100 protein-coding genes (1 of these 100 only partly in view) are annotated in these 115,343 nt (G+C 53.3%); 28 read left to right on the top strand and 72 right to left on the bottom strand.

Annotated features, from left to right (window positions below; genetic code table 11):
• Nucleotides 1-26: 26 nt before the first annotated feature.
• Nucleotides 27-392, top strand: coding sequence for a hypothetical protein (locus PUT07_RS10220; RefSeq protein WP_274467851.1), 366 nt, complete (start codon nt 27-29; stop codon nt 390-392).
• Between the two features lie 64 nt (nt 393-456).
• On the opposite strand, the gene PUT07_RS10215 is transcribed toward PUT07_RS10220, so the two are convergent.
• Nucleotides 457-1,371, bottom strand: a complete 915-nt coding sequence (locus PUT07_RS10215) for a DMT family transporter (protein WP_274467850.1) — start codon at nt 1,369-1,371, stop codon at nt 457-459.
• A 189-nt stretch (nt 1,372-1,560) separates the two neighbouring features.
• On the opposite strand from PUT07_RS10215, the gene PUT07_RS10210 reads away from it, so the two are divergent.
• From PUT07_RS10210 to PUT07_RS10190, 5 genes are all read left to right on the top strand, one after another.
• Nucleotides 1,561-2,964, top strand: a complete 1,404-nt coding sequence (locus tag PUT07_RS10210; protein WP_274467849.1) for a spore germination protein — start codon at nt 1,561-1,563, stop codon at nt 2,962-2,964.
• Between the two features lie 15 nt (nt 2,965-2,979).
• Nucleotides 2,980-4,068, top strand: coding sequence for a GerAB/ArcD/ProY family transporter (locus tag PUT07_RS10205; RefSeq protein WP_274467848.1), 1,089 nt, complete (start codon nt 2,980-2,982; stop codon nt 4,066-4,068).
• Nucleotides 4,061-5,176 carry a Ger(x)C family spore germination protein gene (locus tag PUT07_RS10200; protein WP_274467847.1) on the top strand — a complete coding sequence of 372 codons (1,116 nt, stop codon included), beginning with the start codon at nt 4,061-4,063 and terminating at the stop codon, nt 5,174-5,176. Before PUT07_RS10205 ends, PUT07_RS10200 begins: the two co-directional genes overlap by 8 nt.
• A gap of 92 nt (nt 5,177-5,268) precedes the next feature.
• A complete protein-coding gene (locus tag PUT07_RS10195) occupies nt 5,269-6,480 on the top strand; it encodes a threonine synthase (protein ID WP_274467846.1) in 1,212 nt (403 codons plus the stop codon).
• 19 nt (nt 6,481-6,499) lie between these two features.
• Nucleotides 6,500-6,721: a hypothetical protein gene (locus PUT07_RS10190; RefSeq protein WP_274467845.1), complete on the top strand. Its 222-nt coding sequence runs from the start codon at nt 6,500-6,502 to the stop codon at nt 6,719-6,721.
• Here the strand turns inward: PUT07_RS10190 and PUT07_RS10185 are convergent.
• Together PUT07_RS10185 and PUT07_RS10180 are read right to left on the bottom strand one after the other, a co-directional pair.
• Nucleotides 6,715-7,206, bottom strand: a complete 492-nt coding sequence (locus PUT07_RS10185; RefSeq protein WP_274467844.1) for a hypothetical protein — start codon at nt 7,204-7,206, stop codon at nt 6,715-6,717. The genes PUT07_RS10190 and PUT07_RS10185 overlap by 7 nt on opposite strands.
• 741 nt (nt 7,207-7,947) lie before the next feature.
• The gene (locus PUT07_RS10180; RefSeq protein ID WP_274467843.1) at nt 7,948-8,835 is read right to left on the bottom strand and encodes an NAD(P)-dependent oxidoreductase; all 888 of its coding nucleotides are present in this window, start codon (nt 8,833-8,835) and stop codon (nt 7,948-7,950) included.
• Between the two features lie 186 nt (nt 8,836-9,021).
• Between PUT07_RS10180 and PUT07_RS10175 the strand changes: the two genes are divergently transcribed.
• Genes PUT07_RS10175 through PUT07_RS10165 form a run of 3 tightly spaced genes read left to right on the top strand, consistent with a single transcriptional unit; the run spans nt 9,022 to nt 11,637 of the window.
• Nucleotides 9,022-9,351, top strand: coding sequence for a PadR family transcriptional regulator (locus PUT07_RS10175; protein WP_274469274.1), 330 nt, complete (start codon nt 9,022-9,024; stop codon nt 9,349-9,351).
• Between the two features lie 16 nt (nt 9,352-9,367).
• Nucleotides 9,368-10,084 (top strand): pentapeptide repeat-containing protein, encoded by a 717-nt coding sequence (locus tag PUT07_RS10170; protein WP_274467842.1) that lies wholly within the window; start codon nt 9,368-9,370, stop codon nt 10,082-10,084.
• 26 nt (nt 10,085-10,110) lie between these two features.
• Nucleotides 10,111-11,637: an MDR family MFS transporter gene (locus PUT07_RS10165; RefSeq protein WP_274467841.1), complete on the top strand. Its 1,527-nt coding sequence runs from the start codon at nt 10,111-10,113 to the stop codon at nt 11,635-11,637.
• A gap of 320 nt (nt 11,638-11,957) precedes the next feature.
• Here PUT07_RS10165 and PUT07_RS10160 read toward each other — a convergent pair whose 3' ends face one another.
• Nucleotides 11,958-15,110 (bottom strand): glycoside hydrolase family 2 TIM barrel-domain containing protein, encoded by a 3,153-nt coding sequence (locus PUT07_RS10160; RefSeq protein ID WP_274467840.1) that lies wholly within the window; start codon nt 15,108-15,110, stop codon nt 11,958-11,960.
• A gap of 122 nt (nt 15,111-15,232) precedes the next feature.
• Between PUT07_RS10160 and PUT07_RS10155 the strand changes: the two genes are divergently transcribed.
• Entirely contained in the window at nt 15,233-16,096 is an 864-nt protein-coding gene (locus PUT07_RS10155) for an AraC family transcriptional regulator (RefSeq protein ID WP_274467839.1), read from the top strand.
• Nucleotides 16,097-16,143: 47 nt separating this feature from the next.
• On the opposite strand, the gene PUT07_RS10150 is transcribed toward PUT07_RS10155, so the two are convergent.
• Complete coding sequence (locus PUT07_RS10150) at nt 16,144-16,434, bottom strand: hypothetical protein (protein ID WP_274467838.1); 291 nt, start codon at nt 16,432-16,434, stop codon at nt 16,144-16,146.
• Between the two features lie 163 nt (nt 16,435-16,597).
• Here PUT07_RS10150 and PUT07_RS10145 point away from each other — a divergent pair, with 163 nt between their 5' ends.
• Nucleotides 16,598-17,185 (top strand): 50S ribosomal protein L25, encoded by a 588-nt coding sequence (locus PUT07_RS10145; RefSeq protein WP_274467837.1) that lies wholly within the window; start codon nt 16,598-16,600, stop codon nt 17,183-17,185.
• 60 nt (nt 17,186-17,245) lie between these two features.
• Here PUT07_RS10145 and PUT07_RS10140 read toward each other — a convergent pair whose 3' ends face one another.
• The 6 genes from PUT07_RS10140 to PUT07_RS10115 form a co-directional block, all read right to left on the bottom strand.
• Nucleotides 17,246-17,452, bottom strand: coding sequence for a hypothetical protein (locus PUT07_RS10140; protein ID WP_274467836.1), 207 nt, complete (start codon nt 17,450-17,452; stop codon nt 17,246-17,248).
• 71 nt (nt 17,453-17,523) lie between these two features.
• Entirely contained in the window at nt 17,524-17,706 is a 183-nt protein-coding gene (locus PUT07_RS10135; RefSeq protein WP_274467835.1) for a hypothetical protein, read from the bottom strand.
• Between the two features lie 418 nt (nt 17,707-18,124).
• Nucleotides 18,125-18,991 carry a sugar phosphate isomerase/epimerase family protein gene (locus PUT07_RS10130; protein ID WP_274467834.1) on the bottom strand — a complete coding sequence of 289 codons (867 nt, stop codon included), beginning with the start codon at nt 18,989-18,991 and terminating at the stop codon, nt 18,125-18,127.
• A gap of 39 nt (nt 18,992-19,030) precedes the next feature.
• Nucleotides 19,031-19,891, bottom strand: coding sequence for a sugar phosphate isomerase/epimerase family protein (locus PUT07_RS10125; RefSeq protein ID WP_274467833.1), 861 nt, complete (start codon nt 19,889-19,891; stop codon nt 19,031-19,033).
• Between the two features lie 29 nt (nt 19,892-19,920).
• Entirely contained in the window at nt 19,921-20,979 is a 1,059-nt protein-coding gene (locus PUT07_RS10120; RefSeq protein WP_274469273.1) for a Gfo/Idh/MocA family protein, read from the bottom strand.
• A gap of 163 nt (nt 20,980-21,142) precedes the next feature.
• The gene (locus PUT07_RS10115) at nt 21,143-22,357 is read right to left on the bottom strand and encodes an MDR family MFS transporter (protein ID WP_274467832.1); all 1,215 of its coding nucleotides are present in this window, start codon (nt 22,355-22,357) and stop codon (nt 21,143-21,145) included.
• A 219-nt stretch (nt 22,358-22,576) separates the two neighbouring features.
• On the opposite strand from PUT07_RS10115, the gene PUT07_RS10110 reads away from it, so the two are divergent.
• Nucleotides 22,577-23,338: a DeoR/GlpR family DNA-binding transcription regulator gene (locus PUT07_RS10110; RefSeq protein WP_274467831.1), complete on the top strand. Its 762-nt coding sequence runs from the start codon at nt 22,577-22,579 to the stop codon at nt 23,336-23,338.
• 1,105 nt (nt 23,339-24,443) lie between these two features.
• Here PUT07_RS10110 and PUT07_RS10105 read toward each other — a convergent pair.
• A complete protein-coding gene (locus tag PUT07_RS10105) occupies nt 24,444-26,090 on the bottom strand; it encodes a putative bifunctional diguanylate cyclase/phosphodiesterase (protein ID WP_274467830.1) in 1,647 nt (548 codons plus the stop codon).
• 234 nt (nt 26,091-26,324) lie between these two features.
• Between PUT07_RS10105 and PUT07_RS10100 the strand changes: the two genes are divergently transcribed.
• Together PUT07_RS10100 and PUT07_RS10095 are read left to right on the top strand one after the other, a co-directional pair.
• Nucleotides 26,325-27,095 carry a phytanoyl-CoA dioxygenase family protein gene (locus tag PUT07_RS10100; RefSeq protein WP_274467829.1) on the top strand — a complete coding sequence of 257 codons (771 nt, stop codon included), beginning with the start codon at nt 26,325-26,327 and terminating at the stop codon, nt 27,093-27,095.
• An 82-nt stretch (nt 27,096-27,177) separates the two neighbouring features.
• Nucleotides 27,178-28,008, top strand: coding sequence for a helix-turn-helix domain-containing protein (locus tag PUT07_RS10095; RefSeq protein WP_274467828.1), 831 nt, complete (start codon nt 27,178-27,180; stop codon nt 28,006-28,008).
• A gap of 7 nt (nt 28,009-28,015) precedes the next feature.
• Here PUT07_RS10095 and PUT07_RS10090 read toward each other — a convergent pair whose 3' ends face one another.
• The 3 genes from PUT07_RS10090 to PUT07_RS10080 form a co-directional block, all read right to left on the bottom strand.
• The gene (locus tag PUT07_RS10090) at nt 28,016-28,648 is read right to left on the bottom strand and encodes an SGNH/GDSL hydrolase family protein (protein WP_274467827.1); all 633 of its coding nucleotides are present in this window, start codon (nt 28,646-28,648) and stop codon (nt 28,016-28,018) included.
• Nucleotides 28,649-28,729: 81 nt separating this feature from the next.
• Entirely contained in the window at nt 28,730-29,572 is an 843-nt protein-coding gene (locus PUT07_RS10085) for a helix-turn-helix domain-containing protein (RefSeq protein ID WP_274467826.1), read from the bottom strand.
• 30 nt (nt 29,573-29,602) lie between these two features.
• Entirely contained in the window at nt 29,603-30,334 is a 732-nt protein-coding gene (locus tag PUT07_RS10080) for a phytanoyl-CoA dioxygenase family protein (protein ID WP_274467825.1), read from the bottom strand.
• Between the two features lie 195 nt (nt 30,335-30,529).
• Between PUT07_RS10080 and PUT07_RS10075 the strand changes: the two genes are divergently transcribed.
• From PUT07_RS10075 to PUT07_RS10065, 3 genes are read left to right on the top strand one after another with little or no spacing between them, the layout of a single operon-like run.
• Nucleotides 30,530-32,008, top strand: coding sequence for a spore germination protein (locus tag PUT07_RS10075; RefSeq protein WP_274467824.1), 1,479 nt, complete (start codon nt 30,530-30,532; stop codon nt 32,006-32,008).
• Nucleotides 32,009-32,034: 26 nt separating this feature from the next.
• A complete protein-coding gene (locus tag PUT07_RS10070) occupies nt 32,035-33,120 on the top strand; it encodes a Ger(x)C family spore germination protein (RefSeq protein ID WP_274467823.1) in 1,086 nt (361 codons plus the stop codon).
• A 39-nt stretch (nt 33,121-33,159) separates the two neighbouring features.
• Entirely contained in the window at nt 33,160-34,260 is a 1,101-nt protein-coding gene (locus tag PUT07_RS10065) for a GerAB/ArcD/ProY family transporter (RefSeq protein WP_274467822.1), read from the top strand.
• Nucleotides 34,261-34,444: 184 nt separating this feature from the next.
• On the opposite strand, the gene PUT07_RS10060 is transcribed toward PUT07_RS10065, so the two are convergent.
• The 28 genes from PUT07_RS10060 to PUT07_RS09925 form a co-directional block, all read right to left on the bottom strand.
• Nucleotides 34,445-35,959: an FGGY-family carbohydrate kinase gene (locus PUT07_RS10060; protein ID WP_274467821.1), complete on the bottom strand. Its 1,515-nt coding sequence runs from the start codon at nt 35,957-35,959 to the stop codon at nt 34,445-34,447.
• Nucleotides 35,960-35,968: 9 nt separating this feature from the next.
• The gene (locus PUT07_RS10055) at nt 35,969-36,124 is read right to left on the bottom strand and encodes a hypothetical protein (protein WP_274467820.1); all 156 of its coding nucleotides are present in this window, start codon (nt 36,122-36,124) and stop codon (nt 35,969-35,971) included.
• Between the two features lie 23 nt (nt 36,125-36,147).
• Nucleotides 36,148-38,268 carry a Sip1-related alpha-galactosidase gene (locus tag PUT07_RS10050; protein WP_274467819.1) on the bottom strand — a complete coding sequence of 707 codons (2,121 nt, stop codon included), beginning with the start codon at nt 38,266-38,268 and terminating at the stop codon, nt 36,148-36,150.
• 13 nt (nt 38,269-38,281) lie between these two features.
• Complete coding sequence (locus tag PUT07_RS10045; protein ID WP_274467818.1) at nt 38,282-39,244, bottom strand: ROK family protein; 963 nt, start codon at nt 39,242-39,244, stop codon at nt 38,282-38,284.
• Nucleotides 39,241-39,873 carry a D-sedoheptulose-7-phosphate isomerase gene (locus tag PUT07_RS10040; RefSeq protein WP_274467817.1) on the bottom strand — a complete coding sequence of 211 codons (633 nt, stop codon included), beginning with the start codon at nt 39,871-39,873 and terminating at the stop codon, nt 39,241-39,243. The genes PUT07_RS10045 and PUT07_RS10040 overlap by 4 nt, the downstream gene beginning before the upstream one ends.
• A gap of 21 nt (nt 39,874-39,894) precedes the next feature.
• A complete protein-coding gene (locus PUT07_RS10035; protein WP_274467816.1) occupies nt 39,895-41,184 on the bottom strand; it encodes a four-carbon acid sugar kinase family protein in 1,290 nt (429 codons plus the stop codon).
• Complete coding sequence (locus tag PUT07_RS10030; protein WP_274467815.1) at nt 41,181-41,840, bottom strand: class II aldolase/adducin family protein; 660 nt, start codon at nt 41,838-41,840, stop codon at nt 41,181-41,183. Before PUT07_RS10030 ends, PUT07_RS10035 begins: the two co-directional genes overlap by 4 nt.
• Nucleotides 41,841-44,273 (bottom strand): alpha-mannosidase, encoded by a 2,433-nt coding sequence (locus PUT07_RS10025; RefSeq protein ID WP_274467814.1) that lies wholly within the window; start codon nt 44,271-44,273, stop codon nt 41,841-41,843.
• Between the two features lie 17 nt (nt 44,274-44,290).
• A complete protein-coding gene (locus tag PUT07_RS10020; RefSeq protein ID WP_274467813.1) occupies nt 44,291-45,211 on the bottom strand; it encodes a class II fructose-bisphosphate aldolase in 921 nt (306 codons plus the stop codon).
• A gap of 98 nt (nt 45,212-45,309) precedes the next feature.
• A complete protein-coding gene (locus PUT07_RS10015; RefSeq protein ID WP_274467812.1) occupies nt 45,310-45,972 on the bottom strand; it encodes an aspartate/glutamate racemase family protein in 663 nt (220 codons plus the stop codon).
• Nucleotides 45,923-47,341, bottom strand: coding sequence for a sedoheptulokinase (locus PUT07_RS10010; RefSeq protein ID WP_274467811.1), 1,419 nt, complete (start codon nt 47,339-47,341; stop codon nt 45,923-45,925). The genes PUT07_RS10015 and PUT07_RS10010 overlap by 50 nt, the downstream gene beginning before the upstream one ends.
• A gap of 24 nt (nt 47,342-47,365) precedes the next feature.
• Nucleotides 47,366-49,396: a hypothetical protein gene (locus tag PUT07_RS10005; protein WP_274467810.1), complete on the bottom strand. Its 2,031-nt coding sequence runs from the start codon at nt 49,394-49,396 to the stop codon at nt 47,366-47,368.
• Nucleotides 49,393-50,664 (bottom strand): amidohydrolase family protein, encoded by a 1,272-nt coding sequence (locus PUT07_RS10000; protein ID WP_274467809.1) that lies wholly within the window; start codon nt 50,662-50,664, stop codon nt 49,393-49,395. Before PUT07_RS10000 ends, PUT07_RS10005 begins: the two co-directional genes overlap by 4 nt.
• Nucleotides 50,665-50,734: 70 nt before the next feature.
• Nucleotides 50,735-52,039, bottom strand: coding sequence for an ABC transporter substrate-binding protein (locus PUT07_RS09995; RefSeq protein ID WP_274467808.1), 1,305 nt, complete (start codon nt 52,037-52,039; stop codon nt 50,735-50,737).
• Nucleotides 52,040-52,194: 155 nt separating this feature from the next.
• Nucleotides 52,195-53,046 carry a carbohydrate ABC transporter permease gene (locus PUT07_RS09990; RefSeq protein WP_274467807.1) on the bottom strand — a complete coding sequence of 284 codons (852 nt, stop codon included), beginning with the start codon at nt 53,044-53,046 and terminating at the stop codon, nt 52,195-52,197.
• Nucleotides 53,047-53,060: 14 nt separating this feature from the next.
• Complete coding sequence (locus tag PUT07_RS09985) at nt 53,061-53,933, bottom strand: carbohydrate ABC transporter permease (protein WP_274467806.1); 873 nt, start codon at nt 53,931-53,933, stop codon at nt 53,061-53,063.
• Between the two features lie 16 nt (nt 53,934-53,949).
• A complete protein-coding gene (locus PUT07_RS09980; RefSeq protein WP_274467805.1) occupies nt 53,950-54,951 on the bottom strand; it encodes a LacI family DNA-binding transcriptional regulator in 1,002 nt (333 codons plus the stop codon).
• Between the two features lie 756 nt (nt 54,952-55,707).
• Nucleotides 55,708-56,511, bottom strand: a complete 804-nt coding sequence (locus tag PUT07_RS09975) for a DeoR/GlpR family DNA-binding transcription regulator (protein ID WP_274467804.1) — start codon at nt 56,509-56,511, stop codon at nt 55,708-55,710.
• 177 nt (nt 56,512-56,688) lie between these two features.
• Nucleotides 56,689-59,289, bottom strand: a complete 2,601-nt coding sequence (locus tag PUT07_RS09970; protein WP_274467803.1) for a glycoside hydrolase family 2 protein — start codon at nt 59,287-59,289, stop codon at nt 56,689-56,691.
• A gap of 22 nt (nt 59,290-59,311) precedes the next feature.
• Nucleotides 59,312-61,747, bottom strand: coding sequence for an alpha-mannosidase (locus tag PUT07_RS09965; protein WP_274467802.1), 2,436 nt, complete (start codon nt 61,745-61,747; stop codon nt 59,312-59,314).
• A gap of 33 nt (nt 61,748-61,780) precedes the next feature.
• The gene (locus PUT07_RS09960; RefSeq protein WP_274467801.1) at nt 61,781-62,506 is read right to left on the bottom strand and encodes an MBL fold metallo-hydrolase; all 726 of its coding nucleotides are present in this window, start codon (nt 62,504-62,506) and stop codon (nt 61,781-61,783) included.
• A 35-nt stretch (nt 62,507-62,541) separates the two neighbouring features.
• On the bottom strand, nt 62,542-63,459 hold the full coding sequence (locus PUT07_RS09955; protein WP_274467800.1) for a class II fructose-bisphosphate aldolase: 918 nt from the start codon (nt 63,457-63,459) through the stop codon (nt 62,542-62,544).
• A gap of 33 nt (nt 63,460-63,492) precedes the next feature.
• Entirely contained in the window at nt 63,493-64,374 is an 882-nt protein-coding gene (locus PUT07_RS09950) for a carbohydrate ABC transporter permease (protein WP_274467799.1), read from the bottom strand.
• Nucleotides 64,371-65,327, bottom strand: a complete 957-nt coding sequence (locus PUT07_RS09945) for a carbohydrate ABC transporter permease (protein WP_274467798.1) — start codon at nt 65,325-65,327, stop codon at nt 64,371-64,373. The genes PUT07_RS09950 and PUT07_RS09945 overlap by 4 nt, the downstream gene beginning before the upstream one ends.
• Nucleotides 65,328-65,410: 83 nt before the next feature.
• Nucleotides 65,411-66,766, bottom strand: a complete 1,356-nt coding sequence (locus PUT07_RS09940) for an ABC transporter substrate-binding protein (RefSeq protein ID WP_274467797.1) — start codon at nt 66,764-66,766, stop codon at nt 65,411-65,413.
• Nucleotides 66,767-68,006: 1,240 nt separating this feature from the next.
• Complete coding sequence (locus PUT07_RS09935; protein WP_274467796.1) at nt 68,007-68,930, bottom strand: nucleoside hydrolase; 924 nt, start codon at nt 68,928-68,930, stop codon at nt 68,007-68,009.
• A 41-nt stretch (nt 68,931-68,971) separates the two neighbouring features.
• Complete coding sequence (locus PUT07_RS09930) at nt 68,972-70,066, bottom strand: low temperature requirement protein A (protein WP_274467795.1); 1,095 nt, start codon at nt 70,064-70,066, stop codon at nt 68,972-68,974.
• A 70-nt stretch (nt 70,067-70,136) separates the two neighbouring features.
• Complete coding sequence (locus PUT07_RS09925; RefSeq protein WP_274467794.1) at nt 70,137-71,690, bottom strand: FAD-dependent oxidoreductase; 1,554 nt, start codon at nt 71,688-71,690, stop codon at nt 70,137-70,139.
• Between the two features lie 218 nt (nt 71,691-71,908).
• Here PUT07_RS09925 and PUT07_RS09920 point away from each other — a divergent pair, with 218 nt between their 5' ends.
• Nucleotides 71,909-74,293, top strand: coding sequence for an immune inhibitor A domain-containing protein (locus PUT07_RS09920; protein ID WP_274467793.1), 2,385 nt, complete (start codon nt 71,909-71,911; stop codon nt 74,291-74,293).
• A 50-nt stretch (nt 74,294-74,343) separates the two neighbouring features.
• Here PUT07_RS09920 and PUT07_RS09915 read toward each other — a convergent pair whose 3' ends face one another.
• The 4 genes from PUT07_RS09915 to PUT07_RS09900 all read right to left on the bottom strand — a co-directional run bounded on the left by PUT07_RS09915 (nt 74,344) and on the right by PUT07_RS09900 (nt 78,985).
• Nucleotides 74,344-74,709 (bottom strand): group I truncated hemoglobin, encoded by a 366-nt coding sequence (locus tag PUT07_RS09915; RefSeq protein WP_274467792.1) that lies wholly within the window; start codon nt 74,707-74,709, stop codon nt 74,344-74,346.
• Between the two features lie 55 nt (nt 74,710-74,764).
• Nucleotides 74,765-76,948: a sensor histidine kinase gene (locus PUT07_RS09910; protein ID WP_274467791.1), complete on the bottom strand. Its 2,184-nt coding sequence runs from the start codon at nt 76,946-76,948 to the stop codon at nt 74,765-74,767.
• On the bottom strand, nt 76,926-77,618 hold the full coding sequence (locus PUT07_RS09905; RefSeq protein WP_274467790.1) for a response regulator transcription factor: 693 nt from the start codon (nt 77,616-77,618) through the stop codon (nt 76,926-76,928). Before PUT07_RS09905 ends, PUT07_RS09910 begins: the two co-directional genes overlap by 23 nt.
• A gap of 164 nt (nt 77,619-77,782) precedes the next feature.
• Nucleotides 77,783-78,985, bottom strand: a complete 1,203-nt coding sequence (locus PUT07_RS09900) for an MFS transporter (RefSeq protein WP_274469271.1) — start codon at nt 78,983-78,985, stop codon at nt 77,783-77,785.
• 207 nt (nt 78,986-79,192) lie between these two features.
• Between PUT07_RS09900 and PUT07_RS09895 the strand changes: the two genes are divergently transcribed.
• The gene (locus PUT07_RS09895; protein WP_274467789.1) at nt 79,193-79,528 is read left to right on the top strand and encodes a winged helix-turn-helix transcriptional regulator; all 336 of its coding nucleotides are present in this window, start codon (nt 79,193-79,195) and stop codon (nt 79,526-79,528) included.
• A gap of 13 nt (nt 79,529-79,541) precedes the next feature.
• Nucleotides 79,542-79,700, top strand: coding sequence for a hypothetical protein (locus PUT07_RS09890; RefSeq protein WP_274467788.1), 159 nt, complete (start codon nt 79,542-79,544; stop codon nt 79,698-79,700).
• Between the two features lie 1,151 nt (nt 79,701-80,851).
• Here PUT07_RS09890 and PUT07_RS09885 read toward each other — a convergent pair.
• From PUT07_RS09885 to PUT07_RS09875, 3 genes are all read right to left on the bottom strand, one after another.
• The gene (locus PUT07_RS09885; RefSeq protein WP_274467787.1) at nt 80,852-81,124 is read right to left on the bottom strand and encodes a DUF6171 family protein; all 273 of its coding nucleotides are present in this window, start codon (nt 81,122-81,124) and stop codon (nt 80,852-80,854) included.
• Nucleotides 81,125-81,129: 5 nt separating this feature from the next.
• Nucleotides 81,130-82,620, bottom strand: a complete 1,491-nt coding sequence (locus PUT07_RS09880; RefSeq protein WP_274467786.1) for an alpha-N-arabinofuranosidase — start codon at nt 82,618-82,620, stop codon at nt 81,130-81,132.
• A gap of 149 nt (nt 82,621-82,769) precedes the next feature.
• Nucleotides 82,770-83,606: an AraC family transcriptional regulator gene (locus tag PUT07_RS09875; protein ID WP_274467785.1), complete on the bottom strand. Its 837-nt coding sequence runs from the start codon at nt 83,604-83,606 to the stop codon at nt 82,770-82,772.
• A 149-nt stretch (nt 83,607-83,755) separates the two neighbouring features.
• Here PUT07_RS09875 and PUT07_RS09870 point away from each other — a divergent pair, with 149 nt between their 5' ends.
• The 3 genes from PUT07_RS09870 to PUT07_RS09860 all read left to right on the top strand — a co-directional run bounded on the left by PUT07_RS09870 (nt 83,756) and on the right by PUT07_RS09860 (nt 85,938).
• Nucleotides 83,756-84,853, top strand: a complete 1,098-nt coding sequence (locus PUT07_RS09870) for a Gfo/Idh/MocA family protein (RefSeq protein ID WP_274467784.1) — start codon at nt 83,756-83,758, stop codon at nt 84,851-84,853.
• Nucleotides 84,850-85,659, top strand: coding sequence for a sugar phosphate isomerase/epimerase family protein (locus PUT07_RS09865; RefSeq protein ID WP_274467783.1), 810 nt, complete (start codon nt 84,850-84,852; stop codon nt 85,657-85,659). The genes PUT07_RS09870 and PUT07_RS09865 overlap by 4 nt, the downstream gene beginning before the upstream one ends.
• 120 nt (nt 85,660-85,779) lie before the next feature.
• Nucleotides 85,780-85,938: an asparagine synthase gene (locus PUT07_RS09860; protein ID WP_127449393.1), complete on the top strand. Its 159-nt coding sequence runs from the start codon at nt 85,780-85,782 to the stop codon at nt 85,936-85,938.
• 717 nt (nt 85,939-86,655) lie between these two features.
• Here the strand turns inward: PUT07_RS09860 and PUT07_RS09855 are convergent.
• From PUT07_RS09855 to PUT07_RS09835, 5 genes are all read right to left on the bottom strand, one after another.
• Nucleotides 86,656-87,564 (bottom strand): S-layer homology domain-containing protein, encoded by a 909-nt coding sequence (locus tag PUT07_RS09855; RefSeq protein WP_274467782.1) that lies wholly within the window; start codon nt 87,562-87,564, stop codon nt 86,656-86,658.
• A 201-nt stretch (nt 87,565-87,765) separates the two neighbouring features.
• Complete coding sequence (locus PUT07_RS09850) at nt 87,766-88,407, bottom strand: pyridoxamine 5'-phosphate oxidase family protein (protein ID WP_274469269.1); 642 nt, start codon at nt 88,405-88,407, stop codon at nt 87,766-87,768.
• A 132-nt stretch (nt 88,408-88,539) separates the two neighbouring features.
• Entirely contained in the window at nt 88,540-89,394 is an 855-nt protein-coding gene (locus PUT07_RS09845) for an SDR family oxidoreductase (RefSeq protein ID WP_274467781.1), read from the bottom strand.
• A gap of 1 nt (nt 89,395) precedes the next feature.
• Nucleotides 89,396-90,478 carry a mannonate dehydratase gene (gene uxuA / locus PUT07_RS09840; protein ID WP_274467780.1) on the bottom strand — a complete coding sequence of 361 codons (1,083 nt, stop codon included), beginning with the start codon at nt 90,476-90,478 and terminating at the stop codon, nt 89,396-89,398.
• 21 nt (nt 90,479-90,499) lie between these two features.
• Nucleotides 90,500-91,171, bottom strand: a complete 672-nt coding sequence (locus PUT07_RS09835; RefSeq protein WP_274467779.1) for a GntR family transcriptional regulator — start codon at nt 91,169-91,171, stop codon at nt 90,500-90,502.
• A 200-nt stretch (nt 91,172-91,371) separates the two neighbouring features.
• Here PUT07_RS09835 and pdxR point away from each other — a divergent pair, with 200 nt between their 5' ends.
• Entirely contained in the window at nt 91,372-92,811 is a 1,440-nt protein-coding gene (pdxR, locus tag PUT07_RS09830) for a MocR-like pyridoxine biosynthesis transcription factor PdxR (RefSeq protein WP_274469268.1), read from the top strand.
• 48 nt (nt 92,812-92,859) lie between these two features.
• Here pdxR and PUT07_RS09825 read toward each other — a convergent pair whose 3' ends face one another.
• Nucleotides 92,860-93,078 carry a hypothetical protein gene (locus PUT07_RS09825; RefSeq protein WP_274467778.1) on the bottom strand — a complete coding sequence of 73 codons (219 nt, stop codon included), beginning with the start codon at nt 93,076-93,078 and terminating at the stop codon, nt 92,860-92,862.
• 227 nt (nt 93,079-93,305) lie between these two features.
• On the opposite strand from PUT07_RS09825, the gene rfbF reads away from it, so the two are divergent.
• The gene (gene rfbF / locus PUT07_RS09820) at nt 93,306-94,076 is read left to right on the top strand and encodes a glucose-1-phosphate cytidylyltransferase (RefSeq protein ID WP_274467777.1); all 771 of its coding nucleotides are present in this window, start codon (nt 93,306-93,308) and stop codon (nt 94,074-94,076) included.
• A gap of 45 nt (nt 94,077-94,121) precedes the next feature.
• Nucleotides 94,122-95,099 (top strand): glycosyltransferase family 2 protein, encoded by a 978-nt coding sequence (locus PUT07_RS09815; RefSeq protein ID WP_274467776.1) that lies wholly within the window; start codon nt 94,122-94,124, stop codon nt 95,097-95,099.
• A 162-nt stretch (nt 95,100-95,261) separates the two neighbouring features.
• Here the strand turns inward: PUT07_RS09815 and PUT07_RS09810 are convergent, their stop codons facing one another.
• The 5 genes from PUT07_RS09810 to rfbG are packed head-to-tail and all read right to left on the bottom strand — an operon-like array spanning nt 95,262 to nt 99,739.
• A complete protein-coding gene (locus PUT07_RS09810) occupies nt 95,262-96,392 on the bottom strand; it encodes a DegT/DnrJ/EryC1/StrS family aminotransferase (protein WP_274467775.1) in 1,131 nt (376 codons plus the stop codon).
• Between the two features lie 2 nt (nt 96,393-96,394).
• Nucleotides 96,395-97,087, bottom strand: coding sequence for a GNAT family N-acetyltransferase (locus PUT07_RS09805; protein WP_274467774.1), 693 nt, complete (start codon nt 97,085-97,087; stop codon nt 96,395-96,397).
• 8 nt (nt 97,088-97,095) lie between these two features.
• On the bottom strand, nt 97,096-98,085 hold the full coding sequence (locus PUT07_RS09800) for a glycosyltransferase family 2 protein (protein ID WP_274467773.1): 990 nt from the start codon (nt 98,083-98,085) through the stop codon (nt 97,096-97,098).
• On the bottom strand, nt 98,082-98,633 hold the full coding sequence (gene rfbC, locus PUT07_RS09795) for a dTDP-4-dehydrorhamnose 3,5-epimerase (protein ID WP_274467772.1): 552 nt from the start codon (nt 98,631-98,633) through the stop codon (nt 98,082-98,084). Before rfbC ends, PUT07_RS09800 begins: the two co-directional genes overlap by 4 nt.
• On the bottom strand, nt 98,630-99,739 hold the full coding sequence (gene rfbG / locus PUT07_RS09790) for a CDP-glucose 4,6-dehydratase (protein WP_274467771.1): 1,110 nt from the start codon (nt 99,737-99,739) through the stop codon (nt 98,630-98,632). Before rfbG ends, rfbC begins: the two co-directional genes overlap by 4 nt.
• 205 nt (nt 99,740-99,944) lie before the next feature.
• Here rfbG and PUT07_RS09785 point away from each other — a divergent pair, with 205 nt between their 5' ends.
• Nucleotides 99,945-100,412 (top strand): hypothetical protein, encoded by a 468-nt coding sequence (locus PUT07_RS09785; protein ID WP_274467770.1) that lies wholly within the window; start codon nt 99,945-99,947, stop codon nt 100,410-100,412.
• Between the two features lie 50 nt (nt 100,413-100,462).
• Here PUT07_RS09785 and ppdK read toward each other — a convergent pair whose 3' ends face one another.
• From ppdK to PUT07_RS09730, 11 genes are all read right to left on the bottom strand, one after another.
• The gene (gene ppdK / locus PUT07_RS09780; RefSeq protein WP_274467769.1) at nt 100,463-103,177 is read right to left on the bottom strand and encodes a pyruvate, phosphate dikinase; all 2,715 of its coding nucleotides are present in this window, start codon (nt 103,175-103,177) and stop codon (nt 100,463-100,465) included.
• Complete coding sequence (locus PUT07_RS09775) at nt 103,177-103,344, bottom strand: GapA-binding peptide SR1P (protein WP_274467768.1); 168 nt, start codon at nt 103,342-103,344, stop codon at nt 103,177-103,179. The genes ppdK and PUT07_RS09775 overlap by 1 nt, the downstream gene beginning before the upstream one ends.
• Nucleotides 103,323-104,369 (bottom strand): type I glyceraldehyde-3-phosphate dehydrogenase, encoded by a 1,047-nt coding sequence (gene gap, locus PUT07_RS09770; protein WP_379239647.1) that lies wholly within the window; start codon nt 104,367-104,369, stop codon nt 103,323-103,325. The genes PUT07_RS09775 and gap overlap by 22 nt, the downstream gene beginning before the upstream one ends.
• 328 nt (nt 104,370-104,697) lie before the next feature.
• Nucleotides 104,698-104,844: a hypothetical protein gene (locus PUT07_RS09765; RefSeq protein WP_274467766.1), complete on the bottom strand. Its 147-nt coding sequence runs from the start codon at nt 104,842-104,844 to the stop codon at nt 104,698-104,700.
• A 1,203-nt stretch (nt 104,845-106,047) separates the two neighbouring features.
• Nucleotides 106,048-107,715: a response regulator transcription factor gene (locus PUT07_RS09760; protein ID WP_274469267.1), complete on the bottom strand. Its 1,668-nt coding sequence runs from the start codon at nt 107,713-107,715 to the stop codon at nt 106,048-106,050.
• Nucleotides 107,716-107,763: 48 nt separating this feature from the next.
• The gene (locus tag PUT07_RS09755; protein ID WP_274467765.1) at nt 107,764-108,660 is read right to left on the bottom strand and encodes a carbohydrate ABC transporter permease; all 897 of its coding nucleotides are present in this window, start codon (nt 108,658-108,660) and stop codon (nt 107,764-107,766) included.
• 2 nt (nt 108,661-108,662) lie between these two features.
• Entirely contained in the window at nt 108,663-109,544 is an 882-nt protein-coding gene (locus PUT07_RS09750; protein WP_274467764.1) for a carbohydrate ABC transporter permease, read from the bottom strand.
• Between the two features lie 68 nt (nt 109,545-109,612).
• Complete coding sequence (locus tag PUT07_RS09745; protein WP_274467763.1) at nt 109,613-110,923, bottom strand: ABC transporter substrate-binding protein; 1,311 nt, start codon at nt 110,921-110,923, stop codon at nt 109,613-109,615.
• 83 nt (nt 110,924-111,006) lie between these two features.
• Nucleotides 111,007-112,806 (bottom strand): sensor histidine kinase, encoded by a 1,800-nt coding sequence (locus PUT07_RS09740; protein ID WP_274467762.1) that lies wholly within the window; start codon nt 112,804-112,806, stop codon nt 111,007-111,009.
• 126 nt (nt 112,807-112,932) lie between these two features.
• The gene (locus PUT07_RS09735; protein ID WP_274469266.1) at nt 112,933-113,919 is read right to left on the bottom strand and encodes a Gfo/Idh/MocA family protein; all 987 of its coding nucleotides are present in this window, start codon (nt 113,917-113,919) and stop codon (nt 112,933-112,935) included.
• Between the two features lie 38 nt (nt 113,920-113,957).
• A complete protein-coding gene (locus PUT07_RS09730; protein WP_274467761.1) occupies nt 113,958-114,935 on the bottom strand; it encodes a Gfo/Idh/MocA family protein in 978 nt (325 codons plus the stop codon).
• A 129-nt stretch (nt 114,936-115,064) separates the two neighbouring features.
• On the opposite strand from PUT07_RS09730, the gene PUT07_RS09725 reads away from it, so the two are divergent.
• Nucleotides 115,065-115,343, top strand: the start of a protein-coding gene (locus PUT07_RS09725) for a helix-turn-helix domain-containing protein (protein ID WP_274467760.1). The gene runs 597 nt beyond the window's last position; only the first 279 of its 876 coding nucleotides appear in the window; it begins with the start codon at nt 115,065-115,067; its stop codon lies beyond the right edge, outside the window.

The raw sequence follows: 115,343 nt of genomic DNA, 5'->3' as shown, positions 1-115,343 counted from the left end.
TTCTTATCAGAAAGGAAGGATGACTTATGAGCCGAATGATTCAAGCGTATTTCCACACGGAGAATCAAGCAGAAGATGCCAGAGTGCTGCTGTTGAAATTCAATCCCGAGCACATGGAGATCGGCGCTCTGCCCGAAGGTTACGGGGGCGGCGGACGACTGCTGCTGCCGATGGTCGAAGGCGGAGGCATCGTCAGCGAATCCAGCTCGAACAACCGTTTCGGAATGGTGAACGTGCTGCCCACGGCAGCGCCAGCAGCTGAACATTACGCTGACGACGGCGATGCCGCCAAGCTGCGGTATGTATTATCCGTCAAAGTTGACGACGGCCATTATTTGGAGGCTGTGGGATTGATCCGCCGCAATCATGGCCATTTGGAAGCTTTCGAATAATCGGGAACACCAAAGCCCCGCCTTCTCAGGCGGGGCTTCTTGCCGGCTGGAAAGCCGTCTGCCTCTAAGATTTTACAGCCTTCACACGCTTCTTCATCGCATAATTGGTCAAATAAACGCCGATCACAATCCAGACAGCGCCCAGCAAATGATAGAGCTTAAGCGATTCCCCCGTAAACGCCGTGGCGAATATGGCGCTAAACATCGGGATAAAGTTCAGGAATCCGGCGCACCGCTGCGGACCGATAAGTTCGATCGCCCGGTTCCAACTCAGGAACGCAACGATAGAAGCGAATAATCCAATATAAATGATTCCGGATACGAGGGATGCATGCCAAGTTATCTGCGGGGCTATCACTCCCCATTCCACGAATGAGAGTGGAACGAGCAGGACCAGGGCGACAATGATCTGAGCAAGCAAGAGCGGACTGGAAGGAAAGCTCCCTCCCACTTTTTTCATGCCTACCGAGTATAAGGCCCAGCATACAATGGCGGCGAGCATCAGCAGGTCGCCTTTGTTGAACGATAGATGAAGCAGCGCCGTCAAGCTGCCATGGCTAATGATCCAGCTCACCCCGGCCATAGATATCACAATCCCCGGCAATGCCGACCACGCAAACTTTTCCCGCATAACAAGCCAAGTCAGGATCACCACCATAATCGGTGTGGCGGAATTCATCAAAGAGGCGTTAATCGATCCGGTATATTGGACTGCGACATACGTCAACGTGTTGAACCCGGCAACGCCGGTGAGAGACAGGAACACAATCATTTTCCAATGGCGGAGCAAGTCGGTTCTGAGCCTCCACATCGGCTTGCCGAAGAAAGGCAGCAGACATACGCCTGCTATACACCAGCGCAGAGCCGCCAGCGTAATCGGGGGAATGTGCAGCACAAGCGCTTTACCTGCTACAAAATTACCTCCCCATATACATGTGGCAAGAAGCAGCAGTATGTATGGGGATCGTCGAATCGTCATGCTGTCTCATACTCCTTTGGCTATCCGTAATCGGTTCACTCACTTGTACATGATAACATATGACGGAAAATGCCGGGCAATGAGTTTTGTCGCGATGTAAGCATTGTTCACCTGCTTTCGAATAGCACATTGGTAAAAGATACATACTACCATATGGATATTATTGCGCAGGAAAGGAGATCGGTCCTCATGAACGGCGAGCTGACGACGGATAACGATTTGCTCAAGCAAACGTTGCTTTCCCTTCAAGATTGTTCGGATTTGACGTGTCAGCACTTTCCTCTCCAGCAGATTTCTATTGTTTATTTTGCTCATCTTATTAGCCTGCAAGCCCTAAACGAAATCATTCTGAAGCACATAGAAGCCCCTGTTACGGACATCACGGCAATCTTCAGCCAATCTTTTTTTATGCCTGGCCGGCAAGCTCATGAATTGGTTAACGGGATACTGGCAGGCAGCATCGCCATCTTCCTTCGGAACGATGCTTATCTATATGAAGCCTATGCGCCTGAATCCAGGACTATCGAAAGCTCGGAGACGGAAAGCGTCATTAACGGTCCGATGGATGCCTTCACGGAATCGGTAAACACTAATCTGTCTCTGATAAGGCGGCGAATCAAAGATCCCCAATTGAAAACCGTCTCCTTTGCCATCGGCAAGAAAACGAAAACAACGTTAGTTCTCCTTTATCTGGAAGATGTCGCCGATCCGCAGCATCTTGAGAAGTTGAAGGTCATGATCGAGAGACTGCAGATCCCGGCAATCAGCGATACGAATACACTCACTCAATATTTCAGTATGAGATCCTATATGATTTTTCCGCAATACTTAACCAGCGTTCGACCGGACCACATGACGGAGAAGCTGCTGCATGGCAAAATCGTCGGTCTCCTCGACGGAAGCCCTTTCGCTTTCAGTGCGCCGACTTCTTTCATCGAATTTTTCTTATCTCCCGACGATGGGTATCAGCCGTGGGCCGTCGCCACCGCAGTACGGCTTTTGCGATTCATTGCCTTGTTTATCACGCTTACGTTCACTGCTTTCTATGTCTCGCTTGTCACTTATCACTATGAAATGATTCCCCCGTCCCTGCTGCTCAATTTGATGGAATCCCGGAATAAAGTCCCTTTCTCGCCTCTGGTCGAAGCCATCTTCATGGAAATGACGATCGAGCTGCTGCGGGAAGCCGGGGCGCGACTGCCTACCAAGATCGGTCCTACCATCGGCACCGTAGGTGGTATCGTCATCGGCCAAGCCGCTGTCCAAGCGGGGGTAACGAGCAACATCCTAATTATTTCCGTTGCGATCTCGGCCATCGCCTCCTTCGCGATTCCGAGCTATATCATGAGCGCTTCCATTCGGCTGATGCGCTTTGGCATCATTATCATGGCCGGGTTCCTTGGCAATTTCGGTCTGATCTGCGGCATCTGTTTCATTATGATCCAGCTTGCCGATATCAACACCTTCGGCGTTTCGTACTTATTTCCGTTAGCGCCTGCCAAGCCCAGCCGTTGGTTGGATATGATAATCCGGGCGCCGGTCCAAGTATTGTCCAAAATCAAAAAAACGGCTTCCGAAAATCCGAACGAATAAAGGAGAGGGATCACGATGGCGGAAAAGCTTCCTTATTTTCATACGACACTCATTGCAAACACCACCCAAACCGGTGTGGTCGCTTTCAGTCTGCCACGCCTCCTCTCCGAGAACATCGGGACAAATGGCTGGGCGGCCTTGCTGATCTGCTCGGCCGTTTCCACGCTCAACATCCTGCTCATCGCAGCTGTGTACCGCCGGAGCCAAGGCCGCTCGTTGTTCGAAATTGCGCAATCGGCATTCCCCAAATTCATGTTGATTCCTTTGTTCGCTGCGCTGGCACTGATCTGGGGCGGCTTGGGCTGCACGGTAGGCAAAGAGTATATATTGATCCTTAAATCCATGTCCTTTCCTTCTTTTCAAGCTGCCTACCTCTATCTCATTTTTGAATTCCTTGCTTTCTTATTAATCTTCAAAGGCATATTCAGCATCTCGAATTTCACGATCCTCCCGTTGCTTGTCGGAATCGGCAATATTACACTTCTCCTGTACAGCTATCAGGAAATGGAAATCGCCAGGATGACAACCTTTTGGTTCAAGGAAGCGGAGCATTCACTCAAAGGCTGGCTTGACATCTATATTGCTTTTCTCGGCTATGAGCTTGGCTTGCTGCTATTCCCCTATGCAAGTAAACAAACACATTTAATACGCGCATATCTCATTGGGAATGCCATCACCACATTTACTTATGTGTCGGTAGCTCTCGTATGCTTTGGTTTTTTCAGCTTCCACCAGCTGCAGCACTTGAAATATCCTGTGCTAAGCTTACTCTCGTACGTTGAGCTCCCTTTTATAAAAAGAATTGACGACCTCATTTTTACGCTCATTTTATTTCGCGTGCTCGTCACCAATGTTCTATACAGCTGGTCCGCCGTCGTAACCATGAGATGGCTTCTGCCCGCTGCCAAGAACAACCGGTGGCCCCTCTTCTTACTGGGATCTATCGCACTGACGGTGCTGATTGTACTGCCTTCCACACTCGACAAGTTGGAGAAATGGCTTAGCTTATTGGGGTATACGGAAGCGGCGGTTGCTATTCTGCTGCCTGTTTTTTTGCTTATTGCTTTGAAGATCCACAAATACCGAGGCCGACATTATGCATAAATGGTTCATCGTTATGGCACTTCTGCTGCTTACAGGTTGTATTGAACAAAACCGAATAGAGAAGTTAGGGATGTCCGACAGCATAGGACTCGACCCGGTCTATGATCAGGCAGGTAAACCGTCCAAGACCGAATTAGCTATTGCCGTTTCCATACCGAAAGCAGGGACGACGGAAACGACGCCGGCTGACATTCTCCGGACAAATGCCCGTACGCCCAAAGATGGAAGAGTTCATCTGAACCGCAAAATCAATAAAGTGCTTGTGACAGGCCAATTGCGCAGCATGATGTTTGCGAAAGACTTGGCTAAGCAAGGCGTTTTTGATCGGTTGGATACGTACAGGCGCGATTACACGGTGGGAGAAAAACTGAAGATCGCCCTCGTGAACGGCAGTGCCGTTGAACTTTTAACCCACAAAAATACAAGCAATCAATCCATTGGCGTCCGAATTGACCAATTGCTTACTGAGGAAGCCAGGATTCATGAAGTTCCGGATGTTACGCTGTACAGTTTCGTGCGGGACTACTATGACGATGGAATCGATCCCGTAGCCCCTATGCTCGCTTTGGTCAATGGCAACTTGGAGGTTGACGGGATCGCTCTCTTCCAGAATGACAGATACATCGGTAGAATCGATATCGATGATGCCGTGCTCTTCGCGCTCTTGAGCAAAAGCATAAAACAAGGCGAAATCCGTCTTGAGCTAACGGACCGTTCAACCAAATCTCAAGAAAGCGCAGTGATCTCCTCGCTCATCAGTAAAAGAAAAATAAAGGTTTACACACGTCCGGACGGTTCTCCGAATATCGTCATTCAAATCCGGCTAAGCGCGATTATTTTGGAATACACCGGGATGTCCACCTTAAAGAAACCTCAGGAGCAGGCAACCATCTGCCTGGAAATCTCCGAAGCGCTTCGCAAGAAGCTGCAGGTCATGGTTACCGATATTCAGCGCCAAGGCGGCGACAATTTGGGCATCGGCACATATGTCCGCAACCGGTTGAGCTATGAAGCATGGAAAGCGCTGGACTGGCCGTCCGTCTACCCGCAAACCGATATTCATGTGGAGGTCGTGACGACGATTCGGGATTTCGGCATGATCCGGTAACAAGTTCGATAAGCTCCGTTGACAGGAGGGATTCTTTTCCATTACGATGACTTAGTAATTATCCGAAGGTTCATATAGGAGACGAAAAGCACATGTCACAACGCTATGTATCTCACCTTTATTGCCCCAAATGCGCTGCCCGCTACGATACGGAGGACAAGCACCAGCTGTGCACATGCGGTTCTCCGTTGCTGGTCGCCTATGATATGGAACGAATCGCTCTCTCGTTCAAGCCTTCCATGCTGCGCGACCGCGAACCGAGCCTGTGGCGTTACCGCGAGCTGCTGCCTGTAATCGATCCCGAACATATCGTTACGTTGGGTGAAGGCCTCACCCCGCTTCTGCCGATGCCGAGCATCGGCGCTGACATGAACATTCCCGGTCTCATGATGAAAGACGAGGGCTTGCTGCCGACCGGTTCGTTCAAAGCGAGAGGAGCGGCCGTCGGCATCTCCAAAGCGAAGGAGCTCGGCGTGAAAGAGCTGGCGATGCCTACCAACGGCAATGCCGGGGCCGCTTGGGCTCTGTACGCCGCCAGAGCGAAGATGAAGTCAACCATCCTCATGCCGGTTGATGCTCCGCTGATCACCCGCAATGAATGTGCGGTATCAGGAGCCAATCTGTATCTGGTGAACGGGCTGATTAGCGACGCCGGACGAATTGTCGCCGATTTGGTCAAAGCCTACGAGCTCTATGACGCCTCGACGCTCAAGGAACCTTACCGCATCGAAGGCAAGAAGACGATGGGACTGGAGATCGCCGAACAGCTGAACTGGCAGATGCCGGATGTCATCCTGTATCCGACCGGCGGCGGCGTAGGGTTGATCGGCATTCATAAAGCGCTGAGAGAGCTGCAGACGCTAGGCTGGGTTCAGGGGAAATTGCCGCGGCTTGTCGCAGTGCAGGCGGAAGGCTGCGCCCCGATCGTCAAAGCTTGGGAGAAGCAGGAGAAAGCCTCCGAATTTTGGCCGCAATCCAAAACCGCCGCTTTCGGCATCAACGTTCCTAAAGCGCTTGGCGACTTCTTGGTACTCGAAGCGATCTATGAAACAGGCGGCTGCGCCGTTGCCATTCCTGACGAGGAGCTGCTGCAGGAACAGCAGCGGGTGGCGGAGCTCGAGGGGGCCTTCATCTGCCCGGAAGGGGCTGCTACCTTCGCAGCCGCGCGCAAGCTCAGGAATGCCGGCTGGATTCGGGAGCATGAGCGCGTCATCGCGCTGAATACCGGGGCCGGCGTGAAATATCCGGACACCGTCCGTGTCGTCGTTCCCGTGCTGGAGCCGGAGGAGCGAATCACGAGATGAGAGCCGGAGGTGAAACAGCTTGAACAAGACACTTACGACGGATATGCAATTGTTCGCGGCGGCACTCTCCCAAGTGAGAGTCGCCGTCATACAGCGCACAGCGGACGATATTCCCGTCTTCGTCACGGTCGGCACCGTTCGGAAATATACGCCCGACGAGGTGCAGGTTGGCGAGAGGACATATTTGCGGGAAGAAACAGAGCTCCGCGTGGAGGAAGACAACGGCACTGCTCCTCAATGAAACGTTACTTCACAGTAAGCACCAAGCGGAATCATTTCATATAAATATTGGTACATCAATTCTTTCTCCCGGTCTTGCAGTTTTCGCGCCGCATGGAAATCAAAATGGATGAGGCTCTCTGCAGCATCGTAGCGGATAAAAGAAAGCCGGCCGCATGGAAACAGGCGGTTCGTCGTTTCGATGATGCCGTACTGGTTCAAATTCCGGCGCTTCGCCGTTTGAATAACAGCCGCCGGCAATTCCTGCGGAATCGGAACCTGATCCTGTTGAACATAATAGTACGCTTTCACCTGATAGGAAACGTAAGGATATAAGTAACCGCTTGCATAATGCTGCAGGCTTAACGCATCTTTATCCGGCAAGCGCAGATCGTCGTTCCAGGCATAGATCGTCGCTTTATGCTTATCCGGCGTATAGATTCGGATATATTTCAAATGCGGAAAACGGTTCTTAACCAGCTGCTCCGACAATAAACGAGTTCCCACCCTGATCACCTCTTCGGGATAATGATTTTCCCCTACAGCCTATGCCGTCACAAAAAGGCAGCTACCTTTTGCTTCGAAAAGGGTAGCTGCCTCTTGCTTTGTTAGTTTATTCGGGGATCGACAGACCTAGACCTTCCGCGACACTTCGACCGTATTTTTCAGAAATGCGTAATTTCCAAATAGCTGTGATCCTTTGACTCCTTTGGCGTGAACAACCCGATCCAGCGGCCGTTCTTGGCTAGAATGCGCCAGTTTCTCCTCACATCGCCGGCAGGATAGGATATGACAGCTTGCTTATGCTTAACTTATATGTATTCGCGAACCTGTCTCGATATGATGGTCAGACGGCCATTGGAATCGACTTGCAGGTACATGGTATCCCGCATTGTCCGCCATCCGCCCGGCAGGAGCAAGAAGCAATCGATCTAACAGACACAGCAGCCGTTATATTCGCGGAAAGCGATAGGTTTCATCGCTAACGGACGCCAGCGACCTTATTGGGCATCTTCCAGCCCAAATGAGGTCCAAAAGAAGCAAATAAAGGCTCCGGTGACCGTTACCTATTCACAGAAGCCTTTTTTCATTGAATAAGCGCTCCCCAGTCCGTTAGCGCAGCTGGGGGGCACATCTCGCGGGCATCACCTGCTCCGCTTTCAGCGTCAGCAGCTGCTCCTTAAGGCCGCACGCCTCCATCACAAGCTCGTCGCCGCGCCGTGACGATGCTCATAAGAGGCCTCCTATCTATCGGAGTTGGCTGATGATTTTATACAAAGCCTGCGTACCGCTGTCTTCCTCCCCGCTGGCAGCCAGCTTCTCGTATAGCGATTTCGCCAGAGCGAGTCCAGGCAGAACCGCTCCCATTTCATCGGCGGCTTCCAGCGCTATTTTCATATCTTTAATAAAATGCTTCACATAAAAGCCCGGTGCAAAGTTTCCCGCAATAATCCGCGGCGCCAAATTGCTGAGCGACCAGCTGCCTGCAGCGCCCGTTTCAATGCTCTTAAGAACCGTCAACGGGTCAAGTCCCGACTTCTCCGCATAAACCAGCGCCTCTACGACACCCATCATATTACTGGCGATAGCAATCTGATTGCACATTTTGGTATGCTGTCCGGCACCCGCTTCACCTTGGTACACGATATTCGTGCCGACCTTCTCCAGCAGCCCGAGCACAGCATCGAAAGCATCGCGCGAACCGCCAACCATAATGGACAGTCTGGCTTCCCTGGCCCCTACGTCTCCGCCGGAAACCGGCGCATCCAACGAGAAGAGCCCCCGCTCACGTGCTTCTGTTTCAATCCGTTTGGCAAGATTAGGGGAAGATGTCGTCATGTCAATCAAATAACTGCCCTGTTTGGCCTGTTCCAAGATTCCCTTCTCGCCGCAATAAACCTCTTCGACATCGCTGGGGAAACCGACCATCGTAACGATCACGTCGCAATGCCGGGCTAATTCGCCAGGTGTGTCGTGCCACTGAGCGCCTTGATCGAGCAGCTCCTGCGCCTTCGCTTTGGTCCGGTTATATAAGTGGACCTGGTACCCTGCTTTCATCCAATGACCTGCCATGCTTTTGCCCATAACCCCTGTCCCAACAAGGCCTACGGCCGTTTGTCCGGGTTGAATCGCCATCTTGACTTCCACCTTTCCTGATTACAAACTCAAGTCATATCTATTCATTCCCAAATATCGATGTATCTCTCATTCATTAACTTAACATCCTACGGGGGTACGGTCAATAAAGGAGTATTCTCTCCGCTAAGCTACCTTGACAGACATAGTATCTTGTTATAAAGTGTAAATCAGGAGGTGAGGGTCATTGCGGATTTAAAAATAACGTCCGATCTCATTCGCGGACATACCGACACCATTATTCTTAAGCTGCTGCAATCAGGCGATAAATATGGCTACGAAATTTCAAAGCTCGTGCACGTCAATTCCGGCGGCGAATATGAACTTAAAGAAGCCACGATGTACTCCAGTCTCAAGAGGCTGGAACAGGAAGACAACATTACCTCTTATTGGGGAGATGAGACGCAAGGCGGCAGAAGGAAATATTACCGGATCACCGATAAAGGCCATCAGACCTATCATACGAACAAACGGAATTGGGAGCATGCCAAGAGCATCCTCGACATCCTCATTTAAGAAAGGCGGAAACCTTATGAATCCTCGTCTTAGCGCATACTTGGATGATGTGTTCTCTCATTACGAAGATTTGAAGCCGATCAGGGAGCTGAAAGAAGAGCTGTCCCAAGATCTGCAGGAAAGACTGCTCGATCTGCAGAAGGAGGGCTTCGACGAAGAAGCCGCATTCAACCGGACGATCGCCTCCATCGGCGAAATCTCCGAGTTGATTGAGACCATTCATGTCAATACGACCAAGCTGCAGCAAATCATCGGACTCGATTTCTCCAAGCAAAATTTGCAAAAATCCGACCTAAGATCCGTTCAGGTGCATGACGGTAAATTCAACTACAGCAACATGCAGGGCTCGGACTTCAGCCGTTCGGATTTGACGAATGCCTCGTTCAAATGCAGCAATCTGGACGGCGTCATTTTCGACGGAGCTAATTTGACCAAAGCCAAAATTCAGAAGTCCAGTCTCCGGGGCGCTTCGTTCCGCCAAGCGATTTTGGATCAGACCGACTTCGGCTCTTCCGAGTTATCTGATGTATGTATGGATAACCTAACATTTACTGGAACAACGTTTCATTATACGGGGTTAAAAGGCACATCTTTCCGCAATGCCACCTTTCGCAACTGTTCATTCAAAACGGATGTGAAGAAAACGATTTTCGACGGAGCCAGGATGGATAAAGGCACCTACGCTCTGCTCAAAGGTTTAAAAGCGAACCTGAGTCAAGTTACGATCATTTAAACGGGAAAGCGGGGAATTTCACCCTTATGTCAGCGCAAAATAAAAACAAAGGACTAGGCATCGTCATCGCCGGACTGCTGCTTGGCATTTTGATGGCGGCGATGGATAATACGATCGTCGCAACGGCGATGGGCACGATCGTCGGAGAGCTTGGCGGACTGGATAAATTCGTATGGGTCACCTCCGCTTATATGGTGGCTGAGATGGCCGGGATGCCGATATTCGGCAAATTGTCCGATATGTACGGGCGCAAGCGCTTCTTCATATTCGGGATCATCGTCTTCATGCTCGGCTCGATCCTGTGCGGTACGGCCAATTCCATTATCGAACTCAGCATTTATCGCGCGATCCAAGGGATCGGCGGCGGCGCGCTGGTTCCCATCGCTTTTACGATTATGTTCGATGCCGTGCCCTTGGAGAGCCGCGGCAAGCTCGGCGGATTGTTCGGCGCTGTGTTCGGGATGTCGAGTATTTTCGGGCCGCTGCTAGGCGCTTATATTACCGACTATATCAATTGGAAATGGGTTTTCTACATTAACCTGCCGCTCGGTTTGATTGCCTTTATATTTATCGCATTCTTTTACCGGGAATCCGTCGAGCATTCGAAGCAAAAAATCGACTGGTGGGGCGCCATTACACTCGTCGGCGCTATCGTATCCCTGATGTTCGCGCTTGAGCTTGGCGGTAAAAAATATGCTTGGGATTCATCCGTCATACTCGGTCTTTTCGGTTTGTTTGCCGTGCTGGCCGTCATCTTCATCTTCGTCGAACGGCGTGCCGAGGAGCCGATCATATCGTTCTCCATGTTCGCTAACCGACTATATGCTTCGAGCAACGCCGTCGCCATTTTTAGCGGCGCAGCGTTCATCACGGCTTCCGTCTATATCCCGATCTACATTCAAGGCGTGTTAGGCGGCTCCGCAACCAATTCCGGACTCGTTCTGCTGCCGATGATGCTCGGCTCCGTTGTGACGGCGACAGGCGGAGGGTTCCTGATGACCAAGGTCAGCTACCGCGCCATCATGATCCCGACCACGCTCATTCTGGTCGGCGGCGTCGCGCTGCTGACGACGTTATCGCCGGAAACACCGCGCTGGCTGGTTACGATTTATATGATCGTGGTGGGCCTCGGCATCGGCGCTTCGTTCTCCGTGCTGAGCAATGCCGCCATCCATCTCTTCGATGCCAGACAGCGCGGCTCGGCTTCCTCAACGCTGAACTTCCTGCGCTCATTAGGCATGACGCTGGGGATTACCGTGTTCGGAATCATCCAGAGCCATGCTTTCACGAGAAAGCTGACGGATGCTTTCGCCGGTCAAGGCGAGATGCCGGCCGGGATCGCCGCCAGCGATCCGCATACGCTTCTCGATCCTGCGAAGCGTTACGATATTCCCGGGCCGATTCTGGAGAAGATCTCAAGCGCGTTATCGTCCTCGATCGTGCTTACCTTCGCTTGGACCGTTGTACCCGCGGTTATCGCCTTCGCATGCGCCATTGCGATGAGTAAGGAGAAGCTCGATCCGACGCAAGAGCACGGCGCGGTCTCGCATTGAGGCGGCGTGAGCGGCTATTCGGCTTATGCGCAGCGCAACGCCGCCGCGGGCGGCTAACGGACACAGCAGCCCTTATTCGGCGGATGGGGGGGCTGCTTGTGATTGCTAACGGTCACACGTGCCGTTATTCTATCTTTTCCACGCGATTGCGCCTCCGTAATCGCCAAATAGGATCCCCTGTGTCCATTAGGATTCGGAACAGGCTTGTACTTGCCCAAATAACGGCACTGGTGACCGTTAGAATTTCGTGACCGGCTCGCGCAACCGCGGCTGCCCCACCAAAGCAAAGAGGATGCCCCTAACGGGACATCCTCTCTTTCTTATATGCCTCTAAACGCAAACGTATAGGCATAAGTCCGGTTCGCATACAGCGTAAACTCCGGATGCGTTCTAGCTCCCCAGCTGTCGTCGCCGCCGACGCCCATCTGCTTGTAATTGACCCTCAGCACGACTTTGTCGCTGACAGGCAGCTTATACGTATGGTCGTGCGCTTCCAATTCCGCCGGTGAATACGGCAGTGCATTCAGCTCGACCGTTGGCAGCCCCGTGATGCGAATGCCGCGGCCATCCGCATTCGTGAGCGTCGCCCAGCGCACATCCGTCTTGTTGCCGCATTCCTGCGGCCGCAAGTAAGGAACGAATTGCTCCTCGACCGTGCCGCTGTGCAGCGCCAACTTGGCGCCGGTTGCCCGGTCCCAATAGTTTTCATGCGGTCCGCGGCCGTACCAGCTCAGCTGCTGGAAGGAACGGTCCAACTCGAACATGACGCCGATCTCCGGAATTTCCGGCAATTGCGCACCTGGCACGAGCTCCATCCGCACCTCCACTTCGCCGTCCGGAGACACGGTGTACGCCAATGTCGCGGAGGAGACAGGGACGGTGGCCAGCTCGTACGCGACCCGAACCTCCGCTCTGCCGTCCGCAGCCGGCTTCGCCCACAGCTGCTGCAGCTTCCTGCCGCTGCCGGCTTCCCGCCATGGCGCACACCGAATATGGTGCTGGTTGCCGCGGTCGTTATCCGTATACGCGCGCCAGAAATTGGGTGCCGGACCCGTTACGAACCGCTCGCTGCCTTCGTACTCATAAGACGTTATATCTCCCGTTGCCTTGCTGAATTTCAACGAGAAGGAGCTGCCTTGCAGCATAACCGCATCTGCCGACGATGCGATTTGCACGGCTTCCAGCTCGGAAACGGTTGCGGCCGATTCCGCTTGCGCGATGGAATCGACGGTTCCTGCCCATGCCGGGCTAACCGGCAGCAGGAATTGCTCCCATGCGATTTCATGGCCTTGCTCCGCCCAGGCTGCAGCCTCCCGCAGCTGGAGCGAAACCGTCATGATGAACTCGTCTCTGGGGAAATCCGCTTGCAGCTGCAGTTCATCCACAGCCAGTTCAATGGTGACGGTCTCCCCTGGCTTCACGGCGAACTGAGCGCGCTTCGCCTTACCTGCAGCGATGCCGTTACGTGCAACGGTCCAAACCCAATCAAACTCGCTCAAGTCCGTGAACAGGAATTGATTCGTCACCGCAATCTGCCCTTTGGCCAAATCAACCGGAGCAAACTTCACGTTCTGATAGCATTTCTTCACTTCATGAAGCTTCGGAGAAACGGATCTGTCAGCGAAAATCAGACCGTTGCCGCAGAAATTACCGTCGTTCGGCGCATCGCCGAAATCGCCGCCATATGCCTGATAAGGTACGCCTTCAGGTGTCGTGGTCCGAATGGATTGATCGATCCAATCCCAGATGAAGCCGCCCTGCAGCACCGGATATTGGTCGAACAGCTCCCAATACTTGAACAGATTGCCGCATGAATTCCCCATGGCATGACTGTACTCACACAGGATGAACGGTTTCTTCGGCTTGTTCCTGGCATAAGCCTCAACCTGCTCGATCTTGGTGTACATCTGGCTCTCCACATCGGAAGCGGCTTCCGAGGCGCGGCAGTGGAATACACCTTCGTAGTGAACGACCCGGGTCGGATCGGCCTCGCGCAGGAAATCGTGCATTTGAATAAAATTGTCGCCGCCCCACGATTCGTTCCCCAAGGACCAGATGACGATCGACGGATGATTCTTATCCCGCTGCATCATTGAATTCGCCCGGTCGAGCACAGCGCCCGTCCATTCGGGCTTGCTTCCCGGCACCGTGTCGCCTTCTTCTTCCTGCGCGTAGCTCCATGAACCATGCGTCTCCAAATTCGTTTCGTCAATCACGTATAAGCCGTACTCGTCGCATAGCTCATACCAGCGTACATGGTTCGGATAATGCGAAGTACGAACCGCGTTAATATTATATTGTTTCATCAGCAAAATATCGGACACCATGCTCGCCTCATCGACAGAGCGCCCACGATCGGTATCGAATTCGTGACGGTTTACGCCTTTGAAAACGATTCGCTGGCCGTTGATTTTCATCAAGCCGTCATGTATTTCGAATCGGCGGAAGCCGATCTTGCAGCTTTCCGTCTCCAGCAGATTGCCGCTATCGTCCTTTAAGCTGAGCACAAGCGTATACAGATTAGGTTTCTCCGCGCTCCACAGGGCAGGCCGCTCAACAGGAACGGAGAGCTCTACCCGCTGTTCGGCCGAGCCGCCGACTTGGATCTCAGCCGATACGGGCACAGCCCATGCCGCTTGATTTGCCCGGTCGTATAAGACAGCTTCTACCCGCCTGTTCCCAGTGCCTAGGCCGTCATAATTCGTTACCTTGGCTTCAATCCGCAGCTCCGCGTTCAGGAACGCTTCATCCAGCTCTGTCGTTACTTTGAAATCCGCGATATGCGTTATCGGCGTACTGTACAGGTAAACATCGCGGAAAATACCGCTCAACCGCCAGAAATCCTGATCCTCCAGCCAGCTTGCATCGCTCCACCGGTATACTTCAACCGCGAGTCTGTTCTCGCCTGCAACCAAATACGGAGTAATATCGAATTCCGCCGGTGTGAAGGAGTCTTGGCTGAAGCCGACCAGGTCGCCGTTCACCCATACGTAGAAGGCAGACTCCACCCCTTGAAAGGAAATGTAGACAGGCTGGTCTGCCCAGGAAGCCGGGACAGTGAAGCTGCGGACATACGATCCGACAGGATTGTATGTCACAGGCGCGAATGGCGGCTTCACATCCTCATGTCCTACCCATGGGTAAATAATGTTCGTATACTGCGGAAAATCAAACCCCTGCAGCTGCCAATGCGAAGGCACGGCAATATCGGACCATCCGCTGCAATCGTAATCGTTCTTATAAAACGCTTGCGGCCGCCCCTCGGCATTATCCGCAAAATGAAACTTCCAAGTTCCATTAAGCGATTGGAAGGAATCGGATGCTTCGCGTACGCCGGCAAGCGCTTCAGCCTCCGTGCGGTAAGGCATCAAGGTTGCATGCGCTTCCAGCCGGTTCAATTGATAGATTTGGGGATTATTATTCCACTCCGGGTATCCATTGACAGGCGGAGTATAGACGAATTTCTTAGCCATGGGCAGCTGACCTCATTTCGCTGAGTATAATTTTTATCAACATGCATTTATTGTACAGGACAATAATTTCTTTTAAAATATAAGATAATACGCCTGGCATATCAAAAAATGAAAGAGATGACATGACCATAGAGACCCTCGATTACCGCAAATTTTTCGTCGTCACCGAGACGGACCGCAAGCTGCCGCTGATCCTTGATACGGTCGGATTCGAGAACCAGCAGCTCTACTATAAGCGGGAGGAAGGCTACCCGTGTTTTCACTGGCTCCAAACGATCCACGGCAGCGGGGAAATCATCCTGGACAGCGGCTCCATCAAACTGGGGGAAAATCAAGGCATGCTGCTGCCCGCAGGCGTGCCGCATGAATACAAGGTTCCCGCGGCAAAATGGTCCACCTGGTACTTGACGTTCGACGGCGCACTTGCCGCTTCGATTGTCTACGCGCTGGAGATTCCGCTGTCCGTGCCAATCTCCTGGGGCGCCGACACGCCCCTTGCAACGATTCATGACTACTATTATGACAAATACCGGTACAGCTACGATTTCACCGGCATGAACGGCTCGCTTGAAGTCTACCAATTCCTGACTACGCTCAAAAAGCACGGAAACGTCAACAAAAGCGCCTCCTTCTCCCAAAGCCATGAGCGTCTGCTGCCGCTGCTCTTCCAATTGGAGCAGCACTTTGCCTCCCCCGACGTCGGCCTCACGTGGATGTCGGACGTCTTGGAGGTGAGTCCGCAGCATGTCAACACGCTGTTTCGCAAAGCGTTCGGCCTCTCACCCTATCAATACCTGCTGCAGCTGAGGCTTCAGAAGTCCAAAGAGCTGCTCATTACCGGTACGGAGCGAACGGTCAAGCAAATTGCCGAAACGACCGGGTTTCAGAGCGCCTCGCATTTCATCTCCACATTCAGGAAATCCGTCGGCCTGACTCCTGAGGTTTTCCGCACGCAGTATAACAAAAATCAAATCGAAAAAGGATAGACGAGAAACTCGCCTATCCTTCATAATTGATTCTAGCTGAGCAGCCGCTAAGGGTTCGAAACGAATGCATGGTGAACCTCGATCAGCTTTTGAACAAAGCACTCGAAATCTTGCCGGCTGGAAGAAAATTTGAAATCGGTTGCACCCGTATTGAAATCAACAACTGTAAGTTCCACGTGGTTCCCCGGATATTCCGATATGAGCTCGGCAGCGAGCGTGATATTTTTGAAAGGGTAGATCGTTGTTTCACCGTGCAATCGCAGTACGGTCAAATGATCCTCTCGGAACTCCAACGAAATTTGTTGGTCGGAATCAATGAAGCTTTGGCGTGTACGCATCCTAATCACCCTCCTTGTCCTCTATTTTACTCGCGATCGCCAATATAAAGAAGCCCAAACCGAATGAAACACTTCCTATCTTTTCCTGTTTCACTCTCTTATTTAGCGGGTACAAACTAGCAGGGCTAATTAATGCTCTGATCACGCTACGGAGGTGCAATGCATGAGTACAACGATTGAACTATTTGAACGAACAGGGCCTGTCAAGCAACTGCGGGCGCAGGGACACATTCCGGCTGTCGTTTACAGCGCTCGTATGGAATCGGAACATGTCACCGTCCCGGAGAAAGAGATTCGCGCTTCATTGAAGCGTAACCCGCATGCCATTCTGAAGGTGGCCTTGCCGTCCAAAGCTAAGGAATCCGTAATCATCCATCACGTACAGAAGGATACATTAACCGGACAACTGCTGCATGTAGACTTTCTGCAGATCGATATGAAAGAAAAACTGGACACTGTCGTTGCCGTTCATTTGACCGGGGAAGCCCGGGGAGTCAAGGAAGGCGGCATTCTCCAAGTCGAATCGCACGAAGTGATGATCCGCTGCATGCCCAGCAAGCTGCCGGACTATATCGCTTTGGATATAAGCGCGCTCGGTATCGGCGAGCATCTTACCGTCGCTGATCTGAACGTTCCGAAGCAGGTAGAGATCCTCTCGGATCCAGACACCGTACTGGTCACCGTCCTCGGCAGTCAGAAGCAGGAGGAAGCCGCATCCGATGCCGGCCAGTCCGAGGCCGACGCCGAATAAATATGAGAAACAGACTCTCCGCGAGGTGCGTGAGAGTCTTTCTGTTTATATGCTATGAAACTATGAGACTTTGCCAAACGCATGCATCTGGTTGCTCATGATTTGGGATACGATAATTTTGTGTTGTTCCGCTCTAGCCACAATAACTTGCAAACTATGAAGAATTTCCGCGGCTTCATCGAGATACTCCCGATCGCCAAACAGCTCATAGAGGCGCATATAGTCATTGTATTCATCCAACCATTGATCGAAGTAAGAAGATTGCATCTCTATCACTCCCTTAGATCTATGATAGAGCAGAAACATTAAATTTTTATTATAAATAGATTAATTATTTTTTAATCATCTCGATGCCACCCTATGCCGCAAATAATCAGGACGGACAGGAACAGAAGCCCTCCGATCACATCCCACCAAATACTGCCCGCAACGTTGGGAATAACGCCGATACCAATGATGATCACCGGTGCAAACCACATCATTTTCTCTAGTTTACTTTGAATTGCCTTTAGCTTGTGCAATATGTACGACCCCTATATGATGCAGTATGTTGTTTTGACTTGACACCGTATACACTTCGGAGTTTACATAACATTTCAGACCGTAAGATCGATAAGTAATGAGATCCAATTTGTGGGATTAATATGACACTCTCCGAGCACCCGCTCCAATCTATATGAAAATTCATATACAATTCTCATTTTGAGGAAAAAAACGAACTTTCTATTCGAAAAATAGCTTATATTTCAGCATTTCCGCCTTCCTTCTGCTAAGTCTATTCGAAAAATCATACAGATTTGCGGTAAGGGGTGATTCACGGGTGACAGGGTGGCAGCTCGCTCAAGGCGAAGACGATTTGCCGGATTTTTGACTGGCGGCCGCCTCACCGGCATAACGAAAAAAGCCCAAGGACACATGCGTATCCCCGGGCCTCCCTTATTATTGATAGTTACGGATAAATGCAATCGCTTTGGCGATATCCTGTTCCGGCTGCTCCCCGACCTCACGCTCGATCGTTAGATAACCTTTGTAGCCGATATCCCGCAGCGCCTGGAAATAACGCGTAAAATCTACATTTCCTTCGCCAAGCGCCAGCTCGCGGTAGTACGCTCCCGATGTCGCCGCCTCGGCAATGGCTTCGTGACTCATCGGCTTATAGCCTAATGAGCCATAGATTTCGCGCGGATCCGCTTGACGCAGGCGAACGCCGTCCTTCACATGGGTATGGACGATATAGTCTTTCAGCGTAATGACGCCTTGCACAGGGTCGTCGCCCGTTACCATCACCATGTTGGCCGGATCGAAGTTCACGGAAACGCCGTTCGTCGACAAGCTGTCCAAGAAGCTTTTCAAATGGGCCGCAGTTTCCGGTCCCGTTTCGATAGCGAAGTAAGCATCCAAGCTCTTGGCATACACGCCCAGCTCTTCGCAAGCCCGGTGCATCGTCTCATAGATCGGATCGTCTTGCCTTTCGGGAACGACACCGATATGAGTCGTCACGACCTTCGTGCCCAGCTCAACGGCTAGGTCCAGAATGCGCTTTGACTTCTCGATTTTGGCCGCGTTGACCGTCGCATCTTGGAAGCCATGACCGCCCAAATCGCCGCAAAGCGCAGAAATTTCAAGTCCAAGCGACTCAATATACGCTTTAAGCTCTTTGCGAGCGGCAGGGGACAGATTCGCCGGATCCATTTCACCGGAGACCGCGTAAATTTGAACGCCGTCAGCGCCAAGCTCCTTCGCCTTCTTCAAACCGTCCCGTACCCCGAGACGGAGACTGTCGACCATGATTCCAATTGGATTCATCCCGCTTCGTCATCACCTTTCACATCGTTATATATGAATCTATTCCATATCTTCCCATAGTCTTCTGAAATTTTGCAAGCCGATCGACGTTCCTGTCTTACACTCTTCCATTCCTTCGAATTCTAAGGAAATGTAACCGTCGTAACCGGACTCCTTGATAACCTTAAGCACAGCTCTCATATCAATGTCCCCATGTCCGACGATCGCGCCGCGCAAATAGTTGCCCTGCAGCGTCGGAAACCAGCCTTGACCAGGATTCAGATGCGCCGGGCGCAAGTAGAAGTCTTTCACATGGACCATAGACGCGAAGCTGATATTGTTCTTCACAGCGGCGACCGAGTTCTCATCGGCGCACATGAAATTGCCCACATCGAGGGTTGTCCGGAAGTTCGGACGGTCTACCGCTTGGATAAGCGCCTGCACCCTGTCGCTGTGCTGAACGAAGTAACCATGATTCTCAACGCTGGTCGTAATCCCGTATGCCGACGCATAGTCGGCAATTTGCCGGCACGCTTCCGCCATCCGTTCCAGCTCCCGGTTGAAATTGGCGATGGAACGGTCCGGGCTCGACGCGACGTCATGGCGCATTTTCTTCACGCCGAGTCTGGCCGCCAGCTCAACCTCGCCTTTGACCCGCTCGATTTCCTTGCGGTAGGCTTCCTCCGTATCCGTCAAGAAATTCGCGCCGATCGCATAGTTGGACACTTCGATTCCGCGGGACTCCGCCTTCTGGCGGATGCGGTCTGCGAGCTCGAAATTGCCCGGCAGGTCATAGCCCAGCGGCACGATCTCCACGTGCTCGCCGCCTTGATCTGCGATCCAATCGATAACGCCCATGATGTCCATCTCTCCGGACTTCAGCGCTTGAAACAAACTATATGTGCTAACTCCAAGTTTCATAAGAGCTCCTCCATGCTTCTTCTACTGGACTACAGTTGGATTTCCTGACCTTTGGCCGCCGACTCATAGATGCCGCACAGCATCTTCATCATGTTCAGGCCGTCCTCTACCGGAGATATCGGCTCTTTACCGTTCTGGATGCAATCGATGAAATGGTTGATTTCATTTTGGAAAGCTTGCGGAACATTGATCGTTTTGGCATCCGTTTGCGGTGAAACGTTCAGGATCGTGTCATGCATTTCCGTGACGAAAACAAGCTCCGGCTCAATCTCCACGCCGCCTTTGTCCCCGTAAAGCTTGACCGCGATCTCATCCTTCTTGGCATGGAGCGTGAAGCTGACGTCGACAAGCAGCGAAGCCCCGTTCTCGAAACGAATCAAAGCATTCGCCATATCTTCCACCGTATTATGAGCAACGTCGTAGTCGGCTGCTTTGTAGAAGGACAAATTGCGCACATTCGCGCGATTGCCGAGCTTATTATATGTATTGCCGCTAACCGAAACTGGCTTTGGACGGCCCATCATGTACCAGCATAAATCAATGACGTGAACCCCGATATCGATCAAAGGTCCGCCGCCGGAACGCTCCGTGTCTGCGAACCAGCCGCCAGGGTTGCCCAGCCGGCGAAGACAGGACGCTTTGGCATAGTAGATTTCTCCCAAATTATCTTTATCGATGAATTGCTTCACGAGCTGAGCATTGGCGTCATAGCGGCGGACGAAGCCGACCTGCAGCGTTTTGCCAGTTTCACGGACGGCATCCTGGATGCGCTGCGCTTCCTCCACTGTTTTGCATAGCGGCTTCTCGACCAGCACATGTTTGCCAGCACGCAAGGCCGCAATACTGATCTCAGCGTGCGTATTATTCCATGTACAAATGCTGACCGCATCAATCTCCGGGTTCGCGAGCAGCTCTTCATAACTCGTATAGATGTGTTCGATTCCATACTTGGCAGCCTTCTCTTCCGCTCTCGTACGATTAAGATCACAGATTGCATACAATTTGGCGTTAGCCTGATTGGCATAGGACTGCAGATGCAGATCGGAAATGGATCCTGCACCGATGACACCGATGTTCGACTTGTTCATGCTCATAGCGGAAAATATCCTCCCTTGTTGTCTTATAAAACTCAGAATAGCATGCTTTATCCTTAGGTAGAATGCATAGGATGAGCAAGTGCATGGACTATTTGTTCAAAATGAAAGAGAACTTCCCACCGGATACATGTTCCGAAAGAAGTCCCCGATTTGGCTACATTTGCATCGCTTTGGCGTGTGACCGCCGTCCCTGCTCTCTAAGCATAAACAGGATATTCATGAGACCGAGCAGCAAAAAGCTGACCCAAGGCAGCGCTCCCCGTCCGGACGCCGCGCCCATATCGTACAAATAGCCGCCGCCGACATTGCCGAGCATGGCTCCGATCGATAACGCCAGACTGTTGAAGCCAAAATAACTGGCGATGCTCCCGCTGCCGGCATATTCGGACACCATCGCATTCATCATCGGCTGCAGGAACACTTGCCCGATCATGAACGCAATCACTCCCGCATAGATCCCGATCATGGAGCCTGTCATTCCGATCGCGAATAGGCCCGACGCCAGCAGCAGAGTAGCCAGCGACAATACGCCGAAGGGCTGCATTTTGGCTTGCCCCAGCTTGGCAAGGGGCACCTGCAGCAGCACCATCACGATAGCGCCGCAGGAGTAGATCAGCCCGATGTTGGCGCCGGGATCGATGCGATTCACGCTTAGCGGTACCGCGATATAGAGCTGTGCGACGAGCGACCAGGAGATCATCGTGTATACCATGAAGCGGCGGAAATCCCCGTTAAGCAGCACGCTTCTCATCTGCGGCCACATGCGCGCATCCTGATCCTTCATATGTTCGTTGCGAATCTGCGGCAGCAAAATCAAGCTCAAGAAGAACGAGAACACGAAGATCAGCGTCGCCGTCAGACTGACATATTTGAAATGGAATCCCATCAGAAGAGCCCCTGCGACCGGACCTACAACAAATCCCATGTTACTGAGCATCTCGCGGATCGCATAGACCGTTATCCGGTTCTGCGGTGTGGAGAGTGCCGCGTAGTACGCATAGCTGGCCGGTTGAAACAGCGCCGCGCCAAGGCCTGAGAAGAAACAGGCGAGGATGAGACCCGGCACCTGATCGACGAAGCCGAACATACCGAACCCGAACGTACGGATGAATAAGCCGATCAGAATCGTTCGCTTGTAGCCAAGCCGGTCGGCTAGCGTGCCGCAGAGGGCTGAAAGCCCCTGCTGGCTTAAGCTGCGAATCGCCGAAATGACGCCGACAACAGTGACGCTAAGCAGCAGATCGTGCAGCAAATACGAGGCAAGCAGCGGAATCATCATGTAGAACCCCACCGCCATGCTGAACGTATTCAAGAACATAACCCAGAAGGGCAGCTTGATAGATGTTAGCTTTTTCAATGGTTGTATCATTACTTTTCCCCGTTTCCTTCTTCGATGTGTTTTCTCACATCTCACCAACATAACGGATTCGGCCGGGGCTGCCTATGGACTTTCTTTATATGGGCTTGGGTATATTGTTGTTGTTTTTTTTGATATACTCATCTCACTGATCGAACCAACCAAACCATAACAAACATTCATGCACATAGCCCATCATACGGTGAACCATATAGAAAGGCCGGTGACCGAATGTTACCCGAAGTAAGACATTCCAAAATGATCGAATTGCTGAACCAAACCGGTTCCATTAAGGTTTCCGAGCTTAGCAAAGCGTATCAAGTCACGGAGAAAACGATTCGCGAGGATCTGGAGAAGCTGGAAGCCTCCGGCATCCTGAAAAGAGTGCATGGCGGCGCGGTCCTGGTCGAAAGCTCGAGCTCGCTGCTGCCCATTCACAAGCGGCGGGTCCGCCAGCAAGCGGAGAAAGAGCAGATCGCGGCAAGCGCCTGCCGGTGGATTGAAGACGGCCAAATCCTTCTGCTTGACGGCGGTTCAACAACGCTGGAGCTTGCCAAGCTGATCGTCCACAGGACCTTGACGGTCATTACGAACGACACGAAGATCGCCTCGGTACTGGCGGATTGCCAGCAGATCGAGCTATGCCTGTTAGGCGGATACCGCCGCAAAGGCACCTATACCATCATTGGGCCAAGCGCTATCCAGATGGTGGATGAGTTGAATGTGGACATCGCTTTCCTGGGCTGCACAGGGATCGACGCGGAGCGCGGCATTTCCGTGTTTCACCGGGACGAGGCCGAGCTGAAGAAACGAATGATCCGCGCCTCCAAGAAAACGATTTTGTTGACCGACCACACCAAATTCGATCAGACCGCGCTTGTCTCCTTCGCCTCGTTGAAGGAGATCGACCTTTTGATCACCGATGCGCAGACGGACGACGAGGTTGTCGCCAGATACACCGAGCGCGGACTCGAGGTGCAGCGGGCGACATAGGATCTTCACCCGAATCCAAAAGCCGCTAAGCTCATCCACTGGCAGATGATTTATTCAATTTGCCGGCATTCCTCGCTTAGCGGGCTTTTCGTGCGAAATAACGGGAGTATGCCCTGTTATGCATCTAATATAACGCGATTGCTGAGTGATTAGCGGGAGTTTTTCCTGTTGTGCATCCCATATAACACGATCGGTATGTGATTGTTATGCATCCAACATAACGCGATCGATATGTGCCTGGCGGAAGTTTTTCCTGTTGTTCGCCGAGAGGAATGATTTGCAGCAGCTAGGTAGGAGGACGCATGAAGGAACGTTCGTGAAAGCCGAGGGCGAGGGGGCTGCCGTCTCTGAATAACAGGAATTTCTCCTGTTATTCCCAGCATTTTTGAGCGATGGAGACGGCATTACTGGAAATTCTCCCGTTAATTTGCCGTCATTCCCTCGCCTTGCGAGCTTTTCGTGCGAAATAACGGGACTATTTCCTGTTATGCAGCCAATATAACGCGATCGGGAAGCGATTAGCGGGAGTTTTTCCTGTTATGCATCCAACATAACGCGATCGCTATGTGCCTGGCGGGAGTTTTCCTGTTGTTCGCCGAGAGTAACTTGCAGCAGCTAGGTTAGGAGGGCGCATGAAGGAATGTTCGAGAAAGCCGGGGCGAGGGAGCTGCCGTCTCCGAATAACAGGAATATCTCCTGTTATTCCCAGCATTTTTGAGCGATGGAGACGGCATTACTGGAAATTCTCCCGTTAATTTGCCGTCATTCCCTCGCATAGCGAGCTTTTCGTGTGAAATAACGGGACTATTTCCAGTTATGCAGCTCAAATAACGCGATTGCTGAGTGATTAGCGGGAGTTTTTCCTGTTATGCATCCAACATAACGCGATCGGTATGTACCTGGCGGGAGTATTTCCTGTTATTCGCCGTCAGGAGGACATGACATCATCCCTTGGCGCATCACGTTGCCAGATAAGCCAGGATTGCTGCGTGACTCACCGGAATGCTTGTTGTCGTCACCAACAGACGGCCTCTCCTTTGGACACGCGGCGCAGGTGCGTAGGGGCCGACTCATCCCACACACAGCCCCCCCTCGGCACCTTCCTTCAATTACCCACCTGCACCTTCCCGAACAAATCCCCCGGCGCAGGCAGGTCTCCCCAATCAACCGGCTTATTGAAGTAATAGCCCTGCAGCCCCCAGCAGTTCAATTCCTGCAGCATCGCACACTGCTCCTCCGTCTCAATGCCCTCCGCAATGACGAGCAGGTTGAGCGCTTGTGCCATCGCCAGGATCGCCGTAATCAACGGCACATTGCCGTCGGCGATGAAGGATCGGTCGATTTTCAATTTATCGATCGGCAGCAAGGTTAGCATGCTTAGCGACGAATAGCCGGTGCCGAAATCGTCCAGCGCAATCGTAAAGCCGTGCGCCCGCAGCTCGCGCAGCGTCATTTTCACGTCCTGCATGGAGTGAACGGTGGCGCTCTCCGTAATTTCCAGCTCCACCGACTGGGGAGTCACGCCCTCCTCGGCTGTAATGCGCATCACCCGGCTTCCAAAATCCGGTTCATTCAATTGCACCCTGGATATATTGACCGACACTTTGAACGCCGGACCGTACGCCTTCATTAGCCGGTGCCAATCCTTGCAAGCTTGCCGGATGACCCAGTAGCCGATCTCCACGATTAAGCCCGTATCCTCCGCTACCGGAATAAACCGATTCGGCTGAATGAACCCCTGCTTCCCGCAGTTCCACCTCAGCAGCGCTTCCGCACCGATAACCTCCCGGCGCCCCGGATGGCAGATGAGCTGATATTGCAGATGCAGCTCCTCTTTCTCGATAGCTTGAGAGAGCGCCAACTCATGGATGAAATTTTCGACATGATCGTATTTGTAAGCGGCTTCGTAAATGTGGAACCTTCTCCTGCCCGCGCTCTTCGCCTTATATAAGGCGATATCCGCTTGCTTCAACAGCGTCTGCAGTGTTTCATTCTCGGTGCGCCGGGACACGCCGATGCTGGCGCTAAGCTTCAAAGACCGGTCATTCACGCTAAACGGCTCGTGAAACAGCCGAATGATTCGTTCGGCCGTATCTTCCACGGTGCCAGAATTGCGCTGCTCCACCACGATGAATTCGTCTCCGCCCAGCCGTACAAGCGTGTAGGGCTCTCCGAATTGTTCCGTAAGCCGGTCCGCGACTTGGATCAGCACGGTATCGCCTACATCGTGACCGAACATATCGTTAATATTTTTGAAATAGTCCAAATCCAACAAATACAGGGCAGAAGCTCCCGATACATGCTCCATCAAATACCGGCGGTTAACCAGTTTGCTCAGCTCGTCGTGATAGGCGTATTCATACAACAAATTTTCGTGCTTCTTACGTTCCGTAATATCCCTGGTCACCGAGAAAATGAACCGGACTTGGCCGTCCTCGCCAAAGATCGGCGTCAGAATGCTTTCCCCGCTAAGCAGGCCGTTAGGCAATACGACGCCATCCTCGTATCGAATTCTTCGCCGTTCATCGACAGCTCGCTTATATTTTTTATATAAATAGTTCGCCATTTGGCTGGTGTTCGCTTCAAAAAATGTCCGCCCGGCTTCTTCCATCGTAACGCCGCTAAATCTGGACGCCGCACGATTGACATAAAAGTATCGTAAATCGGAACCATCCACGCTCATCACATAAATCGAATCCTCTATATCATCCAGCATGTGCAGGAGTAACTCAATATCTAGTGTCTTTTTCATCTGCCGACCCCTTAACGTTAACAACATCCTTATGTTTGCAACGTATACTATTCGCCAATTCTTTACAAAGTCCTCCCTTTTTCTACATACGTGCAGCTCCCGTTCATCCCCCGTCTTCCAATGATCGTTTTGTGCTACTCTTGATCGTTTTCATCACTTATCATTCCGCTGGCTGCGTTTTACAATGAAGGTAATTCAACGAATCCAAATCATATCCTACGGGAGGTTATATGTATGATTACCAAAGGAAGCGCCTTTTCCATCGAACAATTCCGCGAGGAGGGCTACAGCGGCCCGATTCAAGGGCTATCTCTTCAGGAAGCCGATATGTACTATAACCGTTTCTTCGAGGTCATTCAGCAGTCCAAATTCGAACCGGGGCCGACCAAAGTGAATTTATCCGCATGGCATCAACGCCATCGCTGGGCTTACGAACTTGCCACGCACCCGAGCATTGTCGCAGCCATGAAACAAATTCTCGGCGAGGATTTGGTCCTGTGGGCCATGCATTTCTGGTACAAAGAGCCGAATAACGATAAGTTCATCCCTTGGCATCAGGATATCAATTACTGGCCGATGGACCCCGCCATCAATGCTACCGCTTGGGTAAGTCTGGGCTGGTCGATTCGTGAGAACGGTTGTCTGCGCGTCATTCCGGGAACGCACCGAGATCATGTGGAGCATGTCGATACCGGAACGGATCAAAGCGCGTTCTCCGAAGGCTTGCCGGCGGAAGCGATCGATGAATCGAAAGCCGTCGATCTGGAGATGTCACCCGGCCAAATCGCCTTCTTCAATGAAGCGACGTTCCACGGTTCGGAGAGAAACAACTCCAATATCCCGCGCGTCGCCTTCTCGGTGCGGTATACGACGCCTGAAGTGAAATTTCTGATGGACGAATGGGGTGGAGATACGTCCAGAATCCGCACGTACCTGGTACACGGAGAAGACCGTCTCAATCGCAATGAAGCGATCCGAGGCGTCGTTCCGCAAACACAAGACTAGACGCGAGAACGCTTTCAATCCAACTTACGGTCATGCTACAATGAGCACAAACGATTCCATATAAAGCGAGGTGGCTGGTTCTTTGAACTCCTATCAATTGATCATCGATTCGCTCAGCATCCGGTTTCTGCATATCAAACACTATGAATTGGATTACAAATGGCAGGCCAGCCACCGTACGCTTCATCATTCGGTGCTTTGGATCGTGCAGAAGGGCAGCTTCCTGCTCGAGGTCGATCAAATCCGGTATACGTGCAAGGAAAACCAGCTCTGCATTTTGCCGGCCCATACGGATATCAGCTACCGGGCCATATCCAGCGAGCTGTCGCTAACGAGCATTAATTTCGATGCGGAGATTGCGCTGCTCAGCAACCGGAGCTGGGGGCATGTGCTGAATTTGCCGGTTGTTTTCGATCAAAACGTGCACAGCTTGGGGCCCTTAATCCAAGATATGGTCACGCATATCGGGGATACGTCCCCATTCGTTTCCTTACTGATGCAATCATCGCTCCTGCGTATGCTGTATGAGCTCATGAACCGCGAGATGCCGGAGCAGCCGATCTCTCCTTATTCGCATATGGATAACCGGATTCATACGATTATTCACTATTTGCTCTCCCATCCGTCTCGCATGCCCGAAATCAGGGAACTTGCCGAGCTGGTGCAGCTCAGCGATTCGCATCTGCGCAAGCTGTTCATCAAGCAGACGGGACAAGCACCGCTGCACTTCGTTCACAGCTTGAAAATTGAACAAGCAAAAAGGCTTCTCGCTACAAGCGTGAAGCCTATCTCACAAATTTCGTATGAGCTTGGCGTCGACAACGCCAACTATTTCACCCGGATGTTCAAAGCCAAATCCGGTCTCACTCCCGTGCAGTATCGCCAGCAATATGGCCTGTGGCTGAATGAATGAGCCAGCCTTATTCGATGGCCCCGACAGCCTGCAGCCAAGCTTTGGCGATCAGAGCATGTCCGGCAGGAGACGGATGCACGCCGTCCGGCGCCCAGAATGCGCTTTCAGCTCGAGTCGAAGCAGCGGCGAATAGACCGTCCAAGCTGACAAGACGAGCGCCGAACTCTCTGGCCAGCTCACGTACGACGGTAATTTTCGGATCCAGATCTTCTCTCCACGTTGTGCGGTCTTCCGGAACGGGCAGCACGAATGGCTCGATCATGACGATCTTGGCGCCTGTCTCTGCCGTTTGCGTCAAAATATCGCGGTAGCCTGCTTGAAACTTCTCCGTTGAAGTCGGGTCATTGCGATCATATCGTCTCCAAGTGTCGTTAATTCCGATATAGATGGATACGACATTCGGTTTCAAATTCAAGCAATCCTGCTCCCAACGATTTTGCAAATCGACGACGCGGTTGCCGGAAATTCCCCGGTTCAGGAATTGAACCTGCTTCTCCGGATATTTGGCCGCAAACTGGCCTGCTGCCATCAAGGCATAGCCTCTGCCCAGATCACTGCCGTTATCGCGGTTGCGGTTTGCATCCGTGATGCTGTCCCCTTGAAATAAAACGATGTCTCCTTGACTAATCCATGCTGACATGCGATGCTTCCTCCCCTGTAATCCCATGATCCCTTCTGTTTCCAAAAGTTGCCTAGAGTATAGCACAGCCTACCTTCCCTATCAACCTTGTTTTCTCGCCTTCTGCACCGTTCTCGGCGTCTCTCCGAAGCGCTGCTTGAACACCCGCTCGAAATGCGTCAACGTATGAAAGCCTGAGGCATAGCATATTTCCGTAACCGGATAATCCGAGGAAATCAGCAGCGACTTCGCGAATTTCAGCCGGAGATCCTGCAAATACGTTTGAAACGGGATACCGGTCGTTTGGCGGAACAGCTGGGAGAAATAGTTAGGCGCAAGCCCTGCATGCTTAGCCGCTTCTTCCAAGGAAATCGTTTCCCGGAAATGATGATGAATATGGAGCAAAGCCCGGTGCACGTCGGGGTGCTGCGGGTTTCTTTTTTTATCCCCGCCGGTTCTCGTCTGTCTTGCCGTATACAGCAAAATGCGCTCCAATGCACCTCTGACGATCAGCTTGTGTCCGATGCTCAGGGCTTGCGATTCTTCCCAAATGAGCCGGAACTCGGACTCGACAGCCGGATAACATCCCGTCATATCGGCATTCCAGTAGGCTCCCGCTTCTTGAAAAAACACGGCTTTCAGCTCTTCGCTGAACAGCTCGTCGGAAAATACGAGGTTATATAGATGCAGCGTCTCCGAACCATGAGGACCGATTTCGTGGAAATCGGCCGGAGTCAGCAGGAACAAGCTGCCCGGATGCAGCTCATAACAGACACCGTTCACGACGTTGCGCCCATGTCCGGATAGAACGAAGCAGAGCTCATAGAATTCATGCCAATGAAGCTCACACAGACGGTCTACCTGTTGAGAATAGATATGAAAGGATGCGGACGGATGCATGTACTTGTCGTTCATTAACCGCTGAGGCTGAACTTTTCTGCGCATGTAGCCTCCTCCTTTCTTTTTCTAACTCACTTACACATTGGCATACTGATTTCCTGCCAGATCTTTGCCCCTGGCCAGCCAAACCTTGAAATTGCGGTTCTTCTCGGGAAATACCTTCGTATCCGTTGCGAAATAACGCATCGTATAGCCGCACCGGCGGTACGGACTCTTATTGGCATCCGCCCCGTGCGCAATCCGTGCGTCGTGCAGCGAGCATTCGCCTCTCGCCAGCTCGAAATGGACGGCTCCGGATTTATCCAAATTTTTAATTTGCGTGCTGAACAAATTTTTCGTCCCGTCCACGGCCTCATACTCCGAGAACCCGTTGTCATGCGTGCCCGGAAGCACCTGCATGCAGCCGTTCTCCTTCGTGCTCGGGTCAATCGCGAGCCAGATCGTCACAATTTTATCCAGCCGGTCTACACGGCCCTTCCAATAAGCGGAATCCTCATGCCATGGCGTCGCTCGGCCGACGAAAGGATCCTTACAGATGAAATGGCTCGACCATAACCCGATATTCGCTCCAAGAAGCGGCTCGACCAAATCAAGGGCTTCATCCGATAGCAGAAACTTCAGCAGCCTCTCATCGCGGAAATGCGGCGTATCCAGCTCATCGGACAGTTTGCTGCCCTTCTGCGCAAGCTGATCCTCGAAAATACCAGTCAATTCCGCCAGTTGGTCCGCTGAAAATAAAGGCTTATGGTGAAGCAAATACCCGTTCTTCCGATAAAATGCTACCTCTTCATTCGTCAATCCGCTCATCGTCTTATGCCTCCCCAGACTATTTATGCTTACATGTCTACTATACTTCCAGAGCACCCGCAGAGCTTATCGTTTCTTACTTAGAAGTTAGCGTATCTTCAGATCTGCCAGTGCAAGTTTCCCGGGAGCCGATGTATAAAAAAAGGGCCTTTACAAAAAAATACCAACAAAAAGAATGAATGGATGACATGCGCGATGCTGAAAACGGAAGCCCAGGATATCGAACACCTCCTCGCGCTCGCCAAGCGGTCCAGCGACTTCACCGTCAGTACGGTTTCATTCACACAGCCTCCGCTGAGCATTTGCTATTACAAGACGTTGATCGATGAGAAACTGCTGCAGGAGCAGCTGCTGCGCGCGATGGAGAGCTGCGCGGCGGAGATTCACGACTTAGAGGATCTTAAGCGTCTCCTCACGATCGACGGCATTCAAATTACGGATTGCATACAAGACATTCAGAGCATGCTGTTCAAAGGGTCCGCCATCGTCAGGTTGACGGAGCATAGCGGGCTCTGCGCCTTGGTTCCGTTAACAAGCAAAGAAGGGCTGCGCAAAAACAACGACACGGATAACGAATTTAGCGTAGTCGGTCCGAAGGTCGGCTTCGTCGAGGATTTGGACATTAACCTGCACCTCATTCGCAGTCAAATCGCCGTTCCCAATCTGATTGTGAAGACGTTGAGTCTCGGCAGCATGTCCAATTCCCGGGTAGCGATCGTATATATCGATGGCGTAACCAATCAAGATAACGTGGCTGTCATTGAAGACAGGCTGCGCACGCTCGATTTTGAGGTTGTATTCGATACATCGCAGCTCGACCAGATCATTTCGGACAATTCGTGGTCCCCTTTTCCGCTGTTCGTCTCCACCGAACGCAGAGACCGGGTGATCTATTCGCTGATCTCCGGCCAGGTCGCCGTGATCAGCGACGGGTCTCCTTATTTCATCACAGGACCATCCACCCTGTACGATTTCTTCATCTCGCCGGAAGACTACTATTTGCCTTGGATGCTCGGCTCTTTTTTCCGGATAATCCGCATTCTCGGCGTCCTCTTCTCGGTGTTCGCCTCAGCCTTGTATGTCGCGATCACGACGTTTCACTACGAGGTTATTCCGCAGGACTTGCTTCCGCCGTTGATTCTCTCCAGGCAAAATGTGCCGTTCCCGCCCGTGCTGGAGGTGCTCTTCCTAGAGATCACGATCGAGTTCCTCCGCGAGGCCGGAGCCCGGCTGCCCACCAAGATCGGCCAGACGCTCGGTATCGTCGGCGGTATTATTGTCGGACAAGCAGCGGTTGAAGCGGCTTTATGCAGCAATATTTTGATCATCATCGTGTCCCTGTCCGCCTTGGCTTCGTTCGCAACTCCGATCTACAAGATGTCCAACACCATCCGCTTCTTGCGGTTTCCGGTCATCATTTTGGCCTCGTTCTGGGGCAGCATCGGCTTGTTCTTCGGAATTTGTTTTATTTTGATTCATATCACAAGACTGAAATCGGTGGGCAGCCCGTATACCGTCCCGATCTATCCGCTGCGGCCTAAGGATCTGAGAGACAGCTTCATACGTTCCAACTACGAAATTACCAATATGCGGCCCTCTTATTTGAAGCCCGAAACGATCCTGCGCTATATTCCGAAACGGATCAAAAAGAAAAGCGATTGGGAACAGGAATGACCGTCAGAAAGGAAAATGAACGCTGTATGATCTCTAGAGCGGCAATCACTTTGATCGCTTGTTTGACTGTGTCCGCTTGCGGCAACCAGCAAGTCATCAACAAAATCCAGCTTGTCCAAACTGCAGGCTATGACCTGATAGACGGCCGTTCGCTCTGCTCGGTCAATACAGCCAACTATACGGAAAAAGGAAAAGCGAATCCGCAGCTGCTGATGACGAGCTCTGATTCCAGCTTCGATATGATTCCCCGGTTGAACACGAAGACGAACAAAACGATACAGTACGGCCAAATGGGATTGGTGCTCTTCTCTAAAACATACGCAGAGCAAGGCATCGGTCCCGTTATCGGCAGCTTCTGCCGTGACGCCAAAATTTCCGCCCGCATCCAGATGGGCGTGTCGGAGATCGAGGCTCACAAGCTGCTCGCGATAGCTAATAAATCGCAGGAATCGCTCTATTTGACGAACATGGTCGAGCAAAACATTGAATCCGGCAATCTTCCCAAAATGAATTTTCAGCAGATCCTGTTCGACCATTATGGTAAGGGGCGGGACTTCTACCTTCCCTTCTTCACATTAGAGAGCGGCACCGTGAAGATTGACGGGCTAGCCCTGTTCAAGGGTGACAAATTTGAAACCAAAGTGAGCATCCGCGAAGCATTCCTGCTGAAGCTGCTCACCCAATCAACCCGCAGCGGGAGTCTGCTCATGCCGATGAAAGGCGACAAATCAACGATTCATGATTACGTGCTCGTGAAGAACATCTCCTCATCCATACGCTATCGTTACGATACGTCAAATACGGAGCCTGCCGTCGTTTTTCAACTGAAGCTCAAGGTGCTCGTCAAAGATATCCCCAGTTGGCTGCATTTGGAGACCCAAAGCGAGATGAATCAGTTTGAACAACAGCTATCTTCTTATTTGGCCCAACAATGTGAGGACTTCATTCAGCTGTGTCAAACCAAGATGGTCGATCCGCTCGGGCTTGGCGACTTCGTCAGAAGCAGAACGAGGAACTGGAATGAACAAGATTTTCAGGCTTCCTATTCACAGCTAAAAACAAAGGTTAACGTCGACTTAGCGATCGTGCAGAGCGGTGTCGGAGAGCTATAGGGTGGCAGCAAGGTTATATGTACAGGGGGAATTCCAAGCATGCCGAACACAGTTCGTGACAAATTCACCGCTTCTCCTTATTTGCTCTTTTTTGTGATCTATACGAGCATTGTCGATGCCGGCATGATGTATTTTCAAAGGGAAATTGTGAAGAGCGCCGGATACGATGCCTGGACTTCAATATTAATTACCGGAGTCACGATGCACGTTTTCATCTGGTTGATGTTCCGCATATTATCCAGCCGGCATACGCCGAATACGACGATCGTCGAGATAAACCGGACTACGTTCGGCAAGCTGGCGGGGACCGTGTTGAATCTGGCTCTCGCCTGCCATTTCATCCTTGGCGCTTTCTCGACGTTCCGCACGTATTTGGAAGTGCTCCAGGTGTGGATATTTCCCGCCATGCAAATGATGCCGATTGCGCTCATCATCTTCCTGCTCATTTATTATGCGGTATCCGGCGGCTTTCGTACGGTTGCCGGTCTGTGCTTCTGGGGGGCTGTCAGCACATTCCTCTTTATCGCTCCGCTGACGATACGGCTGATCCCTGAATTTCATCCGCAAAATTTACTGCCGGTCTGGAATCATTCCGCTGAACAAATAGTCAGGTCCACGCATACCATGATTCCTTATTTCCTGGGGTTCGAGGTGCTGCTGCTCGTCTATCCGTTCATTCAGACACCGGCCAAATCGCAAAAATGGGCGCATGGCGCCGTTCTCACGGCAACGCTCATGTATTTGCAAGTGGGCTTGAGTTCGTTCATGTACTACAGTGAAGGTCAAATCGTTCATATCATCTGGCCGACCTTGAACATGATATCCATTATGCAATTCCCGCTCATGCAGCGGGTGGAATATCTCGTCATCTCCATTTGGTTTATTAAGATGCTGGCCAACATTTCATTAAGTCTATGGGCAGCATGCCATAGTTTGAAGCTGTCCGTGCGGGCGAAGCCATCCGTTACATTATGGATCATCCTCGCGTTGTTCGTGATCGCGCAGCTCGTTGTCAAAGACTACTCCCGGCTGCAAGCGTTGAACAACGTCTATGAGCGGATCGGGATGATCTTAATTTTCGGCTATTTGCCGTTGATGTATATCGTCACGCGGTTTCGAAGGAAGAAGAACGGGGGGTGAACGGCGCGGTCCCTCGGCCGGCTTGCGGCTTACGGACCGTACTCGTTAATCGGCGGTAAATGGAACGGACACCAGGAACGCTATTGGGCATTTTCGAGGCGTAATCGCCTCAAAATGCCCAAATAAGCGCACTGGTGTCTGATAGCAGGCACTCGTGGCAGAAACGGCATACAGCGATGCGTTCTCATCGCTGCATCTGCCCGCTCAGCCACCGGTCATAGCCGAGCAGCAGCGGCCGCAGCGGCGAGAAGCCAGCCTCCATCATGGCGCGATACGCCTCATGCCGCGCAGGGTCGGGCTTATACACGTGCGAGTTCCCGGCAGGGAGCGCCCTAATCGCCTCGCTGTATGAAGCGTACACGCCGCAGCCGACACCTGCGGTTAGCGCAGCCCCAAGCAGCGTCGCCTCGGGCAGCACCGGCTGCTCCAGCTCGATGCCGGATACATCGGCTTTGATCTGCAGCCAGTGGCGGTTCTTGGCGCCGCCGCCGACAACGACCAGCCGGCGAACCGGCTCGCCGCCGATGAGCTCGGCTTCCTGCCGCATCCATTCCATCTGGAAGGCGTTGCCTTCCAGAATTGCCTTGAACATGTCTCCGCGCTGATGGCGTGCGGACAGTCCGATCCACGCCGCCCTCGCCGAGGCGTCGACGGAAGGCGCCCCGCAGCCGGACAAGTACGGGTAGAACAGAATCCCCGTCGGTCCCGCCGGCACGCGGTCCAGAAGGCTCATGATATCGGCATACGACATATCGCCCGCATCCAGCAAGCCCCTCAGCCACTCGATCGAGCCGCCGGAGGCGGAGTGGCCGCCCATCCAGAACATTTGCCCCGGCAGCGGGTGCAGGCCGAACGCCAGGCCCGAATCATAATCCGCCTGCCCGAGCGGCCGTGTTGCCAAGCTGCCGACGAGCGTCTCGGCCGTGCCCATCGAGTTATAGACCTGCCCGCGCTCCCGCTCCCCGATAGAGAGCGAAGCGCAGACATGGTCATGTCCGGCGAGGCATACGGCCGTATCCGCGCCGAGTCCGAGATGGCCGGCGATATCAGGCTGCACGCTTCCGACGGAAGCTCCGGTCTCCACCGCCGGCGGAAACAAACTTGCGTCTAGGCCGAAATGCCGCAGCAGCGGAGCGTTCCACTTCCGCTCATCGATGCGGTAAGCAAGCGTGCGGGCTGCAAGCGTCTCTTCTTCGGCGAAGCGGCCTGTGAGCTGGTATGCTGCAAACGCCGATACCGACAGCCATACGCAGTCCCTCAGCGCATCTTCCTGCGTCTCCCGAATCCACAGCAGCTTCGAGAGCCCTTGCTTGAAGGAAGGGTGCAGACCGCTTTGACAGAAAAGCTCGTACGTGTCCAGTTCCCGTTTGATCCGGGCTTCCTGGGGGATCGAGCATGTTTCGAACCAGGGGATGATCAGCGACTTGGCGGCTCCCGTCCGGCGATCCACCAGCATGCCGCTCTCCGCCATGCTCGTAATGCCGATAGCCCGTACTGCTCCTATACCGGCTGTTGTCCCGGAGACTTCACGAATTAATTCACAGAGCGTCCCCCACAGCTCCTGCGGATCATAATACATATAACCCTGCTCGTGTTGATGCTTCCGGTTCGGCCTGCTCGCAGCAGCCAGCAGCTTCCCGTCTTCACTGACAACCCCGGCTTTGATATTCGTCGTTCCGATATCCAGCGCTACTAACATGAAGCCACCTCATCTATGCAAAAATGACAAAACGTTCGAATGCACCTTCACTTCCCGCAGGACGGATTCGCTATCCTCTTCCATTGCCAGAGATCCCCCGATAATGACGACGTCCGCCGCTCCCAGCTGCGGAATGCGGGCTTCCCATCTCATCGTCTTGTTCATGCCAGCTCACCCCGTTATCCCCATTAAGGCTTGGCAGTCAGAATAACCTGCCAATTGTCGCCATCCTGCGGCACTTCCACCTCGAAGAGACCGCCGCCGACAGCTTTAACGGCAAGCGCCTTCCCGTTTACGCTCACGTCTGCGGAGCCGGAGACTGCGGCGAAACGGAACTTACCGCCTTCCTTCAATTGAAGAGAAACGGTATTCCCCTCATCCTTCACATGCTGCACGGCGTCGGTCGCGATGTATTTCTCGGTCAAACCGATCGGCGTCACCGCACCCCTAGCCGGCACAATGACATACAGCGCACATTGCCCTGGCTGCAGCTCGAATGTCATTCTTTCGCCCGCACGCAGCTTGTGCATACGGCCTGAGAAATGCTCGTACAGAACAAAGGAATCGCCAGACAGCCCCGGAACGTCGGACGGACCGACAGTGCCTGTCACGGCATCCGTGAATTTGCCGATATGGAAAGCGGCGACGACACCCGAGCCCTGCGCCTTGTTCCACAGCTTGAGCGGCACCTTCTCCTGCATCGGATCCAGGAACAAGCAATCCGCCGTCGGGCTTGGCGGCTGCTCGCAGCGAATGATGCTGCCGTCGCGGTAAATGAGCGGCCATATTTTCGAAGCGTCCGTATTCCCCGGCGCGTCGCTGAAATAGACAGGACCTCCGCTAACGGAGCGAAGCACCGCATTTTGAATATCGTCGTGGTTCTTGGTCCAGTACATGTCCCAATCGCCATAGTAGAACGCGCCGTGATAATACGAATTGTAAGCATTCTGCAAGGCGTGTTCGGCGAAGCCGTATGCATCCTGCGGAACGAAATCGTCGCTATTGCGGGAAACGGACGATTTGGGGCGGTGCCACATATTCTCTGCAGCCATCCCCATGCAGTTGATGATCGTATTGTTGAAATGCAGCGATGCCGAAGCTTCCAATGCTTGATGAGCGGCAGCCGCCGCCTCGCCGATCGCCTTCTCGTGCTTGGTGAAATTCAAAACAGCGCTCTGGCTGTCGACTTTGACGAAATCGACCCCTTGCCGCTCCAGGTAGGAATGCCAGGCATGCCAGAAGCCGAATCCCCGGCCGGCGTCCGGATACGGAATCAAGCTGCCTTTGGCGTTGCTGTACAAGTAGCCGCTGTATTGTTTGGCCAGCGGAGACTCGGGATGAATCCCGCCCCAATAACCGGCAATCGTATGCCATACACCGACCCAACGTATGCCGAACTGCGTCTTGAGCTCACGGACCGTATGCCCCAGCCCTTGCGGGAACTTGTCCGGATCCGCATCGAAGCCGGCCAGCTTCCTGTCTGTAATTTGCGACCAACCGTCGTCAATCATGACCCAGCGGACAGGCAGGCCTGCCGCTTTCATTTCCTCCGCTTTGCGCAGCAACCCTTCTTCGTTGACTTGATGATAGAAGGCATCCCAAGAGCACCAGCCCAAGGAATCGAGGATCTCCGGGTACGGCTTCTGCGCGCGAGGCAGCGTAGGGTAATCGAGCGTTTGGAGCGCAATCTGCACATGGCGCTCTACGAGCTCGTACGGATCGCTGCCTGTTCCGAGCACGAACGAGAATGCCTCGCACGCCGTTCTTCCGCCTTGATGGGAAGAGACGCGAACCTGCAACCCGGACGTTCCGCCGCATACGTCCGTGCGGAACACGGGACCGCATACCGGCAGCAAGTGGTAGTAAGCTTCCCCTTGCCGCCACAGCACGGATTGCGTGCGTTCCGGCAAGGCGGACCACTCTCGGCTGAAGTGAGGCCGCGTCCACCAATCTTTATGCTGGTAGTTGGCCATTAAGCCGTCCGCTTGAGCCATCTCCCCAGCCTGTAGGATGATGCCGTTCTGTCCGGCAAAACAAAGCTGCTTGCCAAAATCGTTCGCGTTATTGAACTGGCCTTGGATGGAGCCCAAAACGAAGGTGTCATAGACGCGAAGCTTCAACGTCACGACAGCGGTCTCTTCTTCGTTCCGGTATATTTGCTGCGATTCCAAATAGGCCCCGAATGAATCCGTGCCCGAATGCTCTACACTCTCTTTGCCAGGCAGCGGCAGAACGGGGCCGGAGTCCGGCGTCACCGAAACGGCGATACGGCCAAGTACGCCCCTTAGATCTTTATCACTTTGCACCATGGATACCTCTCCTCTACTTCCGCTGTAATTCATATTCATGAAGCGCGACCGACAAACTGGCCGCATCGCCGACGTGGTCCCGAAGTCCGGACGGAACGATCCGGCAGACGCTGAGCGGCAGCGGCAAAGCTTCGCGGGCGAGCTCTTCCTGCACCAGCGGGGCGAGCAGCGACTCCTGCCGTTCATAAATGCTGCCGATCACAATCGTATCGGGGTTGAGCACATCGACGAGAATCGCCAGCCCGCGGCCCAACTGCTTGCCGACGATACGCACGGCCTCCAGGGCGAGCGCATCGCCGGCATGTGCGGCTTCGAACACCGCCTTGGCTGACAATTCGCCTGCCCCTAGGCTGGACGCCGCCGCAGCGCTTCCCCCGTTATCCAACAATTGCTGCGCCAATTTGGCGATGCCGCCTCCGCTGCAGTACCCTTCGAAAGAGCCATTCTTCCCGTAACCGGCCGGCCCGTCTTCCGTCAACCGGATATGTCCGACTTCGCCGGCCATATCGTTCGCTCCCGCATGCAGGCGGCCGCCAAGAATGAGTCCGGCACCCATGCCGGTTCCGAACGTCAGGAACACCATGTTCTGCGATCCGCGGCCGGCTCCCCATTTCCACTCGGCAAGTCCGCAAGCATTCGCATCATTCTGCAGGCCGGCGGGCACGCCGAAGCGCGTGCGGAATGGCGTACAGACATCAATCCGGTCCCATCCCGGGAGATTAGGGGGAGAGAGTACAAGGCCGTCTTTACTGCTCAGGGGGCCGCCGCAGGAGATGCCGATCGCCTGCAGGGATCCCCGATGACGCTCAAGCAGCTGCTCCAGCGCATCCGCGAGCTTGGCCAGCGCTTCCGCCGGCGTTCCCGGCGTCGGGAAAGCAATTTTATCCAGAATTTGTACGGAATTCTCCGTGCTCGTACCGAGTACGGCCGCACATTTCGTTCCTCCGATATCGATACCGCCGAGTAAGAGGCTCATGCGAAGAAAGCCTCCTCCAGCATCATGCACAGCACATGGTAAATCGGCAGATGGCGCTCCTGGATGTCCGGGGTCGAGCTGTAAGGAACGCGGACGATGACGTCGCAAAGCTCGTTCAGCCGGCCTCCGCCTGCTCCGGTCAGACCGATCGTCGTAACGCCCAGCGCTTTGGCTACTTGTACCGCATGGACGATATTGGAGGAGTTGCCGGATGTGCTGAATACGACGAGCGTGTCTTCCGGCCGGCCATACCCGTACACTTGCTGCGCAAATACCATGTCGGCCGCCACATCGTTATTGAATGCCGTTGCATAAGCCGTATGGCTCACGAGCGAAATAGCCGGCAGCGCGCCCTGCAGATGGTCCGCCAAGTAGCGTCCCTGCTCCTCCCCGTGGATCATCAACAGCTCTCTCTTCTCCTTGGGAAGCTTGCGCGGAGACATGAAGCCCTTCATCAGTTCGCCTACGACATGCTCGCAGTCCGCAGCGCTGCCTCCGTTGCCGGCCAACAGCATCTTGCCTCCTCTGTCATACGACAGCTTCATCGCCTCGAATGCAGCTTTTATCGACTCACGGCAAGGCTCCAAGTCCGGATATTTCACCATCAGCCTCTCGAACGTCTCACTCATATGCCATGCTCCTCTCTACCGTTAAATTGAAGTTTGTTTCAAATGGTTGATTGCTTCTATGAAAAAGGATTCGCTGCCGAAGCTGCCTGATTTCAGCACCAGGAAGCGAGGCGGCGTCTGAAGCGACAGGCAGGAAGGCAGCCCCGGCTCGATTTCCTGCCAGATGCGGTGGCCGCTGACACCCAGCTTCCCGCATACCGCAGCCGATGTTTCCCCGCCGGCAATAAGCAGCCTCCTCTGGTCCGTCGCTTCGACAACCGCCTGCACGACGCTGGATAGCGCATCGGAGACGAGCCTCGACACCTCCGTGTTGCTGAAGCCGAGCTTACGCCCCCTCGTCTTCGTTGCCGCCACTTGCAGCGGGCTGTTCGAGGCGTGAATGAGCACATCGCGTCCTCCCTCCAGCAGCTTGGAAGCCTCCTGCACCAAATGCTTGCAGTGCGCACGCTTCTCCGACTCAACGAAGAGCTGCATGGACTCCAGCTCCAGCGTATGGACGCCGGCCTGCTTCGCGTAAGCGATCTGCGCGGCGCTCTGCGGCATCAAGCTTCCTGCGGCGCACAGCACAGCCGTTCTTCCCAGCTCGGGAAGCGCCTGCTCCGCCGTGCCGGCAGCTGCATGCGGCTGTTCCAGCAGAGCGAGCTCCTCGGCCAAAGCTGAGCTTCCGCATACAATCGGCTCATGCCGTACCGCTCTCGCAATCGTTTTCAACGACTGCTGGTCCCGCACATCCACGATGACATAGTGAAAGCCGGCCTGCTTCATAGCGGCCAAATCGGCTTTCAATTCCTCTTCCCCCGCATCCACCTTCTCGATGGTTACAAGTCCTACGGAGCGATCCGTTTGCGCCTGTAGAATATGAACCAAATCGGACTGAAGCATCGGATGCACGGGATCGTGACGGAATTCCGATTCCTCCAATTTTTTGCCATGCACATAATGGATGCCGCCTAATGTCGTTCGCCCGTTCTTGGGGAAGCCGAGCACCACAACGGCAAAGGATGCCCCTAAGGCATCCAGCATCGCATCAAATTCAGCTCCGATATTGCCACGAAATACAGAGCACGTTTTGTTAATGAACCGAGTGCATCCCGCTTCCCGCAGCTTGCATGTCATCTCATAAACTTTGCGGTACGCCTCATCTTGCGTATCCAGTCGGGAGTGCGTATCCAGCACAAGCACATCAGGCTCGTTCGCGCTCTGGCTGTCCCACATTTCCATCGGATAGACGTGCGTGGATAGCCCCGCCTTGGCGTACATAATGCCGATATCGTTAGCTCCCGTAATATCGTCGGCAACAATTCCGATCATTCGGCGAACCTCCTTCTCGGCCTGTAGCCCGATTCGTTCAAGAAGCTTTGCACGACGTCCTCCGGCAGCTTGCGCAGGGAGATCCCCGAGCTCTTCGCCGTGACGTACATGCGGCAAGCCATTTCGAGCGTATGCATCGCCATACGCGCTTCCTTCACATTCTTGTCGTAAACAAGCACCCCGTGATTGTCAAGAAATAATACGTTCGCTTTGCAAGCTTTGTCCCGCACCGCTTCACCCAGCTCGCGGGAGCCCGGGTGAAAATACGGAACACGTTCGATGCGCTCCAGGTAGTACATCGTTTCGACAAACCATTCCGAGGGAAGCTTCTCATCCGAGCAGGCGAGCATCGTGCTGTAGAACGGTGATGCATGCAGCACCGCACCGACATCCGGACGCAACTCGTAGATCGCCTGATGCATAGGTACTTCCTTCGACGGCTTCTTGCCCGAGGCGGCGGCCAGGGTGCCCTGCGATAGCGAGCATTCGACGAAGTCATGCTCGCTCAGCTCCCCGAGGTCGGTTCCGCTTGCCGTAATCAAATAATGGTCGTCAGTGGTTCGCGCACTGATGTTGCCGGCGTTTCCCCAAGCTAATCCATTGTTCAGCATGTAACGACCGGCTTCTTGCAGCTGCCGCCAAACCGATGCTTCCATTTATTCCACATCCCATTCCAGCATATTGGTTTCCTTGACCGGCAATTCCGGATTGTGCGGCACACGAAACGTCTTGATTTCACATGGCTTGAAGTCCGCTTTGATGACGCGCTTCCATCTTGGCAGTTCGACTGTCGCGGTTGTCGCCGATTTGTTCGTTTCGTAGACCCGCACGATAAGATCGTCGTTATCTTCCGCTTGCTTGATCGCACTCACGATGATGTTCTCCTTGTTCACCCGAACGAACGAATCGGTTTGGGCGAGCGGGCCTTCATGGAACGATTCGATGACAGCGACCGGCTTGCAGTTCAGTTCCGCAGCGCGCTTCACCGTACCCGCCTGCTCCCACGTGCCTTCATGCGGCAGCAGCGCGTAAGAGAAGCGTTGAATCCCTTGATCAATGAACGAGTATTCCCCGTTCGGATCCGGCTCATAAGGCACATGATGCGCATAAATCGGACTTCTCAGCACCGTCATCGCCATATCTTGATTATGCATGCTGTAGCTGTATTTGGCATCGTTCATTAGGCTTAATCCGTACATGATATTTCCTTTGCGCGTGACGCCCGAGTAATCGATCCACGTCAAGCCCGGCTCTTCTTCGCCGTTATGTTCGCGCTCAATCGTCCCATAAGGGATTTCATACGTTTGCTTGCTGAAAATCACGTTCACCGGGAACACAAGCTTCAGCATTTTGAACGATTCGCGCCAATCGACCATCACTTGCACATCGATCTGATCGCGGTCCGGATACATGGCGAAATCCTGTACGAGCTTGGAATTGCCGTATTCGCTGACAACGCGGATGACCGATTTCACCGGTCCGTGCTCGACGCGGAACACTCTCTTCGCCGTGAAAGCGCCGGCCGCTTGGTTGAAGTGCAGCACATCGTGGCTCCAAGTATCCGATTTGTCGTCCAAGACGACCGGCTTCGCGCCGTCGCCTTTCAGCACTTCATGATCGTTCTTCTTGTCGTACAAGCTTTTGATATATCCCGTTTCTTTATCGAACTCCAAGCGGAAACGTTTGTTTTCCATTACTAAATCGCTGGCCTGAATGGGCTCGCCAACCGCTTTATGCGAAGCGGATTCTGCGAACAGTTTGTAGACGCGGTAGCCCATCGACGGAAGATCGGCCATGAAGCTCAAGCGGAAGCGGCCATTCGCGGACGCTTGGGATTGAACCGTCTGGAACGCCACCTGATTGCCCTGGTCGTCAAGCAGAACGGTCGTCGGCTTGATGCCGCCGACTTCGAGCTCGACGTTCACCCGGCTCTCCCAAGCATGCGGGTTGAAGACGACGATCGGCTTCATCGCGACGTCCTGTTCGATGCCAATGCTCCATGACAGCGACTGAACCGCATAGTTCAAGGAACGGTCGGCAATCGCCATCGCTTCCCCGTACAGATACATCGCATCCTCATATGCAGGCTCAAGACTCGTTCCCGCCAAGATGTCGTGGAATTGATTGAACAGCACATTTTTCCAAGCTTGCTTGAACTCAGCCGGGTACTTCTGGCCCGTAATCCAAGAAGCCAAAGCTGAATATTTCTCTGCCGTTATCAGACGGTTTTCCGCCTTGCGGTTCCAGTGTTTGATCCCGGAGTGCGCCGCATAACAGCCGCTGGCATGGTGCTGCAGATCATCGTGAACGACCGGAAGCTGCAAATTCCTATTTTCCATTTCTTTGAAATACGCATCCGGCGTGGAGAACTCCAGCTTCGGCAAGGACGGGTCCGCATTCATGCGGCGAATGCTCTCGATATTTTCCTTCGTCGGTCCGCCGCCATGATTGCCGACACCGTAGAAAAGCATCAATTCGTTCAGCGGCTCTTTGAATTCGCCCAGACATCTGCGGACATGATTTTCCAAATCTTTGCCCCAAGACAAATATTCATACATGATGCGGAACGTCATCACTTGTGAGCCGTCATCCGATTCCCAGATGAACAGGCGGCTTGGCAGCCCTTTCTCATTCGGCATCGGGCGCATCATGACATAGTAGTCCATACCGCTCTTCTTCAAAATTTGCGGCAGCATGCCGTTATGTCCGAAGCTGTCCACGTTGTAACCGACCTTCGCCGTTACGCCGAATTTCTCTTTAAAATAATGCTGTCCGTACAGCCCTTGGCGAACGAACGATTCACCGCTCGGAATGTTGCAATCCGGTTGAATCCACCAGCCGCCGACAATGTTCCAGCGCCCTTCCTTCACGCGCTGCTTGATCTCCGCGAACATGGACGGCTCGTTGTTCTCGATCCATTCGTACATCGCAGCCGAGCTGGATGTGAAAATAAAATCTTCCGATTCATTCATCCGGTCAAGCGCCGAACGGAAAGTGGCTTTCGCTTCTTGAAATCCTTCCTGCCATTGCCACAGCCATACCGGATCCAGATGCGCGTTGCCTATCATGTACAATTTATTTTCTTTCATCTCGGGAATCCTCCTCGTTATTTGCTGAACACATTCGCTTGGCCTGCAGAGCTCAGAAACTCCCGCATCTTTTCCATCACCGTCTGCGTCACGGCGTCGCGTCCGGCCTGCAGCTGCTCCGGCGGCAAGTTCTTGCACTCTTCATTCGTCATCCGCTCTTCGCGCCCGAGCGCCTTCAGCAGGGAAAGCTCCAGATCCGTGGCGATATTCACTTTGCTGACGCCCCCGCCCGGCAGCCGGTAGGCCTTGCGCATCATCTCCGAAGGCACCCCGGAGCCGCCGTGCAGCACGAGATGGACAGGTGTCAGCTCGCGGATTTTCATCAGCCGTTCGTAGTCGATCTTCGGCTGCTTCACGACATAGACGCCGTGCGCCGTGCCGCAAGATACCGCAAGCGCATCAACGCCGGTCATACCTACGAACTTCTGTGCTTCCTCCGGGTCCGTATACAGCTCTTCATCCTTGTCCGTTTCGACGAAATCGGTCGTTCCGATCATGCCGAGTTCCGCTTCAACGGAAACACCCTTCGTGTGGGCATAATCGGCAACTTCTTTGGATATGGCGGCGTTCTCATCAAAGGGCTTCTCCGAAGCATCGATCATAACCGATGTAAAGCCGGCTTCAATCGCGTCTTTAATCGTTTCCAGCTCTTTGGTGTGGTCCAAGTGAAGGACAACAGGCACCGTAATGTGCAGCTCCTCCACCTGGCGATAAAATTCTTCCCCGAATTCCGCAGGCGTAATGCCGTAACGGATCAGTTCTTTATGCGAAATTTGCACGATCATCGGCGAATTGGCCAGCTGGCCGGCCTTCAGAACGGCGGCAATCATCGGCGTATAACGCGGCGAGAAGGAACCGATGGCAAAATGATTGGATTCCGCCACCTCCAAAGCTTCTTTCAAAGTAATAACGTGTGAATTCGCAGATAGTTTAGTCATGGTTTGCTCTCCTTTGTTATCCGTTGTTTTCTCTCTATACGCTCTATAAGCTTTCTATAAGCTTTCTATACGGTCTATAAACTACTATATATAAATGCCTACAATTGCCCGATTACCTGTTTCACCCGCAGCATGCCCAGACGCGGCGAGCTGAGGAACTTCGTTTGCTCTTCGGGTGCAAACTGCGAGATGACTCTGGCCATTGAAGCTTGCGCCAGCACGACAATGTCCGTCTTGGCCGCCAAATTGCGAAGAACGGCGGCTAGCTCCTCGTCATGTCCCTCTTTGTCTCCGGCGAGCAGCTTCTGGTACGCGGACTTCGCCACGACCGATTCGATGCGAACGGATTTGCCGGCTTGTTCGGCTTTCCCGGAGATCAGCCGCTGCGTCGGCTGTAGCGTCGTCTCCAACGTTGCGGCGACACCGACAGTGTGAGCCGAATTAACGGCGTATTCCGCCATCGCCTCGTCAATGCGGACGATCGGAATATCGAGATGCGGCTGCACGCGGGCCGCCAGCTCGCCGATCGAAGAGCATGCGCTGAGTATGCAGGACGCGCCTGTCCGCTGGGCGATCAGCGCATATTGGCGGAAGCGGTCTTCAATCTCGCCGATATTCCCGCCGTTCGCCGCAAGCTGCGGCAGGATGGAATCGTCCACCCAGTTCATAACGGGAACGCCGGGCAGCAATTCCGCAGCCAGCGCCTTTAAACTATCCACCGTTACCGGGGTCGTGTGAATGATGGCAAGTTTCGTTGTCATATGAGTCGCTCCTTTGCATCGTTTGCAGTGCTTTCTCGTAATTGCCGAAGTACCCGCTGCCGACGGCGGCATGAACGGCTGCGCCGAAGGCAGCTTCCTCGTTCACGCCGGCCACGCTCAGCGGCAGCGCCCATTGAGCGGCTGCCATTCGCTGCAGTGCCTTGTTCTTGCGGATCCCGTTACCGGAAGCCGCCAGTCTCGTCAGCCCGGCGATCACGGCAGGTGGCAGCTCTTTCGTGTACCCGTCCAATTCCTCCAGAATGCCGTGGAGACATGCTGCCGTCAGCGCCCTCGGATGGAAATTGTCCGGCCCGATCCCGGCAATGGTACCTCTTCGGCCAGGCTCCTCGCGAGTTCCGTAAAACTGGGTGCCGACGCGCAATCCCGCCGCCGGATCCGCCAACGCTTCTTCGGCCAGACGGTTCATGGTCTCGTACAAGGTTCGCTGCGCATCTCCGCCGAATACCGCAACGACTTCGCGGAAGAATCGCTCCAGCAGCTCATACGACTTCCCGCCGCTCAGCGAAGCTCCCACGAGCAGGTAGCCGCCATCCATGAACGGACGGGTTTCCAGCCTCGGACATGTCAGATACCGGGGCGAATATACGGATACCTGCGACCCGGTTCCGATATTGAGGAGCAGGGTGCCTTCGAAGGCAGGAACTGCGCCCAGGAAGCTGGCTTGATTGTCGCCAATCGCCCAGTGCACCCGTTTCCCGTCAGCCGTCTCGCCGGCAATCGGGCTGCCGTTGGCAAGCTCCGGCAAATACCCGGCGTCCATTCCGGCGGCTTCCGCTTGCTCCCGGTCGAACCGGCCCGCTTGCAAGTCATACAGCCCCAGACTCGCAGCGTTCGAGCTGTCGATTCGCGGCGTCTTCGCGCCTGCAAGCTGCATGGCCACATAATCGCCGATCGTACAGAGCTTGACCGCTCCGCGCGGGATTTGAGCTTGCTCCGTCAAATAATAGTGCGTCGTCAAGCCATACCCGGTGTGTAGCTCATAACCCGTGCAGGCCTGCAGTTCAGACGCATATGTGCCTCCCGACCGCGCAGGGAGATCGCCGCGACCGTCCTGCCACGTGTATAGCGGGCTAACGGCCTTGCCTTCCTCGTTCACATACAGAACGCCGTGCATTTGGCACGAAATGCCAATCGTTCGAACATCGTTCCAGACGTCCCCGCACGCCTCAATGAGTGCCCGCACAACTGCTGTGATTCGCTCCGCACTTTGGGTACGTTCCCAATCGGATTCCGAATACAGGGAAGCATCGTTTGCCATAGATCGGACGGCCGCCACACGGCCATCGGCTATCCCGGTGACGACGACACAGATGGAGGTTGTACCTATATCAATACCTGCCGTGTACATAGAGACTCTCCCTTCAACCGATTACTACAGAGCCAGATCTTTCTCATAAGTAAGGGACGCTTGCGCCGCGTATAGAATCAAGCCGATACACCAGGAGTGGGACAGCGTAAGCATCATGCCCTTAGGTTGGAAGCAATTCGTATTGTAAAATCTCTCGGTGACCATGCCTTTATAAGCATTGAAGTCTCCGTCCTCCCGCGCAATAAACTGTAAGAAACAGGCGATGTGATCGCGTGTACGGTCCAAATAATAATCGTCGCCCGTATACGTCCATAGGCGAAGCATTTCCGGTACGGCGAACAAGCCGTAGTTGTGCAAGTGCTGATTGGAGGCGGAAGCTTGATCGGCTCCGCGGGAGCAGTATCCGTATTGCGTGAGCAGCGAATGCTTCGGAAACTGCAGGTTATAGGTCCAGCGGAAGGTCATCATCCAATCCGCTGCGCTCGACGCAAGCTCCAGCCATAGCGGCTTGCGATCCCGCTCGTATAAGAGCACATAGGAAACGACCGCATTATACGCATCTTCGGAGGTCGGCGTTAAATGCACGTCTTCCGGAGCGCCATAAATATATTCGTCGCGGATGAAACGTTCATAGTAATCCCCTGCGCGAACCGCGCTGTCCGCGAACGTCTCTTCGCCGAAGTAGGCCGCTCCTTCCAAGAGGGCGGCAATCCACAGCATCCCGCCTGCGCCGTCCCATTCCTGCACTTCGCCCGTCTCGCAATCGTAGTAGGAGCCGAAATTGCCGTCAGCGCGCTGATGCTCCGCCGCATACCGCAGATTGGATAGCGCTGCGCGCTCCCACTCGGGGTGGCGGTTCCCTGACTCCCTCTCGAAGGCTAGCGCCCGCACCAGGAATAGCGTCGCTTCCGAGACCGTTCGAGCCTGCAGCCACGTCCGCTTCGGGTTCCAACCGGCCGTCCAGCCGCGCCCCAGCTCCCATGAAGCCCAGAACGTTCCGCTCGGGGCAAGGCCTGATGCGATTTTATCCAATACCGCGAGTCCGGCGTCCGCGTAGGAGGCGTTGCCATGACGGCGTCCGTAGGTCAGCAAGGCGAACGCATAGGGAACGCCGCTAACCCAGCTGACATGCATATGCGGACGGTCGCCCATGCCTTTGACATTGTTGTTGAACTCGCGGTCGAAGGCAGCCGTCTCGCGCAAAATAGCGTTCTCTTGATCATAATGCCATTGGTACAGCCCGTATGCGGTCAGCTCCGCCGCCTGCTCAAGTCCCATCCATGGGTTGAGTCCGTGCTCTTCACGGTGAATGGCATACATTTGCCGGACGAACGGATTATAACTGTGTGCGTCCGGCGGACCTGCATACACATAGATTCGCAGCTGAACCTTGTCCCCGGGCTTCCACGCATGCATGTGCAGGTCCGCCGGGGCAGGCACTGCGCTGCCGATGAAGGTGACCGGCTCTTCCCGGTAAGGGAAATTCAGCCATATTTCCGTTCCCGAAGCATTGCCCCGGAAGCCGAGGCCGCTAAGACCGAGCGGCGACATTTCATCCGTGCATAGCGCGCCGCAAACGCCGTCGTTCCAGGCGAATACGGCCGGAAGCGCTGCTCTGTCGGCCCGGAAGGACCAATAATCGGACACCATTTGCTGCGGGTCGCCGCCGTTAAAGTCATAACGCGGATAAGGACGAAGATTTTTCTCAAAGCGATTTTCCTTATAGAAAGCTCCGGGGATCATCCAATCCGGCTTGCCCGTCCCTTCCAATACGCAGCCGAACTGCAGATTCATCTCCGATTCGGCCTCACCTGTGTAATGAACGTCGAGCAGCACTTCATCATAGCTGCACACGTCATTCTTGCGCTGCCACTTCGCGCTTACTAGAAAGTTAGCCGAGTCTCCTGTCAGGTGCCAGCCGTCCGGCGTCTCGGTAATCCCGTTGACCGGTACGACTTCTTGCATGCCGCTTCGAGCCGTTGCCGTCAACAAGCGGGAAAATGCCAGTCTTCCCTGCCCCGCGGAGGGATCATGAGCTATATGGAAGGTCCGCCCTTCCTGCTGTAAGCCGCTGCCGGAAATTGTCCAGTTCATCCCTTCTCCTCCAAACCTTTGAGCTGATAAATGTCAATCAGGTTGTCACGGAAGATCCGGTCGGCGAACACCCTTGCCTCGGATTCGTCCAGGGCTCCGTCCGCCACCTTCTCCGTTAAGACGTCCGCAACTATTTTACGAGCCAGCTTCTGGTGAGCGTAGGTGCCCTCGATGTGGTTATAGTCGCCGCCAAACCCTTGAATTTTGCTCATTGGCACCATCTCGACGAATTGATGCATGATTTGTTTGGCCGCCGTCGGCGAGATGACATACACCCACGTCATATCCGCGTACACGTTAGGAAAATTTTTGACAATGCTTAAATAGGGCAAATGATACGGATAGCCGCTGTGCAGCAGCACAAATTTCGCATCGCTATACTCGAGCAGCAGCGGAATAAGCAATTCTACGTTGGAATTCGTAATCGTGTTGCCGTTGGACGAAACGCTGACTTCATGATGTCCGGTATGAATTTGAATAGGAAGGCCGTAAGCGGTGGAACGCTGAATGATAAAATGAATCAAATAATCCTGAAGCGCCAACGTTTCCGCTTGCGACAGCGACTCTTCGAGCTTGCATCCGAGCAGCCGGTTGAACGCCAGCTCCGCTTCGTAGAAGGTCGGTTTGCCGCTGGATAAGGATCGCCAATAGGCGTGCCCCAATTTGGTCGCAACCATGCCTTCTTGGACATATTTATGCAATAAGGCATCCACTGCATCCAAGTAATGGCGCAAGCTGTGAACCGTAACGCCAGACATCCGCTCTACTGCAGCAATATCCTTCAATGTTCGAAGTTTAAATGTGAAATCCATAAACATAATGGGACGGAAACGATCGTATTCCAAGTTCGTTGTTTGAATAAGCGTAAAGGCCAAGTCGATGCCCGACTTCTGCACCATGACATGCTCATACCAGTTCGGGTCTTTTGTTGCCGCGCACACTTTCTCGTTCGTTTCCAGAAGCCCTTGAACGGTCCACTCGGTCAACCCGTGCAGATCCTCCATAGCGGTGCGGAACATGCGGGCGTACGTGGTGTTTTTCGCTTTATGCCAATACTCGATGAATAAGGCGGCTTTCTCCTCCGCGCTTCGTCTGCTCTGTCTCCCCAGAGCGCCTGCCGGCATCCCGGCACTGTAGAAATCAGAATCCAGATAATGCAGCAAGGAAAATAGATCATGGTTTTCTCTTTGTCGGATTTGCGGTGTTGCCAAGTGCTCATGACCGTCAATGATGCGGATGGAGTTAACATAATTATGAAGGGTGCTCATTAGCTGGTCTCTCTCCCTCTAAATACGCGGCTGCTCCTTCCTGAAGCAGCCGCTTTCTCTGTTTATGCTGTTATTGAAGCTCTGGGAATGCCGCCTTCACTTCTTTCTGGAAAGCTGTTACAACATCCGCATAGCTCTTATTGTCGGTAACCCCTTGGCCTGCTACTTTTCTCCACAGGCTGAGGATGGAATCGCTATACTTGTCGGACTTAATAACCGGCATCGACTTCATCATTTCGTAGTAAGGCTGAAGCACTTTCTGATCGCCGGTCAGCGGAGACGTATATTTATCCAAGTTGGACTCGTACACGCTTTGCAGCGCCGGCATGTTCCCTCTAGCCGCCAAATCGGCGGATTGCCATTCGGAGCCGGCCGAGAACTTGATGAACTCAGCGGCAATCTCTTTGTTTGGCGTTTTGCTGTAAATGGCGCGGAACGTACCTCCGTTGTAGAAGCCCTCCGGTGTTTTGGCAACGCCGTATTTGCCGGCCGCTTTGTTATCCTTGTTGCCGATCATGAACGTTGCCCAAGCCGGCATCGCCGTCAGTACAACGCTTCCGTCGTTCAGGGCGTTGCCCCAGCCTGCCGACATGAACGGCAGCTTGGCGTCTACGTTATTGGCACGAATGTTTTTCTGGCTGTTGTACACTTGCTCCCATTTCGGGTCGATGTTCAACTTGCCGTTCAAGTAGAATGGCTGCGTATTGTACCCCGCAATATCGAACAAATCGCCGGAATTGGCAATCAGATGGACTTTACCGTCGCTGTCTTTCGCCACCTTCTTGCCGAGCTCGATCATTTTGTCATAGGAGTTTACCATTTCGCTGATTTTGGCCGAGTCGTCCGTACCGAGATATTTCTTGGCGTTCTCTTTCAAATACCAGAAGCCGCCCGGCGACGATTGGTCGGAGATCGCTTTCATTTTGCCGTCGGATGACTTGCCCAGCTCAGATACATAAGGAATATAGCCTTTCACCAGATCGTTGGCGCCGATCGATGTCAAATCCATCAGGAACGGGGATTCGATGAATTTGCCTACATAACTTCTTTCAAGGTCCAATACGTCGGGTACATCTTTGCCGGACTGCAGCGCAGACAGCAATTTAATTTGGTATTGATCGCCTGGGAATACTTTGACGTCCACTTTGACATTCGGGTATTTCTTCTCAAAAGCCGTCGCAATGCCCTTCGTTCCGTCGAAGAACGTCCAGAGGGACAGCGTTCCGGACAGCTTGGCCGGATCGACTGGCGCCGCGGATGCCGCAGGTGCCGGTGAGGATGCTTGGTTCGTATCTTTTTTCGTGCCGCATGCTGTCAAAACGCCTGTAGTAAGTACCATGGTCATTAAAAGAGAAGTCCATTTGTGTGCTTTCAAGACAATTCGCCCCTTACATGTATTTGGTTAGTTTACATCATGACATCGATTGATCTTGCTTGGCTTTCATGGTTTTGCATGGTTTTGCATGGTGTGCATGGCCCGGCATCCTTCAACCGTGCAGGCATTCCCCCTCTCAATGGCGCAACGTCCGATCAACCTTTTACAGCGCCTGCTGCTACTCCGCTAATAATTCGTTTGGACATGAAGGAGAAAAAGACCAGAATCGGAATGACGGAAATGACGATCCCGACATACTGCGCGCCGAAGTCGGAGGAAAACTGCGATTTTACGCTCGCGATCATGACCGGCAGCGTCTGCATATCGCCATCGAACAGGATGATCATCGGCACGAGGAAATCGTTCCATTTGCCAATGAAGGCGAAAATCGCAAGCGTCGCAAGCGCCGGACTCATCAACGGCAAAATGATGCGGTGGAAAATCTGCACTTCCCCGTACCCGTCAATCCGCCCGGACTCGATGATTTCCGTCGGAACGGAGCTGTCGGCGAACTGCTTGACCAGGAAAATACCGAAAGCGTTATATAACGATGTCAGCAAAAGCGGATAGTACGTATTGAGCATATGGAAAACGTCCATCAGCTTATAGAAACCGATAATGCCGAGCTGGCCGGGAATCATCATCGTTCCGAGCGTGATCATGAACAGTACGCCTTTGTACTTGAAGTTGTACTTGGAGAATCCGTACCCCGCCAGAGATGCGAAATACACATTGATGATCGTCGCGGTGACGGTAATGAAGACGGTATTCGCCAGCCCGCGCCATATATTCACCGTATCCATCAGCCGCTCATAATTGGCGAAGAACTGGTTGCCGGGGAGCAAGAGCAGCTTGCGCGCAATGTCCGAATTGGTATGCGTGGACGTGATGAGCATGCTGTAGAATGGCAGCAAACAAGTTAGAGCAATGAGAATCAACACGGCATAAATTATGACTTTTAAAGCAAATATCGGAAAATCAAACGCTTTCTTTTCTGTTCCGACCATAGAACCCTCACCTCCTACTCATTAAGCTTTGATGCCTTAGCCGTAATGGCGGTCAAAATCATGACGACAATGAAAATGCCGTACGCCACTGTTGCGCCATAGCTGTAATCGAAATTTTTGAACGCGGTTTGGTACAGATACATCACCATCGTTCTCGTCGTGTTGTTAGGGCCGTCGCCTAGCATGAGCGGAGCATCGAATAATTGCAGGCCGCCGATCACGGAGGTGATGAAGGTGAACAAGAATACCGGACGCAGCATCGGGAGCGTAATGTTCAGCGTGCTCTTCCATTTGCCGGCGCCGTCCATCTTGGCCGCTTCATAGACCTCGTCTGAAATCGATTGCAAACCTGCGATGAAAACAATTAAGTTGAAGCCGAAATACTGCCAGCAGATGACGCCGGACACGATCGCTCTGGACCACCAAGGACTGCTGAACCAGTTGACAGGCTGATCGACAATGCCAAGGTCCATCAGCACCTTGTTGACTGAGCCGGTCTGCCAATCGAACATGAGACTGAACATAACACCGAGTGTGATCGGCGTAATAATATGCGGGAAATAGTAGACAGCCCGGTAGAAATGTTTCCCGCGAATGAATTTCTCATTGAGGACGATCGCCAGAATGAGCGCAATCGTCAACTGCGGTATAATCGACATCAGCCATATAATGAGCGTGTTCCCGATCGTCTGATAAAAGTACGTATCATGCAGCAGCCGCGTGTAGTTGGCAACTCCGATATAAATCGGGTCCGTGAACCCGTCCCATTTGGTAAAGCTTAAATAGAACGTGTATAGGATGGGGATTAGCCCGAAAATACCGAAGCCTATGAAAAATGGCGCTACAAACAGATATCCGTAATTCGATTTATTAATTTTGGAACTCATCGGCCTCAACCCTTTTCTACAGTTTGGTACATGATTGGCGAACGATTAGCGTCGGTTTGTACAATTGTGATGTTCGCTTAACCTCATCTAAGCCTTCGATCTGGGCGAAAAGCCCTTCAGCCGCGGTCAATCCCACCTGCTTCAGAGGCTGCTTGACCGTCGTGAGCGGCGGATACACCCAGCTCGCCTGCGTAATATCGTCGAAGCCGACGATCGACATCTGCTCCGGCACCTGGATGCCGGCTTCCTGCATCGCGCGCAGCGCGCCAATAGCCGTTTCGTCGTTGGAGGCGATGACAGCTGTATAGCCATCCTGCTTCAGCAGCTCCTTCATGGCCTCGTAACCGCCTTGATTGCTCCAATCCGAGGTGACGATCCATTCCGGCTTGCATTCCATCTGCAGCTCCTTCATCGTCTGTTCCAAGCCTTTGAACCTGTATTTGATCGGTCCCATGTGCGGCGGACCCGAGATATACGCGACTTTGCGGTGGCCTAACCCGTGCAGGTAAGTCACCAGATCCGACACGCCCGAGGCGTTGTCAATGTCCACCGAGAACAATCCGTCCATTTCTCCATGATCGCCGATCAGCGCAAGCGGGTATGGCATATCCAGCATTTGTTCCAGGTCTTTCCGATCACGCTTCTGGAAGCTGAGCAAAATAATGCCGTCTACCTGACCTTCGAAAAGCAGATGAAGGAACGATGCCTCCCGTTTAGCGTTTGATGTTCCACTGTAAAAAATACAGTTATAACCTTTGCGATTCGCGACTTCCTCGATGCCGCGAATGATGCCGGAGTAGAAAATATTCGAAATGTTATCGACCACGATACCGATCGTATTCGTCCGGCTCATCACGAGCCTTCTCGCATTTTCATTCCGGTGATAGTTCAATTCGAGGATCGCTTTCTCCAGCGCCTCTTGCGTCTCTTTCTTTACTTTCTGTCCGTTCAAATATCTGGAAACGGTGCTCTTCGATGTGTTCGCTACCCTGGCCACATCGTGTATCGTTGGCCCCATGGACCTGCCCCCTTTTCAATTTGTTTCTGTCATGGCTATCCCGATTGTTTGCGGTTTCTAATTTTCATGCGGATTCTTCAAATGTTACATTTCAATGTTGTGCTTCGGTGTGCTTCGCCGCCATGCGCGGTTTGACCCAAATGCGGTTTGATTCGCCACCGTATGCTTATTTTGGGAACGTTCCCATTTTAAAGAATAGGAACTGTCTATTATGACGCGATTTACGCTTTCCCTTATTTGGGATCGTTCCCAAGTGTGCCGAAATAAATACGCAGCTTCTAGGAATTACCGAATCCTCTTCGAATTCTCCATGCTTCTGCCGATCATCCAATCGGAGTGGGATCGTTCCCATTTGCTGCTAAAAAAATAGGACAACCCTCATACACGAACTGCTGCAACTTTTGGGATCGTTCCCATTTGTGTTTCGTTGCTTTCCACATCTCTATGCTAACGCTTACCGCGAAGAATGTCAACGTTCAATTTCGCGCACGATTGGAACTTACCCGGCTCCTCTTTCTAACGGACTCAGCAGACGTTATTTCGCGAAAACCGCCGCGCTTCGGCTCTAACGGACACAGCGGATCCTATTTGCCAATTTCGGGAGAATCTGTCCAGTAAAGAGCAAATAACGGCGCGCCTGTCTGTTAGCGCTCGAAAACAAGCCATTTCCCACCGAATAAGGTCATCGGTGTCCGTTAGCACGCCAAGAAGTCCCGGAAGCATCGAACAGCTTCCGGGACTTCTTGGCATCACTTTCTACTCCAAACCCTGCATCTCGCGCTTCACCTGGCACACCATGACCTGAACCCCGCTATTCCGGATTTCATCGAGCATGCTCGGCTCCACCAAGTCGCTCGTAACCAGAATATCCACATCCTGAAAGCTCGCGAAGGAAATGAGCCCGCCGCGCTCGAACTTCGTGTGATCGGCCACGATGACAATCTTCTGTCCCGCGGCAATCATCGCCCGCTTCACCTCGGCTTCATACAGATCCGAGCTTGTGAAGCCCTTCCGCATGGAGATGCCCGAAGCGCCCAGGAACGAGAAGTCTGCGTTATACTTCTGCAGCTCCAGCTCGGCCTGCGGGCCGACAAGGCTTCTCGACTTCTTGATGAGCTTGCCGCCGATGACGAAGACAGACGCATCCTCATTCTGGCTGCTCTCCTCCGCCACATCCAGCCCGTTGGTCACGACCATCAGGTCCTGAACGGAGCGCAGATGGCGGGCAATGCACCACGTCGTCGAACCGGAATCGAGGATGACGATTTGCCGGCCTTCCACGAGGGATGCGGCCAGCTTGCCGATCGCATCCTTCTCCTCATAATATTGAAACCTCCGCTGCTCGACCGGCGGGATCGCTTGTGCGCCGCTCTGCAATTCTTCGAGCAGGATGGCACCGCCATAATTTTTCTGAATGATGCCTTCCTGCTCCAGCTGATTCAAATCCCGGCGGATCGTTTCTTCCGATACGCCGAACTCCTTCACCAGTTCAGCAACCTTGACGCTGCGCTCCTGGAAGAGCATTTCTCTTATTTTGGTTCTGCGGTGTATGGCGATCATCTCTGGTCCCCCTCTCTGTCTCGAATACCTTCTCACCTATTAGTTTCCGTATCAGAAAGGGACTTCTGATTGGGGATTTGCTTGGCTTCAGTCAAAAGTACGTTGATACGTCCATAGTTCCCGTTAGATGCAGTTTCTACTATCGCTTTTCTTCGAAAAGTTGTCAATAGAACAGCTTTACAAATGCTGCACGGCGCTGTTCCAGGCGGTAAGCTCCAGCTGTCTGCTCGTTTCGGCAACAGCGCTCCAGGTTACGCGGATCAGCTTGCTTTCGCCAGGGAATATAGGAAACGCATTGTCGGACAAATAAACAAACCCGGCCTCCAGAATAGGACGTGCATCCGTCAACTGCACATCGAATGCGGCATGTGCGCCTGTATTCGTGATCCGCACCAGCCAGTCAGTCCCCGGTTCCTCTCCGGACTGTATTCGCTCCGCTTGCAGGTGCGTCTGAGGCAGCTCCAGATAAGGCGTCAAGTCCGCTTTCCTGCTAAAAGGATAGCAGCTGTCGCTAACGAGCTCATGAGCTCCGGCCTCATCTTCTTGCGCGAGCTGCACCCGAAGGAAGAACACATCTTCCGTCAGCTTGCTGAGCGGCAATTCCATGACCCCCAACCTTTTCACATGGCCTGGTTCCAAATCTCCCTGCCAGCTCCCCTCGGCATAAACGTTCCCGCTCGCGCCGGTCACGCTCCAATGCGTGACAAGCTTGCCGGTCCTGTGACTAAGCGTCTGGACGCCCCACAGCTCCGCCTTGAAAGCCTGCTGCCCTTCCCAAGCCATTCGGCTGAAGCTGGCCGACACATAGACGGGGCGATAGGCTCTGGCCACAGCGTAATACGCAGGCTTCGGCAGCGTGTAGTAATCAAGCGCGGAAGTGCAGTAGGCGTTCGGATAAGGCTCGTTGAACTGCCACGGCAGCGTGCCGCTGTTTTGCCACATCCGCCGGATGTTGGATTCCACGGCATAGCGCAATCCCTCGGCTTGCAGCAGCTGGCTGGCGCGAATCAGCGCAGCGGGTTCGGTCAGCGCATGTCCGAAGGAGCGCTGGATCATGCCTTCGTTATTCCACCAGGATCCGCGGTGGAAATAGACCGGATTATCCCTCGTTGCCGGCCATTGGTTGTCTGCACGCACAGTATGATTCAGCGTCTTCAGATGCGTCATACCTTCAACGCCGAACTCGCTGTGCAAGAGCGAGGTGCCTTGATTGTACAGCGTATAGTGCTCCGTCAGCCCCTGATATTCCCAAGGCCCGTGCACATCGTGCTGTCCTTCCGGATCTTGCTCGATCGCTTCCAGACTGTTCAGGAAGCATCTTCCGCTCGGCGATGTCGGCAGCCACAAGGCGCCCGGATGCAGCCGCTCGACAACGCCGCGAAGCGCCCCGAGCACCGGCTCGGTATCGTCAAGCGGCCGGCCCTCGCCATCCTGCAGCTCGTTGCCGCCGCACCAGAGGACGAGCGAAGGATGATTGCGTTTGCGCGGCACGATGCTTTCCGCCTCCCGCGCCATCATCTCGACGAATGCCGGCTCTTCGCTCGGCTTATTCGCTATGCCTGAGGAGGACTGGATGAACTCCTGCCACACCATAATGCCGAAGCGGTCGCACAGCTCGTAGAAAGCATCCTTCTCGATGAGGCCTCCGCCCCATACCCGCAGCATATTGACGCCGGCTGCCCGGGCCAGCGTCAGCAGCCGCTCCAGCTTCTCTGGCTGCGGCCTGCCGTACATCACGTCCATCGGCACCCAATTCCAGCCTTTGATGTACGTCCGCCGGCCATTAACGGTCATCACATAAGGTCTCGCCGAGGCATCCGGCGTCTCGTTGCGTTGCCACGCCACCTTGCGGATGCCGAAGGTGATCGCCTCTGAAGCGCTTAGCGGGAAATGTCCGTTTCCTTCCGGCGCCGCTTCTTTGTCATATACCTCCATTAGAACGTGGTACAAATGCGCTTCCCCTGATCCGTTAGGCTGCCACAGCCGAGGCTCTTTAAGCTTCACGGCTAACGCGAGCTCAGTTTCCCCTTCTTGAAGGCGGTATTCATTCACCGAAGCGAATACGGTTTCCCCTTCATGAACAATGCGCGTCTCTACGCGCACCTCTCCTGGCAGGCTCGCAGATAATTTGGCCGCAATCGATAGATCCGCCGTCTGATAACCATCGGACAGCTCCGTCTTCACATGGACATCCTCAATTCGGATTCCGCCGGTTACATCCAAATACGCATCGTCCCAGATGCCTTGATGAATCATGCGCGGACAGAAATCCCACCAGTACGTCATGCGGCTTTTATGCTCGCGCACGTAGCTCGTCTTGCTGACCTGCGGCTGCTCGTCGGGCGCTTTCTCAATGACGACAGCGAGCAGATTCGCCGCACCGTATTCGAGAGCGTCGGTCACATCGAATACCGCGGCCGTGAACATGCCTTTATGATGGCCGATCCGCAAGCCGTTCAAGAAAAACTGAGCTTCATGATCAACCCCCTTGACATGCAACTGCACCCGGCTTCCTTTTAAGGCACCGTCGATATCGAACCATTTCTTATATACCCAGGTGCGTTCCGGCACCCACTCCGCGAGCAGACTGTTCCTTTCATAATAAGGATCCGCGACCTCCCCGTTGTGCCAAAGGTCGTAGAGGACGGTTCCCGGAACCGTCCCTTTCCTCCACCAGCGGGAATCCTTGGTGTCCGGCTTCTCCGCGTTTCGCCATACCCAGTCTTCGCCCAAGAAATCCTTGAACAGCCAGTCGCTGCCGTTTAAATCGATTCGCATCGCATTCATCCTAGCCACCGCCCTACCATTCGATCAGATCCGTTTCCGTTACCGGCAAGCCGGGGTCGGCGGGTATGCGGAACGTTTTGATCTCGCAGGGGCCGAACTGCGCTGCGATCTCGCGGTTCAGCCGCGGCAGACGGATGACGGCCTGCGTTGTTTCGCGCGTCGTTTCATAAGCGCGGACGATCAGGTCGCTGCCTTCCTCGGCTTTTTTGACCACCGTCACAATAATGTTGTCCCGGTCAACGCTTAAGAAAGAATCCTTCTGCGGCAGCTCGCCTTCATGGTAGGACTCGATAATCATCGTCGGACGCTGATTCAGCTCAAGAGCGCGCTTCACAGTCCCGGCCTGCTCCCAGCTTCCTTGGTGGGGCAGCAGCCTGTAATGAAACGTTTGGATCCCTTGATCAATGAACGAGTAATGACCGTGCGGCTCGGGAACGAGCGGATCATGATGCGCGAAGATCGGGCTGCGGAGCACCGTCAAAGCCAGCTCTTTGTTCATTATACTGTAGCTGTATTTGGCGTCGTTCATGAGGGAGACACCATAGGAGGTGCCGCCATGTTCACCGATATCCCGCGTAATGCCGCCGTAATCGACCCAGCTTTGCCCCGGTTCTTCCTCACCGTTATGCTCCCGTTCTTTGAAGCCGTACGGAATTTCATACGTCTGCTTCGTGAAGACCAGATTAATCGGGAATACGAGCTTCAGCATTTTGAACTGTTCGCGCCAGTCTACAGTCACTTTGACATCGATATAATCCAATTCCTTATACAGCGTAAAATCTTGCACCAACGTCGATCTGCCGTATTCGCTCATCACGCGGATGACCGATTTGACCGGACCGTGCTCTACGCGCTGTACGCTTGTCGCGAGGAAGTCGCCGATCTTCTGCTGGAAGTGAAACACATTATGACTCCATGTATCCGACTTGTCTTCGATGACGACAGGTCGGGCCGCAGGACCGCGGAACACCTCGTACTGCACCTTTTTATCGAATAAGCTGGCGATGAAGCCCGTTTTCGGATCGAACTCCACCCGGAAGCGGTCGTTCTCGAGCGCATAATCGTTTGCTTTGATCCCTTGTACGGCTAATTTCGGCTGCTGCGAAGCCGTCAGCACCTTATACACGCGGTAGCCCATCGCCGGAAGCTCGGCGATAAAGCTCAACCTGTAGCGGCCTCCGGATGTCGCTTGCGACTGCACCAGCTGGAACGGAATCTGCTTGCCGGTCTCATCCGTCACGATGGCCGTCTCCTTCATGCCGCCGATCTCCAGCTCCACGTTAATGCGGCTGTCCCAGGCATGCGGGTTGAAGACGACGACCGGCTTCAAGCCTTCTTCCTGCTCGATCCCGATGCTCCAAGAGAGCGATTGAATGGCATAATTCAAGCCGCGTTCCGCGATCGACATCGCTTCGCCGTGCATGTTCCGCGCATCGTTATAAGCCGCTTCCAGGCTGGTTCCGGCGAGAATATCATGGAATTGGTTGAACAACACATTTTTCCATGCCCGGTGATAGTCGAGCGGATATGGCTGGCCGGTGACCATTTGGGCGAACGAAGACCATTTCTCCGCCGTCATCAAGGTGTTCTCCGCTTGGCGGTTCCAATGCTTAATGCCGGAATGAACGGCGTAGCAGCCGCTGGCATGATGCTGCAAATCGTCGTGCACGACCGGAACGGGCAATTGCAGAGCTTCCATGTCGGCAAAGTAGGCATTTGGCCCCGACATCTCCAGCCGCGGAAACTCAGGCAGCGCGTCCATGCGCTTAATGCTGTTGATATTCTCCTTCGTCGGTCCGCCGCCATGGTTGCCTACGCCGTAGAACACCATCAGGTTGCCGAACGGATCCTTCAGCTCTTCCATGCAGCGCCGGACATGCTTCTCCAGGTCTTTGCCCCATGTGCAGTATTCGAACGGAATCCGGTACGTCAACACCCGGCTGCCGTCATCCGATTCCCAGTGGAACAGCCGCCCCGGCAAGCCTTTCTCATTCGGCATCGGACGCATGAAAATGTAATAAGGCATCCCGCTTTTACGCAAAATTTGCGGCAGCATGCCGTGATGTCCGAAGCTGTCGACGTTATAGCCGACCTTGGCGGTGACGCCCAATTTCTCTTGGAAATACCGCTGACCGTACAAGCCTTGACGGACAAAAGACTCCCCGCCCGGAATGTTGCAGTCCGGCTGGATCCACCAGCCGCCGACGATCTGCCAGCGGCCTTCCTTCACGCGCTCCTTGATCTCCTCGAACATCTTGGGGTCGTTGTTCTCCACCCATTCGTAGTTCGCCGCGGAGCTGGACGTGAAGATGAAATCGTCATACTCCTTCATCCGGTCAAGCGCCGAACGGAACGTCGCTTTCGTCTCCTGAAAGCCTTCCTGCCACTGCCACAGCCATACCGGATCGAGATGCGCGTTGCCGATCATATACAGTTTTTTCTGTTTCATGCCTCTACCTGCCTTTTCACCTATTTACAAGAATTAGTACTGAAAGGTCTCGTACATCGGTTTAAACCAAGGGGTGAAATACACGCCAAGCTGCTTGCGCGCTTCCGCTACTTTCTTCTTGGCATCGTACACGAGGGTCGGCGGCAAATGGCCGAAGGTCATCAGCTCGAAATCGTGCGTCAGCAGCAGATCGAGCGAAGCTTGCCACGCTTCCAAATCGGATCTGACCCTGTCATGATAGCCGCCCCATAACGTATCGCCGGCAACAAGCACTTTGTGCGCACCGCCTGTGAGCAGGAAGCAGACACTCCCCGGAGAATGCCCGGGGGTGTGAATGACTTCAAGGCGGAACCCGCCCGCCGCCAGCGTCTCGCCATGGACCAGCGTGCGGTGCACCTTCACGGGAGGAAAGGGTTTGCCGTACAGGAAAGCCCCCGTGCGGTCATAGTCGCCTTGCTCCACCTGCTCCCTGTCGTTCTCATGTATCCACAGCTCCGCATCGCTTTCCTCGGCGAGCGGCGCGAAGCCGGATACATGATCCCAGTGGCCATGCGTAGCGATCACCTTCGTGATTTGCCGCGGCTGCAGACCGAGCTCTGCGAGATTGCGCTTCAAGGCCGGATAACCGTCCGCGCCGCCGCAATCAATCAGCACCGGCTCGTCTCCTGTAATCAGATAGGCGCTCGCATCCCACGGATGCGTAATTTTGTCACCGCTGACGGCATAGAAATGTTCCAATAATTTAACGGCTTGCGCCATGCTGCCTCACCTCCGCCCACCCCGCTCCGTTTTGCTTAAGCGAATTGCTTCGCTTGATCTTTGCTGCTGAGGAAATGGCTAATTTTATCGATAACCGTCTTTTCCACGGCACTTCTGCCCTGTTCCAGCTGCGAGGCTTCCAATGCTTGGCATTCGGCGTTCGTCAGCCGCTCCTCCCGGCCGATAGCCCCTAAGAAGGCAAGCTCGAGATCCGTGGCAATGTTCACTTTGCTCACCCCGCCGCCGGGAAGACGAATCGCACCGGCCATCATTTCAGCCGGCACACCGGAGCCGCCGTGCAGCACGAGATGGACCGGCGTGAGCGAGCGGATCGCCTGCAGCCGCTCAACATCGATCTTCGGCTGCCGGACCATGTACACGCCGTGCGCAGTGCCGCAGGATACCGCCAGCGCATCTATGCCCGTTTCATCCACGAAGCGGCGGGCTTCCTGCGGATCGGTGTACAGCTCTTCGTCCTTATCCGTCTCCACGAAATCGGTCGTACCGATCATGCCGAGCTCCGCTTCCACGGAGACGCCGCGGGCCTTCGCATATTCGGCAACCTCTCTGGATATCGCGATATTATCCTCCAAGTTTTTCTCGGAAGCGTCGATCATGACCGACGTGAAGCCGGCTGCAATCGCTTCTGCAATCGTCTCCAGCTCTTTCGTATGATCAAGATGCAGTACGAGCGGTACCGTGATGCCTTCCTCCGCCACTTTGGCATAAAATTCATCCGCAAACTCTTTCGGCGTAATCCCGTAACGCACCAATTCTTTATGCGAAATCTGCACGATCGCAGGCGATTTCATCTTTTCCGCCGCCCGCAGCACCGGGGTAATCATAGGCGTATATCTCGGGGAAAACGACCCGATCGCGAAGCCGTATTTCTCGGCAACCTCCAAGGCTTGTTTCAAAGTAAGTACATTTTTCGGTCTTAATCCAGCTGTCATCGTTATCTCTCCTTAACTCGGTTGTTTGTCGCGTTAACCCTTGGTGCCCGCGCTAATGTTCATGCCTTCAATGAAATATCTCTGGAATATAAAGAAAATCGCAATAACCGGAATCATCACCATCACCGAGCCCGCCATCAGCAAATGCCATTGGCTCACGCCCGAGCTGACCTTGAAAGCCTGCAGGCCGAGCTGCAGCGTGTATTTGGACTCATCGTTCACATACAACAGCGGTCCGAGGAAATCGTTCCATGCTCCGGTGAAAGTCCCGATGGCGACCGTCGCAAGCGCAGGCTTGGCAAGCGGGAGCATAATGGAGCGCCAGATGTAGAGGTGGTTGGCGCCGTCAATTTTGGCAGCTTCAACCAAATCATTCGGGATGCCCAAATAAAATTGGCGAATCAAAAATATGTGAAACGCGCTTCCGAAAAAGCCTGGAACGACAAGCGGCAAATAAGTCCCGACCCAGTGCAATTTCGAGAACAAAATATACTGAGGAATTAGCGTCACGAAGCCCGGGATGATCATCGTCCCCAAAATGATGGAGAACAGCAGCCCTTTGCCGGGAAACTTGATCTTTGCGAAGCCGTAAGCGATGAATGAGTTCGAAATGACATGGGCGCATACCGCAACTAAGGCGATGAGCAGCGAGTTCGCCGAATATTTGGCGAAGTTGCCCGCTTGCCAGGCTTCTCTATAATTGGACCATTCGAATTTCTTCGGAAACCAGGTCGGAGGATACGTAACAACTTCCGTAAGCGATTTCAAGGAAGTTTGAATCATCCACCAGAACGGCATGAGGAAGGACAAGCTGCCTGCAATCAAGATGAGCGTTACTACCCATTTCGATATTCTCTGCTTCGTTCTGCGGCTCTGGTAGTAAGATTTTTTGGGAGCTGCTGCGGCAACCGTCATCGGGAATCTCCTCCTTCATAGTGAACCCAGTACTTGGACATCACCATGTTAATGATCGTCACGATAATGGCGATAACGAACAGGAACCAAGCCATCGCCATGGCGTATCCCATATCGAAAATTTTGAAAGCTTTCAGGAACATGTGCAGATTGAAAAATAAAAGCGAGTTCGCCGGGGAGCCCGGTGCCCCAGGATCGTCGGCCATTACATAGCCTTCCTGGAAAATTTGGAATCCGCTGATCAAACTTGTAATGACATCGAAGAAAATGACCGGCGTGATCATCGGCACCGTGATGTGCCACAGCTTGCGAAGGCTGGAAGCGCCGTCGATCTCGGCGGCTTCGTACAGATGATCGGACACGCCCTGCAGCGCTGCCAGAAACAGCAGCATGCCTCCGCCGACCGCCCACATTTTCATCATAATGATCGCATTCTTCGTCCATGCCGGATCCGTCAGCCAGGACGGGCCTTCGATGCCAACCCAACCGAGCACCGTGTTAACGAGACCGGAATCCGGATTGAGCAGCATCATCCAAAGCATATAAACAGCTACACCGGACAAGACGGTCGGGAGATAGTAGATCGTCCGGAACCAGCGCATACCGGGGATTTTCACATTGAGCAGTACAGCCAGAACCACCGAGCCCATCGTGGATAAAGGTACGGCAAGGGCTACGTAGTACAGGGTATTTCGGAGCGATTTCCAGAACAGCGGATCCTCCGTGAACATGCGTTTATAGTTATCAAGCCCGATAAAGTCCATACGGGAGGTAATGTCATAGTTCGTAAAGCTGGCGTACAAAGAGAACAATAGAGGCCCTGCCGTAAAAATCAGAAATCCGATAAACCACGGAGCCACGAAGCCGTAGCCCTCAAGCGCTTCCCTTTTCTCCAGCGACCATTTTCTTTTTCTTGGCTGGGCAGCCTTCTCTTCCATCAATTGGGGATTCACAGTTGTCCCTCCTAAATGTAGTCTTCAGCTATAAGGAAAGGGCGGAGAAGTAATCCTACCTGCTCCACCCTTGTGACTTCAGCCTATTTCGTATTTGACTTGACGAGGTCCTCGACCGCTTTCTGCGCTTTGTCGAGCGCGTCCTTGGCAGACTGCTTGCCCAGGATCGCTTCATCGATCTGCGGGTTCACCAGATTTAAGAAATCAGGCGCTGCGACGGGAACCGGTGCAAGTACAGTGGATTTCAAGTTATCGACTGTGAATTTGTATACGGGATCCTTAATCAAATCCGGATCATTGGACGCTTTAATATTGGAAACGTTATCAAAATTGAACTGAGCCCAATACTTCTGCGCATCCACATCCGTCATATACTTCATGAACTCCCAGCTTTCTTCGGGATGCTTGGCACCGTACGGGATTTCGATCGTAAAGCCGCCGCCGATGCTCCAGTTGCCGCTTCCCTCTTTGAACTCAGGCATTGGCGCGATGCCGAAATCCTCTTTCTTAGGGGCAAAGTCGCGAATTTGTGTCCAGAACGTGCCCGCATCGATTTTCATTGCCAGCTTGCCGGCGATCAGCGGATCGTTCGTTTTGCTGCCGAAGCTTGCTTTGAAGGCATCGACTTCTTTTTTGCCTAGGCGGGCATCCCAGCTGTTATACCATTCCAGAGCGGCGATGCGGTTCGGCGAGTTGATATAAATGCCTTTGTCATCCAACCAAGGTCTGCCGCCATCGGCATTGTTCAGGAAAATATCCTGACCGCCTGCCAAACGCGGGTGATAACCTAAGCGCTCGATTTTGCCATTGTTGATCTTATCGATTTTCTTGGCGTACTCTTCGAGTTCAGCCCAAGTTTTCGGCGGCTTCTCCGGATCCAGTCCCGCTTCCTTGAATATCGCTTTGTTGTAGAACAATACGCGTGTGTCCGTTACGAATGGCAGCGCATATACTTCGTCTTTGTATTTCATAGCATTATATAAGTTCGGGAAGAAGCGGTCTTGAATATTATCCTTGGCCAGGTAAGGCGTTAGGTTCGTGACTTGCTTTTTGCTTGCGCGCTGTGCGACTTGCGAAATATCGTGAATGATAACATCAGGCGGATTGCCTGCTGCGATGGCCGCAAGCTCTTTCGTCCAACCGTCTCCGTATGGCAGGAAAGTGTGTTTCACCGTGATGCGGTCTTGAGATGCATTGAAATCGCTAATAATCTTCTCAATGATCGGACGGCGTGTCGTTGAACCCCAGTGCGTCCAGAAATCCAATGTCACTTTGCCCTTCGGTTTCTCTGCGGCTGTACTCGCAGCCGGAGCTGCCGTCGTTGCGCCTGCGCTTGCGCTCGGGCTTTGGCTTTGGTTCGAGCTGCATGCCGTCAACACGATCCCGGTTGTAAGCGCTGTACTCATTAGAACCAACATGGACTTGTTTGCTCTCTTCATACGGTTTCATTCCCCCTAATAAAATGGTTAGACACCTAATGCCACATACGGATCAACTCCACATCATGGATGACGGATCCCACAACAGAAGTTTAGAACCCCACAAAGTTAAACGCTTCCAATGTGGCTTCATGAAGCCTATAGCTATATATTACCCACAATCCCTCAGATGTCAACAAAATCTTAAGCGCTTACATATGAGTTGTTGTGGTATTGATGCGAACAACCCTCAAGAAACCGCGTATATACTAGATAATCCGACACAAATCGAGAGCGGTAGTTACACTCGCGCTACCTATGCTGCTGCCCCCTTAAGTGACTAATACGGTGGTTTACTGAATCCGGGTTGCGGGCGGGATCTGAGGGGAGCGATGGCTATCTAGGGGGACCGACTCCGGGGCTTTGTGCTCCATATGGGACTTTCTGTGGTATCTGCAATTGGCCTGTCCTACTGCGTTTCGGCTGTACTCCGTTCCGGACTGGGGAGAGATTTGAGGAGAGCGATTAGTATCTAGGGGGGACCGACTCCGGGGCTCTGTGCTTCTTATGGGACTTTCTGTGGTATCTGCAATTGGTCTGTCCTACTGTTTTCCGGCTGTTCTACTCCGCTCCGGCTAGGGAGGGATCTGAGGGGAGCGACTGCTATCTAGGGGGGGCCGACCTCGGGGCTTTGTGCTCCATATGGGACTTCTGTGGTATCTGCAATTGGCCTGTCCTACTGCGTTCTGGCTATTCTACTGTGTTCCGGGCTGCGGGAAGCTGCAATTGTTGTTTTTTGTGTAACATTGGGAGATTAGCTACTTGGGTGGTGATAGTGTCGTTGGTGTTTGGTGAAGTTACGCTCTGCAATGGCAGATGTGAGGTGAATAATCGGGGATTGTTACTTTCTTACTGGCGAGAAGACAGCGCTATAACGCTCAGTGCCAGTCGCGCGTTGTGCTTCGCAGCTGGTTCACATGGAAACTCAAAATTGTCAGGTGTCAGTCCCTACTCGCTCGATTCTATATGAAAAATCATATGCTTCTGGCCGGTTATCTCTTTTTGTATTCGAAAAATCATATAGATGACGAAGCTACGCCCCCGCCTACAGGACGAAGCCACGCCACGCCCCCCTTCATGCGTCGGAGCAACAACGCGCAGCACCGGCCGGGCTGCCGATGATCCGCGTCTGCTTAGCGCGCTGCCGATCAACGAAGCATCGCGCTTCATGCGGCAGCGCCTGCTGCTCCTGGTTGAGGTTTCACTTCGCCAGCTTTTGAAACAAATCCTTAAACACCCGGTCCCGCCGGACGAAATGGACATAGCGGATAAAATGCCGGGAAGCGTCGAAGCTGTACCGGAAATCCTCCGATAAAATGGGACTGTGCACCAGCTCATTGGGCAGCCAGCTTTCATCGATCAGGTAGGCGATCGTAGCGATATCCCAGATGACGCGGGAATAAGCGAAATGGTCATCGGCACAACCTTCGTACGTTTCATACAAATAGTTGCCGATCTCTCCCTTGTCCTTCACGAACTCGCGTACTTCCGGCAGTGTAGTCAGCAGGTGTGAGGTGACACCCATGCAAGGAATCAGCACGAGTGGAACGCCGCAATTCAACACGGTTCGAGAAGCATGCAAGTCCTGCGCCAGGTTGAACTCCCTCGTATCCGGCCACTGCAGCGAATGCCCGCCCAGCCAGACGACGACGATTTTCTCGATGATGCGGGGCTCCAACAATATGGCGGATGCCACATTCGTGATAGCGCCGATAGCTACGACATAGAGCGGGTCATCGTCAGGCGAAGCCATCGCCCGTTCCACGAGATTCAAGGCCGCAGCGCTCTTCTGCGGAGCTTCCGGCCCCGCCAAATAAGCTGTCGACCCCCGGTAAACCGGGATGCCTGACATCTCCGGGAGAAGCGCCGCGATCTTCAACAGCTCTTGGTAGCTTTTCTCCATGCCGTCCTCGGGTCCCTCTGACAATTCATTATGGAACGGCGCCGCATAGAATGCTTCGATCCGCAGCTTTTCCGGCGATTTCAACGCATAGACGACCGCGAATTGGTCATCAATTTCATTGAAGGTATCCGTGTCCAGCACCATGCGGAGTTGACGGCCTGGATCGGGACGGGACAAACGCTCCAGCAATTTACTTTGCGATAAGTTCGGATAAGAAATCATTTCACAACAGCCTCCCTTGTCATGACACTGCCATCAAGCGTTCAGCGAGTCGCTATTCGCGCGTACAGCATGAAGAAAACGGCCACTTCACCGAGAATGATATAGCTGGGGACAACGACAAACCAATCAAACAGCAGGAACGCGCCCCATACGCCCAGAAAAAGAAACAAATGAGCAGGCTTCAGCTGTAAATGTTTATGCCTGTAACGGTGGAATATGGCTGTCGTCGACGCGAAATATAGCAGCACGGAGAGAAACACCATGCCCAGTATAAATCTGTAGGACAACTGCTCCATAAATAAGAGCTGAATGGACGCTGCTACGGTGCTTAGCGATAAATAAACGAACAAATGCCCATAGATGATCGTTTGGCCCGCTGTTTGCAGCCCCTTGTCCACTTTCCTCTCGATATTTTCAAAATACTGCCACCAAATCGCAATCACGACCACGAATGCCAGAGCCGCGAACACAACGGAAGACCATGACCCATTGCTCGACTGCAGAACGGCCAACGTACTGACCACGGACTCGCCAAGCAAAATCAGCGTGAACAAGGCGAAGCGTTCCAACAAATGATGCGTGTTGATGGGTGTATGTACCAGAATGCGTCTTCCGATGACAGGCAGAAGCACATCAACGGCAATGCCCGCGTAAAGAATTAAATACCGGACCCACGAATCGAAGAAAAGCGAAGCGCTCGAGATTACGATACCGATCCAGAACCGGCTACCCAGGTACCGTGCGGTCGCGGCCCGGTGGGAGGTTTCTCCCTTTTGAACAGCTAAGTATTGCAGTGCGGTAAGCACTCTTGATCCGATATACCCTATGAAAAACGGCACATAGTAGCGATCGAAATCGGTTGATAAGCTAAAGGTCATGATCAGCACGAAGAACAGCTGCAAAATCATATAAATACGATGGGCGAAAACATCCTCGCCATACCGGTTATTGAACAGTGTTTGTCCAACCCATGCCCACCAGATCGGGATAAAAATCAGCACGAATTTGACGAGATATTCCAGATGAATCGTCCCGTGATCCGCATGCAGCAGCACATGGGTGGATTTGGAAACCGCCGCAACAAACAGTAAATCGTAAAATAACTCCAGCCAGGTTACTTTCTTGACAACGTTCATATCAGTCCTCCATAAATAGGCATAAGTCCACTTCCTGCACCTATTATACCGAAAATATGGAGGCACATCGTTATTTATTTTGCGCGGACGCCATGTTCACTTGGCTGAGCGGTTTCTTGGCCGGCCCTTCCATGACGTCGCCATTATACGCAAACCGCGACCCGTGACACGGACAGTCCCACGTCCGCTCCGCCTCATTCCACTCGACCTCGCAGCCCATGTGCGTGCAAGTCGTATCCACGACATGCAGCTCGCCGGCTGCATCCCGGTAGGCGCCGGCTCTGCGCCCGTTCACACGGACAACCGCTCCCTCATCGGGAGCAAGCTCCTCCGCCTTGCGGTGAACGATATCGACTTTGCCTGCGATCAGATGCTTGGCGACATCGGCATTTTGAACGACAAACGTCTTGATGTCGGGATCTGCGTGAAAACGCGATGGCGAGAACAGCTCCTCATACGGGCTCGATTCACCGGTTACCAAGCGGGCGTTTAATAAAGCGGCCGCAACGCTTGTGGTCATGCCCCATTTCTTAAAGCCTGTAGCCAGTAAAATATGAGGCTGATCTTTCAGCTCCTTGCCGATATAAGGCAGCTTGTCGAGCGTAAACAAATCTTGTGCCGACCAATGGTATACGACCTCCTGCAGATCAAACTGTTCCGCTCCGAACTCCCGGAGCTTCTCATAATATTGAAACGTGCAGATGCCTTGCCCCGTTTTGTGGCCTTCTCCGCCGATCAGCAGCAGCTCCTCGCCGTTCGCCGTCACCGTGCGGAGCGAGCGGGCCGGATTGTCGCTGCTAAGGTACATGCCGCCGGCAAGTTTCTTCCCTGTCCGGGCTGCGAGTGCATAGGAGCGCTCCGCGTGCAGCCGTGCAAAGTAGAAGCCGCCCTTGTCGATACAAGGGAAATGCGAGCAGACAACGACATAGGGGCTCGTGACGCGGAAGCCGTCGCTTGTTTTGACGACAGCCGGAGGTCCCTTCTCCATGCCTGTGACGGTCGTTTGTTCGAACAATTGCCCGCCCAGCCGGAGGAAATGTTCCTTCAGATGGTTCAGGAATGGTATGGGATCGAATTGCGCTTGCTTTCTCATGACGACAGCCGCACGTGTCTCGTAAGGAAGCGGCACATGCTCGGCCAATCCGCCGGGAATACCCAGCTTGTCGTAAGCGCTGCACTCGTCCATGATTTTCTTGACGCCGGACTCCGAGCCCGTGTAGATATAGGCATCCTCCTCCTTGAGCTGGCACGCAATGTGATGTTCGGCGACAAGCTGCTTGACCCACTGCAGCGCTTCGTGATTCGCCTCGTAATAAAGCCGGGCGTTCTCCATTCCGAAGTGAGAAATAAATTCATCGTACACAAGATTGTGCTGCGCCGTGATTTTTGCCGTCGTATGGCCGGTTGTGCCGTGATAAATCCGCCCTGCATCCAGCAGAGCGACCTTGAGCCCCTTCGTCGCGAGGAGATAAGCCGTTGTCATCCCCGTTATACCCGCTCCAACGACGGTCACGTCCACCTGCAAATCCTTGTCCAGCTTGGGATAGCTGTCTATATGGGCCGTGCTTAGCCACAGCGATTTGGGAAACTGCGGCAGTGCCGGCTTAGTCGATTCGATTGACATGATCATAGCCTCCTGAAAAACCTCTTTTGGATAAATTATCCGCTTCTCCCTCTATTTATTCTACAAATTCCTCCTTTTCCGCTCACAAAAAGTCGAAAGAGGAAATATGTGGTAGGCCTATCTGCGCAGGTCTAGCAGCACTTACTAGATTTGGCAATCTATTATTTAATTTAACTGTACAACGGTCAATTAAATCCACTAATAGGAGGTTGCCTTATTTGACAAAACGCATCTTGAAAATGACTAACGTGCTTTTCGCAACAAGCTTAACGCTAGGCCTCTTCGCCACCGCAGCAGCCGCTGCCGGAGCGGAAGCCGGCACCCCGGAATCGCTGGAAGCTCTCGAATCGCCGCCAATCGACGCGATGGTGGTCAATGACGAGAGACTGGCCAAGGGACTGATGGACCGCGGGATCCTAAGCAAAGCAGCAACTCCGGAACAAATATCCAAAGCGGTACAATCCTATTTATCTATCAAAAATAATAAACTTGCGAATCCGAAAACGGATCCGCAAAGCAGGCTTCACAACGAAATCGACCAAAAGTCGAAGGCGTTCCTAGCCAAGCAGAAAGTTCAGCTTTCCTCGCAAATGAACCGAGGCCTCGATAACCTGAAGAAAGGCAACGGTAACGGCATCCTGATCCCGTCGGCCAAGCAAAGCGGCTATAACGGCCCCGTGCGCGAAGACAAGGTGCTTGTTCTTTTGGCGGAATTCGCGGATCTGAAGCATAACAATGTGAAGCAGGAGCCCGGCTTCATGTATGCCAAGGATTTCAACCGCGAGCACTACCAGAATTTGATGTTCGGAGATAAGGATTTCAAACTGTTCGACGGCTCCAAAATTCAAACGTTCAAGCAGTATTATGAGGAACAATCCGGCGGCAGCTATACGGTGGACGGCTATGTGTCCGACTGGTTGACGGTGCCGGGCAGCGCTGCGCAATACGGGGACGACAATCCGGCCGGGGGCCACGACAACTTAAATCCGCTAGGCCCTCGCGATCTTGTGAAGGATGCGCTCAATGCCGCTGTTGCCAATGGGCTTAATCTGGCGGATTACGACAAGTTCGATCTCTATGATCTCGACGGCGACGGTAATCAGAACGAACCGGACGGTTTGGTCGATCACTTGATGATCATTCACGCCGGAACCGGACAAGAAGCCGGCGGAGGCGCCTTGGGCGACAATGCCATCTGGTCCCATCGTTGGACCTTGAACGGCGTATACCCGGTGCCCGGCACGACGGCCGGTGTAGATTATTGGGGCGGCCGCATGGCGGCCTATGATTACACCATCCAGCCCGAAGACGGAGCGGTAGGCGTATTCGCCCACGAGTTCGGTCACGATCTCGGTCTTCCGGATGAATACGACACCCAATATACCGGACAAGGAGAGCCCGTTGCATCCTGGTCGATCATGAGCGGCGGCAGCTGGAACGGGAACATTGCAGGCACGACTCCGACCTCCTTCTCCCCGCAGAACAAAGATTTCTTCCAGAGGACGATGGGCGGTAATTGGGCGAATGTGACGGAAATCAACGCATCCGACATTAATCAGCTGGGCACTGCGGCGATCATCGATCAAAGCGTGACGAAATCCAACAACCCGGGAATCGTCAAGGTGAATTTGCCGGATAAAGCGGTGCCTGGCATACAGCCGGCGTTCGGTTCGCGCTACTATTACAGTACGAAGGGCGATAATCTGCACACGACGCTTTCTACACCTGAGTTCGATTTGACCCATGCCCAAACGGCATCATTTGATTTTAAATCCTTATACGAGGTTGAATTCGAATACGATTATCTTACCGTTACAGCGGTCACTTACACAGGGCAGGAAGTGACGCTGGATGTGATCGGCGACGAGGATACGAATGGCGATGCCAAAGCGGAAACGACGAATGGGACTTGGGTCGACAAGTCCTACGACTTAACGCCGTTCGCCGGCTCCAAAGTGTCCCTGCACTTCGATTATGTCACGGACGGCGGTCTGGCTCTGAACGGATTCGCCATGGATAATGCCAAATTAACGGTAGACGGCCAAACCGTCTTCTCCGACGATGCGGAAGGCCCATCCGGCTTTGCCTTGAACGGCTTCATCCAATCGAATGGAGTGGAAATGAAGAAGCACTATTACTACCTCGAGTGGCGAAATTATGCGGGTTCGGATAAAGCATTGGCATTCAGCCGCGGTGTCAAATACAATACAGGACTCGTCGTCTGGTACGCGGATGACAGCTACCTCGACAACTGGGTCGGCATCCATCCCGGCCAAGGGTTCCTCGGGGTCGTCGATTCCCATCCGAAAGCCATGATATTCCAGAAGGACGGTCAGGACTCCGTCTCCCAAACGACCCGCTATCAAGTTGCGGATGCCGCTTTCTCTTTGGACAAAACACCATCCTGGTATGTGAACAATGAATTGAGAGGCGAGTATACCTACAAATCGCAGCCTGGTGTCGAGCAGTTCTCAGACTCCAAAGTGTATGTGGATCAATTAATCCCGGATGCCGGACGCCTTGTCCCGAACTACGGCCTGAAGTTCCATGTCGTCGGCGAAGCGAAAGATAATTCCGCCGGGTTAATCTGGATTCATAAATAAAATCAAAAGGGCTCCCGCCAAGTCGTGTTAACTTGGCGGGAGCCCTTCGCCTATTTGTACAGAATATCATCCTTCAGCGCAGCCACATGCCCGATCACTTGATCAATGTCTGACTGCGGCACACCGAAATGTGCAAGAGCATTCGCGAGATGCCCCGCAACCGCCTGAAAATGCTCCGGCTGCAGATTCATCCCCGTATGCGCCTTCGCCATGGAGAGCCCGGAATATTGATTCGGCCCGCCTAATGCGAAGGAAATGAACTTCGTTTGGTGCTTGCGCTGTTTCTCCATGTCGGTGTTTTTGAAGAAGTCATTGATCGTATCATCCGCTAGAATGAGTTCGTAGAAATAGTCCACCACTTTGCCAATGGCCTGTTCTCCGCCAAGTTTATCATATAAGGTTGTTGTTTGATCCACAAAGTTTATCCTTTCCAAGTTTACTCATGGAATACTTTACCCGTTTTTTACCGAATCATACCTTCGTCTTCCGAAATAACACGGTCACTTTGAACAAATCGCCGTCCATCTCAATGTGCAGCTCACCGCCTTGCAGCTCGGCGATGCTTTTGGCAATGGATAACCCCAATCCGGAGCCCTCCGTATGGCGGGACTGATCCCCGCGCTTGAAGCGCTCGAACAGCTCCTCCGCCTCGAAATCGAGCTCGTACGCGGACACGTTTTTGATCGTGAAAATAACGTTCTCCTGCTCTTCGCGCAGGTTCAGATGCACTCTCGTGTGCGGCATCGCATACTTCAATGCGTTGGAAATCAAATTTTCAAAGATGCGCCACGTTTTACGTCCGTCCAGAGCCGCGGTAATCTGCGGATGTTCAATATGTATGCGGAAACCGGCTGCGGAGCTTTCGATTTTATCGCTGAATTCGGCCAAAGCCTGGCTCAGTAAGGAGGAAACGTTAACGGTTTCCACTTGCAGCTCGACAGCTCCGCTCGACATTTTGGAAGCTTCGAACAGATCGTCAATGAGCACCTTCAGCCTCTGCGTCTTGCGGTCCAGGACCTCCACATAGCGCTCTGTGGTCTCCGGCGTCAAATCCTTCTGTTTCAGCAGATCGACATAATTGATGATGGAGGTGAGCGGCGTTTTGAGATCATGGGAAACGTTCGTAATCAGCTCCGTCTTCAGCCGTTCGCTCCGCATTTCCTTATCGAGCAGCTGCTTGAAGCCGGCCTTCATATTGTTCAATTGGCCTGCCAGGAGCGCCAGATGGCCTCGGCCCTTCTCCGGAATCGACTCGGTCATACGGCCTGAGGCCATCTGCTCGGCGGTTGTTATGATGCGCTGAAACCGGACCAACCTTCGGTACACGTACGGCACGATCGTAGCGCTGTAGAGCACGATATAGAGGAGTCCGAAAAATAAAAGTTCAGGCGCACTGTCTATTTCAGCCATTCCGATGAAAGCCATGATGAGAAATCCGCCTAATAGAACCGTCGCTCCGCCGACGAAGCCGGCCTTGAACAGAACCGATTGGCTAATGAACCGCCTCCCGACCAGAGCGGACGCTCTTCGGACTAGGCTGCGGCTCCACTGGTCATGCCACTCTCCCTTCCCGGCTGACATGCGCATGGCGTCGATAACGAACAAGATGAACAGTGTCGCGGTAATGACCAGCCAAGTCCATTCGACGAATTGACCGAACCGGATCGGCAATTGAAAGAACGAGTTGCCGCCGACCTGCAGCAGCCCGATGCCCATAATGAAGATAGCCGCCAACAAACGAACATCGACTGGCATACGCCGGATCCAGGTCAGAGATAGCTCCTCGCGTACGATGCGGAATTCCTGTACCCTTACGAAATACCACGTTAGCAGTCCCAGAACGGCCAGATTCACAGCAAGTACGCCGAGCTCCACAAGCAGCCGGTCGCGAATGTTGTTCAAATAAGCATAATCGGCATGGATTTGGCTGAAGCCGGGGGCGGTTCGCGGAATAAGCAGATACCCTTCAAGACCATTCGCCTGAAAATATTTATTGATCCCGGACAGCAACAGGCTGCTCGCATCCGCCTGCGGCAGTTTTAATCCAAATAAAGCTTGCGTCACGTCCGCGCCGGAGGGCTCCTTCGACAAATTGGTATAAGTGCGATGGGCGTTCTTGTCACGTATGTAATACTGGAAGCCGCCGCTTCGCGCAGCGAGACTGGCTTTCACGTCGTTCCATTCTTTATTTTTGTACGCCAAATATTCCGCCTTTCGGATCTCCATCAATTTCGGAATTTCGAGGGGGATCTGCGCCAGCTGCCGGTCCCGTTGCTCTTCCAGCTGTCTGACTTCTTCCGGCTTTTCACGGTTCTTCGCTTCCGCAATGCAATCCTCATACAGACTTTGTGCCCGGATGATTCCCCGCTGCTCCATCGCCGCGTATTGCTCCTGCCACGCTGCCATGCGTTTATCGCCGATCTTCTCATCGTCCTTAAGCGACGGATAGTTCGCATTTTCCACCGTGTAACGAATCAGATTCCAATGCAGCGCCAACTCGTCATTGAACGCCTTGCTGTGCAGATAAGCTTCTTTCCTCAACAGCTCGTTATGAACCAGCAAGTCGGCTGCTGTGCAGACGGCGAAAACAGCCGCATACATATACGAAACCCACAACAACCCCCGCACATATTTATTTCTCAATCTTGTAACCAATGCCCCATACCACCTTCAAATATTTTGGCTCCCGTGGATTGATTTCTATCTTCTCACGAATTCGCCGCACATGGACGGCCACGGTGTTCTCCGCATTGAAGCAGGTTTCCTTCCAAACTTTCTCATAAATCTCTTCAATTGAGAAAACCCGTCCTTTGTTCTCCAACAGCAGCTCAAGAATTTTATATTCCGTTGCCGTCAAGCGCACTTCTTCGCCGTCTACGGATACGTTCTTAGTCGCTTTGTTCAAGACCAGCCCGCGCACCTCCAGCTCGTTGTCGCTCGGCTGATAATTTCCGAAACGGATATATCTCCGCAGCTGCGATTTGACCCGCGCCACCAGCTCCAGCGGACTAAACGGCTTGCCCATATAATCGTCGGCGCCAACGTTCAAACCTATGATTTTGTCCGTATCCTCCGTCTTGGCCGAAAGCATCAGAATCGGAATATTCCGGCTCTCCCGCACTTTAAACGCCGTTTGAATCCCATCCATTTGAGGCATCATAACATCAAGAATCATCAGATGGATGTCATGCTCCTCCAGCATTTGGAGGGCTTGCTTTCCGTTATTGGCTTTGAAAATATTCATATTTTCGTTTCTCAAATAGATTTCTATCGCGTCCTGGATTTCGAGCTCATCGTCCACGACGAGAATGTTGTATCTCTGCATGCTCTAACCTCTCATCTCTGAAATGGATGCTGCCGCGGCAAACGTTCATCCCTATTCCTATAGTAATGGATGACATTTACAAATAACTATTTAAAAATATGACAAATTTCTTAAGAATGATAGAGAAAAAACCGCCACAGCCCGTGTGACGGTTTTACATTTCATTATTTTCGTTCCAGTTTGGCGGAAATGCCTGTAAGAAGTGCGGCAGCCACAACCATCAATCCGCCGATCCATGGCGTATGTCCGAGACCGATGGTGTCGACAACCACACCTCCGACAATAGAGCCTACTGCGATACCGATATTGAACGCAGCGATGTTCAGTGCAGAAGCGACATCGACTGCCGAAGGCACGTATTTCTCGGCGAGCTGTACAATGTTCAGCTGCAAGCCCGGCACGTTCATGAAGGCCAGCAGACCCATCAGGAAGACCCCAATCAAGCCAGCCGTCTTGAACGGCAGCATGAAAGTCAGCATAATCAAGATCGCAGCCTGGCCGATAAACATCCAGAATAATGCGCGCAGCGCATTGCCATTAGCCCACTTGCCGCCGACCGAATTGCCGATCGCCACGGCGATCCCGTACACCAGCAGCACAACGGAGATAACATGCTGACTCAACCCTGTTACATCTTGCAATATCGGGGTTAAATAAGTAAAAGCGACGAACGTGCCTCCATACCCGAGCGCTGTGATGGCATAGCCAAGCACTAAGCGGCTATTCGTTACCAGACGAAGCATATCGGACATTTTGGCGGGAGGCGATTGCTTCAAATTTTTGGGGATCAAGGCGGCGCTAGCCAAAACCGCGATGACGCCTAGCAGGGCCACTCCCCAGAATGTCGCCCGCCATCCGAACATTTGCCCGATGAACGTGCCCAGTGGAACCCCAGTTACGGTTGCCACCGTTAGTCCCGTGAACATAAGGGCGATCGCACTGGCCTTCTTGGAAGGCGGTACGAGCTGAACGGCGATCGTGGCTCCGATGGAGAAGAAAACGCCGTGCGAGAAAGCGGTGATGAAGCGTGCAATCAACAGCAGCGAGAACGATGAGGAAAGCGCGGCCGCTGAATTGCCGACGATGAAGATCACCATTAAGAGCATCAGCAGCGTCTTGCGGTTCATCCGATTCGTCAATGCCGTCAAAATAGGTGCGCCCAGCGCGACTCCTATGGCGTAACCGGAAATGAGCAGCCCGGCCAGCGTAATGCCGATGTGCAAATCATCAGCAATTGATGCCAGCAGACCGACTGGAACGAATTCTGTCGTTCCGATCCCGAATGCGCTGATGGCTAGCGCGAGCAGCGCCCATTTTCCAGATTGAACCTTACTTGTTTGCTCTATGGTTGAAGATGATGTTGTCATGGTTTGACTCATAATTACCTCCTGTATATGAATGTGATCCGGCGGCAACACTTTATGATTTGTTGTCTGAGTGCTATTATAGGATCACAGAAACTTTTTGATAAGTACGCACTTTGAAGTATCATAGATACCATGAAGTGCTATAGGTACTCATAAGTACTATAGGCACTATTAAGTACCTATAAAAATTATACGGGAGGTTATCCGATGCCATACAACGTACCGGTTGAAGCAACGCTCGAGGTGATCGGCGGAAAATGGAAGGTCGTTATCCTGTGCCATTTGGACAAAGGTGACAAACGAACAAGCGAATTAAAGCGGCTTATGCCCGACATTACGCAAAAAATGTTGACCCAGCAGCTCCGCGAGCTGGAGGAAGACGGGATGGTCAAGCGTACGAGCTACGACCAGGTACCGCCTAAGGTGGTCTACTCCTTGACGCCGTACGGCTGGTCGTTCAAGCCGATCCTGGATGCGATGTGTGCTTGGGGAGAGCAGCATATCAAGCAAACGGAGGAACTAAGCTTAATAGAAAGCACATAAGGAGGCGGTTGCTATGAAGATCATGATCACTGCAGCGGAAGCCATTGAGAAGGGCGTCTGGAAGGACATTCTTCGACTGTTCGGCCGCGACAAAGACGAGGAAATCTGGCCGAAAGAGGAATTCATCCTCACGGAAGAGCAAGCGATTCAATTGAAGCTGATTAAGAAGTAGCAGGTATGGCCGCAACTTCTTGAATTTGACGATTGCGAGGGCGTATCGCCTCAAAGCAGGCGAATAGCGGCGCGTAGTTGTGGCGTTAGAGCACGGGCTGCCCGCGCCGGCGGCTAACGGACACAGCGGCGCTTATTCGGCTGGTTTCCGCCGATTGCTGATTCTAACGGACACCAGCGACGCTATTTGCCGTTTGCGAGGGCGTTTTCGCCTCAAAACCGGCGAATAGCGGCTCTCCTGTCCGTTAGATCTCCGGCGGGGCGATTTTCACTGCATTAACGGCTGTGGTGTCCGTTAGATCATGAGGATGGCGTGTCGCTAGGCGCAGCACAGTGCGGCACGTAGTTGTGGCACTGCTTCTTTATCCGCGCATAGAGTACGGGCTGCCCGCGCCGGCGGCTAACGGACACAGCGGCGCTTATTCGGCTGATTTCCGCCGATTGCCGATTCTAACGGACACCAGCGGCGCTATTTGCCGTTGTCGAGGGCGATTTCGCCTCAAAGCAGGCGAATAGCGGCTCTCCTGTCCGTTAGATCTGCGGCGGGGTGATTTTCTCTGCATTAACGGCTGTGGTGTCCGTTAGATCATGAGGATGGCGTGTCGCTAGGCGCAGCACAGTGCGGCACGTAGTTGTGGCGCTGCTTCTTTATCCGCGCATAGAGCGCGGGCTGCCCGCGTCGGCGGCTAACGGACACAGCGTCGCATATTCGGCTGATTTCCGCCGATTGCCGATTCTAATGGACACCAGCGTCGCTATTTGCCGTTGTCGAGGGCGATTTCGCCTCAAAGCAGGCGAATAGCGGCTCTCCTGTCCGTTAGATCTGCGGCGGGGTGATTTTCTCTGCATTAACGGCTGTGGTGTCCGTTAGAAAATCCAATGAGCTGCGTGCTTCGGACTATCATGTAAGCTCTACGTTCTGCTTGTTCACCTCTATTCCTTCACCCTGTTCCTACTCCTACATTCCTTCTCCTAAGTTCCTTTAATCTATTCCTTCTCCTACGTTCAATCACTCTGCACCTTCACCTCCACCTTCAAATCTTAACCTAGCTCCTGTCCACCGGCCGCTTGCACCCTCCTTTCCTCCCCCTGCAACAGTCTGTCGCTCTCACAGAAAAAAGGTTGGCCAGGATGCTCCCGACCAACCTTCCCTTATGCATATCGCTGCCAGCCCGCAGCACCCGGATACGGGCAGCTTTTGTCCTTAAGCTTGGCGCTGACCCGCACGATACAGCCGCAGAGCGAGCAGGTTGTCCCGCCAACCAGCTTGGGACACTGATAGCACATCTCCAACCGCTCGCGGTAGACGTCATCAGGCACGCAAGCGTCCGTCTGAAACATAGGCGCCGTCAGCATTTTCGCTATGTGCGCTTCGGTTACCCTGAAGTCGTCCCGGCATCCTTTGCACTGGCGATTCTCCGGCATGTCAGCTACTCCGCCCGCAACTCGAGAACGGTAACCGACATCGGTGGAAGCTCCACGCTAAGCTGCTCGCCATTCAATGTGAAAGCAGTAAACGTTACCGGCGCTACCCGGTCCGTCTCTTCGAACGTGTTATGGCCGTCGATCACATCGGAAGTTAAGGTTGTCCCGGTAATCGAGGCTATAGAGCCGGTAAGTCCCCGCAGCTCCAATGCTACATGCGCACCGGCCTCATGATCCAAATTGCATAAGGAAATGTGGATTCGGCCTTCCGCATCCCTCGAGGCGGAAACAGAGATTTGCGGTATCGCCTCTTTACCCGAACCGAGCTCGGCTATGGACGAATGAATGTCCAGCAGCTCGGCATCCTGATGAACCTTGTACATATCAAAAACATGATAAGTCGGGGTTAGCACCATTTTCTCGCCTTCCGTAAGGATAACGGCCTGCAGCACGTTCACCAACTGCGCAATGTTCGCCATTTGCACGCGGTCGCAGTGGCTGTTGAACATATTCAGCGTCATCCCGGCGATAAGCGCATCGCGAATCGTATTCTGCTGATACAGGAAGCCCGGATTCGTCCCCGGCTCCACATCGTGCCACGTTCCCCACTCATCCACAAGCAGCCCGACGCGTTTCTCCGGATCGTACTGATCCATAATGGCGGAGTGCTTGCTGAGCAGCTCCTCCATATAGAGCGCTTTCCTCAAAGCGACGCGGAATTTCTCTTCAGGAAAACCCGTCGCAGGACCTTTCTCCTGCCAAGTATCCGTCACCGTATAGTAGTGGAGCGTAATGGAGTCCATGAAACGGGAGGCCGACTTCATCAGCGTTTCCATCCAATGATAATCATCGGTGTTAGGTCCGCAAGCAATTTTGTGAATCCGGTTGCTGCCATAGTTGCGGACATACGTCTGGAACTGACGGTACAGATCCGCATAATATTCCGGTCGCATGTTGCCGCCGCAGCCCCAGTTCTCATTGCCTACGCCGAAGTACTTCACCTTCCACGGCTCGGCCCTGCCGTTCGAAGCGCGCAGCTCAGCCATCGGAGAGACGCCCTCGAACGTCAAATATTCCACCCATTCGGACATTTCTTGCACGGTGCCGCTGCCAACGTTCCCGTTAATGTACGGCTCACAATCCAGCATTTCGCAGAGCATCATAAATTCATGCGTTCCAAAATGGTTGTTCTCCACTACGCCGCCCCAGTGCGTATTGATCATGCGCTTGCGGTTTTCTTTGGGACCGATGCCGTCTTTCCAATGATATTCGTCCGCGAAACAGCCGCCGGGCCAACGAAGAACAGGGATCTTCATTCGTTTCAACGCCGCAGCGACATCGTTCCGAATGCCGTTCGTGTTCGGGATCTCCGAATCCTCGCCAACCCATAATCCTTCATAAATACAACGTCCCAGGTGCTCGGAGAAATGTCCATAAATGTTGCGGTTAATCGTCCCTTTCGCCCTATCGGCGTTGATGGTGATCCGATTGCTCAAGTAAAATCACTCCTCAAATTAATGTTTTTATTAATCGATAAGCAATATCATGAATTCAATTAATTCTTATATTAAGGGGATCCTTCTGCTTTTGCAACCGTTTTTTTGAAAATCCACAAGTAAAAAACCGCCAGTCTTCCCCTGACGGTTCATAACACCGGATAAGCCCTGCGGTATTCCCGCGGGGCTACGCCGATATGCTGCTTGAATTGCTTATTGAACGTGCTGAGCGATTGAAAGCCGCTGCTTTCCGCCACTTCGATCATCGAAAGCCGGGATGTGCGCAGCAAATCCATGGCGTGCTGCAGGCGCAGTCGGTTCACGAATTCATGAGGCGTTTGACCTGTCAATGCTCCGAATTGCGCGAAGAAAGACGTTCTCCCCAGCCCGGATTTGCCCACGAGCATGTCCGTATCCAGCGCCTCTTGGTAATGCTCGAGCAGGAATCCTACCGTATCCGAAACGGAGGCATTCCAATTCCCGGTCTGCTTCTCCGCCTGAAATTCAGCTGCGAACTGCTCGATTTCCAGCAGAATCGCGATTAGATGCATGTACTGCCGCGTCATCCAAGAGCTGGATTGCCGGGCTTGAGCCTCTGCCGCCCGCACTGCCGCATCCCGGATGTTCTGCGCATAAGAAGTATGAGCCGGGATCAATGGCGGTATGCTCATCTGCGTGTAGAATGGCAGCAGCAGCCTGCCCCCGTCCGGCAGCTGCCGAAGCAAGGAGGGGCTGAACAGGACGAGTATCGATTCGAACGTCCGTCCCGGCAGCGCATAGCTCCAATGCGGTTCGAATGGCCTGCACACGAATACGTCACCCGGCTGTCCCCGGTACGTATGACCGCCGAACTTGTAAATCAGTTCATCCTTCAGCAGAACGCCGACCTCCAAGCAATCATGCACATGCAAATCATGGGGATCCGGGGAACCCTCCACTGGGCAAAACGCTAATGAGCGGCTTAATATGAGCTTTTCCACATACATAACGATGACCTCCTCCCTGCTGCACGTCTGAAAAACCCGGCGGACAAAATGACGAGTTTTATCCCCGATCCGGAAGAGAATCCGCTAGGCTGCCTGTGCTAGAGTGGAATTAATGGATGTTAATAATACGTCAACGAGGTGATTATATCATGAGAATCTATTTAATCGGTGTCGGCGTTATTTCCCGTACGCATGCGGAAGCGGCCGCGAAGCTCCCGGAGCCGGCCGAGCTTCGCGCAGCCGATCCGAACCCTAACGCCATAGCGGCGTTTCTGGAAAAGTTCCCGGGCGTTTTAACATTCGGCAGCGCCCAAGACATGCTGGACAGCGAGCCGCCGCGCGAGGATGATGTCGTCATCGTAGGTACACCGCCATTCGCCCATGTCCAGCTAGCCGTTGCTGCCCTGAAGTCCGGACGCCATGTCCTGTGCGAGAAGCCGCTGGCCATGAACATGGAGGAAGCGGAGCTTATGCTGGCGACGGCGAACGCGCACTCCAGACTGCTTGGCTGCTGCAGCGTACGGTTCAAGGGCATGCACCACATGGAGGCGACGAAGCGAATCGTCCGCTCCGGCGAGCTGGGCGACATCTACCATATGACGTTCGTGAACAAATGGGAACGCGGCCGTTCGGGCATCGAATATCAGCCCGAGAGCCCTTGGTTCCTTGACAGCAGCAAAAGCGGCGGCGGCGTCCTCATGGATTGGGGACCCTATGATATGTCCGCCTTGCTGGATGTTCTCGATCCAGTCGCCGTCGACATCGAGTCCGCATGGCTAGCGAAGCCGGTCACAAGCGCCGATCCGGCGGACCTCTCTTTTGACGTGGAAACCCATGTCGGCGCCAGCATGACGTTCCACCGCAACGGCCTGCCTTCCGTTCATGTGCATTACGAACGCGCCTCGTGCGCACACGGCAAGGAATATGTTCGAGCCGAAATCGAAGGTACGCGCGGTTCGGTCAGTTGGACGCCGTTCGACTCCCGGCAGCCGGTATATATCCGGCGGGATCAGGAAGGCAAGCTGGCAGAGCATATGGCGGAGATGCCGCCGAGGCTGCCAACGACCATTTTCGATCATCCGCTGCTGCATTTTTATCAATCCGTCAAAGGTCTTCCTTCCTTCTCCAATGTAAACCGCCGAGCCTTCGACCATTTCCTGCTCATCAGGGCGCTGTACGATTGTGCGCAGACCGGTATGAAGCCGCAGACGATCACCATACATCGCGATCAGGAGGTGCGTTCATGAATATCCTTGGATTTGCCACCAATATGTACGGTTGGACGGAACGTTGGCAAAGAGACGGCAGACCGGAGCCACATAGCTGGGACGATCTGCTGCGCGAATGTGCGGAAGCCGGGCTTGATGCTGTAGAAATCGACGCAACCCCTGAGAAGCTCGCTCTAGCCCGGAAGTACTGCTTGGCGGTATCCGCTTCGTATCTTGGCTTACAAATTCACGAGCCTTTCGAGAAGCTTGATTATGAGACTTGCATCGCCCCCTACGCGGCAAGACTCGCGGCGGCAGGCGGGAAGCATTTGCTCCTGAACGCCGATCCATGGGGCAGCTGGACGCATCCGATTCCGAAGAAAGAGGAGCATTTCATCAGGCAGGGGGAGAACTTGTCCGAAATCGCCAGAAAAGTCGCCCCGCTCGGCATCCGCGTCAGCCTGCATAACCATGCAGCCGATCCCTATCATGCCGAAGGCGACTTGCGATCGGTCGTCAAGTACGCAGACCCGGCCGTCGGACTATGCGTGGACACCGCTTGGGCCACGGTTGCCGGATGCGATCCGATCGCCTGGATTCGCAGCTTTCCGGAGCGGATTCATTATTTCCATCTGCGCAATCAAGCGGGCCGGATGCCGGCGGAAGATCTGCTCGAGGGCAGCATTGCCTTCGATGAACTGATTCGTGCGGTCAAGGACATCAGCTACGAGGGCTGGCTTGCACTTGAATTGTGGCATCCTCCGGGCATGGAGCCCCTGCGGTCTATGATCGAAGATTATAAAAGATCGAAATTATTTTTGCAGGAGTTGTTGGCGCAGGCATAGTAGGTATAGATACCGGTCTGGATGCACGTTTGTTCTTCGTCCCGGCCGTGCGGATAATTTGTGTGCTTTTGTTTCACACTAAGCTTTGTCTTTCCAACTAACCAATGGGAGTGATCAAACATGCGTGAAGGTTTAATCCCTGCTGTTCTCGGGACTGTCGTAACTGCTTCTGCCGCTTCCTTACTGGGAAGCAAGTATAAGCTTGCTGCAACTGGTGTGCTGGGATTCGGACTGGCTCACGTTGTTTTGGGGGCTATCGACCTCATCGAGCATCGGTAAAAGGTTCGGAAAGGCCGGGACATTCCCGCAATCAAGAAGGTGCATGCTCATCGTCAGCATGCACCTTCTTCCTGTTTCAAACATCCAGAATGTATCTCGCAGCCGAGCGACAATAACAAGCAAGTTCAGCTCCTCTAAGAGAGCCAAGCCTCTACCGAGAGTCCCGCCCATAGCGGGAATTTCTCCTGTTACATGCAGCCTGGCGGATCCTCAAATGCTGAATAACAGGAATTCCTCCCGTTATTCAGCCCGTACTCGCAGCCTGTACGCGAAATGAGGATGAATTAACGGGAGGAATTCCCTTTATTCGTACAACTGGGCTAATTTTCTCGCGAATAACGGGAGAAATTCCAGTTACGACCTGCGGCTGACCAAGGAAAGCTCGGCTCCCTCAACGAGAGAGCCCCGCCACGCCACGCCGCAGATCAAGAAAGCTCGGCTCCATTTTTCCGTTTCGGGGATCCCCTCAGCCACGAAATTTCTATACTTCTTTCACTACGTTAGGTCGAATATGTTCTTTATGCTTTTCTACAAAGGCATCCCAGTATCGATGCTCATCGAAAAATAGTTGCTTCAGTAAGTTCGAGTCCATACCTTTACCAAACCAAAAATTTAATTAAGGGGTAAGCTTCACTCACCCCAAACCCAAAACAAAACATATAAATTCTTATATCCTAAAAAAAGCGCCCCCCCATACAGGAGTGGCGCTATACGTTCTTATTTCGCTGCCGGCTCGGCAACAGCATTGTATTTGGAAGAAACATACGTTACCGCTTTAGCCTCGGTAACGACTTGCGCATTCATCGAATCCGGCTGCGGATCCGTCAACGTGTACGTGATCACCGCACGGCCGTCCGACTCGAAGCTGATCCCCGTAATGTCGATCGCATAACCTGCAGTCGGCTTGGATTCACGGGACAATGTCACTTTGTTGACGTCGTCATTGACCTTCTCCACCGTCACGGTAACGTTCTCCGTTACTACCGGCGGTTTTTGCGCGTGGGCTGCGAGCACTTTGCTTGCTTGATAAACCCAAGAAGCCGCTTCGCCGCGCGTCAGTTCCGCTTTCGGGTTAAACTTGCCGTTTTTATCCAGCTCGGCAATTTTGTACTTCAGCAAGCGTTGAAGCGCGCCTTGGTACTCTGGTGTGATCTGATCCGCATCCTTGATCTCGGCAGGGACGATGTTGATCATGGGGAAATTGCCCTTCTTCTCCAAAGCGCGAATGAGCAGTTCGCCGAATTGCTCCCGCGTGATGGAGGCGTTCGGATTGACATCCTTCGGAAGCTCTACCCCGTTGAAATGAGCGATAATGAACGCTTGAGCGTACCATGAATCATTCGCGATATTCGTATAGAAATCGGAGGCAAGCGGCTGTTTGACGAAACGCAGCGTATCCAGGTTCAGATCCAGCCCTTTCACGATCAATTGCACGCTTTGCGCATAGCTGATTTTACCCTTTGGTACGAAACGATCGTTGTCCACTCCGCTCACGACGCCACGGTCACGAAGGGCGTTAATCGCCTCGGCTTGTCCGGCTTCTACGTCGGAGAAGGCAAATGCCGTATTAAACGACATGGCTCCCAAAAGGACGGTTGATAATGCGGCTTTAGCTAACTTTTTCACAGTAACTTCTCTCCTTTTATTTCGTTATTTTTTATAACTCTCTCGAGTTAACTACTAAACGGAGGAGTTTCAAGAAAGGTTGCATCTACAGGAATTTTTTTTTACTCAAGACTTTGCCGGCGCGCATGCTAGCGATACGAACTCAGCGATCCGCATGCCAAAAGAAAAAAGACCGCCGATCGCAGCACGGCAGCCCACTATTCAATATAGCCTGTTCACATAGCTTTCATTCAGCTCTTTGGCCACTTGCTCGGCGTTCGTATTCCGGAGCTTCGCATGATCGATCAGCATTTGCGCAGGGGAAGGCAGCGCTTCCCGGGAAATCCACGACTCCGGCGACCATAAGCCCGAGCGGATCATGGCTTTGGCACAGTGCATGTAACACTCCTCAACGACGACGCCAATTCCGAACAGGGGTGCTCGCCCGTTCACAGCGGTTCGTTCAAGCAGCTCAGGGTCACGGCTAATACAGGCTCGCCCGTTGACCCGCAAAGTCTCCCCCAGTCCCGGTATGAAAAAGATAAGTCCGATATACGGATTGGTCATTATATTGTGAATGGAATCCATTCTCCGGTTGCCCGGACGCTCCGGTATGAACAGCCTGCCCTCATCCAGCACCTGCACGAAGCCGGGGGCGTCTCCACGCGGCGATACGTCGCAGCGGCCGTCCCGGTCTGCTGTAGCCAGTGTCAGGAACGGTGACTTGGCAATAAACTCCCGGCAATGACGATCGAGATGCGAAATCACTTTATCGGCGGCCCGCTGACTCGGGTTCCCGCACAGCGCGCGAAGCTCCTCGAATTGCTCTTGGGAGGCGATTACATCGTGAAATTGTGTGTGCATCATAAGTCCCTCTCTTAACTATAGGCTGTTTCCCACATTATACCTTGCGGTATGCACGAATCACAGCCTCTCTGATGAAAAAGAGACTATCCAAACGCGCTAACTTCTGCGTTGGAACAGTCTCTGAAGGGCTTATACGCCGGAATAAGCCATAAATCCGCCATCCACCGGAATCGTCGCGCCGGTGACGAAACCGGACATGTTCGGATCGGTCAGCCACAGCAGCGTGCCGAGCAGATCCTCCGGCTTGCCGAATCTGCGCATCGGCGTATGGGTGATGATCTTATGCGAGCGCTCGGTAAGCGAGCCGTCTTCCTTCAGCAGCAGCTTCTCGTTCTGCTTCGTCAAGAAGAAGCCCGGCGCGATCGCATTCACGCGGATGCCGCTCTCCGCCATATGCACGGCCAGCCACTGCGTGAAATTGTCGATAGCAGCCTTCGCAGCACTGTATGCCGGTACCTTCGTCATCGGCGAAGGCGCGCTCATAGAGGAAATATTGATCACTGTCGCATGCTCTCGGCCGATCATCTGTCTAGTGAAAATTTGTGTCGGAATCAATGTGCCGACGAAGTTCAAATCCAGCACATTGCGGAAGCCTGTGACGCTAAGATCATAGAAAGATTGAACGTCCGGATTCGTCAAATCCTCCAGTTTGAACGTCTCATTCGTCGTGTTCGCGCTCGGATGATTGCCCCCTGCTCCGTTGATCAGAATATCGCACGGTCCGAGCTGCCCCAGCACCGCCTCCGCCGCTTGCTTGACGCTCGCCTCGTCCGTCACGTCGCAGGAAACGGCAATCGCTTCGCCGCCCGCTGCGGCAATTTCAGCCACGACCTCTTGACCTTTCTCCACGGAACGGTTGAGAATCGCAATTCGTCCGCCCTGGCGCGCCAATTCAAGCGCCATCACTCGGCATAGCACGCCCGCTCCTCCAGTAATCACGACAACTTTGCCTTGCAAAGCCGGAAATTGCGTCAAGTTCAGCATCTTAGCCGACCACCCTTTCATCTTGTAATTGTCTGCGGTTCGCATCCCATAATCCCCATAAATACATAATGCCTAGCGCCCGGTCGTACAAGCCGTAGCCCGGTCTGCACTGCTCGTCCCAAATATGTCTGCCGTGATCCGGTCGGCAAAATCCTTCGTATCCGTTCTCATGAAGCGCCTTCACGATGCCGGCAATATCAACCGTACCGTCCGTTGTGCGATGAGACGTTTCGATGAAATCGCCGTTCTCATACACCCGTACGTTGCGGATATGCGCGAACGGGATCCGGTCTGCGAATTCGTACACGATGGAGACGATATCATTGGCCGGATTCGCCCCGAGCGAGCCGCTGCACATGGTGAGGCCGTTGTACGGGCTGTCGACGAGACTAAGGAAACGGCGAACATGATCCTGACCGGTAATGATTCGCGGCAAGCCGAAAATCGGCCAAGGCGGATCATCCGGATGAATGGCCATGCGGATATCGTATTTCTCGGCATAGGGAATGATGGCTTCCAGAAAATATTTGGCGTTCTCGAACAACTGCTCTTCCGTAACCCCTTGATACGCTTCGAACAATTCCGTCAGATGCGCCAAGCGTTCCGGCTCCCAGCCTGGCATCGTGAAGTTCGGGTTGGCGTTGATCCGCTTCACCTGCTCGTCCAGATTGAGGTGCGCCACCTTTTCTTTCTCATAGAACAAAGCCGTCGATCCATCTTCCAGCTCTTTATGCAGATCGGTCCGTACCCAATCGAAGACAGGCATAAAATTATAGCAAATGACTTTGACGCCGACTTCCGCCAATTTGGCGATCGTCTTCTTGTAGTTGTCAATGTAAATATCGCGGCTTGGCAGCCCCAGCTTAATATCCTCGTGAATATTGACGCTCTCCACGACTTTCATATGAAGCCCCGCCGCATCAGCGGCTTCCTTCACCTTCATAATTTTGTCCATCGGCCATTCCTCGCCGGCCGGAACGTCGTGCAGCGCCCAGACAATGCCCTCCACGCCGGGGATTTGCTTGATCTGCTGCAGTGTGACCGTGTCGTTGCCTTCGCCAAACCAGCGAAAAACCATTTTCATCGCTTATGCCGCCTCCTTCTGCTATTTGAAATACGCTTGGAACTTCTCTTGGAGTACCGCTTGATCGGCAATCGTGAGGTGCAGATGCGCGCTCATCAGGAGCTCAGCCTTCTCAGCCTGCTTGCCTGCAATCGCCTCTACCATCAACCGATGCTGTTCATACAGCTCGTCCCACCGGTGGTCCGCAGCCAGCCTGAGCATCCGCGTCCGGTTCAGATGAACGTTCACCTGCTGAATCACGGCCCACGTGTTCAGCTTCCTGCACCCTTCGAAGATCGTTCGGTGAAACGCCTCGTCGAGCTCGAACATCATCTTGAAATCTTTCTCCTTCATGGATACTTGCTGATGGGCCAAATTCGAGCGAAGCTGCGCCAGCGGTGCCTCCGGGAAGCTTTCGCATGCGAGCGAGATTACCGCCCGCTCCAGCTGCTCGCGAATGAAGCGCGCTTCTTCCACGAGCTCGAGATCGATCAGCGAGACGAACGTGCCGCGCTGCGGATAAATGTCGAGCAGGCCTTCCTGCGACAATTGCACGAAGCTTTCACGCACCGGCGTCCGGCTCACACCGAATTGCACGGAGATTTCTTTCTCCGAAATCCCGGTGCCGGGCGGCAAATCGAGCATCAGAATCTGCTCCTTAAGAGCTTGGTACACGGCATCACGAGTTGTACTGGTCGTCGGTTTTATGATCAACGGTGAGATTCACCTCCTTGTTTTATCTGTTACTACCATACTACCATACAAGTATGGCAGTCGAAAAGAGGCCTATGTTCATGAAATTGAAACATTCCGGTATGAGCATGCCTCTCCTCTCGCCTGAGCAAGATGATATACTGGTTCTGCAATATTTTTTAAATCCAGGCAATACTGATAATGAAGGTGTTGACACCGTTATGTGGAAGCCAGACCGAACTGTTAAGAAGCCTATTTACCAGCAAATCGCTGATTATATGGAACGCCGGATCGCCTTCGGTGAATTCCCGCCCGGAAGCTTACTCCCCTCCGAACGGAAATTGGCGGATGCCCTTGGCGTTAATCGCAGTACCGTCATTCTCGCATATGACGAACTGCTCGCCTCCGGCCTGATTGAGCGCGCCAAAGGCAGCGGGACCCGAGTAACCCGCCATAAGTGGGGGATTACGCCGAAGCAAACTCCGAACTGGCGGACTTATGTGGAAGGCGGCACCTTCCTGCCGAATCTGCCGTTCATTCGCCGCATCCGCGAAGAGCTGCGCAAAGCGCCCGGAGATATGATCGATTTTGCCAGCGGCGAATTGGCGCCCGATCTGTTTCCGAACGACATCGTGCGTGCGCTGATGCGCGAGCAGCCGTTCGAGGAGGATCTCGGCTACGACGACCCGCAGGGATATGCCCCGCTCAGAGAAGCTTTGGTGCCCTATCTGGAGAAGCAGCTTGACATTCGCAGTATGGAATCCTCGATTCTCATCACATCCGGCTCGCAGCAATCCTTGTACCTGATCACTCAGTGCTTGCTTAGCCCTGGGGATACGGTCGCGATCGAGGATCCGTCCTACTGCTACTCCTTGCCGATGTTCCAATCCGCTGGACTGCGGTTGGTCCGGCTTCCCGTCGATGAGATGGGCATGAATCCCGACGATATCGTGGCGCTGCACCGGCAGCATCGGATTCGCATGTTATTCCTGAATCCGAACTTTCAGAATCCGACCGGCAGCGTCATGCCGCTGGAACGCAAAATTCGACTGCTGCAAATCGCAGCCGATTTGGGGATTCCTATTGTGGAGGATGACCCTTTCACCTTGACGGCCTTTCACGGCGATCCGCCCCCGACCTTGAAGTCGCTGGATACGACAGGCAACGTCCTGTACATCGGATCCCTCTCCAAAATAGCCGCATCCGGCCTTCGCATCGGCTGGTTAATCGCGCCTCAAGCGGTCGTCAGCCGGTTAACGGATGCGCGGCAGCAGATGGATTTCGGCTTGAGCCGCATCCCGCAATGGGTCGCCAGCCACTTCATCGCCGGAGGGCATTGCGAGCGCCAAATTCAGCTGTTGCGCCACAGTCTGCTGGAGAAGCGCGATACCCTAATGAAGGAATTGCGCGCAGCCGCGGGCAGCTCCGTCACCTTCAGCGAGCCGCAGGGCGGACTGAATCTGTGGTGCAAAATCAATGGCCAAGTCGACGATTTCAAATTGTTGGACGAAGCGATCAAGCGCGGCGTGCTTTTCGTTCCGGGCAGCGTGTACGGCTCCGATCACGGATTCATGCGGATCAGCTTCGCCAGACCGCCGCTCGCGGACATGCGTGTCGGACTTACACAACTTAGCGAAGCGCTGCAACAGCATATGAAATAAAAAAATAACCGTATCTTTGCCTGAGAGCTGCAAAGATACGGTCTTTTTTTAATGAAGCAAATATCGGATATAAGCTAGCAGAGCTAACAGCCCCGCTGCGATCGAAACGACATAGAAGGATGTAAGCCGCACCCATTTGACCCCGGTTTTTTGAAAATACGTCGTATCGCCTTCCCGGTTCTTACGAGAGAAGCCAACCATGAATGTGGTTACTAAACCAGCCAGCAATATAATCGAAAAGATCGAATAGTAGATATACATATCCATTGTGATTACCCCACTTTGGTTTTATTGAAAGTTCTTCTGTTGTTATTATAGCCAAAAACAGTCTGAGATTCATCCTCCACTTCCGCGAATTTTATACCATCCACTTTCCCGCTCCACATGCCCGGCTGCCCGATTATGAATCTATTTATAGTTGTCTCTGTCAATAGGAAGAGATTTACATATAATACTGTAGTACTAGTTTTAGAACCATAGAGGGGAGAATGAGAATGAAAGTTGTTATTTTGGCTGGCGGATTCGGCACCAGATTCCGGGAAGAAACTCACTCCAAGCCTAAACCTATGATTCTCATTGGCGATCGACCTATTCTGTGGCATATTATGAAATTTTACTCATTTTACGGGTTCAATGAGTTTATTATATGCCTAGGATATAAAGGGCACGTCATTAAAGATTATTTTGCCAATTACACCCTGCAAGAGTCCGATATGGAGATTGACCTGACAACAAACACTGCTTCCTATCTGTCCCACCCGACAGAGCCTTGGAAAATTAAGCTCGTTCATACGGGCGATGCATCCATGACCGGGGGCCGTGTAAAGCGTATTCAGAAATATATCGGGGATGAGCCCTTCCTCTTGACCTACGGGGATGGGCTGACGAACGTTCATTTGCCGGAACTTCTGACATTCCACCAAGCTCATGGCAAACTCGCAACCCTCACGGCCGTTCAGCCTACGGCCAGATTCGGCGGTCTTACCTTCGGAAGCGGAGATGAAGTTGTGAAGTTCCTGGAGAAGCCGAAAGGCGACGGCAGATGGATTAACGGCGGTTTCTTCGTCCTGCAGCCGGAAGTTTTCGATTATATCAAAGGGGATGCCACTCACTTTGAAAAAGAGCCTCTTGAGCAGCTGGCCGTGAACGGACAATTGCATGCTTACAAGCATACCGATTTCTGGTACGCCATGGACACCTTGCGGGATCAGCAGTATTTGCAGCAGCTCTGGGAGTCGGGGCAAGCTCCCTGGAAAATTTGGTAAACCGCAGCGTCGCGGGCTCCATACGGTGATGAAAGGAGAAGTCCGATGATACCACTTGTCAGCATTTTAATACCCACTTACCGCCGGCCTCTCTATCTGGAACAAGCACTCCGCAGTGCTCTCAGCCAGACATACCCTCGTATTGAAATTATCATTTGCGATAACAGTGAGGACGATGCGACGGAGCGAGTGGTGAAATCGCACCTCTCGTCACCGCGTGGCTCCGCCATCAGGTATATACGAAATGCAGCGAACATCGGTCCTATCGCTAATCAGCAGAGATGTTTCCAGCTCGCAACCGGGGAGTATGTCAACTATCTTATGGATGACGACTTGTTTCATCCCCGAAAGATTGAGCTGATGGTTCCTTATCTCGTCTCCGACCCCAAGGTCGGGCTCGTCTTCTCCCGCAGGCAAATTATTGACGGCTCGGGGCTGCCGGTCAGTATCTCCTCCGATAGCCTCTACTCATTGGCCGGCTCAAGAAAGCCTGTCATCCCAGGACGGTCGCTCATCAAACGCATGCTTACCGATACGAAAAACTACATCGGCGAGCCGACGACGGGACTTTTCCGCAAAGATGACCTTACGGAGCCCTTCGGGTCTTATGGCGGCCGCCAGGCCTACAATAATGTGGATGTCGCGACATGGATCGCGCTGCTCAGCAACAAAAACGCGGTGATGCTGCAGCAGCCGCTAAGCTCGTTCAGAAAGCATCCGGAGCAGTTGACCAAGACGCTGCTGTCCCGTATGGGGCGCAAATGCGACTGGATCGACGCCACGCTCATAGCCCAGCAGAACGGCATATTCGATGACCCGAAAGCTTTCGCCGAACTGGTGAACAGACTATCCAAAACCATGCTGAAGCAGTTCCCCCAGTGGAACGAAGCTACCAACGGCCAGTACGCGAAAGAGCTTCTGCTCAGAGTGCGCCGGCTTGCGAGCGTATGCGGGAAGATGAAGAAGCTGTCCGCGCAGGCGAAGGACTTGAAGCGGTTGGCCGAGCGGCTGGAGAAGGGCTGAGCTTGAGGGCCGCCTTCGGCGAATTTAACAGCGGTGGTGCCGCTGTTTTTTATGTTTGCTGCCGCTGTGCGCGGCAAAGGCAGCCTCCGGGTTCGTTCTGCGGCCGGACAGGCCGTTCAACCAAAAAGACCGTCCGCAGCAAAGGGACGGTCTATCTATGCCTTACGGCGTATAGGCATGCACACTCTCAAGCACATACGCGACTTCTTCGTCCGTCAAGTCCGGGAACAGCGGCAGTGTCACGAGCTCACGCCACAGCGTTTGAGCGACCGGCGTTTCCGCCGCATAAGAAGCGAAGAGCGGATGCATCGTCAGCGGCATATAGTGCACGCCCGTAGCAATGCCTTTGCTCTTCATATGCAGAATAAACCGCTCGCGATCTTTCACCCGCACGACGAATCCCCAGTAAGAGGAATCCTGCAGCCGGTAGGGTATCGCCGGACGGACATGGTTGGAGCCGGCAAGACCGGCGACATATTGACCGATGATGGCTTCCCTCCGGCGGTTCATTTTATCGAGCTTCCCGAGCTGTACGAGGCCGATGGAAGCCATCAGATCGTTCATGTTGTATTTATAGCCGACATCCGAAATCTCATAATACCAAGAGTTTGCATCGGCATGGTAAGAAGCATTTTGCTCATAGCGCTCCCATGTATCCTTATTGATGCCGACCCAGCGCGAGTGCCGCAGCGGCCGCAGCAGCTCCGGATCGTTCGAGGAGATCATCCCCCCGTCACCGGTCGTCATGCATTTCTTCTCCTCAAAGCTGAAGCAGCCGATATCGCCCCATGTCCCGAGCGACTTGCCCCTATACTTCCCGCCGGCCGAGTGTGCCGTATCCTCAATGACTTTCAAGCCGCGTGCCTTGGCCCAAGGGACCAGGACATCCATTGGCACGGGATGCCCCATGAAGTGCACGGGAATGACGGCCACGCAGTCCGCATCGTATTTGCGTTCCAGATCTTCCAAGGAAAGGCCGAAGGTTCGTTCGTCCACATCCACGAAGACCGGTACGAGTCCATTGTAGAGAACGGCCATCGCCGTCGCAGCGAACGTCACGACAGGAACGAGCACTTTCTTCCCTGGCGGGAATTTGAAAGCGGACAACGCCAAGTGCAGCGCGGCCGTACAAGAGTTCACCCCAACCGATTCGGCGCTGCCAATGTAATCGCTCCATTTCTTCTCGAACTCGCCTACGCGGGGACCGAGTCCGAGCCAGGCTTTGTCGAACACCTCCCCCATGCTGGCCATTTCTTCGCTGCCGACGGACGGTTTAAACAGTCTGATTTCCATGATTATCCCTCCCCCGAACCCATCTCAACCATGCCGCCGAATCTGCGGATGAACGCCTCCCGGGTCACGACCATCGTAACCATTTCCCGTTCGGGCTCCCCTTCAAGCTGTCCCTCGGCGGGAATCCAGCGGACGAATTCGCCCTGCACCTCTTTGCGCAGCGGTACCCGCTTGACCTCGACGGCGCCTAACGTTTCATAAAGATGAATCGCCCGGACATTGTCCGACAGCACATTCAAATATCCTTTGCGGATACCGAGCTCGCGCAGACTCCAACCGCCCAAGGTAAGCAGCGCATGCAGCACGATGTTGCCGTATTTGCCTTTGCGGCCGCGCAGCAAATTGTCGTATTCGCAGGTATTGGCCACTTCATCGTAATGCATCAACCCGATCTGCCCGATCGGCGTCTGCTCCTCATCCTCCAAAATGAATAAAATCCGGTCATCGGCATCCAGAATCTGATGTTTGGCCCAAGCTTTCGTCCCTTCCTCCGTTGCCGGGAACTGCGTGGCAAACCAGCTGCCTGCAGCTTCACGCCATTCCATAAGCGCTTTGATTTCCTCCTGATTCTCAATCGATTCTGCCGTTAACGGCCGGAGCCGGCCCAGAACCTTGCCATCTACGATAATAGGCAGACAATAGGACGAGACTTGCTCGCCCTGTGCCTGTTTGTATTCCTTAAGAATCGCTTTCACAGGCTTAATCATCCTTTCTTTTTCTTTTTCTTTTTCCCGTTCTGTTTCACATAGGGGATTGGAATCACGCTCGGCTTTACATTCGAGACCAGTTTTATGAAAGTTTTTTGTACCGTATCCTGAAGCAATTTCTGATCGATCAACTGGATCGTCTTCTGATTCGACTTTTGCTGCTTCGGCTGTTCATTTTTCTTCTCTTGCTGCTTCTCGAAATCTTTGATCATCTGCGGCGTCGCGTATCCTTTCTGAACGGCAAAATTTTTGAACGTTTCAACATCCATTTTGGCAACCGTTTTGGCCATTTCATGCTGTGACAGCTGCTGGGAATGATAGCGCAGATAGCTTAACGGTTGAACCATGTAGACACCTCTTCCTCTATCCAGCAGATTCAGCCAAGATGCCAAGTCTACCGCAAAATAAACCTGTCTGCCCAAGAGCATGCCGAATGGTTCAACGAGATCTTTTCTGCGGAACAGGACCGTTGTGGGCTCGCCCAAATAGTTGGTTTTATCTTCAAGCAGCCTTTTGGTCAAAATCCGGCCGTCCACAACCGTATCTTTGGGATAAAGCAGCTTGAACGTCCCGATCGGCGGCACATAGAGCTGGTTGCCCTTGGAATTGACCACCCGTCTTTGCGAGGTGACGAGCGTCACATCCGGGTATTGCAGCATATACGCCATCATCTTCTCGATCTTTTGCGGGTGAAACAAATCGTCGTCCATCAAATAGTTAACGAACTCGCCATAAGCCATATTCAGCGCTTGCTGCTGGTTGGCGATCGGTCCGATATTTTGTGCGTTGCGGACGTACCGGATTCGGCTGCCGCCCGGCATCGCCTGATACTTCTGGACCACCAGCTCGGTGGCATTCGTCTCGCTGTTGTCGCTCACGACCACTTCAATGTTCGGGTACGTCTGGGCGAGCGCGCTCTTGAGCGCTTGCTCAAAATAATCCGGCCTATTATACGTAGGTATTAGAATACTTACGAGTGGATTCATCTCAATCTCTCCTTCTTCAATTGTTCAAGTGTTGGAAGCTTCCGGTCTTTCTCCGACATAATCGGCAGTTCGACGGGCCAAGGAATGTTCAGGGACGGGTCGTTCCACGCAATTCCCCCTTCATGCGCAGGCGAATAGACATTGTCGACCTTGTAGACAACCTCGCAGTTGTCAACCAACGTACATAAGCCATGAGCAAATCCCGGCGAAATGTAAACCAGTTGGCCGCTGTTCTCGGATAACAGCCTGCTGTCATAGCAGCCAAAGGTTGGCGAACCTAACCTGACATCGACGAAAACATCGAGTATCACGCCACGGCTGACCCAGATGAGCTTCGTTTCGGCGTGCGGCGCGAATTGGAAATGCAGCCCCCGTATCGTACCTTTTCTTATGGAATAGGAGCGGTTCTCCTGCACCCAGTTGCGGTGAAGACCATGCGCCGACATGATCTCCTGATCGTATAAACGGGCAAAATAACCGCGATGATCTTGATTCGGAGACATCGTGATGTCATAAATGCCTTGCAGCTTCCCCGGCTGGATGATCATGCGTTTCCCTCCCCCTCCTCATACTCCAAGATTTGCCTGTTACATATGGCTCTGCAATCTTCTCCAAGCATGTAAGCCTTCATCCATTCAATCGACTTCGTAACGGCCGTATCCAAATTCCAGCGCGGGGACCATCCCAGCAATTGGCGGGACTTGCTGCAATCGAGCCGCAAGACATGAGCTTCATGGGGATGCTCCGCTTGATCGATGAGGTAAGACGCCTCGTCTCCCCATTTGGCACACAAATCCTTCACGACTTGCTCCACGGAAACCGTGTCGCTATCGTTCGGTCCGAAGTTCCACGCCTGCGCCTTGCCGCTGTCTTCAAACAATTGCTGCGCGACAAGCAAGTAGCCATGCAGCGGTTCAAGCACATACTGCCAAGGCCGTATCGCTTGCGGGTATCTCAGCTTAACCGGTTCCCCCCGCAGAATCGCCCGGAACGTATCCGGGATAAGCCGGTCTGCGGCCCAATCTCCGCCGCCGATCACATTGCCCGCCCTTACGGACGCAAGGAGTACCTGCCTGCCTGAAGAGCCAGCCGCATGCCGGTAGGCTTGACGATAGCTGGCAACGATCAACTCGGCGCAAGCTTTGCTGTTCGAATACGGATCCGCGCCCCCCAGCATGTCCGTCTCCATATATCCCCGCTCTTCGGCAAGCGGCGCATAGCATTTGTCCGTCGACACATGAATGACGGCTTGCACCGGAGCCCCTTCGGCCGAAGCCCGGCGTACGGCCTCCAGCACATGAGCTGTTCCTATCGTGTTTATTTCATACGTTTCGACAGGATTCAAATACGAAGCTCGGACCAGCGGCTGGGCCGCCAAATGAAATACAATATCGGGAGCCGATTCCTGAATGGCTGCCTGCAAAGCGCTCAAATCCCGAATATCCGCGATATAAGAAGTAACAATTTTATCCATCCTGCAAAGCTTATACAGACTTGGATCTGTAGGCGGCTCCAAAGCATACCCCGTCACTTTCGCTCCCATACTGTGCAGCCATAAGCTCAACCAGGTTCCTTTAAAGCCTGTGTGCCCTGTGACCAGAACGTTCTTGCCTCTCCAGAAATCGGGATTGATCCGAATTTGGCTATTTGACATCGCGTAACCCCCCCTTTCCAAAAAAATGGATACGAACAGATAGATTTATAGATTCTATCAAGTTTTTCATATCAGAATATCGTATGTTTCATCTCTCAAATCCGTCAGCGGCAGCCATCTATTCTTCTAAAAAATTAATAGACTAGCATACAAGCAAAACCTCTGGAACGCTCATAAGATGTTTACTAGAGAGGAGGGATTGCAAGTGGGTCAACTTTTACAAAAACTTGAAGAGATGCTCAAACAACTCCCAGGAGGAGTGACTGAAGGACCGGTCGGCAATGTTTTGCAGCGCCTTGGTCAACTTCAAGCTACTATGGATGAGCAGCTGTCCGGTACGGACTCCGAATTGGTTAGTCGCATTCAAGCCGAAATCGGCAAACTAAACCTTGGAGACAACACTTGGACTGAAGTGCAAAACGTTCTGAACCAAGTTAGCGGCTTACTAGGTCAAAACTTTCTTACGGACGGTACACTTTCCGGGCTTTTGCAAACTGTTCAACAACTAGTTACACAAATCGCAGCAAATCCGACACCCGAAAACATCACTGCCAACCTGCCAGCCATTCGTGCCCTGCTCCAGCAAATCGAAGCTTTCCTTACAGCGCAGCTTGGTTCCCTGAACCAAGAATCCATCGTCGCTTTGTTGAGAAGATTGAAAGTCATTAACTAATGCCAAAAAAGGTTGGTCAGGATTCCCTGACCAACCTTTTTTATGTTTATTTATATCGCTTGAGCCGCTTCGTTTGCTCCGGGCACGCCATACAGGAGGAATGCTTGTGCGGCGGCGATCCGTGCGAGCGGTATCCGGTAAGGTGAACAGCTTACATAATCCAGTCCGATCCGGTGGCAGAACAGAATCGATTCCCTGTCCCCGCCATGCTCTCCGCAGATGCCTGTTTTGAGGGATCGCTTCACGGACCGCCCTGTACGAACGGCAAGGTCGATTAATTGCCCCACTCCCTCGACGTCCAGCACTTGAAACGGATTGTGCGGCAGCAGCTTCTGATTGACATAATGCGTGAGGAACTTGCCTTCCGCATCGTCACGGCTGTAGCCGAACGTCATCTGTGTCAAATCGTTGGTGCCGAAGGAGAAGAAATCGGCATGTGCAGCAATCTGGTGCGCCGTAAGTGCGGCTCGCGGCACTTCGATCATCGTCCCGACCTTGTAGGCACATTCCCGCAGCTTGTCGGGTCCCAATACCTGCCGGGCAACGAAGTCCGCAAGCTCTCTGACAATTCGCAGCTCGCTCGCATGGCCGACAAGCGGGATCATGATTTCCGGCAGCACCCGGACGCCCTTATCCATGCAGCCGGACACAGCACGGAAAATCGCCTCCAGCTGCATATCGTATATTTCCGGATACACGATGCCTAGCCTGCAGCCCCGCTGTCCCAGCATCGGGTTCGCCTCGTGCAGCGCCTGCACTTTGCCCAGCAGCTGCGCGACCTCCTCTTTTTCTTTCACGGAACTATCGCGATCATAGGTCAGCTGGGCATACCGTTTCTGCAGCTCATCGAGACTGGGCAGAAATTCATGCAAAGGCGGATCCAGCAACCGGATCGTGACCGGAAGTCCGTCCATCGCCTCGAACATATCTGCGAAATCCGACTGCTGCATAGGCAGCAATTGGTCCAGCGCCTTCAAGCGCTCATCCCGGTTGTCCGCAAGGATCATGCGCTGGACGGCCGGCAGACGCGCAGGCGAGAAAAACATATGCTCGGTCCGGCACAAGCCGATCCCCTCCGCGCCCAGCTGCCGGGCAAGCGCCGCATCCTGCGGATTATCCGCATTCGCGAACACCTTCAGCGTACGAATCTCATCCGCCCAGCCCAGCATGACGAGCAGCTCGTCGGTCATCTTCGCTTCATGCAGCGGCACAGCGCCTAGAATCACCCGGCCTGTGGCGCCGTCGAGGGTGATCCAGTCCCCCTCCTCCACGGTTTCGCTTCCTGCGATCATGCGCTTCTCATCCGGCACAATCCGGATCTCCTCGCAGCCGCAAACGCAAGGCTTGCCCATTCCTCGAGCCACGACAGCGGCATGGCTCGTCATTCCACCCCGGCCGGTCAGCACGCCTTCCGATGCGATAACGCCGTGAATATCTTCAGGCGTCGTTTCGATTCTGGCGAGAATGACCTGCCGGCCGGCGCGATTCCAGGCTTCGGCCGTATCGGCGTCAAACACGACCTGCCCGACTGCGGCGCCCGGCGACGCCGGAAGTCCTTGGGCAAGCTCCTTCAGATTCAGCTTCTGCTGCTGCTTCTGCTGCTGAATGGCCTCCTCATCCAGCCCTCGATGAAGCAGCTGATCCAGATGCAGCACTTCGATCCGGCCTACGGCCTCCGCCTTCGTCAACACACCCTCTTGGACCAGATCGACGGCAATTCTCAGGGCGGCTTGCGCGTTGCGCTTGCCGTTTCGCGTTTGCAACAAATACAGCCTGTTATTTTCAACGGTAAATTCAATGTCCTGCATATCCTTGTAATGCTTCTCCAGCTGCTTGGCTGCTCCTGTCAGCTGCGCATAAATCTCAGGCATCTCGTGCTCCAGCGATGCGATGGCGAGCGGCGTCCGGATGCCTGCGACGACATCCTCGCCTTGCGCGTTGATTAAATATTCGCCAAAAAAAGCATTCTCTCCGGTAGACGGATTCCGCGTAAAAACCACCCCCGTTCCGCAGTTCGGGCCCATATTGCCGAACACCATGCTCTGCACATTGACGGCCGTTCCCTGATCGTCCGGGATCCGGTGCATGCGGCGGTAAATGTGCGCTCGCGGATTGTTCCAAGACTTGAAGACGGCCTCAATCGCCATGCGCAGCTGCTCATAGACGTTCTGCGGAAAAGGACGGCCCGTTCGGTTCATGATGCAAGCTTGATATGCTTGGACCAGCTCCTTCCAACCGCCAGCCGTTACATCCTGGTCGGAGCCGGCTCCCTCCCTTTCCTTCAACCGATGCAGTTCGTGTTCGAAGCAGCCGGAGTCTATCCCCAGCACGACGCTCCCAAACATCTGGATCAGCCGTCTGTAGCAGTCGTAAGCGAACCTTTCGTTGTTCGTAAGCGCTGCCAATCCTTGCACCGTCTTATCGTTCAGGCCCAGATTCAGAATCGTGTCCATCATCCCCGGCATGGACGATACCGATCCGGAACGAACGGATACAAGCAGCGGGTTCGCGCTGTCGCCGAAGGTTTGGCCTCTCTGCTGCTCCAAGGCATGAAGAGACTGTTCCACTTCCTCCAGCAGCTCATCCGAGAGCCGGCTGCCTCTGCGGAAGAAATCCAGACATGCCGCTGTCGTAATCGTAAATCCCGGCGGAACGGGAAGTCCGGCGCGCGTCATCTCCGCGAGATTAGCCCCTTTTCCACCCAACAAAGCTTTCATTGCGGCATGCCCCTCTTGAAATGGAACCACTTGGTTCTGCGTTGTCATTAGCTGGCCTCCTTGTTCGGATCTTGGCATGCTTTGCACAGCACATAAAATTTCTTATAGCCATCTGTAGGCAGCGTTGCGATGACCTCATTGCAGGATTTGCAAATCACCAAGCCAAGCTCATTCGGCTTTACAGCCGTCAAGGTTACACAGATTGTATCAGACATGCTGTTCCCTCCTTTGTATGCGTGCGTTCTGCACGTGAGATATGGGCTGCTGCGTCGATGACCCGGGAGGTGTAACCCCATTCGTTGTCATACCAGGCCAGCAGTTTGATTTGATCATCTCTTGTCATTAATGTAAGACCGTCTATAATGGCTGAATTCTCATTACCGATATAATCCGCCGAAACGAGCGGCAGTTCATTATACGCCACATAAGCGTCCATTCCGTCTGCGATCGCCTGCTGAATCGCGCGCTTGACTTCCTCCGTTGTCACGGCTCGGCCTGCAACGACTTGCAGATCCAGCAGTGAAACGTCCTGCGTCGGAACGCGTACGGCGAGGCCCTGAATACGGTCTGCCAGATGGGGCAGCACATCGGTCAGCGCTTGACCGGCACCGGTCGACGTCGGAATAATCGCATTCGTGCATGCTCGGGCACGCCGCAAATCTTTGTGCGGATTGTCCAAATGGTTCTGATCATTCGTAAACGCATGCACTGTTGTCATCCATCCTGATTGGACGTGAAAAGCTTGATCCAGAATATGCAAAATGGGTGCCAAGCAGTTCGTCGTACAGGAGGCTGCGGACACCAAATGATGCGACCTCGCATCATACTGCCCTTCGTTGACGCCCATGACCATCGTGAAATCCACATCGGTACCGGGCGCCGTCAACAGCACTTTCTTCGCGCCTGCGAACAGATGGCGCTCGGCACCATGCCGGTGATTGAACTTGCCGGTCGCATCGACGACCAGCTCGACACCGTGGTCCTTCCAGGGAAGCAGGTCCGGCTCCCGCTGGGAACAAACGGAAAGCAGCTGCCCGTTGATCCGGATGGCCTGGTCATGGACGACTTCTATCGCCGCATCCCATGTGCCGTGAACGGAATCGTATTTCAACAAATGCGCTAATACCTGTACAGGGCATGTTGCGTTAATGATTGCAACATCGAACTCCTGTCGGTGGCTCAGCGCTTTCCTTAGGAAGAGTCTGCCGATTCTTCCCGTGCCGCTTAATGCAACTCGCATCTCCATCCCCCTAACCCTCATTTAGTATGACATAAATGTATCATATAAGTATTTAATGCACAATATATATTTGATTAAATCGTTAAAAACGGGCAGTTTCGTGCTGATTTCCTGATTATTGATTATATATGACGTCATATATAATAATTGGTGAATCAGAATACGCTGTGCTCACCCCCACGTTCCTTCCGATATCTGGAAACGCGCCGCTTCTTTACCACCAGTTTCTTCCAGGACGCATTGTTACTTCTTCACTACCTGCTGCTGCCAGGAACCATTGCTGCTTCTTCACTTCCTGCTGCTGCCAGGAACCATTGCTGCTTCTTCACTACCTGCTGCTGCCAGGAACCATTGCTGCTTCTTCACTACCTGCTACTGCTAGGAACCATTGCTGCTTCTTCACTACCTGCTCCCCAGGAACTATTGCTGCTTCTTCATAACCTGCTACTGCCAGGAACCATTGCTGCTTCTTCACTACCTGCTACTGCTAGGAACCATTGCTGCTTCTTCACTACCTGCTACTGCTAGGAACCATTGCTGCTTCTTCACTACCTGCTACTGCTAGGAACCATTGCTGCTTCTTCACTACCTGCTACCCCAGGAACTATTGCTGCTTCTTCATAACCTTCTACTGCTAGGAACCATTGCTGCTTCTTCACTACCTGCTACTGCCAATTCACTATCTGCCGCCCATCACTGCTACTCCGCGCATACCTCGGGAACACGCTACCACCCACCCCACATTGGGAAATACGATTCGTTATTTCACTCAAAATAGTGATTTCTACGAGAGAAAGGGAAATATATGACCTTAACTCGATAGATCTCGCTTCTTTTCACCTATTTCCGGTGAAATAGCGAATCCTATTTCCCCAATTTGACCAAATACTCTGTTTTCCTGGCAAATAGCGCACTATATTTCCGACTCAGCAGCAGACTAAACTTCAACCACAAAAAAACACTCACTCGGGTGGACTCCTCTCCCAAAAACTAGTCAGCTTGTTTAACCGTAAACCTAAATGTGCAGCGTTGGTCTGTTTCATGAGACAAAGGGATAGTGCTCAAAGACTCAGTAGTGTGGATATGCTCGCTAACGGCTGGGGCTTAGCAGCTGCCGGGACGGGGTAATGTAGCTCTCTCTTCCGCTTCATGAGCCAAAGGGATAGTACTCAAATGCGCAACAGTGTGGATATGCTCACTTACGGCTGGGGCTTGGCCAGCTTCTGGGATGGGGTAAAGTAGCTCCCACGGCCGCATCATGAGCCAAAGGGATAGTGCTTAAAGGCGCAATAGTGTGGATATGCTCCCTTACGGCTGGGGCGTGATTATGCTCGCCTGCGGCTGGGGCCCGGGACAGCTGCCAAGACGGGGTAAAGTAGCTCCCTCGGCCGCATCATGAGCCATAGGGATAGTGCTTAAATGCGCAACAGTGTGGATATGCTCACTTACGGCTGGGGCTTGGCCAGCTGCCGGGATGGGGTAAAGTAGCTCCCTCTGCCGTTTCATGAGCCATCGGGATAGTGCTCAAAGGCACGATAGTGTGGATATGCTCGCTTACCACTGGGGCCCGGGATAGCTGCCGGGACGGGGATCACTTCCCTTCACTCCCCTCCCCACCGCGATAAACGAAAAAAGCGTATCCTCGATGAAGATACACTCGCGCTATTCCCACTCTTGCTCATTTCAGCAGTTTTTCCCGGTACAGCTTAGGACTATATCCCGTCATCTTCTTAAACATCCGGCTGAAGTGTTCCACATTTAAATAACCGACCGTTTCGGCAATATCGGTAATTTTATAACCTTTGCGCTTCATTAACCGCTTGGATTCTTCAATGCGCAAGTTCGTTAGGTAATGGATGAAATTGCATCCGACCTCTTTGGTGAATTGCTTGCTGAAATAGCTTTCGCTAACACCGACCATCTCGCTGATCAAAGCAAGATTCACGTCCTCCATATAATGAAGATCGAGAAACTGCTTCGCCGTCTGTACGGCGCTGCTGTACCTCGCTTCATCCTTGAGGTTGCCGTGCAGGCGTCCGAATATCGTCCGGCACAAACGAAACAACCAGGTCACGGCTTCCTCCAGCGTCTCCAGACTTTTCAAATATTCATAAGGATGCTGAAGACCTTCTTCCAGCTCTTCCCAGCGGATACCCGCCCGGTGGAGCAGGCCTCCCAGCTCCCAAAGCAAATTCTCCAGGGCCGATTGGACCTCTTGTGGTCTCCACCCCCACGTTTGCCCCAGCATCCCCTGCATGCGTTCAAATTCTTTCTGCCACAGCTCCGCATTGTCCTGCTCCAAAAGCTGCGCAATCCCGGCGCCTACCGCTTTGAGCGCCAACTGCAGCGAGCGTGCGTGCTCGCTCCCAGCCGGGACGATATGACGTCCCTGATCCATCGCACTTTCGGGGTAAAACACTTTGTTCCACCCGGCAAAATAACGCAGCGACGCCAGATTGGCCGCTTGCTGGTGGAGGCGGTACCAATGCTTCACACCGCTAGCCAATTCGCTGACCCCGATCGAAATGGATACGTTCACATATTGGTTCAGCCTTGTTTGAATCATCGCAAAGGCGGACTGCACCTTTTCACGAATGACGCTTTCACTGCGGAATTGAGCCAGTGTACAGAAGAGGACATACTCGACCTTGCCCGTCCGGTGAATCAAGTGGCGAATCGACATCGAATCCAGAACCGTTCGTATGGATTGCATAATAAAACGCTGCGTTTTCACATCGTCAATGCCGCGATCCCGCTTCGATTCCACCGTGCCCGTGCCCTGTGAAATTGAAATGACGGCTGCCAGCTGATTCGACTCGCCTAGCCGTTCAACGATGCCCGCACCTGCCGCTGCATAAGCCGCCTGCTGCTGCTGCGGATCGACCGTTATAAGCTGCTGCAGGAGCTCGCCCGACCCATCGGAGTCATCCTCTGCCGAATCAGCCGCTGCAGGCTTCCCGGCCGGCGCTTGTTTCTGAAGCTCACCGACCGCCTTCAGAACGACGGGAACCAGATGCTCCTCATCCATATCGGCCTTCACGATGAAATCGATCGCACCCAGCAAGAAAGCTTCCCTAACATAACTGTAATCGCTATATGCACTTAACATAATAGTGACAGGCTTCTTCGCATTACCACCCTGGAGAGTCCGCAGCAGCTCAATCCCGCTCATCTTCGGCATCTCGATATCGAGCAGCAGCATATCGATATCTCCACGCTGTGTCACAATATCCAGTGCTTCCGCACCATCGCCGGCTTCAGCTTCGACGACGATTCCCATACTCCTCCAGTCGATCATATGCTGCAGAGCAAGGCGAACAAGCGGTTCATCATCGACGATCATCATCTTCAGCAACCGATTCATCCCCCATCGCAAGATTGACTTCTTGCCTCTTCACCCTTTGACCGCACCATCCATAAGCCCCTTGAAAATATAACGCTGGAACACGATGTAAAAGACCGCACTCGGCAGCAATACGATCATGATCCCCGCGCAAAGCTGTGCTAAATCCGAGCTGCGCGTGCTGACGAAGGCCGTCAAAGAGGTCGCGAGTGTCGCCAGCTTCGCGCTTGGCATATACAACTGTTGAACGAAAATATCATTCATTATTGTAACACTTTTCAGGATGGCCAGTGTAGCGGTTGCCGGCAGCAGCAGCGGAAAAATGATGGAACCGAAGATCCGGAAGTAAGAAGCGCCATCCAGCATCGCACTCTCGTCGAGCTGGACGGAAATCTTCTCGAGAAATTGCATATAGATGTAGATTTGCATAATATCGGTTCCGATGTAGATCAGCAGCGGTGCGCCCAACGTATCGTAGACGCCTAGCGCATGAATAAGCTGAAAGCGGGCGATCTCGGTCGTGTACGCCGGAATGATCATGGCGGCCATGAACATCATGAGGATCGCTTTTCTCATGCGGAACTGGAAGCGATTCAGCACGTAGGCGGTCATCGTGCCCAGAAGCATATTGCCGAGCATACTTAAAATAACGAGCAGCATCGAGTTGCCGAGCCCACGCACCATATTGCCTTCTTTCAGCGCGCTCAAGTAATTATCGACATGCAGGAAGCTCTTCGGCAGCGAGAACGGCGACGATTCGGCAAGCTCCATATTGGTCTTGAACGAGCCGAAAACGACAAGCAGAATCGGTACGAAAATGATCACCGTCATTAGCGCAAACAGCCCGTAGTAGACGGTCAAACCAAGCAGCCGCTGCGCGCTTCTCGATCGGGGCCGCCCTGTCAAAGCCCGCTTGTATAATGGCTTCAGTATTTGCGTAGGTTCCATGTTCAAGACTCACTCCTGTCTTTCACGATCCAGGCTTGCAGCGCTGAGAACATGATAATCATGAATAGAAGCATAACCGCCATAGCCGAAGCCAAGCCGTAATTGTTGTAGGTGAATGCCGTTTGCAGCGAAAACAAGCCGAAGGTACTGCTGGTACTACCCGGGCCTCCGTTCGTCATCACAAGCGGAATATCGTACTGCAAAAGGGCGCCGGATACGTTCATGAACAAGATGATTTCAACGACCCGGCGAATACCCGGCAGCGTGACATACCGCTGCTGCTGCCAGAAGCTTGCTCCGTCGATTTCGGCCGCTTCGTACAAATCTTTCGGAATCGATTGCAGCCCGGCTAGAAACAGAACGACATGAACGCCGCTATAGCGCCATAATGAAACGGCCACCAAGGAATAATTCACGACGTTCGAATCGCTGAGCCAGCTCTGGATCCAGGACTCCAGCCCGGCGCTTTTCAACAGCTCATTCAACGGACCGTTAATGGGGTTGTAGATATAGCTGAACATGTAGGCCACGGCAATCCCGTTAATAATATACGGCATCAGCACGGAGAAGCGGAAAAACGCGCTCCCCCGCAGCACTCTGTTCAGCAGCACGGCCATCATCAACTCGACGGGAATCGCTACCGCGTGCAGGATGAAGTAGGTGGCGTTATTACCGATCGCATGCCACGCATCGGGGAAATCGACAAGCATTCTTACGTAGTTGTCAAAGCCGATGTACTTGAATCCGGGGCTGTAGCCATCCCAGCTGGTGAAGCTGTACCGGAATAGCTGCAGCGTCGGATAGATAAGAAACAGCAGCAAAAGTGAAACGGGAACAAACAAAAAGGTCACGATGACGATTTTCTGCTGTAGACGATAATTCATGCGATCACTCCTGTGTAAGGAAAGGGCACTTTACCACTCAACGCTTGGTTCGTGCCCTCTATTCAATCTTATTTGTTCGATTCGACGGCTTTCTTCCACTTATTGTTGAGGTCCTTCTCTAACGTCTCGAGCGGCTTGCCTGCATAAATTTCCTGAGCGGCTTTCTTGAAATCGAATTGAGCGGCACCGCTCACCTTGGCGAAGGCCTCATCCGTCGCGTTATAAACGAACGGTTTGAAAGGATACTTCTCCGTCCACTTCTTAAAGAAAGGGATCTCCGAGTCTACGCCATTTACGGTAGAAAACTGCTGGGCCATTTTAATATACGAAGGATACACATCCTTGCTGAACATCCATTCGAAGAATGCTTTCGCTTCTTCTACGTTTTTGCTGTTCTTGTTAATGCCGACATTCATGTCGGACAAGGTCATGGCCGTCAGCGGCTCGCTTTCCGTGCTGCGCAAAGGCAGCGGGAACGCGCCCAAATCTTCATCCGTTTTCACTCGATTGACGTAATCGGGATAATACCACTGACCGGCTGCGAGCATGGCCGCCTTCTTGGACTCAAACAGCTGTGTGGATTGATCGAAAGAAATCGACAGCGCATCGGGTCCCGCCAATTTTTTGCTCGACATCTCCTTGATCATTTTGCCTACTTTATCGAACGTACTGCCTTCCCCGAACGGTTCAGGCGTTTTGGCCAAATTCCCCAAGTAATTCTCATCGCCGGATAAAATATGCGGTCCGAACTCCATGAACGGGTAGAACGTCCAGTCTTCTTTGCCGCCAATCGCGATCGGAGTGTATTTGCCGCTGCTTTTAATTTTCTCCATCACTGTCATGAACTCCGGCAGCGTCTTCGGCACTTCCAGATTCAATTCCTGGAACACGCTCGGCCGGAAATAAACGAATTCGGAGAACGAGACGAGCGGGGCTCCCAATATTTTGCCGTCGATTTTGGCCGGAAACTTGTTATTCTTCGCTCCGTTCAGATCATCCAGAGGCAGCAACGATTGTTTGTATACCTGCAAATGCGTCGGCTTTAAATAAAAGAGGTCCGGCAGGTCGTTAGCCGCCAAGCGAACCTTGAGATACTGCCCGCCGTTGTCAGGCACCTTCTCCACTTCAATGGTGACATTCGGCTTCACTTTGGTGTACTCTTTCACCTTCTCTTGCCAGAACGTCAGATCGCCCTTGGCATCCCACATGGCCAGCTTCAGCTTCACCGGATTAGCCGGTTTCGCCGCAGGTGACGATGCCGCCTGACCATCCGCCGGCTTCGCCGCAGGTGCTGCCGGTTCCTTGGCGCAGCCTGTAAGCAGGCTCAACATAACCATTCCGCCTACTAGCGCTGTGTGAACAAGTTTTCTTTTCCCCATTTCGTTACCCTCCATTGTTTGTTTCTTTGAAGCTCTGATCTCATCATACCTGCAATGGAAACGCATCCAAATGATCTTTTTGGCTAAAGCGTTGATCTTTTTTGAACCTCATCTTCATCATTTTTATGAATAAGGGGGACCTTGAGCGTCACCTTCGTGCCCCCGCCTTCGTTCGCAGCCAATACCAATCCGTAATCCTCGCCGTGATGCAGCTGTATACGGTGATGCACGTTCGCGACCCCCATGCCGGTGAAAGATTGCGGACTGCGCTTCGTCCGGAACTGTTCGAGCTGCTCCTGTGTCATGCCTTCGCCGTTATCCGCGATATCAATGAATAAGGAGCCTTCCCGAACACGCGCCGTAATGACGATGGTCCCCCGCGTTTCTTTACCGGCCATTCCATGAACGATGCTGTTCTCGAGAATCGGCTGCAGCAGCAGCTTCAGCAGAAATTTCGGCTCTGCTTGCGGGTCGATGTCCCACTCCACCTCAAACGTATGGCCGTAACGCGTTTCCATAATATACAAATAATGTTTCAAATTCTCGATTTCATCGGCAAAACGCGTCATAATGCCTCCCCGGTTGAAGGAGGACGAGACGAGGCGCATCAAGGCATGCGTCATGTTCCGGATGTTGTCCGCCTTGCCGATCAGCGCCATCAGCTTGATGGCATTCAATGTATTAATCAAGAAGTGCGGATTAATTTGCGACTGCAGGGCGGCGAACTCCGCCTTCCGCTTCATCTGCTCCTGCTCCTCACGCTGCCGCAGCAGCAGCTTGATCTGATCGAGCATGTGGTTGAACGTGCGTCCGAGCGTGGCCATTTCGGCGATGCCCGACGTGCCGATTTTGGCATTCAGATCGCCATCCATGACTAACGACATTTTACGGACGAGCACATGGATCGGTCTGGTCAGATTGTGCACCACGGAGAAGGAGATGAGCAGGAAGATGGCAATGACCGCACAAGTGACGACCAGCACGATTCGGTTGATGCGGTTATAATTGGCCGTAAGCTCGCTGTACGGCAGCTCATGGACGACTTTCCACCCCAGATTGCCCACGGTCGTGTAAGTCTCCAGCATCGTTGGCTCCCCCGTCCGATCGACAAAATAGCCTTCGTTGCCGGAACCTATCTGCTCCAGCAGATAGGGCTCAATACGCGCTTGGTTCCAGTTGCTGCTCGCGGCGACAACCTGGCCTTCGTCCGTTAGCATGACAAAGGCGGACTTATCATACGGCTGCTGCCGGAATATGTTATCGAATGCTTCCTGATTCAATGTGAAACAGATCATCTCCACATCGCTGAGCGTGTGATAGTCGCTGGGAGCAATCGCCGCAGACAAGTCAAGCGGTGTGGATTGGCCATACAGCACCGACTTCTGCAAGCCGAGAAAGCGCACATTATCTTTCACCTTCAGCGTCTCCCTGTACCAATTCATCGCCCGTACGTCTTGTTCGGCTGCGGATAAATTTTGCTGGTAGGAATATACGCCGCCGTCTTTGTAGAAAAAGTGAATGGCCAGCAGCTGGCTCGACATCGAATACGTATACCGGCTGAGCGCCAGTCCCAAGGCGTTGATGTAGGCGTAACGGTTGCTCTCATCCGCTTGATGCAGCGAGGTGGCGATGGACAGAATATCCCGGTCCACCCCGATTGCCGCTGTAACGTACTCGATCTTACTGATTTCTTGCCTTGCAGAGTAGGTTACCGCTTGCAGCGTTTGCAGTGTGCGTTCCGTCGTCTGCTGCAGCAGATCGCGTTTGTATACCTGCAGAATCATCGTTGATATCGTTACGATCGGGAACACAACCATGACGACCAGCAGCACATGCAGCGTCGCCGCGAACGTCCACGGTTTGGCAAATAATTTGATCTTCATGCTAACCCCCCGCATGTTTCTGTCTTTTCTTCCACATACATTCGGTCATATTAGGGAAATGTCCTTCCGGGATGCAAAAAGCCCGCTTCCCCCGGTCAACAGTGACCGGATGAAACGGGCTTTCCACTAAAGCGCAACCGGCTGGCCCAGCTTCGCCGACCGGTAGGCGGCAAGCGCCACCTGCGCCGCCTTCATGCCGTCTTCCCCTGTGACGGGGACTTGCCGGCCCTGGAGCAGCGCGTTAACGAAATCTCGAATCATATACGCATCCATATCATCGCCCCAGAAGGTATACAATCCTTTGCCGGCTGCATTGCTGAAGAGATCGTTCTTCTGCGCGAAGCCGTCGACGGTAATGACGCCCTTCGTCCCGACAATTTCCATCGTTACATCGCCCCAAGTCGGGAACGATTTCGGACGGGACCAGCTCGTGTCCAACACCGCGATCACGTCATTGTCGAACTTCATGTGCAGCATGCCGGCGTCCTCGACCTTCAGTTCCTCCTTGAAGAGCGTAGCGGCGTAAGCATACACCTCTTTCACATTCGCCTGCAAAATCCAATGCATCAAGTCCATCACATGCACGGTGTGATCCAGGACCGCTCCGCCTCCGGACAAGCTCGGATCAACGAACCACCCGCCCGGGTTGCCCCCGTGGTTCGTCCCTTTGATGGCCACGATATCGCCGATTTCTCCTTGATCGATGGCTTCTTTCGCGCGCACGACGGCTGCCAAATACCGGCACGGAAATGCCGTCATCAACTGCACGCCGTTCTCTTCGCATGCGGCAATCATTTGCGCCATCTCTTCCATCGTCGTGCCGAGCGGTTTCTCGCACAGCACATGCTTTTTGGCTCGAGCCGCGTCGATGGTCAGCTGCGCATGATGCACATTTTCCGAACAGATAACGACCGCATCCACATCCTCGGCCAACAGCTGCCGGTAGTCCGCATAATACGGTATCCCGTAGCGTTCGACGACGCCCTCCACTCTGCTTCGGTCCTCGTCGGCAATACCGACGATTCGTACGGCCGGTATTTGGGCCAAGCTGTTTAAGTAGCCGAAAGCATGCCCGTGCGCGAAGCTGATCATGCCTACTTTCAAAATGTCCATATCCATATCCATGTCCCTCCCGGAATGTGCGGCTCCGCCTACAGCGTTACCGCTTGGCCTGTTCGAACGGATTCCAGCGCTGCCCTTGCGATTTCCAGCGCTCTACAGGCATCCTGCACGGTCACGCGGGGCTCGGTGCCTTCCCGGATGCAAGTGAGAAAATGTTCGAGCTCGATGTAGTAAGGATCCTTGAAGCTCGGGCTCTGCGGTATTTCCACAGCTTTGCCTCCGTGTTCAGCAGGAGACGACTTACGGATTTGCAAGGACTGGGAGTTCATGCTGTCCGTACGGACCAGCCCGTCCGAACCGGCAAACTCCGCCGCATAGCGGAACGAGCCCGGATAACCCCAGAACGCCTCCAGATTGGCCACCGCACCATTCTCAAAAACGAGCGTGACGAGCGCATAATCCGTCGTTCCAACTACCCGGTTCATCCCGTACACGGACTTCACTTCCCCAAGCGTCCAGCGCATATAATCAATGTCGTGAATCATTAAATCCATGATTACGCCTCCGCTTCGGTCCGCTTCCAGATACCAGGGCCTGGCTTCCCCCGGATGTCCGCCAGCCCGGCGCGCGTTCGCAACCCCGGCACGCCCGATTCTGCCGCTGTCGATCTGCTCCTTCATCTGTGCATATTCCGGGAAGAAGCGCACTACATGGCCGATGAACAGCCGTACGCCATTCTCCTCACAGCACGCGATCATATCCTTCGCTTCCTCCACATGAAGCGCTATCGGCTTCTCGCAAATGACATGCTTCCCGGCCCGTGCGGCTTGCATGACGATTTCCTTATGCAAATACGTAGGCACCGCGACACTGATGACATCCACAGCCTCGACCGCCAACATTTCATCCATCGTTTCGTAAGGCGTCGCTCCCGTTAGTTTAGCCGCGTTAGCCGCTTGCTCGAATACAGGCTCGCAAACGGCCACCAACTCGACGCCCGGCATTTTCGCATAGCTCTTCGCATGCCACATTCCCATTCCGCCGCAGCCCACTACCGCCACTTTCATCTCTCTACTTCCCCTTTCATTTGTTGTATACTACTTAATGCAATCATAGCTGTTCATGGCTCCTACCAAAATGACGCGTTTTGTCTTGTTTCTATCCAAATTTGCCGTCGGAAATCAGGTGTGCTAAGCATGGAAACGTTCAAAGAACCGATACATTACCAGAATGAGCGTCTCTGCATGAAGGTGTGGCAGTTCACGAGTTCCTCTCCCCCCAGACCGTTCGGGCAGCAGTGGCATTATCATAAAGAAGTCGAATTCATCCTTGTGCAGGAAGGCAGGTTGGGCATTCGTACGCCAGACAACAGCTACAGTCTCACTCCGGGAGATGTGCTGCTGATCGGCTCCTCCCAGCTTCATATCAGCAACAAACCGGAGGACGGCGCGCTCGTCTACATTGTGCTTCACGTT

Source organism: Paenibacillus sp. MAHUQ-63 (genome assembly GCF_028765165.1).
GTDB lineage: Bacteria > Bacillota > Bacilli > Paenibacillales > NBRC-103111 > Paenibacillus_E.
Note: the sequence above shows the minus strand (reverse complement) of the source record. Positions and strands in the feature narration are given on the sequence as shown.

Bases quoted from the DNA above. Each gene is read 5' to 3' on its own strand.
- PUT07_RS10220 (WP_274467851.1), top strand. From the start codon at position 27: ATGAGCCGAATGATTCAAGCGTATTTCCACACGGAGAATCAAGCAGAA.
- PUT07_RS10215 (WP_274467850.1), bottom strand. From the start codon at position 1,371: ATGACGATTCGACGATCCCCATACATACTGCTGCTTCTTGCCACATGT.
- PUT07_RS10210 (WP_274467849.1), top strand. From the start codon at position 1,561: ATGAACGGCGAGCTGACGACGGATAACGATTTGCTCAAGCAAACGTTG.
- PUT07_RS10205 (WP_274467848.1), top strand. From the start codon at position 2,980: ATGGCGGAAAAGCTTCCTTATTTTCATACGACACTCATTGCAAACACC.
- PUT07_RS10200 (WP_274467847.1), top strand. From the start codon at position 4,061: ATGCATAAATGGTTCATCGTTATGGCACTTCTGCTGCTTACAGGTTGT.
- PUT07_RS10195 (WP_274467846.1), top strand. From the start codon at position 5,269: ATGTCACAACGCTATGTATCTCACCTTTATTGCCCCAAATGCGCTGCC.
- PUT07_RS10180 (WP_274467843.1), bottom strand. From the start codon at position 8,835: ATGGCGATTCAACCCGGACAAACGGCCGTAGGCCTTGTTGGGACAGGG.
- PUT07_RS10170 (WP_274467842.1), top strand. From the start codon at position 9,368: ATGAATCCTCGTCTTAGCGCATACTTGGATGATGTGTTCTCTCATTAC.
- PUT07_RS10165 (WP_274467841.1), top strand. From the start codon at position 10,111: ATGTCAGCGCAAAATAAAAACAAAGGACTAGGCATCGTCATCGCCGGA.
- PUT07_RS10160 (WP_274467840.1), bottom strand. From the start codon at position 15,110: ATGGCTAAGAAATTCGTCTATACTCCGCCTGTCAATGGATACCCGGAG.
- PUT07_RS10155 (WP_274467839.1), top strand. From the start codon at position 15,233: ATGACCATAGAGACCCTCGATTACCGCAAATTTTTCGTCGTCACCGAG.
- PUT07_RS10150 (WP_274467838.1), bottom strand. From the start codon at position 16,434: ATGCGTACACGCCAAAGCTTCATTGATTCCGACCAACAAATTTCGTTG.
- PUT07_RS10145 (WP_274467837.1), top strand. From the start codon at position 16,598: ATGAGTACAACGATTGAACTATTTGAACGAACAGGGCCTGTCAAGCAA.
- PUT07_RS10140 (WP_274467836.1), bottom strand. From the start codon at position 17,452: ATGCAATCTTCTTACTTCGATCAATGGTTGGATGAATACAATGACTAT.
- PUT07_RS10130 (WP_274467834.1), bottom strand. From the start codon at position 18,991: ATGAATCCAATTGGAATCATGGTCGACAGTCTCCGTCTCGGGGTACGG.
- PUT07_RS10125 (WP_274467833.1), bottom strand. From the start codon at position 19,891: ATGAAACTTGGAGTTAGCACATATAGTTTGTTTCAAGCGCTGAAGTCC.
- PUT07_RS10120 (WP_274469273.1), bottom strand. From the start codon at position 20,979: ATGAACAAGTCGAACATCGGTGTCATCGGTGCAGGATCCATTTCCGAT.
- PUT07_RS10115 (WP_274467832.1), bottom strand. From the start codon at position 22,357: ATGATACAACCATTGAAAAAGCTAACATCTATCAAGCTGCCCTTCTGG.
- PUT07_RS10110 (WP_274467831.1), top strand. From the start codon at position 22,577: ATGTTACCCGAAGTAAGACATTCCAAAATGATCGAATTGCTGAACCAA.
- PUT07_RS10105 (WP_274467830.1), bottom strand. From the start codon at position 26,090: ATGAAAAAGACACTAGATATTGAGTTACTCCTGCACATGCTGGATGAT.
- PUT07_RS10100 (WP_274467829.1), top strand. From the start codon at position 26,325: ATGATTACCAAAGGAAGCGCCTTTTCCATCGAACAATTCCGCGAGGAG.
- PUT07_RS10090 (WP_274467827.1), bottom strand. From the start codon at position 28,648: ATGTCAGCATGGATTAGTCAAGGAGACATCGTTTTATTTCAAGGGGAC.
- PUT07_RS10085 (WP_274467826.1), bottom strand. From the start codon at position 29,572: ATGCGCAGAAAAGTTCAGCCTCAGCGGTTAATGAACGACAAGTACATG.
- PUT07_RS10080 (WP_274467825.1), bottom strand. From the start codon at position 30,334: ATGAGCGGATTGACGAATGAAGAGGTAGCATTTTATCGGAAGAACGGG.
- PUT07_RS10075 (WP_274467824.1), top strand. From the start codon at position 30,530: ATGCTGAAAACGGAAGCCCAGGATATCGAACACCTCCTCGCGCTCGCC.
- PUT07_RS10070 (WP_274467823.1), top strand. From the start codon at position 32,035: ATGATCTCTAGAGCGGCAATCACTTTGATCGCTTGTTTGACTGTGTCC.
- PUT07_RS10065 (WP_274467822.1), top strand. From the start codon at position 33,160: ATGCCGAACACAGTTCGTGACAAATTCACCGCTTCTCCTTATTTGCTC.
- PUT07_RS10060 (WP_274467821.1), bottom strand. From the start codon at position 35,959: ATGTTAGTAGCGCTGGATATCGGAACGACGAATATCAAAGCCGGGGTT.
- PUT07_RS10055 (WP_274467820.1), bottom strand. From the start codon at position 36,124: ATGAACAAGACGATGAGATGGGAAGCCCGCATTCCGCAGCTGGGAGCG.
- PUT07_RS10050 (WP_274467819.1), bottom strand. From the start codon at position 38,268: ATGGTGCAAAGTGATAAAGATCTAAGGGGCGTACTTGGCCGTATCGCC.
- PUT07_RS10045 (WP_274467818.1), bottom strand. From the start codon at position 39,244: ATGAGCCTCTTACTCGGCGGTATCGATATCGGAGGAACGAAATGTGCG.
- PUT07_RS10040 (WP_274467817.1), bottom strand. From the start codon at position 39,873: ATGAGTGAGACGTTCGAGAGGCTGATGGTGAAATATCCGGACTTGGAG.
- PUT07_RS10035 (WP_274467816.1), bottom strand. From the start codon at position 41,184: ATGATCGGAATTGTTGCCGACGATATTACGGGAGCTAACGATATCGGC.
- PUT07_RS10030 (WP_274467815.1), bottom strand. From the start codon at position 41,840: ATGGAAGCATCGGTTTGGCGGCAGCTGCAAGAAGCCGGTCGTTACATG.
- PUT07_RS10025 (WP_274467814.1), bottom strand. From the start codon at position 44,273: ATGAAAGAAAATAAATTGTACATGATAGGCAACGCGCATCTGGATCCG.
- PUT07_RS10020 (WP_274467813.1), bottom strand. From the start codon at position 45,211: ATGACTAAACTATCTGCGAATTCACACGTTATTACTTTGAAAGAAGCT.
- PUT07_RS10015 (WP_274467812.1), bottom strand. From the start codon at position 45,972: ATGACAACGAAACTTGCCATCATTCACACGACCCCGGTAACGGTGGAT.
- PUT07_RS10010 (WP_274467811.1), bottom strand. From the start codon at position 47,341: ATGTACACGGCAGGTATTGATATAGGTACAACCTCCATCTGTGTCGTC.
- PUT07_RS10005 (WP_274467810.1), bottom strand. From the start codon at position 49,396: ATGAACTGGACAATTTCCGGCAGCGGCTTACAGCAGGAAGGGCGGACC.
- PUT07_RS10000 (WP_274467809.1), bottom strand. From the start codon at position 50,664: ATGAGCACCCTTCATAATTATGTTAACTCCATCCGCATCATTGACGGT.
- PUT07_RS09990 (WP_274467807.1), bottom strand. From the start codon at position 53,046: ATGGTCGGAACAGAAAAGAAAGCGTTTGATTTTCCGATATTTGCTTTA.
- PUT07_RS09985 (WP_274467806.1), bottom strand. From the start codon at position 53,933: ATGAGTTCCAAAATTAATAAATCGAATTACGGATATCTGTTTGTAGCG.
- PUT07_RS09980 (WP_274467805.1), bottom strand. From the start codon at position 54,951: ATGGGGCCAACGATACACGATGTGGCCAGGGTAGCGAACACATCGAAG.
- PUT07_RS09975 (WP_274467804.1), bottom strand. From the start codon at position 56,511: ATGATCGCCATACACCGCAGAACCAAAATAAGAGAAATGCTCTTCCAG.
- PUT07_RS09970 (WP_274467803.1), bottom strand. From the start codon at position 59,289: ATGCGAATCGATTTAAACGGCAGCGACTGGCTGTTCAAGGATTTCTTG.
- PUT07_RS09965 (WP_274467802.1), bottom strand. From the start codon at position 61,747: ATGAAACAGAAAAAACTGTATATGATCGGCAACGCGCATCTCGATCCG.
- PUT07_RS09960 (WP_274467801.1), bottom strand. From the start codon at position 62,506: ATGGCGCAAGCCGTTAAATTATTGGAACATTTCTATGCCGTCAGCGGT.
- PUT07_RS09955 (WP_274467800.1), bottom strand. From the start codon at position 63,459: ATGACAGCTGGATTAAGACCGAAAAATGTACTTACTTTGAAACAAGCC.
- PUT07_RS09950 (WP_274467799.1), bottom strand. From the start codon at position 64,374: ATGACGGTTGCCGCAGCAGCTCCCAAAAAATCTTACTACCAGAGCCGC.
- PUT07_RS09940 (WP_274467797.1), bottom strand. From the start codon at position 66,766: ATGAAGAGAGCAAACAAGTCCATGTTGGTTCTAATGAGTACAGCGCTT.
- PUT07_RS09935 (WP_274467796.1), bottom strand. From the start codon at position 68,930: ATGATTTCTTATCCGAACTTATCGCAAAGTAAATTGCTGGAGCGTTTG.
- PUT07_RS09930 (WP_274467795.1), bottom strand. From the start codon at position 70,066: ATGAACGTTGTCAAGAAAGTAACCTGGCTGGAGTTATTTTACGATTTA.
- PUT07_RS09925 (WP_274467794.1), bottom strand. From the start codon at position 71,690: ATGTCAATCGAATCGACTAAGCCGGCACTGCCGCAGTTTCCCAAATCG.
- PUT07_RS09905 (WP_274467790.1), bottom strand. From the start codon at position 77,618: ATGCAGAGATACAACATTCTCGTCGTGGACGATGAGCTCGAAATCCAG.
- PUT07_RS09900 (WP_274469271.1), bottom strand. From the start codon at position 78,985: ATGACAACATCATCTTCAACCATAGAGCAAACAAGTAAGGTTCAATCT.
- PUT07_RS09895 (WP_274467789.1), top strand. From the start codon at position 79,193: ATGCCATACAACGTACCGGTTGAAGCAACGCTCGAGGTGATCGGCGGA.
- PUT07_RS09890 (WP_274467788.1), top strand. From the start codon at position 79,542: ATGAAGATCATGATCACTGCAGCGGAAGCCATTGAGAAGGGCGTCTGG.
- PUT07_RS09885 (WP_274467787.1), bottom strand. From the start codon at position 81,124: ATGCCGGAGAATCGCCAGTGCAAAGGATGCCGGGACGACTTCAGGGTA.
- PUT07_RS09875 (WP_274467785.1), bottom strand. From the start codon at position 83,606: ATGTATGTGGAAAAGCTCATATTAAGCCGCTCATTAGCGTTTTGCCCA.
- PUT07_RS09870 (WP_274467784.1), top strand. From the start codon at position 83,756: ATGAGAATCTATTTAATCGGTGTCGGCGTTATTTCCCGTACGCATGCG.
- PUT07_RS09865 (WP_274467783.1), top strand. From the start codon at position 84,850: ATGAATATCCTTGGATTTGCCACCAATATGTACGGTTGGACGGAACGT.
- PUT07_RS09860 (WP_127449393.1), top strand. From the start codon at position 85,780: ATGCGTGAAGGTTTAATCCCTGCTGTTCTCGGGACTGTCGTAACTGCT.
- PUT07_RS09850 (WP_274469269.1), bottom strand. From the start codon at position 88,407: ATGCACACACAATTTCACGATGTAATCGCCTCCCAAGAGCAATTCGAG.
- PUT07_RS09845 (WP_274467781.1), bottom strand. From the start codon at position 89,394: ATGCTGAACTTGACGCAATTTCCGGCTTTGCAAGGCAAAGTTGTCGTG.
- uxuA (WP_274467780.1), bottom strand. From the start codon at position 90,478: ATGAAAATGGTTTTTCGCTGGTTTGGCGAAGGCAACGACACGGTCACA.
- pdxR (WP_274469268.1), top strand. From the start codon at position 91,372: ATGTGGAAGCCAGACCGAACTGTTAAGAAGCCTATTTACCAGCAAATC.
- PUT07_RS09825 (WP_274467778.1), bottom strand. From the start codon at position 93,078: ATGGATATGTATATCTACTATTCGATCTTTTCGATTATATTGCTGGCT.
- rfbF (WP_274467777.1), top strand. From the start codon at position 93,306: ATGAAAGTTGTTATTTTGGCTGGCGGATTCGGCACCAGATTCCGGGAA.
- PUT07_RS09815 (WP_274467776.1), top strand. From the start codon at position 94,122: ATGATACCACTTGTCAGCATTTTAATACCCACTTACCGCCGGCCTCTC.
- PUT07_RS09810 (WP_274467775.1), bottom strand. From the start codon at position 96,392: ATGGAAATCAGACTGTTTAAACCGTCCGTCGGCAGCGAAGAAATGGCC.
- PUT07_RS09800 (WP_274467773.1), bottom strand. From the start codon at position 98,085: ATGAATCCACTCGTAAGTATTCTAATACCTACGTATAATAGGCCGGAT.
- rfbC (WP_274467772.1), bottom strand. From the start codon at position 98,633: ATGATCATCCAGCCGGGGAAGCTGCAAGGCATTTATGACATCACGATG.
- rfbG (WP_274467771.1), bottom strand. From the start codon at position 99,739: ATGTCAAATAGCCAAATTCGGATCAATCCCGATTTCTGGAGAGGCAAG.
- ppdK (WP_274467769.1), bottom strand. From the start codon at position 103,177: ATGACAACGCAGAACCAAGTGGTTCCATTTCAAGAGGGGCATGCCGCA.
- PUT07_RS09775 (WP_274467768.1), bottom strand. From the start codon at position 103,344: ATGTCTGATACAATCTGTGTAACCTTGACGGCTGTAAAGCCGAATGAG.
- gap (WP_379239647.1), bottom strand. From the start codon at position 104,369: ATGCGAGTTGCATTAAGCGGCACGGGAAGAATCGGCAGACTCTTCCTA.
- PUT07_RS09760 (WP_274469267.1), bottom strand. From the start codon at position 107,715: ATGATGATCGTCGATGATGAACCGCTTGTTCGCCTTGCTCTGCAGCAT.
- PUT07_RS09755 (WP_274467765.1), bottom strand. From the start codon at position 108,660: ATGGAACCTACGCAAATACTGAAGCCATTATACAAGCGGGCTTTGACA.
- PUT07_RS09750 (WP_274467764.1), bottom strand. From the start codon at position 109,544: ATGAATTATCGTCTACAGCAGAAAATCGTCATCGTGACCTTTTTGTTT.
- PUT07_RS09745 (WP_274467763.1), bottom strand. From the start codon at position 110,923: ATGGGGAAAAGAAAACTTGTTCACACAGCGCTAGTAGGCGGAATGGTT.
- PUT07_RS09740 (WP_274467762.1), bottom strand. From the start codon at position 112,806: ATGAAGATCAAATTATTTGCCAAACCGTGGACGTTCGCGGCGACGCTG.
- PUT07_RS09735 (WP_274469266.1), bottom strand. From the start codon at position 113,919: ATGGACATTTTGAAAGTAGGCATGATCAGCTTCGCGCACGGGCATGCT.
- PUT07_RS09730 (WP_274467761.1), bottom strand. From the start codon at position 114,935: ATGAAAGTGGCGGTAGTGGGCTGCGGCGGAATGGGAATGTGGCATGCG.